Genomic DNA, 89,964 nt, shown 5'->3' on the forward strand with positions numbered 1-89,964 from the left:
GGGGTAATGCATGCCAACAGCCTAAACTGTCTGGGCAAGGAGCAAAAGGAGAGAACATGCAGCAGTACCTGGTGTTGACGCAGTGGGAGGTAAGTGGCCGTGCGCGCGCTTGACCGGCTGATCTGGGGGCAGGTGAGGGAACTCGAGGGGTTCGGATCAGCCGACATCCTCATCGTGTGCAACGACCCGACCGGGGCGCTTGTGCATGCCGGTGTGGAAAGCGGGAAGCGCGTCATCGTCGCGGACACGGACTACTCCCGCTGCCAGCAAGCAGCAGCGTTGGGCGCAGAGGTCGTCGGTGATCAGCGCCTCGACGAGTACCTGGCGGGGTTGTCCGGTTCTTGCGTTGCGTTGGGAGAGATACCGAAGTCGCTCGCGCGCCTTGACTACCTCGCGCGCAGTATCGCGGGCGCAGGGTTTACGCAGGCGGACGTAGTGTTGGGGGCGAACAACAAGCACCTGAGCCGCACCATGAATGGTGTGCTGGCGCAGTCCTTCGCGCAGGTGCACGCCACGCGGGGCAAAGGCAAGTTCCGCTGCTTGGCCGCATACGGGCCGCAGCAAGTGTCCTACACGCCGGTAGAAGCAAACGGGTTCGTCGCTATCGGTGGTGTTTTCGCAGGTGCGTGGGCGGACTACGGCGGGCAGCTGCTGCGGTCGTGCCTTCCGGACGCCCCCGGCGCGCTGCTGGATTTGGGCTGCGGCAATGGGGCTGTTTCGAAGGGGCTTGAGGGGGAGGTGTATGCCACGGATGCTGATGCGGACGCGGTGCTTTCCGCCCGCGCGATCGGTATTGACGCGACCTGGGATGATGCCGGAAGCAAGTTTGCCGACGCCTCCTTCGATACCGTGGCGCTCAACCCGCCCTTTCACGCGGGCACGACCGTGGACACGACGCTGGTGGAGCATCTGCTGGACGCATCGCATCGCCTATTGAAACCGGGCGGTCAGCTCTTCATAGTGTTCAACTCGCACCTGCCATACCGTGCCCAGGTCACGAAGCGTTTTGCACAGGTGGAGCAGGTGGCGAGGAACTCGAAGTTTACGGTTTTGACAGCTCGTCGATAAGGCGTTGCTGTTCGTCGAGGTACTCCATGGCGGGCTCGCGGAACGTGAAGTTTCGAGTACGTTTCACGCTATCGCGCAGTGCGTCGACGTAGTGCTGGCAGCGGCCGACAAGCCCGCGGTCACCGGGGGAGCGCTCGAGCTCCTCGATGCCGGTGGTGAGCATCTCGAAGGTGACCTGTTGCGTGGGTTCGGTAAACCAGCACTCAGGCCCAAGACCGTAGATGCCGAGGGAATCGCGCACCGCAGGTGCGGCCTCTGCCTCGAGGCGCTGCGTGAACTTCGTGTTCGGCGCGTACTCGACGACGCGGGCAAGCCCCTCGGACACCATCACGGCGTTGACGAATTGGCCGTCGCGAAACACTCCGGCAAGTGTGCGCCCGTAGCGGTCGGTGCGCTCCTGGTCGTATTCGAGGCGTACGCCCGTGCCTTCGGGGAGGAGCTCCTCGAGACGCCGGGTGGCGTCGTCAGCTAAACACTCGCCGCGCTCCGGAGTGTCAATCCCGAGCAGTCGAACGCGCTCTTGCCCAGCGGGGCCGTCGACAACGATTGTGTCGCCATCGACGACGCTCGCTACGCGTACTTCCGGGGCATCGACTTGCTGCCAGACCCAGCTGCCGACAGCGAGCAGCACAATCGCAGCGAGGAGCCCAAACACCTTTTTCATAGCATGGCCACCAGCACGGTGAAGAGCGTGTACACCACGATCGAGACCACCATCCGCATTAAATACTGCTTGCCCAGCCGCTGCCCACGGTTGATGATGATGCGAGTCGGGCGAGACGAAATCGATATTGCGGCCATCGGATCGTTCGGGTCGTTGTACATGCCCACGAGAAACTCGTCATCAGCGCGGTCCATCTCCTCCGCATCGGGTTCGATCTTCTTCGAGGACGTCAACCGCACCATCAAGACGAGGCTTCCCGCGACAACCAGGATGGTGAACGCCACCCAAATAGCGGGGGCAAGCCACTGCATGTGGGCAAACGCCGGCAGGCGCGTCGTGACGTCGCTGACCAGAAACGCGACAGCAATCGCCACCGCGAACCACCCCATGAAGCGCCAGGTCATGTACACAAGCTGTTCCACTCGCTGCGCAATACTCGCCGAATACGGTACGGAGGCAGCCCCATCGACCGGCTGCGGCTGTGCGAGCTCACGTGGGGGAAGGCATGCAAACATCAACAGGGCAGTCGCCACCGAAACCAGCGGCATCATCAGCACGTGCAGCATCGTCTTCGGCTCCCAACTATCCGCCTGGCCCGACGCGTCAAAATGCACCGCAATAGGGTCAGGAATACTGTCCCAGTACAGCAGCAACAGCGCCACGTGTGCCAACAACACAATGCCGACAACACCCCACGGCTTCCAGTTCACTGGCGCACCCATCTACGTTTCCTCCACCACAAGCGTCAGCACCAAACCATGAACCTCGACAGCATAACCCGCGGCCTCGGCAACCTCGGCGACCTCACGTATCGACGCCACCTCCGGCCCGCACGCCAGCGCCCTGGCCAGCAGCCCCTTGTAGTGCTTATTAAAGTGGCTGACCACCTTGCGTGACCCATCCGGAGCAACGGACTCCACCCGTACCGTCACCGCGCCATCGACAGGCCCAAGCTTCTCGTACGCGCCAGAGCGCATATCCACAACGAACGGCTCCTGCGAAAGCGCCTCCGAAATCGCTGACCCCCAGCGTGCCCGCATCGTCGGCAGCGACCCATCCGCAGCCGGAACCTTGGACGAGGCAGAGACCCGGTAGCGCGGAATCATGTCATCAGCACGCACAACACCAAACAGCGCCGAGCCAACCGCCAAACGGCGAATCGCATCATCCGGCAACGTCTCAGGAACCAGCGCGTCATACTGCACCCCCGTATAGCGATAAATCGCAGGCATCACCGGGCCAGTGCGCAGCGACTGATTCTCCACCGCCTCCTCCCGCTTCGTCTTCGGGATCTTGAGCAGCCCCATCATCTCGTCTACGTCCATTGCGGAGAGGTCGTCGAAAAGTGAAGCACGCACCGAATCAAGGGCAGGGAAGGAGACAGACATGGCGTCGCGCTCGCCGCCGGGCGCCTTCGTCTCGGAAGGAGGGAGCAGGATCAACATGCAACTCACCCTAGCGCTAAGATATGCCCCATGATTACACGCCTGTCAGAGCTATTCCTGCGCACACTGCGCGAGGACCCCGCCGATGCCGAAGTCCCTAGCCACAAACTGCTCGTCCGAGCAGGCTACGTCCGTCGCGCCGCGCCGGGCGTCTACAGCTGGCTGCCCCTCGGGCTTCGCACGCTGCGCAAGATCGAGGGCATCGTCCGTGAAGAAATGAACAGCATGGGCGCACAAGAGCTGTTGTTCCCAGCCCTTCTTCCACGCGAACCATACGAGCTGACCAATCGCTGGACCGAATACGGCGACGACCTGTTCCGCCTCAAAGACCGCAAGGGCGCCGACATGCTGCTCGGCCCAACCCACGAAGAGATGTTCACCGCGGCAGTCAAGGACATGTACTCCTCCTACAAGGACTTCCCGGTCACGCTCTACCAAATCCAGACCAAGTACCGCGACGAAGCACGCCCACGCGCCGGGATTCTCCGCGGCCGCGAGTTCGTGATGAAGGACTCCTACTCCTTCGACATGTCGGACGAAGGCTTGGACAACTCGTACGCCAAGCATCGCGAGACCTACCAGCGCATCTTTAACCGCGTTGGCATCCGCTACGAGATCTGCAAGGCCACGTCTGGTGCGATGGGGGGCTCCGCATCCGAGGAGTTCCTTGCGTACTCCGAGAACGGCGAGGACACCTTTGCCGTGTCCACCGCGGGAGATTACGCCGCCAACGTTGAGGCAGTGACCACGGTTGCGCCTGAACCTCGCCCGATTGAAGGGCTGCCGGAGGCTGTCGAGCACGACACCCCAGCTTCCGAGACTATCGCGGCACTCGTGGAATGGGCGCAAGAAGCAGGAGTGCTTATCGACGGCCGCCCTGCCGAAGCCTCCGACACCCTGAAGTGCATGATGATCAAGGTCGACGACCCACGCGTGCTCGACGACAACGGTAAGCCGGTCGGCCCGCAGCTCGTCGGCGTTGTGATCCCGGGCGATCGCGAGCTCGACGAAAAGCGCCTGGAAGCTTCCCTGGAACCAGCGATGTTTGAGCTGGCCAGCGACGAGGACTTCACCAAGAGTGACTTCCTGGTGAAGGGCTACGTCGGGCCACGCGCACTGCAAGCCAACGGTGTGCGCGTCCTCGCGGACCCGCGCGTAGTGGAAGGATCCGCGTGGATCACCGGTGCAGACGCTCCTCAGAAGCACGTCGTCGGCCTCGTTGCCGGCCGCGACTTCACCGTTGACGGGTTCATCGAAGCCGCCGAGATCAAGGAAGGCGACCCCTCACCGTCCGGCAACGGCACAGTGAAGCTTGCCCGTGGCATCGAACTGGGCCATATCTTCCAACTCGGACGCAAGTACACCGAGGCAATGGATGTGCAGATCCTGGACGAGAACGGCAAGCGTGCCGTCCCTACCATGGGTTCCTACGGCATCGGCATCTCCCGCATGATGGCCGTCGTCGCGGAGCAGAAGCACGACGAGAAGGGCCTCGTGTGGCCAGTTGCAGTCGCGCCGTACCAGGTACACGTTGCCGTCGCGAACAAGGACAAGGCAGCCATGGAAGCCGGCGACGCACTCGTGCAGGAACTCAGCGACAAGGGCATCGAAGTACTTTACGACGACCGCCCAAAGGTGTCCCCGGGCGTCAAGTTCAAGGATGCCGAATTGCTCGGCATGCCGTTCGTTGTGATCCTCGGTCGCTCGTTCGCCGACGGCATCGTTGAGCTTCGCATCCGCGGCGGCGAGACCCTTGAGGTCCCAGCTGGTGAGGTTGTGGCGAAGCTGCAGCAGCTCATCGCCGAAAGCTAATTCGGCAGTAGCAAGGAGCCTTATGCTTGCTGCGCGTGCGCGGCAAGCATAAGGCTTTGTTGTTTCCACTCGGAAGAGCTGGCTTGGGATACGGTTCCCCTCCAGGTATTGGTGAGCTGGGCGGAGAGGGCGTCGACAAGCGCTTCGGCATCTGCTGCATCATTGAGCGCATCATCGTGGGCGAGTTGATACCCAGCTGCTGCGACTGGAATCGAGTCAGCGTCGCGCAGTGCGGTGCGCAGGAACGCGACGCGCTCATCGGAGGCGTCCTCCAACGTGGCGATACGCGCGTGCAGCGGCGCATCCGCATACGCCTTTGCCAGCCCCAGCCCATAGAGGAACTCGTACTCTGTTTTGAGCGCCGCACTGGCAAGCTCGATATCGCCCTTGTTTTGCAGTGCGGCGACGTCCTCAGCGTCGAGTTCGGGGCCGATTGCCGCGATGATGTCGACGGCCTGCGCCGCAACTAAGTCTCGCGACTGCGCTGGAACCTTCTCCAAAGAAGCTGTCACGGACTGCTCGACGAACTCTTGCAGAGCTGCATCGTCGCTGACACCCACGGCTTCACCAGGACCGGTGGAAAACTCGCAGCTGCGCGGCAACTCCGCGTCAATGTTGCCGCAGAGTCGCGCAACCTCTCCAAAAAGCTCATCCGCCTGCTTGCCACGAAGCTCAGCGAGTGCTGGATCCGAAAGACTGCGCGCATCCGCAGTCGCCTGTTGCGCAAGGCCAAGCACTGCTTTGTCGGGGCGGGGCCCAACAACACCGAGAAGGTCGCACGACGAAAGCGTCAGCGACAACGGCACCGCAAGAACAGCAACCAGCAATTTTTTCACGGGGAAAACGCTAGCACGTTTGCGTCGCGCTATGGTGGGCACATGGCTTTTCCAACTCCCCAAGAACTAGAGACACTCATTGAGCCGCTGGCCCAACGCCACAACATGGACATCGAACACGTCAAGGCAGTGAAGGCTGGCAAGAAATCCCAGATTGTCATCGCGCTTGATGCCGATGCGCGTCCAACGCTGGACGAGCTCGAGGTAGTGTCGAACGAAATCGGGGAGTTCCTCGACGAACAGGAAGAAGTCGGAGCGTTCTCATTCGGTGCTGGTTACACGCTGGAAGTGACCACCCCAGGCGTCGACTTACCGCTCACAGCACCGCGCCACTGGCGTCGTAACCGCGGGCGGCTAGTGAAGCTCAACGACACCAACGGTCAGAGTTCTATCTGGCGCATTGGTGCGATGAACTCCGAGGAAACGAAGGTCGCGCTGATCGAGGCAGGGAAGAAGACCCCGGCGGTGCAAATCTTGGAAGTTTCCGAAATGCCGAAATCGGTGGTAGAAATTGAGTTCAACACGCCGCCCGCTGCTGAGCGAGAACTCAGCGAGGCGACGTTTGAAGAAGCAGAAGTAGCAGCAACCCTGTAAGGGATCCGGAGGAAGACAAGTGAATATTGACGTCCAAGTCTTGAAGAACATCGAAGCACAGCAAGGAATTGGGTTCGACGAACTACTCGAGACCATCGCCTCGGCGCTGCTCTTCGCGTACACGGACAACCTGGAGCACCCCCAGGATGAACACCACAAGGCGCGCGTCGACATCGACTCCGAAACCGGTGACGTTGCCGTCATGGTTTCTGAGCTCGACGCTGAGGGCGAAATTATCTCGGAGTACGACGCCACCCCGGTCAACTTTTCTCGAATCGGTGCGAGGGCCGTGCGCGACGCCATCAAGGGCAAGCTATTGGCCGTCGAAGCTGGTCGCGTGTACGAGGAGTACTCCGGCGCTGAAGGTACTGTTGTCTCAGGCATCGTGCAGCGGGACGCGCAAGCGGAAGCACGCGGAATCTCCGTGGTGCAGCTTGGAACCGAAGCCGATCCACAGGATGGCCTGCTCATCCCGGCAGAAAAGATCCCTTCCGAAACGCTCAAGCACGGTGACCGCATTAAGGCGTACGTAGTTGGCGTCAATAAGTCTGACCGTCGTGTGCAGGTAAGCCTGTCGCGCACGCACCCTGAGCTCGTGCGCGGGTTGTTCGCGCTTGAGGTCCCGGAAATTGCAGATGGCACCGTTGAGATCGTGGGCATTGCCCGTGAGGCGGGGCACCGCTCCAAGATCGCTGTACGGGCGACGGTGAAGGGTGTCAACGCGAAAGGCGCTTGCATCGGCCCGCGCGGCTCGCGCGTCTCAAACGTGATGAAGGAGCTCGGCGGGGAAAAGATCGACATCATCGACTGGGCAGAGGATCCGGCTACGTATGTTGGTAACTCACTGGCGCCATCGAAGGTTGTCAAGGTCGAGGTCGTCGACCCAGTGGCGCAAGTAGCGCGTGTTACCGTGCCCGACTACCAGCTGTCACTTGCGATTGGCAAGGAGGGGCAGAACGCACGTCTGGCTGCTCGCCTTACCGGTTGGAAGATCGACATCCACTCTGACGCAGCCGCGGATTAACGACGCCAGATCCTGGCCTCTGTGTTGGGAATTCACACAACGCTTATAAAAACTTGGCAAAGTGGCGTAGGCTGGTCCGTGGCTAATTTTCCCATCGTGGTGTTGGCCACGCGATAGCCGTTCAGCAATGTCGAGTATGTGGAAGAAGGGTGTGGATGACTTCAGCGAGCAAACGCTCAATCCGTCGTCGCACCTGTATAGCCACAGGCCGGAAACTTCCAGATAGGGAATTGCTCCGGGTTGTTGCTGACGGTACTGTTCCAGGTGTTGTTCTTGCAGATCCCACCCGATCATTACCTGGGCGGGGAGCGTGGATAACCCCTACATGGGATGCATTAAAGCTGGCGGAAGAGCGTAGAGCTTTCTCTCGCGCCCTCCGTCTGTCCGCTCCGGCGGACGTAGGTCATGTACACAAGTACCTCGCTGAAAAGGCGAAAGACCCAACAGAAGTAAGGAAGACCGAACACTGATGAGAACGCAACAATGAAGCAGCATCAGCGATGAAAGTCATAATCAACGTCTAGAGGCCGGTCGCCGTTTCCGGTGCCGCCCTCTAGCCCAACTAAGAGGAGACACGTGCCCGGAAAGCTACGCGTACACGAGCTCGCAAAACGACTCGGCGTAACAAGCAAGGAACTACTCGCCACTCTGAAGGAAGAGGGCGAATTCGTAAAGACAGCTTCCTCCACCATTGAGCCTCCCGTCGTCAAGAAGATGACGGCACTGTACGAGCAAAAGAATGGTGGCGGAGAAGAAGCATCCGCGAAGGATAAGGATGCAGCGAAGCCCGCTGGTAAGGCGTCGAAGCCTGCAGCAGCAAAGCCTGCGGCACCGAAGCCAAGTGCTGCAAAACCTGCAGCACCAAAGCCCGGTGCTGCCACACCAGCCGCTCCAAAGCCCGGCGCTGCTAAGCCAGCTGCCCCGAAGCCTGCAGCAGCAAAGCCAGCGGCACCGAAGCCAAGTGCTGCAAAACCTGCAGCACCAAAGCCTGCCGCAGCGAAACCTGCAGCACCGAAGCCGTCGGGTATGCCGCGGCCGATGCCGAAGCCGGGTGGCCGCCCACGGGTAGCCAACAATCCATTTTCTTCCAACACTGGTGGGGCACGACCAGCTCCACGTCCGGGTGGTCGCGGTGCACAGGGTGGCCGTGGTGGTCAGCCTGGTCGCGGTGGCCAAGGTGGCCCACGCCCAGGGCAGAACCAGGGCCAGGGTCGCGGGACTGGCGCGCAGCGTCAAGGTAGCCGTCGTCCGTCCCCAGCAGATATGGCAGCGGCACCGTCGCCAACCCAAATGCCACGCAAGGCGGCTGGGTCGGACAACCGTGGTGGTCGTGGGCACGGCCGCGGCCGTGGTGGACACGGCCCGGGTGGCCCACAGGGCGGCGGTTTCCGCGGTCGCGGTGGACGTCGCGGCGGAACCGCTGGTGCATTCGGCCGTCCAGGTGGCGCACCAGGGCGTCGTCGTAAGTCGAAGGGCCAGAAGAGGGCCGAGTACGAAGAGATGCACGCACCAAACGTCATCGGTGGCGTACGCCTTCCCGATGGCGGTGGCAAGACTGTGCGTCTGCGTCAGGGCGCGACCTTGGCTGACTTCGCTGACAAGATCGGTACCGAAGCATCGAACCTGGTGCAGGCGCTGTTCAACCTTGGTGAAATGGTAACGGCAACGCAGTCGGTTCCTGAGGAGACGCTGCAGCTACTCGGTGCCGAAATTAACTACGAGGTTAAGATCGTCTCTCCTGAGGACGAGGACCGCGAACTTCTCGAGTCCTTCGACCTCCAGTTCGGTGAGGATGAAGGCACCGAAGAGGACCTTGAACAGCGCCCACCAGTGGTGTCTGTCATGGGTCACGTGGACCACGGTAAGACCCGCTTGCTGGATACAATTCGTCGCGCCAACGTTGGGCGCGGCGAGGCCGGCGGTATTACCCAGGGCATCGGTGCGTACCAGACCACCGTTGAGCTGGAGGGCGTTGAGCGTAAGATCACCTTCCTCGATACCCCAGGTCACGAGGCGTTCACGGCAATGCGTGCCCGCGGTGCGAAGTCGACCGACCTCGCTATCCTCGTTGTCGCTGCTGACGACGGCGTGATGCCACAGACGGTTGAGGCTATCAACCACGCCAAGGCTGCAGATCTGCCTATCGTGGTTGCAGTGAACAAGGTGGATAAGCCGGAGGCTTCGCCGGAGAAGATCCGTGGTCAGCTGACCGAATACGGACTGGTTCCGGAGGAGTACGGCGGTGACACCATGTTCATCGACATCTCCGCGAAGCAGGGCACCGGCATCGACGAACTGCTCGAGGCAGTCTTGCTGACCGCCGACGCAGCTCTCGAGCTGCAGGCGAACCCGGACATGGATGCACAGGGCGTGGCTATCGAGTCGCACCTCGACCGTGGCCGTGGCCCCGTCTCCACCGTTATCGTGCAGCGCGGTACGTTGCGCGTCGGCGACTCCATCGTTGTGGGCGGCAACTTCGGCCGTGTTCGCCGAATGGTCGACGAGTGGGGCAACGACGTTGAAGAGGCTGGCCCGTCCCGCCCGGTACAGGTACAAGGCCTCAATGGCGTTCCTGGTCCAGGCGACAACCTCCTGGTAGTCGAGGACGACCGTGTTGCCCGCCAGATCGCTGCGCAGCGCGACGCCCGTCATCGCGCTGCTATGCAGGCGCGCAGCAAGAAGCGCGTCTCTCTGGAGAACCTGGATCAGGCTCTCAAGGAGACCAGCCAGCTCAACCTCATCCTCAAGGGCGACAACGCCGGTTCGGTGGAAGCTCTGGAGGAGGCGCTGCTCAAGATCGAGGTCGACGACGAAGTCGAGGTAAACATCATCGACCGTGGCGTCGGTGCTGTTACCCAGACCAACGTCGTGCTCGCGGCCGCTTCCGACGCTGTCATCGTGGCATTCAATGTCCGCGCTGAGGGCAAGGCCACGGAAGAAGCCAACAGCGAGGGCGTCGAGATCCGTTACTACTCGGTGATCTACAAGGCGATCGAGGAAGTCGAGGCAGCCCTGAAGGGCATGCTGAAGCCGATCTACGAAGAGAAGGACCTGGGCAAGGCCGAGATCCGTCAGATCTTCAAGGCGTCTTCTGTCGGCCTCATCGCAGGCTGCATGGTTACCGAAGGCAAGGTCAAGCGTGGAGCGAAGATTCGCCTCGTGCGCGACGGCAATGTTGTTACCTCGGACGCGACCATCGACTCGCTGCGACGCGAGAAGGACGACGCAACAGAGGTTGCAAAGGGCTACGAGTGCGGCATGGTGCTGTCCTACCCGGACATCCAGGTCGACGACATCATCGAGGCATACGAGATGGTGGAAGTCCCCCGCGACTAGACGGTAGAGAGAAAACGGCCCTGCTCCTTCGCAAACGCGAAGTGAGCAGGGCCGTTTCTTTTCTTGAAGTAGTGGGCTGCGTCGTAGCAGGGTAGACTGTTCGGAGGTTTAGTGCCAATGAAGTAAAGGAGACGAAATGTCAGAGAACCCTCGCGCGCAGCGCCTGGCGAAGCAGATCCAAATGATCGTCGCTTCGGCGATAGAGCGTGAAGTGAAAGACCGTCGCCTCGAATTGGTGACTATTACGGACGTCCGGATGACCGGCGACCTACATGATGCGACTGTCTACTACACGGTCCGCGGAAAGAATATCGACGACGAGCCGGACTACGATCAGGCTGCAGAGGCGCTGTACCGTCACCGAGGACAGATCCGCAAGATTGTTGGCGACCAGTTGAGTGTCCGCTTTACCCCTACGATTGAGTTCAAGCTTGATACGGTGCCGGAGTCCTCGGCGCGGATGGAAGAGCTGCTGGAAAAAGCTCGTCGTCGCGATGAGGAGCTGGCGCGACTGCGAGAGAACGCCCAGCCAGCAGGTGAGGAAAACCCGTATAAGACGATTGAAGAGTAGGCACTATGGCGTTGTTATTTCCCCAAGCAGAAGCCGAATTTAGCAAAGTTGCTGGCGCCATCAAGAGCGCATCGAATGTTGCGGTGCTGGCCCATATCAAGCCCGATGCTGATGCGATTGGATCGGCGTGCGCTCTTGTTCGCGGATTGCGGCAGATCGGAATTGAAGCCAGTGCTTACATCGGCCAGCCATTCCCGCACGCAAATAACCTGCGCTCTATTCCGGGGGTTGATGAGGTCGTCTATGGGGAAGCGTTACCAGCGGATGGGCTGATCGTCACGGTTGATTGTGCCTCGGTAGACCGAACGGGATGCTACCAATCTGAGCTTATGGCGCAGCAAGAGCGGGTGATCGTGCTTGACCATCACCGTTCGAATGACGGGTTCGGAGCGCGGAACCTCATTATCGATTCTGAATCGACGACGACTATCATCCGGGAGCTGTTCACGTACCTCGGCGTCGAGTTAGATGCTGAACTGGCCTACTGCCTGTATTCCGGGCTTGTCACCGACACAGGTAACTTCCGTTGGGGTTCCCCGAGAATGCATACGCTTGCTGGAGAGTTGTTGGAATTCGGGCTCAATCCAAGGAACATATCCCTGCAGCTTTCGGACGAGATGACGGCCGATGACCTACGTTTGATGGGTAGTGCATTAGCAAGCTTGGAATCACGCCAAGTCGATGATCTCACAGTTTCGTTCATGTGTATTGATGAAGCTGCGATGCAAGCGATGAGCCAAACTGCCGTTGAAGCCGTAATTGATTACGCGCGTGTCCTCGTTGGCAGTGACGTCGGGGTTGTACTCAAGCAGTTCCACTCGGAGCGGTGGGGGATTTCCTTGCGCTCGACAAAGGTAGATGTCTCCGTCGTTGCAAGTGCGCTCGGCGGGGGTGGTCACCGCCCGGCTGCGGGGTACTCAGCGCAAGGAACGAAAGAGCAGGTACAAGATCAGCTTCTGGCTGCATTGCATGACGCATACGTTGCGGAGTAAGGCTGCTCCTGTATGACGAATACGCATGGTGTGCGGGCGCGTGACATTTTTGCCCTGGCGCTACCGGCCCTCGGCGTGCTTGCGGCGAATCCTCTGTATTTGCTGCTGGATACTGCTGTGGTTGGAAGGCTGGGCACGGTTGAGCTTGCGGCGCTCGCTGCTGGTACTGCGGTGCAATCTACGGTGACCACGCAGCTGACGTTTCTTTCCTACGGCACTACCGCGCGTAGCTCGCGTCTTTACGGCGCAGGTCGGCGTGCTGATGCGGTCGCGGAAGGCGTCCAGGCTTCGTGGGTGGCAATACTCGTGGGCCTCGGATTGGCGTCGATTATTTGGCTGTTCGCCGAACCCATCGCGTTCGCGTTGACTCAGAATGCGGAAACGTCTGCTGACGCGGCGCAGTGGATGCATGTCGCGGCGGTCGCTATTCCGCTGACGCTGCTGATTATGGCAGGTAATGGTTGGATGCGAGGAGTGCAAAACACCAGGCTACCGTTTGTGTTGACGCTGTGCGGTCTTGTACCCGGGGCGGTTCTATTGCCGTTGCTTGTTGACCACTTTGGGCTGGTGGGCTCTGCTGTGGCCAACGTAATAGGAATGGGAATTACCGCTTCACTATTCGTTGGGGCGCTTGTAAAGGAACATCGAGGAGAGGGCGCTGTTTGGCGCCCACAGTGGAATGTCATTGCCCATCAGTTGGTGCTTGGACGTGACTTGATTTTGCGCTCCGCCTCCTTTCAGATTTCGTTGCTCGCCGCTACCGCAGTCGCTGGTCGTTTTGGTGTCTTCGCATTGGCCGCGCACCAGGTGTTGCTGCAGTTGTGGAACTTCCTGAGCCTCGTGCTGGACTCGCTCGCAATTGCAGCTCAGACGCTTACAGGGGCTGCACTTGGGCAGGGAAACGTGGAGCGCGCAAGAAGGACAGGTGCAGCTGTTACGCGCTACGCTACGGTGTTTGCGGTTGTGCTCGCTGCGGTTTTTCTAGTGTTCGATGGGCCAATCCAGTCGATTTTTACGCATGATCCTGGCATGGCAGACGCGCTGACCGTCCCTTGGCGGTGGTTGGTGGCGATGATCGTTGTGGGGGGTGCGGTGTTTGCGCTCGACGGGGTGCTGCTTGGAGCGAGTGACGCTGTCTTCCTGCGCAACCTTTCGATTGGCGCAATGCTCGGTGGATTTTTGCCTTTGACGTTGTTGTCCATGTGGCTGGGGTGGGGTCTCGCGGGTGTGTGGGCCGGCTATTTTGTCTCAGTCGTGTTGCGTCTGGTGGGAGTGCTGTGGCGGTTCCGTTCGATGAAGTGGGCGCGCACCGGGGTAGAGGAGTGAGTACGTCATGCTAGGTCCGACACTGTGGGCGGTCAGCGACCTGCATGCTGCAGTAAAGGCGAATCAGGCCAAGATCGACCTCATTCAACCGCGGCATGAGGGGGATTGGCTGATTGTCGCGGGCGATGTAGCAGAGAAATTTGAGCTAATCGTCAACGTGATGGGTGTACTCGCTCAACGGTTTGAGAAAGTCATCTGGGCCCCTGGAAACCACGAGCTGTTCTCTAGCGAGCGATCACGCTACAGAGGCCGTGATAAGTACGTTGCGCTAGTCCAGGCAATGCGAGAACTCGGCGTTGTAACGCCTGAGGACCCGTACCCGGTATTCCACGGCATTACGGTGGCGCCACTGTTTACTCTGTACGACTACTCGTTTCGCCCTCAGCATTTAAGTGTCGACGCCGCGCTGAAGAAAGCTCGCGACAACAACATTCTGATGACGGACGAGTTTGCTATCCGCCCATTTGTAGATACTCGTGCGTGGTGCTGGGAGCGCTTGGCGTACACAACGAAGCGCCTTTCTCGCGTGCACGGTAAGACGATCTTGGTCAACCACTGGCCACTGGTAAAGGAGCCAACGCACCGCCTGTTCTACGGGGACATTGCCATGTGGTGCGGGACCCGGCACACGCGCAGTTGGCCTAAGCGGTTCCACGCACAGGCCGTAGTCTACGGACACCTTCATATCCCGGGGACCGTACATGTAGACGGCATTCCGCATATTGAAGTGTCGTTGGGGTACCCCAGGGAGTGGCAGCGCTGGCCAGAGGAACATCGTTGGCCGTACCCAGTCTGGGAGGTGAACCGCTAGTGCGCGATCTGTCATTATTCCCTCCCTCTGCGCGGTTCGTCTCTCTTCGAACCGATGACGGCCATAATCTCCGCAATTACGATAATCTCGACGAGCAGGAGAAAGGCGTTGTCCGCGGAGCCGTCGATATCCGGAAAGGGGAGTTCGGCGATGCCCGTTGGTGTGCGCACCGCGCCCTCGACGAACTAGGGGTCGAAGGTCCTCACCGCATCATGCGGGGCGAAGCTGGGATGCCGTTGTGGCCCGACGGCGTGTGCGGCTCCTTGACGCATACGGATGGTTTTCGTGCGGCGGTCGTTGCGCCACTCAACAAGGTGCGCTCTATCGGTATTGATGCTGAGCTGGCGGAGCCACTTCCGGAAGGCGTATTGCCCCAAATCGCGTGCCCAACCGAGCTTGAGATGTTGGACGCACTTCGGGCAGAGGGCTGCTTCTGGGCTGATCGGCTGCTGTTCTGCGCGAAAGAGGCCACATATAAGTGTTGGTTCCCGTTGGCGCGAAAGATGTTGGAATTCGATCAGGCGGAAATCTATATCCGGCCGAACGGAACATTTGTTTCGTACATTCTCGAGCGGCCGACGCCCGCTCCGTTCTTTGAGGGGCGCTGGGTGCACCGGGCTGGCTACGTCATCACTTCTGCGTTTCTGTTGTAGCGACAAACGCGAAAAACGGCGTTAGCGCTGACTACAGCGTGGATGGGCGCGCGACAAACACCGTGGCAAGACGCTTCTTGGATTCTTTCACAAGGGCGACGACGCGGCCGTCGTCACGTTGTGCAGCGTGTACACCCGAAAGTCCGCGAGGTTCGAGCCATTTGCCCATAGCGAGGGCGTCGTATTCATCGTTGGTGACGGGCAGTACCGGCCAACAGGTAGCGCAGGCTTCGTCGAGGGTGAGGCTGAAGCGCGGGTGAGCCTGGATGTCTTCCAGCTCCAATGCGTGCTCGAGGTTAAAGAGCCCGACTGTGGTTCGGCGAAGCGCAGTCAGGTGCCCGCCGGTGTGTAGGGTCTCACCTAGATCGCGTGCGAGCGCGCGAATGTACGTCCCCGAGGAGCAGTGCACACGGACATCGACGTCAATCCAGGTATCGACGCGAGCGATGCCCAAAATGCTGTACTCATGAATTGTTACTGGTCGGGCTGGGATCTCGACATCGTGTCCTTCGCGGACGAGCTGATGTGCGCGCTTGCCGTCGATTTTGATTGCGGACACGCTTGAGGGACGCTGCATGATATCGCCGCGGAAGCTGTCGATGGCGTCGATAATGTCGGCGTCAGTGACTGCATCGGTGGGGGAGGTGCTGACGACCTCGCCCTCGGCGTCATCCGTCGTGGTGGCGGCACCGAGCCGAATGGTTGCCTCGTACGTCTTGGTTTCCGCGACGAGGTGGGCGAGGAGCTTTGTGCCACGCTCGATACCGACAACCAGTACTCCAGTCGCCATCGGATCCAAGGTGCCGGCATGACCAACTTTGCGGGTCCCGAAAGCACGGCGAAGGCGTGCGACCACGTCGTGGCTTGTGAGACCTTGTGGCTTATCGATGACAACAATTCCAGATGTAGCGAGGGGATCACTCATAGCTCTTTAGTATGCCGTACGCTATTGCACGTGGATATTTTGCACGGTCTTAATGCTGTACCGGAATCGTTTGGTGCCCTTGACGGCACCGTGCTGACGATAGGGGTCTTTGACGGGGTCCACCGCGGTCACCAGATGCTGATCAAAGCAGCTGTTGATGAGGCGAAGCGTCTCCAGGTGCCATGCGTGGTGATGACATTTGAGCCGCACCCGGTAGCAGTATTTCGTCCGGAAGCCGCGCCCACGGCGCTGATGCCACTCGAGGAGCGGGCGCGGCTGATCGCTGAGCTTGGCGTGGACGCGCTGATCGTTATCGATTTCCGCAAAGAGCTTGCGGGGGAGAGTGCACAAGACTATTTCGACAAAGTAGTGATGGGCACCTTGCATGCTCGTCACGTCTTTGTGGGCGAGAATTTCACGTTCGGACGAGATGCTTCCGGCACGTCGCAGACGATGGTGCAGCTCGGTGAGCAGAATGGTGTTGATGTGACGGTAGTCCGCCTGCTGAAAGAGGGCGCGACAAGAATTTGTTCAACGGCGATTCGGGACGAGCTCGCACAGGGCAACATCAGCGTGGCTAAGGACTACATGGGCAGGCCGTTCTCCGTCGTGGGTCCGATCGAGCGGGGTGCTGGGCGAGGAGGTCGCGAGCTCGGTTACCCGACCGCGAATCAGTATGTTGCTGATGTTTCTGCCCTCCCGAAAGATGGGGTGTACGCGGGGTGGCTCACAATTATCGACGATGCCCCCATCGGCGGGAACATGGTTCCGGGAAAGCGCTACCCGGCTGCGATTTCAGTCGGCACTAATCCGACGTTCGGTGACAAGCGGCGCAGTGTCGAGTCCTACGTGCTTGATAGAGATGCTGACCTCTACGATCGGATGGCCCGCGTCGAATTTGTGGCGAAGGTTCGCGACATGGTCAAGTTCGATTCCGTTGACGAGCTTCTGGAGCACATGGCTCGGGACGTTTCCCGGACCCGCGAACTCTTAAGCGAGCCTGTTGCTGATTCCGTAGAATAAAGCCGTTGCTGATCTGTGTTGCTTGAAAGGTTTTTGCTGTGACCATCAAGATGATTCTCGACGTAGACACCGGTATCGACGACGCGTTGGCGTTGGCATATGCTATGGCTTCACCTGAAGTGGAACTTGTCGGCGTGACATCGACATATGGAAACGTCACGGTGGCTGATAGCGTTCGCAACAGTCTCGCGATTCTCGAGCTATTCGGGCGCACCGATATTCCCGTGTTCGCTGGCCCGACGCATGCTCGTGCCAAGGACAGCTTTGAAGTGTTGGAAATTTCGCAGTTCATTCACGGCGTAAACGGTATAGGGGAGGCGCAACTTCCGGATGCCCATCGCGCTGTCGAGGAAGCCTCCGCGGTGGACTTCATGGTCGACGCGTTCCACCGCTACGGCGACGAGTTAGTGGTTGTTCCTGTCGGGCCTCTGACGACGGTCGCAGCTGCCATGGAAGCCGATAAAGACTTTGCAGACAGTGCCAGGATTGTGATGATGGGCGGTGCGCTGACCGTGCCGGGAAACGTCAATACGTGCACTGAGGCGAACATCAATCAGGACCCCGAAGCTGCTGACTTTGTGATGCGCAGGGCGCAGAACCTCACCATGATCGGGCTCGATGTCACTTTACAGACGTTGTTGACGTCGAAGGAAACCGCGGTGTGGAAGGAGTTGGGCACGTCTCAAGGCAACTTCTTGGCAAAGGCGACTGACTTTTACATCAAGGCATATGAAACAACTTCGCCGCATCTTGGTGGGTGCGGGCTGCATGACCCGTTGGCGGTAGCAGTTGCGATAGATCCCAGCCTGGTTGACTGCATTGGTATAAACCTGCGCACGGACCTCGAAGAGCCAACTCGTGGACGAACGATCGGGGACCCGGAGCGTCTGAATGACCCGAAGAAGACGAGTCAGGTTGCAGTTGGTGTCGACGTTGATCGATTCCTCGATGAGTTCATGACACGTTTGACCAACCGGGCGCGCAGCAGCTAAAGTAGTCCAGGCTTTGTGCGAGTTGAGACTGTGGTTCGCAGCAGTTGCAGCACAAAGTGGTCAAAGTATATGCGGACTGAAACAAATGAGGAGTTTTTCATGGCGCTGAACGCTGAGAAAAAGGCAGAGATTCTGAAGACCTACGGTGTGCACGAGACTGACACCGGTTCCCCGGAGGCGCAGGTTGCGCTGCTCACCGAGCGCATCAACAACCTGACTGAGCACCTGAAGTTCCACCAGCACGACCACCACTCCCGTCGTGGCCTGCTGCTGCTGGTTGGTCGCCGTCGTGGTCTGCTGAAGTACCTGCGCGAGAACAACGTGGAGCGCTACCGTGACCTGATTGCTCGTCTCGGCCTGCGTCGTTAAGACAATCACGTCATAAGGCTTCAAACCCCCGCTCTGGCTTTCAGGGCGGGGGTTTAGCTGTGTCTGGAGCGTGGTGAAATCCCTGGCAGGGTGGTAGAGTGTGCTTCGTTCTAAATGACACAAAAGCGGCGACATCGATGATCGCCCGGAGATCCAAGGAGAGGGATCAATTGAGCAGTTTTAAGCCGAGAAATTCGTACGAAATCCACGTTGATGAAGAGTATGGGGTTACCGAAGCAGTAGCGTCGCTCGACAATGGTGATTTCGGTTCTCGCACCATTCGTTTTGAGACGGGCCAGTTGGCTCGCCAGGCAGATGGCTCGGTGACGACCTACCTGGACGATGACACCATGATGCTTGCGACGACGACGGCGTCGAATAACCCCCGCGAAGGCTTTGATTTCTTCCCTCTGACCGTTGATGTCGAGGAGCGAATGTATGCCGCGGGCCGTATCCCGGGCTCGTTCTTCCGCCGCGAAGGCCGCCCATCCACCGAGGCGATCCTGGCTTGCCGTCTCATCGACCGCCCACTGCGCCCAACCTTCGTGAAGGGGCTGCGCAACGAGGTTCAGGTCGTGATTACCGTCCTGTCGATCGCCCCGGAAGAGTACTACGACGTTGTCGCTATCAACGGAGCTTCCGCGGCAACGCAGCTTTCTGGCCTGCCGGTTTCCGGCCCCGTTGGTGGTGTGCGTATGGCATTGATCGCTGACGATAAACACCCAGAAGGCCAGTGGGTTGCATTCCCGAATCACGAGCAGCACCAGCGTGCCATCTTCGAGATGGTTGTTGCGGGCCGCATTGTTGAGCGCAAGCGTGGCCGTAAGACGGAAGCGGATGTTGCAATCATGATGGTTGAGGCAGGAGCTGGCGCGAACGTCGTCAAGCTGATCGCTGACGGCGCACCTGCACCTACCGAGGAAACCGTCGCAGACGGTCTGGAGGCTGCGAAACCGTACATCAAGACGCTGTGTGAGGCGCAGCGCGACCTTGCAGCTCAGTTCGACAAGGAACGCAAGGAGTTTCCGCTATTCCCGGCATACACCGATGAGGTGTTTGAAGCAGTGGAGAAGAAGGCATCGAAGAAGCTCGCTTCCTTCCTGACCATCGCTGGCAAGCAGGAGCGCGAAGAGAAGATCAACGCGTACATCGAGGACATCGAAGAAGATGTGCTTGACCGCCTCGACGTCGACGAAGATGACGACGATGTTGCTGCTGTGGTGAAGGAGATTCGCGCGGCGTACAACGCACTGCAGAAGGAGATTGTTCGAGGCAAGATCCTGAAGGATGGCTACCGTATCGACGGTCGCAGCGTGACCGCGATCCGTGACCTCGGCGTGGAAGTCGAACTGGTCCCGCGTGCGCATGGTTCGGCACTGTTCGAGCGCGGTGAGACCCAGATCCTTGGTGTGACGACGCTTGACATGCTGAAGATGGAACAGCCAATCGATTCGCTGAGCCCTGAGACTTCGAAGCGTTACATTCACCACTACAACTTCCCACCGTATTCGACTGGTGAAACAGGTCGTGTTGGCTCCCCGAAGCGCCGCGAAATCGGTCACGGTGCGCTTGCAGAGCGCGCGTTGTTGCCAGTGATACCTTCGCGCGAAGACTTCCCGTACACGATTCGCCAGGTTTCTGAGGCGCTGAGCTCCAACGGTTCGACGTCGATGGGCTCCGTGTGCGCATCGACGTTGTCGCTGTACAACGCTGGTGTGCCACTGGCTGCTCCGGTCGCGGGTATTGCGATGGGCCTTGTGTCGGGTGACGTCGATGGTGAGACGAAGTACGTCGCTCTGACGGACATTCTGGGCGCGGAAGATGCGTTCGGCGATATGGACTTCAAGGTGGCAGGCACCCGCGAGTTCATCACCGCCCTGCAGCTTGATACCAAGCTGGACGGCATTCCTTCTGACGTGCTCGCTTCGGCTCTGAAGCAGGCGCATGATGCTCGAGAGACCATCCTGGACACGATGGCAGAGGTCATTGATTCGCCGGATGACATGAGCTCGTTGGCGCCGAAAATCACCACGGTGAAGGTTCCTGTTTCCAAGATTGGTGAGGTCATTGGCCCGAAGGGCAAGATGATCAACTCGATTACCGAGGAAACCGGCGCGGACATCTCGATTGAAGAGGACGGAACCGTGTACGTCTCGGCAACCAGTGGCGAAGCAGCAGACGCCGCGATCGACAAGATCAACGCAATTGCTAACCCACAGTTGCCGAAGGTAGGCGAGCACTACCTGGGTACCGTGGTCAAAACCGTTGCATTCGGCGCGTTCGTTTCGATCGTCCCGGGAACCGACGGCCTGATTCATATCTCGAACTTGGGTGGCAACAAGCGCATCGAGAAGGTCGAGGACGTTGTCAACGTCGGTGACAAGATCGAGGTCGAGATTCGTGATATTGATAATCGCGGCAAGATCTCCCTTGTTCCTGTTGAGCAGGACAAGTAGTCTCACCGCTTAAAGAAGTGGCCAGGGCATTTACGCCCGGGCCACTACGCGTTTGCCGAGCTAACGGTGGACGTCAATAACTAGCCGTGTTGGACTTTCCAACACCGTGGCCTCAAACGAACGCTGCCGGTCGAGTCCGATGAAGAACTGCGACTGGTTTTCAAACGTGCCGCCGTTGGTGATCCCAGCGACGTTGCCGGTTGCCAGCTGATACGGGCCAGCGGAGATAAGATCAGGGTTGCTCGGGAGTCGATCCATCGGTGTGCCTTCGATGAGCACCTCCAAGATGTCGTTACCGGAGACCGCGAGCTCGTGGCCGGAGGCCTGCTGGAGTGCCTTATCGGTGTACTGAATTCGGTATCCAGGTAGGCCATTGCCTGAGAACTCGAAGACGACGCGGTCATACGTCTCATGGGTACCGACTCGAACATCCTGGAGCGTTAGCTCAGGGGCACCTTCGGGCGGAGCGAAGGCGTTGAGAGCGGCTGGGGCTGCGGGAGATGCCACAGCCGACACCGTTGACTCCGTAGCAGGTGCGTCTTGCGTAGTGGTAGCTGCAACGCTTTCAGGGGACGCGGTCGCTGCGGACGGCTCTGTCACTTCGGAGCCCGTGCCGCAAGCCGTGAGCAGTGCAGCCACGGTGAGGATACCGGGGAGGATCAAGCTACTCTTCATGCTTTTCGAGTGTACCGAACCACACCTGCCGCACGGCGCGCTACAGTGACAGCAGTAGAACGAACGCAACTCGCAAAGGCAGAATTGAGGAATGGATATGACAATCAAAGTCGGTGTTTTGGGAGCGCATGGGCGCGTTGGTACCGCAGTTGTAGCGGGCGTGCGCGCGGCTGATGATCTTGAACTTGTGGCCGAGATCGATAAAGACGACAGCTTAGAAAAACTGTTGGACGCTGGTGCCGAAGTTATCGTCGACTTCACCACTCCAGACTCGGTAATGAGCAACCTCGAGTTCTGTATCAAGCACGGCATCCACTGTGTAGTGGGCACAACAGGATTTGACGACGATCGCTACGACCAAGTACGCAGCTGGTGTGCTGCTTCGCAGGGCACTGGCGTTCTCATTGCGCCTAACTTCGCCATCTCAGCTGTATTGACGATGTCCTTTGCTCGCCAGGCGGCCAAGTTCTTCGAGTCAGCCGAGGTAGTTGAGTACCACCATCCGAACAAGCTGGATGCACCGTCCGGCACTGCGGTAAAGACAGCGCAAGGGATTGCAGAGGCCCGAAAGGCCGCCGGAATGCAACCTTGTCCGGATGCCACTGTGCAGGAACTCGATGGAGCGCGCGGCACGGATATCGATGGCGTCCGAGTCCACGCTGTGCGTATGACCGGAATGGTTGCGCATGAGGAAGTTATCTTCGGCACCGTCGATCAGTCGTTGACTATCCGCCAAGATTCCTATGGGCGTGATTCGTTCGTACCGGGTGTATTGCTCGGCGTGCGAAACGTCATGGATCATCCAGGCCTCACGATCGGCCTTGACAAGTTCCTCGGGCTGTAACAGATGCAGCCGCAGCGCCAACTCAGCATCCAGCTCGTGGCAGCATCAACGTTCGAACCGCCAGCCGGACTGGGCTGGCGGCCTTCATCTGGTGCAGCGGCGGCGGATGCTGTCGTCGAATTTGCAGGCAGGGCAAGCTATGACTCCTTCGGTGACAATGAGTCTCACACTTCGAGCACGGACGCCTTCCTGCATCACGTCATTGATACCGGCAACCTCTCGCTGCTCGAGCACGCAAGCGTGACGCTGTATATTCAGGGAATCTCAATGGCCACCAGCCATGAGATATTGCGACACCGAGACTTTTCAATCAGCGAGCTTTCACAGTACTCCTTACCTGAAGAGCAAAGAGGAGTCGTGGTTCCTAGCGTTGTACAGCGCGACGAGCAACTTCAACGGTTTTTCGAGCACGCGATTGAAGACGCTGCGTTTGTGCACGACGAATTGCATAACGCGGTGGAAGCAAGTCTGACGGATGAGAAGAATGTGTTACTGCGCAAGCAACAGGTACGCGAGGCAGCTATGGCACTTGCTCCGGCTGCGAGAGAAACCCGACTTGTTGTCAGCGGCAACCTCCGGACTTGGCGGAATTTTGTTGCGACCAGGGCAGCTGAGCACAGTGGGGAGGAGCTACGAGCGGTCGCCGTGAGGTGTCTGGAACTTTTGAGTGAGTGCGCACCCGTCTTGTTCGAGGACTTCGTTGTCACAACGCTGCCGGACGGGACTAAGAAGGCAACAACCCAGTACAAAACGTAGCGGTGGAGTTACATTCAGCCAGCAAAAAGGGTACGCTCTTTTGGCATGGGCACTTCTATGAAAGCTAATATCGGTGCTGACGTTTTCGGCACAGTCTGCGTCGCAATGGTCACGCCGTTCGATAAGCATGGCGAGCTAGACGTTAAGGCAGGACGAGCATTAGCTGCCCACCTTGTCGGCAATGGCATTGATGCCCTCGTGCTTGCGGGCACGACGGGCGAATCGCCAACGACAACCAGTGAAGAGAAAGTCGCGTTACTGAAAGCGGTGCGTGAAGAAGTTGGCGATAGCGCCAAACTTATCGCCGGAGTAGGCACGAACGATACCCGAAAGTCCGTCGCATTGGCGAAGGAAGCTGCTGAGGCAGGGGCTGATGGCCTCTTGGTTGTCACGCCGTATTACTCGAAGCCGTCTCAAGACGGCGTGTTTGCGCACTTCCGGGAGATCGCGTCTGCAACTTCGTTGCCGATCTGCCTCTACGACATTCCAGGACGCTCTGCGATTCCGATTGCTTCGGACACCATTGCGAAGTTGGCGGAATTGCCAACCGTAGTTGCGATGAAGGACGCGAAAGGCGACTTCTTCCAGGCAGCACCGTTGATCCAATCAACAGGTCTGGCATGGTATTCGGGGGACGACCCTCTGAACCTGCCGTGGCTGGCCATGGGGGCAACCGGTGTGATCTCGGTTGTAGGCCACGCAGCACCGCAAGCATTGCGCGAGCTCATCACAAGCTTCGAGGAAGGCGACCTCGTCCGTGCGCGGGAAATTAACGCCAACGTCATCGATGTTCTCGCACATCAACAAGCGATTCTCGGTGGCACAACATTTGCAAAGGCTGCTCTGCGTCTGCAGGGCATTGAAGTAGGCGAACCACGCCTGCCAGTGGTCGGAGCGACCTCTGAGCAGGTAGAGGTTCTCAGAGAAGATTTGAAGAAGGCTGGAGTCCTTTAAGTATGAACGAACCCCGTACACGCTCACGCAAAGTGACGCGTAAAGCAGGGCCACCTGAGGCCACTGAACAGAAGCCGGTGTTTCAGGCACCGAAGCAGGCCGCAGGAACCGCAAGTAATGAAGATGACAAGGGCCCTGAGAAGTCACAGCGGGATAGCAAGTCCCGGAACTCGAACGGAAATGGCGGTAACGGCAGGAATCGCCGACGCGGCCGTGGACGCGGTAACAACGGCGGTGGCCGTCGCAACCCGGTGAAGTCGATGCAGGGCGCAGACTTGACGAAGCGCCTCCCGGCTCCTCCGAAGGCACCGAAGGGAACCCTGCGTATTTACGCCTTGGGTGGTATTTCCGAAATCGGTCGTAATATGACGGTGTTTGAATACAACGGGCGCCTGCTCATCGTCGACTGTGGTGTGCTGTTCCCGAACTCCGGTGAACCAGGCGTTGATCTTGTGCTGCCTGACTTTGGTCCGATTGAAAAGAAGTTGGACAAGGTCGAGGCCCTGGTTGTCACACATGGTCATGAAGACCACATTGGCGCAATCCCGTGGCTGTTGAAGCTGCGCCCGGATATCCCGATTTACTCGTCGCGTTTCACCAATGCGCTGATTGCTGCGAAGACGAAGGAGCACCGTCAGCGTCCGAAGTTGCATGAGGTGAACAAGGATTCTTCCGTCAACTTGGGCCCATTCCACGTGCGTTTCTGGCACGTGAATCACTCCATTCCGCAGTGTCTCGGACTGTCTATTAAGACCGGCGCGGGTCATGTTGTGATGACCGGTGACGTCAAGGTGGACCAGACTCCGTACGATGGAATGCCGACGGACCTGCCGGCGCTGTCGCGTTACGGTGACGAAGGCGTCGATCTGTTTATGTGCGACTCCACGAACGCTACGGTGCCGGGTATTTCTGCATCCGAGGCCGGTATCGAGGAGACACTGACGCGTTTGGTGAGCCAGGCGAAGCAGCGCGTTGTGATTGCTTCGTTTGCTTCCAACGTTGCTCGCGTCCAAATGGCAGTCAACGCGGCTGTAGCGAATGGTCGCAAGGTTGCCTTCAACGGCCGCTCCATGTTGAGAAATATGGAAATCGCCGAGAAGATGAGCCTGCTGAAGGCTCCGAAGAACACGATTATCCCTATCGAAGAAGCTGCCAAGATGGCGCCGCATAAGGTTGTGCTGATCACAACGGGTACGCAGGGCGAGCCGATGGCTGCGCTTTCGCGTATGTCGCGCCGTGAACACCGCCAGATCACCATCCGCGACGGTGACATGATCATCCTGTCGTCTTCCCTGATCCCAGGTAATGAGGAAGCTGTGTTCGCGGCGATCAACAACCTCGCACAAATCGGTGCGACTGTGGTGACGAACTCCGAAGCTCATGTCCACGCTTCTGGCCACGGCTACGCCGGTGAGCTTCTCTTCCTGTACAACGCAGCACGCCCGACTTGCGCTATGCCTGTGCACGGTGAGTGGCGCCACATGCGCGCGAACAAGGAGCTCGCTATTGCGACCGGTGTGAAGCCGGAGAATACCGCACTTGCTCAAAATGGTGTTGTGGTTGACATGACGAAGGGCAAGATCAAGGTTGTTGGCCAGTACCAGGTCGGACAGCTTTATGTTGATGGCGCGACGATGGGCGACGTAGACCCGGACGTGCTGGCAGACCGCAGCTCGCTTGCCTCAGGTGGCGTTGTCTCGATTACCTGCGTGATCGACGACCGCACGAGTAGCCTCATTGAGGTACCGCGCGTCTCCACCACTGGTTTCTCTGAAGACGACCGTGACTTCAATAAGAAGGTCGTCGAGCGTGTCCAGGAAGTTATGGGTGATTTGGCTGCAGAAGGGGAGAATGACCCGTACCGCATGGTGCAGCAGCTTCGTCGTCAGCTCTCGCGAACGATTGAGCAAAAGTACAAGCGTGAGCCAGTCATTCTTCCAACCGTGGTTCCAACCGCGGCGGATATTGGACCGGCAGAAGACGCTGATGTTCAAGCAACACGAGAGTCGCTTTAATACCTGACACTTTTGTGAGCAGAACTATGGGCCCTGGCACTATGCTAGGGCCCATGTCATTTGCAAAGACTGAACGAAATCAACTCGCTGAACTGTTACTCGAAGTCGGGCCTGAAGCACCGACGCTGTGCGAGGGCTGGAACACTCGCGATTTGGCGACGCACCTCTATATCCGTGAACGAAGGCCATTGGCAGCCATCGGAATATTTGTAAAGCGAGCGAGGAAGTTTTTGGAGGCGGAGGAAGCCCGACTTGCATCATGGTCGTACGAGGATCTTGTGCGCCTCTGGGCTATCGGTCCGCCTTCGCTTTTCAAGCCGAGTGACGACACGTTAAATACAGCCGAGCACTTTATTCACCACGAAGACGTTCGTCGAGGTGGAGGTAAGGTCGAGCCTCGGCAGTTTAGCGCCGTCACCAACAAAGAACTTTTGAAGCTTGCGAAGCGGTTTGGTTCAGTCACGCTGAAAGGTGTTGCGGTACCTGTGATTTTGACGCCCCCGGACTTGCCTCCTGCGGTCATTGGCGAAGGCGTCGGCGTTTCAAAGCAGGGCGATAACGTCGTCCGCGTATATGGCGATCCCGGGGAACTATTGTTGTGGTCCGCCGGTCGCAGCGCGGTTGAAGTGGATGTAACCGGTGCGGTCGAAGCTCTTGCTGGAGTAGATATCAAGTTGTAGTACTTGATTCATTCGCCTGTAACAATATCTGTGGTTTTAGAGTGGCGGATGGTAATTATGGTGCGCAAGGTACTAGTGTGTAGCACATGTCTGCCAGGAAACCAGCGCCACGAAATACGCGAGCTTCGACAGGCCCGCGGGACCGTGCACGTTCAACGACGAGCCGTTACGGTGCCCCAGCGTCGATGACGCATCCACCGACCTCGTCCATGGTCGCGGCAGAGACTGCCGATGAACGGGTCGGGTCCGCGACGAGAGTCGTCGGAAGCTCAATTGGCAGTGCAGTTCGCGGAGCTGGTTCGTTGCTTACCAAACTTCGACCACGTCGTAAGGAGAGTTTTGACAGCGTGCCCGACGCAAACGGATACGATGACGAGGACGACAACTTCGATTTTCTTGACGACGGCCCCTCTGCTGAGGCGCCGCAACGTGAAGAGCACTCACGAAAGTCCAATCGCTCGTTGGGCATCTCGCGTGGCAACGTTGACGCGTACGGTTTAGTGCTCATTGGCCTTGCCGCGATCCTGGGCGCCTCCGTGTGGATGGATATCGCTGGCCCGATAGGCAACGTTATTGCGCAGGGTGTTCACTGGGCAATTGGTGCTGGTGCGCTTCTGCTTCCTGTGATTTTGGTCTGCATCGCTATCGCTCTCATGCTGAACGTGAAGGCAGAACCGGCAGTGCGTGCCAGGGTGGCGTCGGGCCTGTTGATTATTGGTGTTGCGATGCTTGGCATGATTCATGTCTTCGCTGGCAACCCTGCCGATTGGGAATCCCGCAAGATCGCCGGTGGGGTAGTGGGCACGTTCACCGGTGGTTTGCTCGCCGCTGGATTCTCCTCTTATGTGGCAGTCCCGCTGCTGGGACTTGTCATTGTTTATGGTGCGCTTCGTACAACCGGTATTACTGTGCGTGAAGCCTATGACTTTTTCACTGCGTGGCTTAGCTCGGTATTCCAGCGCCCCGAGACTGACGATGAGTCGGATCCTTACAGTGATGTAGGCCGGGACATTGACGCTATCGCAGAGGGGCGCCCGCGCACGTCGACAAAGCGCTCGCGGGTTGAGCCTGAATCGAGGAGCCCACGTGCCGGTCTTTCTCCACGTACCGCGGCAAAAAAACCAAGGGTTTCTGGGTTTTCGTCGTTCTCGGAGAAATTGCGAAAGGCCTCCACGCCGCTGGATAACTACCCGGCGGAGCCAGCGTCAGCGCCTCAAGCACAGGGTGATGAGACAGAGGTTTTCGATTTCGGTGAAGACTTCGATGCGCAGGAAGGCAGCGACGCCACTACGGTCATTGAGCGTCCTGCGACGAAGGCGGCGTCGAAACGTCAGCCTGCGCAACCCGAGGAGACGAAGATTCTGCCTCGACCTACGCTCGAGGAGGCTCAACGGGATGCCGTCGATCAGTCGCGAGACGCAGTTCGCCAGGCGGTCGTAGCGCGTTCAGGGAAGGACCCAAGCGCAACTCCACCTGAGGCGCCGAAGGATGGCCACGCGAAGAAGATCGACAGGAATTCCACCTACGTCGTTCCAACAACCGATTTGCTGCTCGCTGGCCAAGCGCCGAAGACTCGCACCGAAGCTAACGATCGCATGATCGAAGCCATTACAGAGGTCTTCGAGGAGTTCAAGGTCAATGCTATGGTGACGGGCTTCTCCCGTGGTCCGACCGTGACCCGCTACGAAGTAGAGCTTGGGCCCGGCGTCAAGGTGTCGAAGATTACCAACTTGCAGTCCAATCTTGCCTATGCAGTCGCGACCGATAACGTTCGTTTGTTGACGCCAATTCCCGGCAAATCTGCCGTCGGTATTGAGGTGCCGAATCAGGATCGTGAAATGGTTCGTCTGCGCGATGTCCTCGAAGCGCCGAATGTTGCTGCGGACGATGATCCTATGCTCATCGGCTTAGGCAAGGACATCGAGGGTGACTTTATTGCCTCTTCGGTACAGAAGATGCCGCACTTGCTTGTTGCGGGTTCTACGGGCTCCGGTAAGTCGGCGTTCGTGAACTCGATGTTGGTTTCCTTGCTGACGCGCGCAGCACCTGAAGAAGTACGTCTGATCCTCATCGACCCAAAGATGGTGGAGCTCACTCCGTACGAGGGGATTCCACACCTGATCACGCCAATTATCACGCAACCGAAGAAGGCGTCGGCGGCACTACAGTGGCTGGTGGAGGAGATGGAGCAGCGGTACATGGACATGAAGACCGCTCGGGTCCGTCACATCAAGGACTTCAACAAGAAGGTGAAGAGCGGCGAAATCACTGCTCCTGCTGGCTCCCAGCGCGAGATGCGTCCCTACCCGTTTATCGTCTGTGTCGTCGACGAGCTTGCCGATCTCATGATGACCGCGCCGAAGGAGATCGAGGACTCGATCGTCCGCATTACGCAGAAGGCCCGCGCAGCAGGTATCCACCTTGTCTTGGCTACGCAGCGACCTTCGGTGGACGTCGTCACGGGCTTGATCAAGACGAACGTGCCTTCCAGGCTCGCGTTTGCGACATCCTCGCTCACTGATTCACGCGTCATCCTCGACCAGGGTGGCGCGGAGAAGCTCATTGGCATGGGCGACGGTCTCTTCATCCCGCAGGGCGCCGGCAAACCGCAACGCATGCAAGGTGCGTTCGTGTCTGACGCTGAAATCCAAGCCGTCGTGGACGCTGCCAAGAGCCAGGACGAACCACAGTACGTCGAGGGCGTTACGGAAGAGAAGGAGTCCGAGAAGAAGGTTATCGACGACGACATCGGCAAAGACCTGGACGACCTGCTGGAAGCCGTTGAACTCGTTGTAACGGCGCAACTCGGATCGACCTCGATGCTGCAGCGGAAGCTGCGTATCGGTTTTGCAAAGGCCGGCCGACTGATGGATTTGATGGAGTCCCGTGGCATCGTTGGGCCATCGGAAGGCTCCAAGGCTCGTGAAGTGCTGGTGAAGCCAGAGGAGCTCGAGACCATTCTTTGGATGCTCAAGGGTGCGGATCCCGCGGACGCACCGAAGGACGTCGACGCACAACGTGGTGATGACGCCACTGCAGATGAAGATGACGTGAAGACGGTCGAAGCAACCTACAATCCCACCGGTGGAGCCGTATAACTGGTAGCGACTCCCCCTGATGGTGTAGCCTGGCATTCGCATTGGAGGGGAGTACCCCGCAAGTGCCTCAGATCGTCAACACGGAACAAACGTATCCCGGTTGAGGCAGCCGCGTAGCTACGTGGTGGGGGAGACCTCCGGTCTTTCTTTGTCCTATGCAACGACCGGAGGTAACCACGTTGAGTGTCCCCCTATGGATATGGCTGCTCACTGCAGCAATCATTCTGGGCTTTTTCGCCTTTGACTTTCTTACTCACGTTCGCCAGGCCCACGAGCCAACTATCAAAGAATCGGGCTTTTGGACGCTGTTCTACATGACGATGGCAGCGATCTGTGGCGGTGTGATCTGGTGGGAGTGGGACGGCGAGCACGGCGTCCAGTTCTTCACCGGCTACATTACTGAGCTGGCGCTGTCCGTGGACAACTTGTTCGTCTTCGCACTGATCATGGGCGCGTTCAAGATTCCAAGGAAGTATCAGCAAAAGGTGCTGCTCCTGGGCATTGTTATCGCGTTGGTATGCCGCTTGCTGTTTATTCTGCTCGGCGCAGCACTTATCGCGGCGTGGAGCGACGTCTTCTACATCTTCGCAGCGTTCTTGATCTACACGGCTGTCAAGCTCGTCTACGACGAAGCGACTGATGCACCTGAAACAGATCCGAACGATATGGCTGTCGTGAAGGCACTCCGTAAAGTCGTCCCAGTCACGAGCTCCTACCACGGTGACAAGCTGTGGTCGAAGACGAAGGAGGGCAAGTCCGCAGCGACCCCGCTGTTCGTCGCACTGCTCTCCATTGGGTTTATCGACGTAATGTTTGCGTTTGATTCGATCCCAGCAATCTACGGGATTACCTCTGAGGCGTACATCGTGTTTACCGCGAATGCGTTCGCACTCATGGGCCTTCGCCAGATGTTCTTCCTGCTTTCTGGCTTGTTGGACCGTGTGGTGTATCTGCCGTACGGATTGGGCGTAATTCTTGGCTTTATCGGCATCAAACTGTTGCTTCACGCGCTACACGAGAACAATCTGCCATTTGTCAATGGCGGTGAGAACGTGAGCGTACCGGAGGTCGGCACCGTTGCATCGCTCGGCTTCATTGTGGCAGTACTGGTGATTACCGTGCTGTGCTCCATGGTGAAGGACCGAGCGGATATCAAGGCTGGGCGGCGGGACCCGAACGGTCCGAGCTGGCACATTGACTATGACGACCACGGCAATCGCCGGAAAGTAGACAATCAGGGCCACCACATCGAGTGGATTGATGACCCTGCAACGTCGGGCAAGGGCGACCACACCGCCACTGGTTCCCGCGAGACGGATCACCTTCACGTCCAGCGCGGGAGGAAGTAGAACCTCCGCGGTCTAAGGGAACACCCGGGAAACCGGGTTCCACTCGTGGACCTCTCGGCTGCGCAGAGCGTTGTTCTGCCAGTAGGGGTCCGGGTTCATGAGTGATACTGCCTCCGCAGCATCGGCAGTATCTGGTAATTGCACGATGATTAGGGCCTTGCCGGCGTCGACTAGCGGGCCAGATCCGACAATCCTTCCGAGCTCTAGCTGCTTCGCGATGAACTCGCGGTGTGCGGGGCGCGTAGCATCTACGAGGTCCGTATTATCTGAGTACGTGTAATGGAATGCAAAATATTTCATAACACGCAGTCTAAGGGAAAGCATGGGATAGGTAGGGTAGAGGGCGTGACTGAAAAACCATCGAACTGGAACGTACCCAACGTCTTGACGTCGTTGCGAATCATTTTTATCCCCGTCTTCGCATGGTTGGCACTGGACCAGCGATGGGGTGCGGCGTTCGGTGTGTTCGTCGCGCTGATGCTCACGGACAAGCTAGACGGAACAATCGCCCGTACCTACAACCTGATTACCGACTTCGGGAAAATTGCGGACCCGATCGCGGACAAGGCCCTGATGATTACGGCACTTGTAGTACTCAACGTGGCGTCCAACCTTCCTGTGTGGATGACTATCGTCATCGTGGTCCGCGAGCTCGGCATCACCATGTGGAGAATGTGGATGCTGCGCAACGACCAAGTCGTTCCCGCGTCCAAGGGTGGCAAGGTGAAGACAGTGCTCCAGACGGTAGGTGTGGCGCTCTACCTGTGCCCGCTGCCTTCCTGGATGGACGCGCCGTCCTACGTTGTAATGGTGTTGGCCGTAGTCGTCACCGTGGTGACCGGCGTGCAATACCTTGTCGATGCTCGCAAGGTGAATAACTAATGCGAGGTACTGCATCCGATGTGATTGCGGAACTTACTAAGAGGGATGCAACAGTTGGGCTTTGTGAATCGCTCACTGCCGGTTTGGCAAGTGCCGCACTCGCAGGCGTTCCGGGTGCCTCCGCAGCGCTACGAGGCGCGATGGTGACTTACGCGACCGAGTGCAAAGTTACCTTGGCTGGCGTTCCCCAGGACGTCATCGATGAGTTTGGACCTGTTTCTCCGGTGACCGCGAAAGAGATGGCGAAGGCGGCAAGGCGGAAGCTCAACGCAGACTGGGGTCTTTCGCTCACTGGTGTGGCCGGGCCCAGTGAACAGGATGGCCACCCTGTCGGTGAGGTCTGGGTAGGGATCGCCTCAAGTGATGACTGTGAAGCAGTTCTCGCAGGCGACATACTTTCCGACGCCCCTCTCGTACGCGGAACCATTCCAGGATTCAGTCATGCCCGAAACTTGCTACAGGCGCCGCGCAACGAGATACGCGAGTGGGCTGTTGAAGCAGCACTTCGCGTCCTGTTGCATGCCGTGCGGGAACAAAAACACGTTGAGGGGAGTTATACCAAGTGATGACTACGACACTTCTAATCGATACGCCGCTTGAGCCCTCGTTCGATGCACAGGATGAGGTCGCTTTTCCATTTCGCGAGTCTGGAACCCGCCAGAAAGAACCGCTGCTGAGAGAGGCGCTAGGAATGTCACTGCGAGCTTTCCGGGCGGATAAAGGCGTGACGTTGCGATCTCTTGCTGCTCAAGCTCGAGTCTCTTCTGGTTACCTCTCTGAGCTGGAGCGTGGGCGCAAGGAAGTTTCCTCAGAGCTGCTCGCATCGATTTGCGAAGCCCTGGACACTACGGTTTCAGAAGTTGTTCTCGAGGCTGTTGCGAACCTTTCACTGCAATCGATGAACGATGAATTCGCTACGGCTGATGCGATTCACGCATAGCGGAGCAGCGCTGTAACAGATAGAATACGAAACAGTTTGGCCGTGGACACGGCCAATTTCAATGCTCAGCGAAAGGTAAAACGCAACACTATGGCAAACCCGTTTTCAAAATTCTGGAACTACCTGATGGCACTTTTCGACAACAAGATCGAAGAGAATGCTGATCCAAAGATCCAGATTGAGCAAGCAATTTCCGAGGCTCAGCGCCAGCACCAGGCGCTTTCGCAGCAGGCAGCCGCGGTTATCGGTAACCAGCGTCAGCTGGAAATGCAGCTGAATCGTCGCTTGGAGGAAGTCGAGAAGCTTCAAGCGAACGCTCGCCAGGCGCTCCAATTAGCAGATAAGTCCCGCTCCAACGGTGACGCACAGAAGGCGACCGAGTATGAGAACGCTGCTGAGGCGTTCGCGGCGCAGCTTGTTACCGCAGAGCAGGGCGTTGAAGACACGAAGGCGCTGCACGACCAGGCACTCCAGCAGGCAGCACAGGCAAAGCAAGCTGTGGAGCGCAACGCGGCACACCTGCAACAGCAGGTCGCTGAGCGCTCGAAGTTGCTGTCGCAGCTTGAGCAGGCCAAGATGCAGGAGAAGGTTTCCGAGACCATGCGCTCGATGAACTCGTTGACCGCCTCCGGCCCGAACTTGGACCAGGTTCGCGACAAGATTGAGCGCCGCTACGCGAACGCACTGGGTGCTGCAGAGCTCGCGGAGAACTCGATCCAAGGCCGCATGGCTGAGGTGGAGCAGGCTGGAATCCAGATGGCAGGCCACAGTCGGCTCGAGCAGATTCGCGCAGAGATGTCTGGCGAGTTGACCTCGGGAAAGGAACAGCAGTCGATTGAGCAGGGCAAGACCGGCGCCCCGCAAGCAAGTGAGGACGCCGTCGCACGTCGGATGCGTGAGCTCCGCGGCGAAGCCTAAAGCGTGGTAAAGAAAGCTCCAGGATTTCTATAGAAACCTGGAGCTTTTTGCTTTGCCCTGCGAAGGATTGAACGCGGTTAGTCGAGCGCGCCACGAGCGACAAGTGCATCGCCGATCTGCTCCGCCCTTCGGATACTTCGCACGATGAGCGGTACGCCAAACGCGAGGGGAGAAAATCCCAGTCCTCGGGCCTTGCGGGCGTCGAGAACTTCCTGCGATGTCTGCAAGATGAGCGGGATGAGACGGAGCGTGAGGGCGATAGCGAGGCTGATTTTCTCAGTTGGTATTCCGAAACGGCCGAGCGGTTTGAGGCCTTCCTCGAGCGATACAAGGAGCGCTTCAACTGTTGTGGTCAGAGTAAGAAGGTTTGCGGCGAGAATCGTTGCGAACAACGTAATCAGCGTGATGCCAGCAAGCCCGATGCCATTTTGCCAAACAAGGAAAGCGCCCAGCATTGTGAGCAAGGGAAGAATTGGCACGAGCTGATTGGCAACGATTCGGATCGGAATTCTTGCCACGATGTACAGAACGAAGATCAAGCCTAGCAACGTGAGCGCGATTGGGAACGTACGCCCGAAGTTGGTCGCTATGAGGATGTACAGAATGAGCAGTACGAATTTCTTCTTTGGGCTCATACGGTGGAGCAGCGTTTTGCCTGGGACGTACACGCCCATTGGTAGCGAGTCAATCTTCACTGTTCGGCTCCATTAGCTGAGTGTAGAACTGAATCGAGTCTGCTGGTGTGCCGTCGTATGCAATGACGCCGTCGTTGACACAAACTACTCGGTCGAAGTCACTGAGTAACTCTAGATCATGGGTCACCACGATTGTTTGTTGATCAAGCGAGTTCAATTCAGCGATTATTCGCCGACGATTTCGCAGGTCAAGCAATGTCGTTGGCTCGTCTGCGATGATGGTGGTCGGTTCAGTCACCAGTACTGCGGCCAGCGCGAGAAGCTGTTTTTCACCGCCAGAGAGCGTATGAGGTGATTGTTCTGCCTTGTGTAAGAGTTTGAAGCGTTCCAGTACCTCATCGACGCGTTGCTCTTTCTCTGCCTTAGAGAGCTTGAACTTCTTCAATGAAAACGCCACGTCATCGTGGACTTGGGGCATGACGATTTGGCTTTCTGCGTCGGAGAACACGAACCCGACACGTCGGCGGACTTCAGCGCTGCGAGTTGCAAGCGGAATTCCGTCGTAGAATACCTCGCCTGTGCTCGGCTCTTCGAGCCCATTGATAAGCCGGACGAGCGTTGACTTGCCAGAACCGTTCGAGCCAATGATGCCGATCCGATGTTCCTGCAACGTGAGTGAAAATGGTTGGAGCAGTGTGTTGTCATTACGTACGACGCTCACGTCGTTGAAGCTGATCTGTGGCATGGAAAAATCCAGTTTATGCGCGACGGAGTGAGGGGAGTGCAGCGCGAACTGCGAATGCGATGAACACAATCACTAGCACCTTGGCGGTGTCAGGGATGACAAACGGTAGCTGTGCTGCCCATGCAGCACCAAAAGTCATGTTTGCGCGTGCCATCAATCCAAACACCCCAAAGAAGTACTGCAGGAACAGGCCAGCGAACCCGGCTCCAAGAAGGAGGGCGATATTCACGAAAGAGCTCTTGCTGGAAGCGCGGTAGGCGATGAGACCTGCAACAAATGCGCTTGCGATGTAGCCAACCAGATATCCGATTGTAGGGCTTCCCAGGGCATAGACGACGGTGCGTCCACCTGCGAGAACGGGAAGAGCAAGTCCGATGAGGAGGAACAATAGCACTGTGTAGGTTCCCCGTTTAGGGCCGAGCACGAGCGCCGCGAGAATACAAGCAGCGTTCTGCATGACGATTGGAACGCCGGCAGCGCCGACTGGAATAGAGACAAACCCGAGTACGATGATCACCGCCGCGAACACGGCGATGTATGCGAGGTCTTGGGCTTCAATCTTTGATTGCGGAATGCTTTTCGACATAGCGAGAATAGTACTTGAACGGTGTTCAGTTCGCTATGAAATCGTATTGATTTTTCTGCGCGTATATTTGAGGCCATGCGATTAACGGAGTTTCACCAACTCGTCCAGGATGAATTTGGGGCTGAACGGGCGTCATGGATTATTGAGACGCAACTTCTGCCTCGTCATGGGTGTACAGCCGCAGAGGTTATCGAAAATGGAGGCGATTTGCGCCAAGCCTGGGACGAACTTTGTGACGCCTTTGATGTTCCAGAGGCGCGTCGCCTTGGCGTAGATCGGCCAGGTTTCTAGCTACTCTCGCCGTTTTGTACTTTTAATTCGAACATGTATGCGTGTACACTCTGGTGATGTCTCGGCACTTGCCTATAGTCAGATCCAGATTTAGAAGTCATCGGGAACCGTAACCCTCGAAGGTGAGTCTAAACATGTGTGTGGGCGATGGCGTATGCAAAAACGCCGCCGCCGAACTCGAACAGAATGAACATTAAGGAGAACATGTAAATGGCTGCGAAAAAGAAAACCGCATCAGCCGCGAAAGATCGCCAGAATGCGCTAGATGCTGCACTCGCAATGATCGAGAAGGATTATGGCAAGGGGGCTGTGATGCGTCTCGGTGATGAGAACAGGCCTCCAATTCAGTCGATTTCATCTGGGAATACGGCTATTGACGTCGCTCTGGGTATCGGTGGCTGGCCGCGTGGCCGTATCGTTGAGATTTACGGACCTGAATCTTCCGGTAAGACAACTGTTGCGCTTCACGCCATCGCTTCCGCGCAGCGGGCCGGTGGAATCGCAGCTTTTATCGACGCCGAGCATGCTCTGGACCCGGATTATGCCCGCAAGCTGGGCGTCGATACTGATAACTTGCTCGTTTCTCAGCCAGATACAGGGGAGCAGGCACTGGAGATCGCGGACATGCTCGTCCGATCTGGCGCGATTGACATCATCGTCATTGACTCGGTTGCCGCACTGACGCCTAAGGCTGAAATTGAAGGTGAGATGGGTGACTCTCACGTTGGCCTCCAGGCTCGGTTGATGTCGCAGGCACTGCGGAAGATGACAGGTGCGCTGTACAACTCCGGCACTACAGCGATTTTTATTAACCAGCTGCGTGAGAAGATCGGCGTCATGTTCGGCTCACCCGAGACAACTACGGGCGGTAAAGCGCTGAAGTTCTACTCCTCGGTTCGTTGTGATGTCCGACGTATCCAGACGTTGAAGGACGGACAGGATTCCATCGGAAACCGAACCCGCCTCAAAGTGGTGAAGAACAAGGTTTCGCCACCATTCAAGATTGCAGAGTTTGACATTATGTACGGAGAGGGCATCTCTCGGGAATCGTCCATTATTGACATGGGTGTAGAGAACGGCTTCGTGAAGAAGTCAGGTTCCTGGTTTACCTACGAAGGCGATCAACTTGGACAGGGCAAGGAGAAGGCGCGCAATTTCCTGAAGGAGAACCCGGACCTTGCGGACGAGATCGAGCAAAAGATTTTCCGTGCATTGGGGGTTGGCGAATTTGCCGATGATGATGCGCTGACTGATGACCCAGTAGACATGGTGCCAAACATTGACTTCGACGACGAGGAAGAGCCAGCGAAGGCGAAGTAATACGTGGCAACACCAGATCCGGAAAAGGTTCAACGCCTGCAGGACGCACTTGCCGAATGGGAAGCTACCGGTGGGAACGGAGAACTCTTCAATTATGAACGTGAAGAAGCCCTCGCTCCAGTGCGGCAGCGTGCGTTAAGGTTGCTGGATCAGCGACCGCGATCAGAGCATGAACTCAGGGAGCGTCTTGTCAAGGCTGAGTTCCCAGCGCCTCTCGTTGATGAGGTACTGACGTCTCTTCGCGCATCCTCGCTTCTCGACGATCGGCGCTTCGCCCATGAATGGGTTCGACAGCGGGCGAAACGTCGAGGAAAGTCGAGAAGCTTTCTGGACCGCGAGCTCAGGGAAAAAGGAGTCTCAGAAACAGATCGGCGCGCCGCGCTCGCACAAATCAGTGACGAGGACCAACACGCAATTGCTGAAGCCCTCGCGGAAAAGAAGGCGCGAGAAGTGAAAACACCACCAGCGGGGCACGCGGAGTACACCCGCGCGCTGCGCAGGGTTGTCGGAGTGCTGGCGCGTCGAGGCTTTCCACAAGGTATGTGCATGTCTATCGCAAGAACTGCACTAGATACAAGGGTTGAATCACTTCGAGAGACTTCCTAGGGAGCAATTTGCGGCGTTTGGGCGGGGTAGTTGGCAGTGGCTAGAATGTTCAGCCGTGCCTGCGTAGACCCGCGTAATCAACCAGGAAAGGCGAACCAGATGGCTGCATCAAGGACATACGAAGTTCGAACCTTCGGATGCCAAATGAACGTTCATGATTCGGAGCGGTTGTCGGGTCTGCTGGAAGATTCGGGGTACGTGGCAGTTGAAGATGGGCAGGCCCCAGACCTCATCGTTTTCAACACCTGTGCCGTGCGTGAAAACGCAGACAAGCGTTTGTACGGAACGCTTGGACATTTGAAAAAGGTTAAGGAATCGCAGCCTGATTTGCAGATTGCGGTTGGTGGATGTCTGGCGCAGAAAGACAAAGACCACGTTATCCAGAGAGCACCGTGGGTAGACGCGGTCTTCGGGACCCACAATATGGGCTCACTGCCGGTACTGCTGGAACGTGCACGAGTACAGGGCGAGGCGCAAGTTGAAATTGCAGAAGCGCTCGAAGTATTTCCTTCTGTTCTTCCAGCGAAACGTGAAAGTAGCTATGCGGGCTGGGTTTCGGTGTCTGTCGGGTGCAATAATACGTGTACATTCTGTATCGTTCCGAGTCTGCGTGGCAAAGAAGTTGATCGCCGTCCGGGCGATATCCTCGCCGAGGTACAGGCGCTCGTGGATCAAGGCGTCTTAGAAGTCACTTTGCTTGGCCAAAACGTCAATGCTTACGGTGTGCATTTCGTTGACGAGGAAATGGAGCGAGATAGGTCCGCGTTTTCAAAACTGCTACGAGCGTGTGGCGAGATCGAAGGCCTCGAGCGTGTTCGCTTCACCTCCCCGCACCCCGCAGAGTTTACATCTGACGTCATCGACGCAATGGCAGAAACCCCGAACGTTTGCCCGCAGCTACATATGCCGTTGCAGTCGGGGTCTGACAAAGTACTCAAGGACATGCGCCGTTCGTACCGATCCAAGAAGTTTTTAGGCATTTTGGATGAGGTCCGTGAGAAGCTTCCTGAGGCTTCGATCACCACCGATATCATTGTCGGATTCCCAGGCGAGACGGAAGAAGACTTCCAGGCAACGCTTGATGTAGTTGAGAAGGCACGATTCACGTCCGCCTATACATTCCAGTACTCACCGCGCCCTGGGACCCCGGCGGCTGAAATGGAAAACCAGGTTCCGAAAGCTGTGGTGCAGGAGCGGTTCGAACGACTGCTTGAACTCCAGGAACGAATCAGCCTGGAAGAGAATGAAAAGCTCATTGGATCTGTGCAAGAACTCCTTGTTCAGCAGGACGAAGGTCGAAAGCACGAGACGACTCACAGAATGTCAGGACGCGCTCGCGACGGCAGGCTCGTGCACTTTGCTGTCGATGAGGCCAATCGATCTGCCATCCGTCCGGGTGACATTGTTACCGCTCGTATCACCGAAGCAAAGTCATATTTTCTGATCGCGGATTCTGGTGTGCTTTCACACCGACGCACACTCGCGGGTGATCACGCTGAGGCAGGCGAGGTACCAACGACTGCACCTGTTGGGGTGGGACTTGGAATTCCTACGGTTGCACGTCCAGACATCGTTCCAGTGACTAACGTAAGCAACACTGGCTGCTGCACGACTCCTGAAGCGTAAACCACGCGACTACTGGAAGGGAGACTTCAATGAAAATGGAATTAGGATCCGCGCGCTGGGTACTCGGTATTGCAAGTATTGGGTGGCTTGTTGCGCTGTTTTTGCCCTTCGTTGGTGACATTCCCGGATGGCAGGTGCTCGCGGTGGGCGAAGGCGCCCGCAGTGCAGATACCAAGATCACGGAGTACGTATTTGTATGGCTAGGCTTCTTAGGCGTAGGCGTTTGCACGTCGCTAGTGACGGTTTCGCGACGTTTCGGAATGGCCACAGCCGCGTGGATGATTTCAACAGTTGCCCTGGTTAGCTCGTTGCTGGCAGTGTGGCTGCGGAAGTCGAGTACCGGTGTTGCAGGAACGTTTCAGCACGGGCCCGGGTTTTACCTAGAAGTTGTCGCGGTACTCCTGGTCGTGTTGACGTACATTCCGCTGTTCGTGCGAAAGACAGCGGTTGCCCCGGAACTGCTCCGGAATCAGCCAAGCGAAATCGACGCGGATATCGCGGATGCGCAATTGAATGCGACGCGGACTCATCAGGAGCAAGAAACGAACCCACTGCTTGTCGATGACCGACGAGCGAACGCGGCACGACGCCACAAAAGAAGCAACTAGCTATCGAGCTTTGGTACGCCCTTCTGCCAGGCCGTCGCCTGGCTTATCCCGGTTGGGGCATAGTGGTCGAGAATGTGGCTCGCACCCGGCTGCGGGTTGGGATAAGAAGCGTAGATCTGCTTCGTTTGTGGCCAAATCGAGAGCGCGGCTGATATCGCAGAAGCCAAGGCGCGCTTGCCTAAACCGAGTCCCCGGCTTGCCTCCCGTACGTACACCAGCCCGATTTCTGCAACAGAATCTGCGTCATTCTCGAATTCTGCTACCTCTGCAAGCCCGACCGGTTTCCCTGAGACATCACGGGCAATGGCGGTGATCTGGGAACCGCCGCGGTCCTTGAGACGTGCAGCAGCGTCCTGAAGACGGGACGCAGACCACTGGACAGGCTCGAGCGATAGTGAACCACGAGGGTATTTCGCTGCGGACTCCTGGAGAGTAGCTAAGAAGGAGGGCAGATCAGTAGGGTCGAATGCCATGTCTTCAATCACGTCGCACCTATCATTCTGGTCAGGCGCCACGATAGCGTCCGCGTTGATAATTGCCTGTCGCTCACAGTGCGCCGGCGTGTAGCCGTCAGCGCGAAGGAATGGGTGCTCCGGTGCCCCCAATGGCTCCGTGATCCAAATCTGACGGATGGGACGGTGCAACTCTGCAGAAAGCGCGTCAATCAGCGCGAGCGCACTTCGCCACACGTGCGCCGGCTGCTCCTCCCCGGGAAGAGGAGCGATGGAGGCGTCGATAGTGACGTTCGCTTCTAACACATCGACGTCCTCAAGTAGAGGAAGCGATATGAGCACCCAGCCTTCGACGTCGTACAGATCATCCTCAGTCAGCACTGGGTAACCGAACGCTCCAAGGGACCGTGGCGCTGGTTTGCTACACAGCGCGAAGAGAAGCGCTAACGATTCTTCGGATCCCTCCAGGCGTTTCGCGAGATGGGCTGCACTCACTCCGGAGTGCGCTTCTCCCGTAATGTCCTGGATAGCAAGCGTGACTGAGAATGCGTAGGAGGAGACTGCGGCGTGTGACGGGTCGGCACTCCCTACGATCAAGGGATATAGCACTACTGCTCGTCGACGGCCTTCGCTGCGACGTTGGCAAACTCCTGCCACTGCTCAGCCTGTTCACGGAGCTTCGCCGCCTTGGAGGAATTCCCGGCTGCCTCAGCTTCCTGAGCCTGCTGCAGGAAGTGATCAGCTTTCTCCTGGAACTGATTCACCCGCGCTTGTGCCTCAGGGTCTGCTTTGCGCCATCGTGATTCCTCTGCATCCGCTACGCGCTGTTCCAGCCGAGCAATCTTGTCTTCGTACGTACGGACCTTGTTGCGAGGCACAAATCCAATTTCGTCCCACTTCTCCTGGAGCTCACGCAGCTTGGCACGTGCCGCACCTAGACCCTTCTCTGGAGTGATGAGCGCATCGTACTCATCTATAAGTGCGTCCTTAGCTGCAGCATTTGCTTCAAATTCGCGGTCGCGCTCCGCGTTTACGGCGTTGCGGGCGGCGAAGAAGTGATCCTGAGCAGCGCGGAACTGTGCCCACAGCTCATCGTCGACGCCACGTGGGGCGCGTCCGGCTGCTTTCCACTCATCCATCAGAGAGCGGTAGGCACGGGCGGTGGCGTTCCAATCCGTTGAGTCCTGGATTGCCTGCGCGCGGGCGATGATATCCTCCTTGATACGACGAGCCGTTGCGCGATTCCTATCGAGCTCAGCGAAGTGAGCCCCACGACGGCGATTGAAGGCATCGCGTGCACGCGAGTAGCGCTTCCAGAGCGCGTCGTCGGTTGTGCGATCGATACCGCGGATCGTCTTCCATTCTTCGAGGATCGCTCGAATCCTGTCCCCGGCAGCCTTCCAGTCCGTAGACTTCTCGGCGATCTCCTCAGCCTCGGCCGCTAGACTTTCCTTTTTGGCAATTGCGTTAGCCCGTCGGGTCTGCTTGAGTTCCTTTGCTTCGTGTTCCGCAACCTCTGTTTTGCGCAGTAATTCTTCTAGGCGTGCCTCGAGCGCTGCGAAGTCGCCAATTGAGGCGACGTCTTTCAGCGAGTCTTTCAGCTCAGTCACGCTGCGATGCAGAGTGTGTGCGTCCTCTGGGTGTGCAGTGAGTCGCGCCTCCAGGACTTCAGTTTCGACGATGAGGTCGTCGAAACGCTGCCCGTAGTGGCGAAGTCCTTCCTCGGGAGACCCGGCCTGCCAAGATGCGATCTGACGCTCAACGCCGTCACGGGTGACAAAAACATTGCCGGCATCATCGACGCGCCCGAACTTCGACGGATCAGTGTTCGCTGATGACGACTGAGCATGCGCGAGTGGAACAACCCGCTGTGAAGGAACAGACTGTGCCGCACCTGGACGAGGTCCGGGCTTCGGCGTTTGCTTCGGCATGGCAGCCGGGTTCGGACGTCCAGCTGGTGGCTGTGGCTTTGGAGTCGAGGAAGTCATGAAACAGTCCTTTCACAAATAGCTGTGCCGCGCGTCACGGCGCCGAGATACATAATCGACGGCATTCTCGTCTTCATAACTCTAGCGTGTTGCAGACGAACATGCGTCATGTGTCATGGTTTCAACTCCGAGAAAACCCCACTATGGTGGGCGAGGTGAATGAAGCCCGTGCCTGCCTACTTGTCATGCCTGGTTCGCCAGCTCTCGTGCGAGAACTCGCACCTGCTGACGAACCGTCGCAGCGTTTGCTGAACTCAATTAGAGAGACAGCCGGAAAACTGACGAAAACTATTGACATTGTGTGCAGCCACGACAGGAGATGGGCAACGCACCTTGCTGGCTCGTTTGCTGCCTGGGGAGCACCACACGTCGAAGTAGGAGGTGGGCACGTATTAGGCGAACTTGTCGCCAGATACTGCCTTCACGGGGCTACGGTGCGTGAGAGTCGTGAGCACCTGTTGCCGTTAGATCCTTCAGTGCTCACAGTGTTGGTAGTCGATGGACCTGCAGGGCTGACAACTCGCGCCCCGCTAGCGTTAATCCCTGCGGCTGCTGATACGAACGACAAACTCCAGGCTTTGTTGTCAGGAAAGCAAAGCTCCCTGATCCGTGAGCAGGAAATGCGAGACGCAGGAGTACTGGAACCAGATATTTGGCTTGAGCTACAAACACTGCAGCCAACGAAGGCCACACTCGTAGACGTAGACGACACGTTGGGCGTTGGTCGGTATGTTGCTTACTGGGAGGTAGAGCAGTGAACAAGGAGATCGGACACCAACCAGTAGCAATCGTCGGCCCGACGGCTTCAGGTAAGTCCTCGCTGAGTCTCGCGCTTGCGCACGAACTCGATGGTGAGATTGTCAACGTTGACTCGATGCAGCTTTACCGCGGGATGGATATCGGCACTGCCAAATTACCTCTCGCGGAGCGACAAGGAATACCGCACCACCTGCTTGATATCTGGGAGGTTACGAAAACCGCCAGTGTCGCAGAGTATCAGCAACGAGCGGTGGAGACCGTTGAGGAGATCTCCAATCGAGGAAAGCTGCCGATTCTCGTTGGTGGGTCCATGCTGTACATGCAGTCACTTGTCGACGCTTGGCAGTTCCCGCCAACCGACCCCGAAGTCCGCGGGCGCTACGAGTCTCTATTGAAGGAAATCGGAATAGATCGCCTTCATGCGCAGCTAGCTGCAGTTGACCCTGTGGCGGCGTCGATAATTGAAGACCGTGACCCCCGGCGCACAGTGCGTGCACTCGAAGTCATTGAGCTTACTGGTAAGCCTTTTCAGGCATCTCAACCCCCCAAAAACGCCCCTACACGCTGGGGTACGCGCATGATTGGGCTGGAGACAACCCCAGAGTGGCTCAACCCGCGGATTGCGCAGCGTACTGATGCGATGTTCGAGCAGGGGCTCATCGATGAGATTCATCGGTTGGTGGGCCAGGGATTAGCGAAGGATTCGACTGCTGGCAGGGCTATCGGATACGCCCAAGGACTTGGAGTTATCGACGGCCACCTCACCATCGACGAAGCCTGCGAGGACACCAAACTGCGAACGCGGCGCTATGTGCGGCGTCAGAAATCCTGGTTTAGGCGCGACAAACGAATCACTTGGATTGACGCGGCGAACTATGACGTTGCGGAACTAGTAGCACAGCTTGGTTGATTACGACGGACCAATTTCCCGAGCAGCGTTACGGGCAGCGACCCAGGCGTCCTCAAGCTCGAGGGCGCGCTCGTCCGCAATTCGAATCAGTTTTTCTAGGTGGACGCGTTCCAGGTCCGGTGACTGCAGGTAGGTGTTAACGCGCGCGAGAAAGCGCTGTGCCGCACTGTACTTGAGATGAAATTCGCTGATTTCGGGCACAGAAAGATCGGTGTTCGCAAGCGCGGGAAAATGAAGCGTTCGGTCGGCCAACGCCTGCGTCGAGCTGCCATGTTGCAAGTTATCAAACGCTTCAACGATGTCGCGGATGTCATCGCACGCAATCAGAAGCGATGAGCGAAGCGACTCTACTTCCGGGTTAGGAATAAAACGCCTGCGGTTCAAAAGCGCCGTGACACCAATCAGCCCGGCGATGATGGCGCCAGGAGTCTTGAGGAGCAGCACAAGCAGCACCATGACGGCGAAGATCAGGGCGCCCCACAGTGCTATGGAAAGATCACGACGTGCTGGATCCATGAGTAGTGCCTAGTTTCTAGCAGCCGCCACCGCAACCGCAGGAGCCACCACAACCACCACATCCGCCACCTGTAGGCACCGGGATGGTACCGACCATGACGGCGTTGCCTGCGATGACTTGGTCGCGTTGGGGGAGATCGCCATCAGGTAGGCAAACGTCGAATGGAAACGCGCCGTCGACTGAAACATGAATGAAGCGGTCACCCGTCAACTCCGACGTGCGGTATTCAGCTTCCAGCACGCGTGCGGAAAAAGTGGCTTTTGCATCGGGGGAGGAGGCTGCCCCAGTTGCAATCGCTTCGGCTCCTGCAGAAATGACTGTGCCAACCGTGCTACCAGGGTGCTCCTCAAGATAAGCAGAGGTGGATTCGTACGTGCTCACATCGAGTGCAAGGGCGGTCACGCTGAGCTCTTGCCACTGGATTGTGGGCTCATCGACGATCAATGGCTCCTGCGCCAGGTTTAGCGTCAGAGATCCGATTGGATTCCCATGTGGATCCACAACCTCAGCAAGCGCAACCACATCGGTTGCCGGGGTGATGTGCGCGTTTGTGCGTGTGATGCCCTCAAAGCCGGCAAAGGTGGCGAAAGGCTCAACTGCCAAGATATTCAGCTGCGCACCAGAGTGGTCCTGGTATTGGACCATTTGGCCGCCACGTACCTCACCGATAACACCGAGGCGACCGGATGCGATTGCAGCTTCTACCGCGTCTTGCCACTTAGGAAAGCTCAGGCCGATCGCTGCCAGATCCTTGTTTTCAGTCAGAGGTTGTTGGTTCATAAATGTGAAGCCTAGTCGAATGCGCTCTGAGGTGAAGAAATGTGGTGGAAGAAAAATGGGTGGGCTACCGTTGAGCAAGGAAGAAAGCGAAAAAAGTTACGTATACCCACTATTTTTGAAAGCTTGCATGAATTCGAAATCAACCACTCCTGATTCGCATGAGGCGTTGCTGGATGAAGCGTTTCGCCATAACGCACAGACGCGCACCGAAACCTCGGGAACAGACCTATCGACGCCAACACAGGGCGCACTCGACCTAGAGGAACGAAACTCGTTTCGTCGCGTAAACACCACGACAGAGCTGCGCAACGAAGACCGGGAAGACATCTACGAAGTCGAGTACCGTAAACTGCGGCTCGAGCGCGTCATCCTTGTTGGAGCATGGACTGAAGGTTCCACTGCCGAAATGGAAGCAAACATGCGGGAATTGGCAGCACTGACCGAAACCGCAGGCGCTGAAGTTATTGACATGCTCTATCAAAAACGAGATAAGCCGGATCCAGGGACATACATTGGTTCCGGAAAGGTGAAAGAGCTGCGCGAGATTGTCGACGCCAGTGGAGTGGACACCGTCGTATTCGACGGTGAGCTATCCCCTGGTCAAATGGTGGCGCTAGAGGAAGCCCTCAACTCTAAAGTGATCGACCGAACGATGCTCATTCTGGATATCTTTGCTCAACACGCAAAGAGCAAGGAGGGCAAAGCACAAGTTAGCCTCGCGCAGATGGAGTATCTCTACACCCGTACCCGTGGTTGGGGCGGCAACCTTTCGCGCCAGGCCGGTGGTCGTGCGGGTTCGAATGGCGGCGTTGGTTTGCGCGGTCCTGGTGAAACCAGAATTGAGGCAGACCGGCGAAGGTTGCGCTCAGAGATGGCAAAGCTGCGTCATCAATTAGCAGACATGGAGACTGTTCGTCAGATTAAGCGCGCGAAGAGGCAGAGCTCGACGACACCCAAGATTGCGATTGCCGGATACACGAACGCAGGGAAGTCCTCACTCATTAACGCAATGACGGACGCCGGCGTGCTTGTGGAAGACGCATTGTTTGCAACGCTTGACCCATCCACGAGACGCGCAACGCTGGCTGATGGGCGAAACGTCGTTTTGACGGACACAGTTGGTTTCGTTCGGCACCTGCCGACCCAGTTGGTCGAGGCGTTTAAGTCGACGCTGGAGGAAGTGAGCAATGCAGACCTTTTGCTACACGTCGTTGATGGAGCAGACGAGTTCCCACTCAAGCAGATTGCTGCCGTGAGCGAGGTGCTGGCAGAGATCACGCGAGATAAAGATTCCGAATTGCCTCCGGAGATTGTGGTCGTCAACAAGATTGACTCCGCTGACCCTGTGGTTTTGGCAGAGTTACGCCACGTGTTTGACGCGACCGGTCGGGAAGCGGTGTTTGTCTCAGCGCTCACGGGTGAGGGTATTGCTGAACTCGAGGGAAAAATCGAGATGTTCCTGAACACGCTCGATGAGCATGTAGTCATGCTGATCCCCTACACCCGAGGAGATGTTGTCTCACTCGTCCATGAACACGGGACGATTCGCTCCGAAGAATATGAAACCGACGGCACCAGGATCGATGTCCGCTTGCCACGAGTTCTGGCGCGCCAGTATGACGAGTTTGTCCAGCAGGTCTACTAGAGACTGCTGGAGTGGTGAATTAACGCCAGTAGGCGTCGATCTCCTTGTAGAACTCCACATCGCCGAGGCCGGATGCTGCGGCTTCGTCGAGTAATATGCACACATCGTTGTGCATTTGCAGCGATGAGGCAGGGCAGAAAGAGCTCAAGGGCCCTTCGATCATTGCTTGGACAGCCTCGGCCTTCGCTGCACCGGTAGCGATGAGGAGGATCTTCTTCGCTTCCAGGATGGTGCCGATGCCCTGCGTCATTGCCTGGCGAGGCACCTCATCTTTTGAATCGAAGAAGCGTGCGTTGTCAGCAATGGTCCGCGGGCGTAGATCAATCAGTCGGGTCCGGGAACTCAGCGAGCTGGTCGGCTCGTTGAAAGCGATATGGCCGTTCGCGCCGATGCCGAGCAGCTGAATGTCGACACCACCGGCGTCTTTCATCATGGACTCATACGTCGCAGCCTCCTGCTCCGGATCGGCCGCTGAGCTGCTAAGCGAGTGCACGGCCGCGTCATCGATATCGATTGATGCCGTCAGCTCGCGTCGGATTGTGGACCAGTATGACTGCTCGTGGTGTTGATCGATTCCGTAGTATTCGTCGAGCAAGAATGCGTCACAGTCGGCGAAGCTGAGGCCTTCCTCGCGGTGCTTTCGGATTAGTGCCTGATACGTTGGACTCGGTGTCGAGCCAGTAGCAAGACCAAGCGTTGCACCTTGCTTGACGAATGGTTCAATCATGTTTGCAGCGAAATCGCCAATTTCGTCTGCCGTGCGGCGAATGAAAATCTCCATGCGTATTACGCTACTTTGCCCAATTCGCTTTCGGCAATTATCTAGCGACATAATATGAGCCTGTGAGTAAAACTATTGGATGGACCTTGCATGGCGACGGGCGCCGCGTTCTGCCCGGCGCGGTGGTCGCCCCTGATGAACGCCTTTCTTGGCCTCGAACAATTGGCATCGGCATGCAGCATGTCGTAGCAATGTTCGGAGCCACACTTCTCGTTCCAACGTTGACGGGATTCCCTGTAAACACAACGCTGCTGTTTTCAGGACTGGGAACCATCATCTTTTTGCTGATTACCCGTAATAAACTGCCTAGCTACCTTGGCTCGTCATTCGCTTTCATCGCGCCGCTGTCTGCGTCGTCCCAGTACGGAATCGGCTCTCAGTTGGGCGGGGTACTCATCACGGGTCTGACGTTGATTGCAGTTGGCTTTGTTGTTCAACTTGCAGGCAAGAAAGTTATCGACGCCGTCATGCCTCCCACGGTCACTGGTGCCATCGTCGCGTTGATCGGTTTCAATCTTGCGCCGACTGCCGTTTCTAATGTGGAAACTCAGCCCGGGGTCGCGTTTGTCACGCTCGGCACGATTGCTCTGCTGACTGTCGCTGCGAGGGGAATGCTGTCTCGTCTGAGCATTCTGATCGGCGTCATCGTCGGCTGGGTGTTTGCGGCGCTCACTGGCGGGTTATCGGATGATGCACTGGACACAATTGGCGCTAGTCCTTGGATCGGCTTGCCGCAGTTCCATACGCCAGAGTTCCACCTCTCAGCGATTTTGGTGACGCTTCCTGTCATCGTCGTGCTGATCGCGGAGAATATTGGTCATGTCAAGGCAGTTTCTGAGATGACGCAACGCGACCTGGACCCATACCAAGGCAGGGCGTTGATCGGTGACGGTATCGCGACGACATTGGCTGGTGGCTTTGGCGGCTCTGGTACAACGACTTATGCGGAGAACATTGGCGTGATGGCTGCTACCAAGGTTTACTCGACGGCTGCGTATTGGGTCGCATCGTGTTTCGCGATCGTTTTGGCGTTCATCCCGAAGTTCGGCGCAGTCATCTTCACAATCCCAGCCGGTGTGCTGGGCGGAGCGTGCCTGGTTCTTTACGGCCTGATTGGAATGCTTGGTGTACGTATTTGGCAGGATAACAAGGTAGATTTCACGAACCCGGTGAACCTAACAGTTGCGGCTGTGGCACTCATTGTTGGTATCGGCAACCTGTCGTTCACTGTCGGTCAGGTGACGCTTGAGGGCATTGCCCTGGGGTCGGTCGGCATCATCGTGTTCTATCCTCTGTTGAAGTGGATTTACAACACAGTGGGTGAGGGGCAGTTCAACGCTGCATCTCGAAAATAGCTCGAACAAGCAAAAGCCCGAGCGCTCAGATGTAGCGCCCGGGCTTTTGTTGTGGGATTTACTCTTCGTCGAGGTTCTTCTCGATCAATGCGGCAATCTTTTCAACTGCCTCACTGTTGTCAGAGGTAACGGTGACCTCATCACCGAACTCGGCGCCCATTGCCATGATCATCAACGAGGAAGCAGCATCCGTCTCTTCCTCGTCCTCGTCACCGACAAGGGTCAGGATGACCTCGTCATCGTATTCACCGGCGGCGTCAGAAATAATGGTTGCTGGACGTGCGTGCAGTCCAACGGTGGATCCGACTTTAACTGTCTTTGAAGCCATGTGCTTCATCCTTTCTGCTTTGAAAGTATCTATCGAGTTTCTGTATTCAGTTTAGGGGCCTGTGTCCTTAGTTCGCCACCGCTGCAGGTTCTGCTTGGGCAGCGACCTTCTGGATCTCCTCGTTTGGCCAGAACTGCTTAGCGACGATGACCGCTACAGTTGCGACCGCCACGCCTGCAATGAGCGCGACGAACAGTCCCCACCAAGGCTCGTAGGCAAAGAGCACGAAGAGACCACCGTGTGGAGCCTGCACACCAACATTGAGTGCCATGCTGACCGCGCCAGCAGTGGCGCCACCGAGCATCATCGAAGGGATAACGCGGAACGGGTCAGCTGCAGCAAACGGGATTGCGCCCTCGCTGACAAACGACAGTCCGAGGAGCCATGCGGATTTGCCGTTCTCTTGCTCCGCCGGGGTAAACAATCCTTTGCGGAGGAACGTCGCGATTGACAGTGCGATCGGGGGAACCATGCCAGCAATCATTACAGCCGCCATAATTTGGAAGCTTGCCTCCGTTCCCGCAGACAGACCAGCGGTTCCGAAGAGGTACGCAGCCTTGTTGACTGGGCCACCTAGGTCAAAGCACATCATGAGCCCGATGATGACGCCGAGCAGGACCGCAGAGGATCCGCTCATCGACTCAAGCCAGCCCTGCAGTCCCAGCATGAGAGACTCAAGCGGACGCCCCAACAGTAAGAACATGATGAGGCCGATAGCAAGGGAAGTCAGCAGCGGGATGATGACCACTGGCATCAGGGACCCGAGCCAGCGCGGAACCTTCCATGTCTGGATCCAGTATGCGATCAAACCAGCCAGCAGACCTGTGACAAGGCCGCCGATAAAACCTGCGCCAACCATGACGGAGATAGCACCGCCGATAAATCCTGGCGCGATACCTGGACGTCCTGCAAGGCCATACCCGATGTAGCCGGAGAGCGCCGCAACAACGAAGCCCATGCCCATCTGGCCTGTCGCGAACATGACAGCACCGAGATACAGAAGCCAGCCGGAACGGCGGAACGTCATCATTTCACCGTCGACATCGATTGTATGTCCAGGCAGGTGGGTCGGGGAGAAGTTCGTGACGAGGGACTGCCAGCCATTCGCCATGTCGTATCCGCCGAAGAGGAAACCAAGCGCGAGGAGCAGGCCGCCTGCTGCAACGAAAGGCACCATGTACGACACACCGGTCATTACAGCTTGCTGGATCTTCTTTGGCCAGCTTTCACCAGAGGAAGTGGAGTCTTCTCGCTGCTCCGATCCCGCCGTGGTGACTCTTGGTGCATTCGGATCGTTTGCAGCGGCAATGGCCTCGTCGATCATCTTGTTTGGCTCGTTGATGCCACGCTTTACTGGACTATCAACGACCGGCTTGCCTGCAAAACGTGCTTTGTTACGCACAGCAACATCATGGGCGAAGATTACGGCGTCAGCACTGTCGATGTAGGCCTGATCCAGAGGATCGCCGCCGGAAGAACCTTGCGGCTCCACCTGAAACTCGACATCATCGCGAGCCTGCGCAGCTTGTGTCAGAGCGTCGGCTGCCATGTATGTGTGGGCAATGCCGGTCGCGCACGATGTAACAGCTGCAATCCTAAACTTTTTCACGCCATCGGTCTTGCCCGTCGCAGCGGGAGTAGGTGCTGCGGCAGTTTTCTTCTTAGGAGCAGCGTTGACGACGTCCAGCACCGCGTTGACGACCGTTTGCTCATCCTTTGCCTCGCGGAGCTGAGTTACGAAGTCGCCGCGTACCAAGGCACGTGCGAGCTTGGAAAGGATCTTCAAATGCGCCTTACCGCCGCCTTCAGGAGCAGCGATCAAAAATACAAGCTCTGCGTCTCCATCTGGCCCCGAGAAGTCAACGGGCCGCTGTAACCTGGCAAAAACCAACGTTGGGGTTTCGACTGCTTCGGTGCGGCAGTGGGGGATTGCAACACGGCCATTCACACCGGTGCCAGCTTTCTGCTCACGGGCGTAAGCTGCGTCGGCTAGCTTCAAGCTGTCGCTTGCTCGGCCTGCGTCCTGGGCTTGCTGCGCGAGGTGTTCGATGACCTCTCTTGGCGTCGACCCGTAGTCCACATCGAGACTAACGAGTTGTGGAGTGATGATGTTGTCACTCATGGTGGACTCCTGTTCTCTTAAATTATGAATCGATTTCTACGACTTGGGTTTGTTCCAAGTTGATGTCGTCAGGGCTTGGAATCCCGGTACCTGGTAGGCCTGCTGCAGCAGAGCCATAGGCGACCGCGGTTTGGAGGCACTGGTCCAACGGCAGGCGTTGAGTGCGAGCCATAACATATCCAGCAAGTGAGCTGTCGCCTGCTCCAACGGTAGATTTCACAACAGTCGGTGGGGGCGTTGCTGCCCAGGCAGAGTCTGCGGTGACCAGGCAAGCACCTGCGCCACCGAGGGTGACGAGAATTTCTTTAGCCCCTCGCTGAATCAAGCGTTTCGCTGCCTGAACAACCTCGGAGTAGTCTCCGGCTGAAGCGCTAGTCTCTAGTACATGCCCATCGGCTCCCACCAATTGCGCTAATTCAAAAGCGTTGGGTTTCAGGATATCGGGGGCTGCAGATTCAAGCTGATCTCCCAGCTTTACCAGGGGTTCGTCTGATGTGTCGACGGCCACCAGTACGTCTTCGGCGAGCCTCAATCGGATTTCTCGGGTCAACGTTGCGTAGAGATCCGCCGGGGCTCCACTTGGCAGCGACCCTGCCATGACGACGGCCTTACATTCGCTGCTATGCGAATCAAGCGCGTCGAGGAACCCCTGCTGGACATCAATGGTGTATTGAGGGCCAGGCTCATTGATTTTGGTAGTCGTACCGTCGGATTCAGTAATCGCAGTATTGGTACGGATATTGCCCTCAACCGGGATGAAAACAAAAGGAAAACCGAGTCGGTTAGCAGCGAACTTGAAAGGGTCGCTTTCCCCGCAGGGAACTACAGCGAGTGCCGCTCTTCCAGCCTTCGCTACGGCGTGGGCCACGTTGACGCCTTTTCCGCCAGCTTCTCGCGTAGCGGTAATGGCACGGGCGACTTCGCCGCGACGCAACGTTGCTACAGAAAGCGTTGCATCTGTACTTGGATTCGGAGTGAACGTCAGAATCATGTGGCGCATCCTTAGAGTAATTGGTGCTCTGTGGGGTAGCGCCTACCGAAAGTCTGTTGTGCAGCTGCAGTATCGAAAAGCGCTACTAAAGCCATAATGCCCGATTATGTCCGTTAATGCAATAGAACGGGCACAATCGGGCATTTGATTCCTTTTGTTTCACTCTTCGGCAAGGACGACCTTGATTCCACGCTCCCGCAATTCGCTGACAAAGCTCTCTGGTGCGTCTGTGTCGGTAACAACGACGTCAATTGCGTCTAGCGGCGCAAAGCTAACTAGATAATCATTGCCGAGCTTCGTGGAGTCGCAGAGCACAACTACCTTGCGTGCATTGGTGACCATTGAAGATTTGACCGCAGCCTCTTGGGCGTCGGCGGTAGAGAGGCCGTGGTCAATAGTCAAGGCATTCGTGCCAATAAAAGCAACATCTGCACGCATAAGCGCGAGAGTGCGTAATGCCGTATCGCCTACAACAGCTTGGGTGATTGCACGGACTGTCCCCCCGAGGAGCTGAACGTCTGTAAGCCCGCAGGATGATAGGTCTAGCGCGATCGGGAGGGAGTTCGTAACTATAGACCAATGTTGTGTTTTTCCTGCTGCGGCAATAAGATCGGCCAGTCCATTGATGGTGGTGCCGGCGTCGAGAAAGATGCCAGCGCCAGGATCCTCTGGGAGAAACTGTGTCGCAGCGCGCGCGATCGCCGATTTGGCGGTCGGTGCCGACCGGAACCGGGCATCAAGAGAAAACTCTGTGGTGAGAAATGATTGGCTAGCGACGGCTCCGCCGTGAACGCGGTGGACAATTCCTTCATTATGGAGAATTGCCAAGTCCCGCCTGATGGTCTCGGCTGTTACATCAAACCGTTCGGCCAGCTCCGTAACATTCACGCGTCCTTCGACTGCGGTAAGTGACGCGATCTGCCTTCTTCTCTCTTCGGCGTACATACAACTCCTCCGTGGGGCAACCACGAATCAGCAGGGTTCAAAAATTAGGTTGCCCCTATTGTTGCAAAACCGTGCGCCCGAATGCTTTTACATGTGTTTGATAGCCCCCGGTTGGGGGCGAAATGGCGAAAAATGGCTACAGGGTCCGGAAAACAGAGACCACTTTGCCCATAATCTCGGCGTCGTTGCCTTGTATCGGAGAAAAGGCATCGTTATGAGGAATGAGCCATACTCCGGAAGAGTCCTTATGAAACTCCTTGACAGTTGCCTCCCCGTCAATTAGCGCTGCTACGAACTCGCCCTCTTCGGCAACATGTTGTGAGCGGATGACTACCCAGTCACCATTGAGAATGCCTGCATCGCGCATTGATTCTCCAACCACCTGAAGCATGAAGAGGTCGCCGCTATCGAGTAGTTCTTCCGGCAGGGGGTAGTAGTGTTCAATGTTTTCCTCTGCCAGGATCGGAGTTCCAGCGGCGATTTGGCCGAGGACAGGGATCATCCGTGCTGGAGAAGTTCCATCAATGTCCGCATCGTCTTTCGGTGTAACCGAACCTCCCATAGATTCTGGCAGGTGGCGGAGGTCTACGGCTCGTGGCTTGTTTGGGTCACGGCGAAGGAACCCTTTCTTTTCGAGCTCCTTCAGCTGGTAGGCGACAGAAGAAGTTGATTGGAGTCCTGCGGCGTCGCCGATCTCTCGAATGCTTGGTGGATAGCCACGTAATACGACGGCGTCGCGAATGACTTGAAGGATTCGCTTTTGTCTGTCTGAAAGTACGCTCATATCGAACTTTTCACTGGTTGTGTTCTTGCGTGCCATGGGTCCTCACATTGAGTCTCGATAGTGTCTTCTGTACAGAATATATCAAAGAGGGCAAATATGTTCGATAGTTGGGGGGGTTGTGGGGATCTGATATGAGATGGTATAAATCGAACATAGAAGTTAAATCGAACAAATACGCTAAAAATGTTTCGCGTGAGATGAGAAACCTTCGAATTCGCGAAATGAAGTAAGGGGCATTTTATGAGCATCATTGACCAGGCGAAAATAATTTCTACTCGTGCTGATATGGCGGGAGCTCCACTTGCACCACGGTCTTCAATGCCAGCTGAAGTGTGGGATTTTGTACCCATGCGGGGTGATCGAGGGGGTGAGCCGTCACGCCACGAGCAGGTTATCAACCAGAACTTTCGTTGCCGCTGGGCGGCTGCAGATGCTCCCGAGCCAACCGTTTATTCTTCCGCCGAGCCTCAAGAGCAGCGAGCAAACGTTCTAATGGGAGCCCTTCTTGGGGTAACTATGTTCGTCGCTGTACTTATCTCGGGCGATTTCGGTAATAGCGAGTGGGACTCGGTGTCGCGGGACGATTCGAACGTTGCTCATAGCTATGAAGTCGCTTCTGCAGCGCAACGTTAACCCGCTAATGTAGGGGGTGATAACTGTTCTCCGAGAAAGTGGGGTGTAGATGTACTGTCCGTTTTGTCATCACGAACAATCGCGAGTTACAGATTCTCGTGTTGTAGACGGGGGCTCTGCTATCCGGCGGCGGCGAGAGTGCACATCGTGCGGGGGCCGATTCACAACGATCGAGAAGGCCGTGCTGACCGTTGTGAAGCGCAATGGAGTAACTGAACCGTTCGACAAGGAAAAGTTGATCGTTGGTGTTCGGCGTGCTTGTCAAGGCAGGAACGTTAGCGACGACGCATTGAAGCGGCTAGCGCAGCAAGTAGAGGAGACGGTTCGGGCCCAAGGAAGTTCTCAAGTTGCGGCAAATGACATTGGACTGGCGGTATTGGAACCGCTTCGCACACTGGACGAAGTTGCGTACCTGCGATTTGCCTCGGTGTACAAGTCTTTTGAAAGCGCCGAAGATTTTCAGTCGGAAATCCGCTTGATGAAACGACGCGAGCGAGAGGGACTGGAATAAAGTCCGAGGCTCACTAGCGAAGTTTATCGACCATTTTTTCAATACGACGCACGCTCACAGGCTTTTGGGTGCCAAGGTGTTGTGCAAACAAACTCACTCGCAGCTCCTGAATTCGCCACATCACGTCCTTGTATGCGCGTGTCTTCCTGCGTTGGGCAGGGAGCTGTTCCAATCGTCGCTCTAGGTAAGCCTTAGCATTTGCTACTTCAGCCTGCCGCTCTTCGTCACGTTCCGGTTCCGCTTCTAGATGCTCAAGCCGTATCTGGATTGCCTCTATGTAACGGGGGAGGTGCTGTAGGTGTTGCATGCCATGAACCGTGATAGCGTTCGCGGGCAGCATGAATGCTAGTTGCTCCCGAATATCGTCAATCGCAGGACCAGACCAATTCTTGAGCTCTTGCATCAAATCTGAGTATGCAGCGAGACCTGGCGCGATCGATACAATTGATCGTCGGACAGTTCCCGGAATAGTCGGTTTAATTTTCGCACATAGTGCGTCGAAATCAGCAGGTGACCTCACAGGGCCGCCGGCTTGAATCATCGCGTCGCGGATTGCTGCAACGCGAGCGTCTTCGACAAGGCCGGAAGCCCCGCCATGTGGATACCTATCAACAGCGACACGTTGCTGTAGTGGCAGTCCCTTCGTCATCTGAGTATCGGAAACCTCGATTGCCCGCAGCAGCAACGTGAGCGTTGCCGTCATCATTGATGCATCAGCACTCGCCCGGGTTGGATGCACAGCAACGCGAACGCCTTTGGGAGTCACCTCGAGCGCAGGATAGGCCTCGACTTTGTTGCCATCAATGGTTGTGGTCGTACTTTCGGGAATATCGCCGAGTGTGTCTTCGGTCCATACAGGAACTTCGGCAGTTTCAGAGTGGCGGCTTGCTTTCGCGACTGAAGAACGAATCTGTGTGGCCCGACGCTTCTTCAAAGCAAGGAGACTCTTGTCTGAGTCGACAATCTTCCCACGTTTATCAATGACTGCAAACGTTATGAGCAAGTGCGGTGGCAGCAGGTGCGTGCGGAAATCATGCCCGCTAATGCCGCTGGCACCCAATTCAGTGAGGGCCTGAGCCAGTGCTTCGGTAACCGACGTGCGTGGATCGAACGTCATACGCTCAAGTGCACGGTCAGCGAAGTCTGGAGCGGGGACGACGCCCTTGCGTAGTGGTTTCGGCAGTGAACGAATGAGTTCAGTCAGCAACTCTTTACGTAGCCCAGGTACAAGCCAGTCAAATCCGACTGATTCAACGCTGGCCAGTAGAGGCAGGGGAATTGCGATGGTAACGCCGTCGTAGGCGGTTCCAGGCTCGAATTTGTACGACACATCGAACCGCATCGACCCTTGTGACCATGACATTGGAAAGTCTTCTGCAGAGATAGTCTGGGCAGAATCGTCAACGAGTTTACTTGGATCAAAGTGAAGATATCCGGGATCGAGCTGCTGTTGCTTCTTCCACCAACTGTCAAAATTGTTCGCTGTTGTGACTGAATCCGGCAGTTTCACGTCGTAGAAATCGAATAGAGTGTCTTCGTCAACGACGATGCCCCTACGCCGTAGCTTTTCTTCAACTTCTGCGGCTTCGCTTAGCAACAAGCTGTTGTGTTCGAGAAACTTATGAGTCCTCGTCCAATCGCCGTCAATGAGTGCGTGACGAATAAACATCTCGCGCGCAGCCGTAGGATCAACGCGGTGGTAGGGGATAAGTCGGTCTCGCACGATAGGGATGCCGTACAATAACGATTTTTGATGGACCATTGCGCATGCGCGTTTCCGTGACCAGAACGGTTCTGAATAGACATGTTTCAGGAGTGATCCTGCCGCGTGCTCGATCCATGAGGATTCTACTTTTGCCACGTCTCTGGCCCAAAGCCGCGAGGTTTCTACAAGCTCGCTTGCCATCAAAAACTCTGGTGGGGTCTTGGCCAGCGATGACCCTGGGAAAATCAGGAAACGGGTACCACGAGCACCTTGGTATTCCTTGCTGTTTCCGTCGCGAGCACCGATATTCGAAAGTAAGCCAGTGAGCAATGCTCGATGAATCGAGTCAGCGTCACGTTTCGTTGTCATTGTCATTGCTTTGTCGACGTCCCAGCCCAGTCGACGTTCGACGTCGCGGAGCTGACGAACGAGGTCGTGCCATTCACGAATTCGCATATAGTGCAAATACTCACGCTTCATGCGCTTTCTGAACTGATTGCCTGAAAGCTCTTCACGGAGACCTCCGACGTAATCCCAGAGCTTGAGCGCTGAAAGAAAGTCGGATGTCTTGTCTTTGAAGCGTGCATGGGCTTGGTCTGCTTGTGCCTGAAATTCCAGGGGGCGTTCGCGCACGTCTTGAATCGACATATGGGCGACAACTGCGGTGACATCCTCCAACACCCGGTAGCGTTCGGCCTCGACGAGCATGCGAGCCATCTTGGGGTCGACTGGGATTTTCGCAAGCGTATGGCCAGTTTTCGTGAGTTTTGGAAGTTCACCCTTTGGTATTGCTTTGATTGCACCGAGCTCGTACAAGAGCGTAAGGCCATCGCGAATAGCTTTGTCGTCTGGGGATTCCACGAATGGAAAGTGCCGCATGTCGCCGAGATTGAGAGAAATCATTTGCAGGATCACACTTGCCAAGTTGGTCCGCAATATTTCAGGGTCAGTAAATTCCGGGCGTGAATTAAAGTTCTCTTCCGAGTACAAGCGGATAGCGATACCGTCAGCAACACGTCCACAACGGCCCGAGCGCTGGTTTGCTGAGGCTTGGGATATTTCCTCAATCGGAAGACGCTGTACTTTAGTCCGCGTTGAATACCGTGAAATGCGAGCGAGGCCAGTGTCCACAACGTAGTGAATTCCCGGCACTGTGAGCGAAGTTTCGGCGATGTTCGTAGAGAGGACGATCCTACGCCCGCTATGTGGGGAGAAGACGCGGTGCTGTTCTGCGTTCGAAAGGCGTCCGAAAAGTGGCGCGACTTCAACATTCTTCCAATGCTGCTTTTCAATTGCTTCCATGCAGTCACGGATGTCACGTTCTGAGGCGAAAAAGCAGAGGATGTCACCGTCGCCTTCTGCCATCAACTCCTTGATGGCGTTGATAACACCGTCAATCATGTCAATATCAATTTCACGATCGCCGGCATTTTCGACGAGCGGACGGTAGCGCACCTCAACCGGGTAGGTACGACCTGAAACCTCAATAATCGGGGCGGGGTTGCCTTCTTCGTCACAGAAGTGCTGCGCGAAGCGTTCGACGTCAATGGTGGCGGATGTGATGATGACCTTCAGGTCGGGGCGTTTGGGGAGAAGCTCCTTGACGTATCCAAGCAAAAAGTCGATGTTCAGGGAACGCTCGTGCGCCTCATCGATAATGATGGTGTCGTACGCGTTGAGGAACCGATCACGCTGAATCTCCGTAAGGAGAATTCCGTCTGTCATGAGCTTCACTGAGGTAGTGGTGCTGACCTTGTCGTCGAAGCGAATGGCGTAGCCGACCGATTCTCCAATGCTCTGACCTAATTCGTCTGCTATGCGTTCAGCGACAGTTCTAGCAGCGAGACGGCGCGGCTGAGTATGCGCTATACGTCCTCGTCGACCGCGGCCGAGCTCGAGCAGCATCTTAGGAATCTGGGTGGTCTTGCCGGATCCAGTTTCACCAGCAATAACAGTCACTTGGTGGTTCGCGACAGCTTCTAAGATGTCATTCTTGCGTTGAGAAACCGGGAGTGCATCTGGGTACTCGATGTTCGGAATGAGTTCATCCCGCGCCCGAACTACGTGCAAGCTTCGGGCAATTGCCTCTTCAACTTTGTTAAGTTCCTTGCCGTTCTTGGCCTGTCGAATGCGACGGCGAAGACGTCGGACGTCGCGTAGTTCCACGTTGTCTAGTTGGCGGAAGAGTTCTTTCTTAGGTGTTTGTTCCTGGTCCTTCATAACTAGCGTCCCAGTTTAGCGGGACAGAATCGCATCACTGGTTTTCGCTACCTCTTTGTACGCCTTTCTACACAACGCTCCAAGTTCCTCAAACTCATGGATGCGGGAAGAAGAAGAGCGGTAGGCCAGTCCAATTGTACGCTTCGCGTCGACACTCTTCTGGAAGGTAGAAAGCCCCAAACCAGGACGTGTGCACTCAGCTGCAATAGCTGACTTGGGAACGAGGGTTGATCCAAGGCCAGCAACAACCAGCTGCATGATGGTAGTCAGTGACGCAGCCCGTGTATCTGATTGGCTTGAATTTGAGGGCGTGGTTTGAACGTTCTTGCAAAGATCAACTATTTGGTCGCGCAGGCAGTGGCCGTCGTCGAGAAGAAGCAAATCGAGTTCTTCCAGGACATCGAGGGTAAGGTTTTGGAGCCCAGACAACTTGTGTTTCTCATTCGTTACGACGATGAAGTCTTCGTCATAGAGTTCCAGTTCACTGACTCCAGGCGCGTGCGTAGGAAGGGCTAGCAGCGCCACATCGACGTTGCCGTCGCGCAATTTAGCGAGTAGGTGTTTGGTGGGCTCTTCGATGATTCGAGGAGTTAAATCGGGGAACTCGCTCTGAATCAGTTGTAAAAGGGTGGGCAGGATATACGGTGCGATGGTGGGGATGATGCCGATATTGAGAGGCCCGGAAAGGACCCCATGTGCACCGCGGGCATGTGCAACAAAAGCATCGGCTGCTTCAAGCGTTGCTTTCGCATAGGGGAGGAGCGCCTCCCCAGTTGGAGTGACGATGACCTTTCGGGTGGATCGCTCGATAAGTTGAATCCCTAAACCGGTCTCTAGCGCGACCAATGCCTGGGATAATGACGGTTGAGAAATGTTGAGCTTGCTCGCAGCAGTGCCGAAGTGCCTATTCTCGGCGATGGTCACAAACGTACGAAGTTGGGCCAAGGTTGGTTTATATTCTTTATTGTTCATTCTTATAACCATACGGCATTGCAATAGGTTTTGCTGTTGAAATTGCGCGGCGTTTCTGGCACAATGTTTGTCAGAGTGCGAGCGATTGCATTCCAAGACCGTATATATACGACATCTCACATTCGGAGGTTAAGCTATGGCAATTCTGACTGTAGGCGAGCGTTTCCCTGAGTTCGATCTGGTAGCGCTGAAGGGTGGCGACCTTCATGAGGTCGACGCAACAAGCCCAGAGGACTACTTCGAGAATGTATCCCTGGAAAAGTACGAGGGTAAGTGGAAGGTCGTTTTCTTCTACCCGAAGGACTTTACGTTCGTCTGCCCAACCGAGATCGCAGCGTTCGGCAAGCTGAACGAAGAGTTCGAAGATCGCGATACGCAGGTCCTTGGTGGCTCCACTGACAATGAGTACTCCCACTTCAACTGGCGTGCAACGCACCCAGATCTGAAGACCGTTCCGTTCCCAATGTTTGCTGATGTCCGCCACGACTTGATCCGTGCACTGGGCGTTGAAAATGAGGCAGGCGTCGCTGATCGTGCAACGTTCATCATCGACCCAGACGGCGTCATCCAGTTCGTGTCTGTCACCCCGGATGCTGTTGGCCGTAACGTCGAAGAGGTCCTTCGCGTTTTGGATGCTCTCCAGTCCGAAGAGGTCTGCGCCTGTGACTGGCAGAAGAACGACCCAACGAAGAATATCGACAAGTTGGCTGTCGTTCAGGAATCCCTGAAGTAAATGAACTCCGAGTCCCCGTCACTAGTTCAATACTCAGTGACGGGGATTTATTAATAAACAATAGAGAGGAAAGAGAAAAGAGATATGTCGATCGATAACCTGCGCAGCGCTTTGCCTGAATATGCAAAAGACCAGAAGCTGAACCTTGGCTCCTTGACACGCTCTACAGAGCTGAACGAGCAGCAGCTGTGGGGCACTCTCGTTGCCTCCGCTGCAGCGACAAAGAACCCCACCGTGATCTCTGAGATTACGGACGAGGCCAAGGAGCACCTGTCCGAAGAGGCTCTCGATGCCGCTTTCGGCGCAGCAACTGTTATGGCAATGAACAACGTTGCCTACCGCGCAAAGGGCTGGCTCGGCGATGACTTTGCACAGGTAAAGTTTGGCCTTCGCATGAACATCATCTCGAAGCCTGGCGTCGAGAAGGCAGACTTTGAGCTGTGGTCGCTCGCAGTATCTGCTGTCAATGGCTGCGAGCATTGCGCTGTAGCACACTCCAACGTCGTGCGCGAAGAGGGCCTGACCAAGGAGCAGGTCTGGGAGGCAGTAAAGATTGCTGCTGTTATCCAGGCCATTGCGCAGACCGTAGTGGCAGAAGACGCACGCTAACTGTTACGTCTTCTGCACGATAGTCGGCTGAGGGACTACATCTGGACAACGTCCAAGTCCCTCAGCCGAACTTCTCCCGCCTCATCAGAGGCATCGAGATCGACGACGCCGTGGAATTGGAAGCTGCGGTCCCCGTCTGGATCTTTCACGATCTGTACGACTTCCCAGAGCCGCGAGCTTTCATCCTTAACTCGGAAATACTCTGGCCCGCGAGCATCTGCGTCTATCATGACATCGTCGTACTCGTCGAAGTAGTCGTCGAGAAGCGAGGGCCAGTCGGGCCGAACATCGGGGTCGAGATATTCAAGCATCGACTCCAGGGCTTCTTCCTTTTCGAACGCAAACAGTTCGACAAGCCTAAAGAAGTAGTTGCGAACCATGATTTTGAACGCCCTGCGGTTCGCTGTGAGCGCCGTAGGATCCTCAACACCGAATGCAAGCTCGCGGTCGAGAACGTCCTGGGAGATTGGGGCGTCGTCATCAGCTAGCGTCGCCCATTCGTCAATGAGCGACGAGTCCACCTGACGGATCAGTTCGCCTAGCCATACGATGATATCTTCGAGCTCTTCAGTCATGTATGCCTCGGGCACAGAGTGGGAGAGGGTGCGCCACGCATCGGTAAGGTAGCGGAGCACCACACCCTCAGAGCGGGATAGCCCGTAGGTTGCGATGAGATCCGAAAACGTCATCGCATGCTCGATCATGTCGCGTACCACCGACTTTGGCGAAAGCTGCCACTCTTTCGCCCACGGGTTACTGGAGCAGTAGGTTTCAAATGCATCTTCCAGTTCCTCCGCGAGCGGCTGAGGGTACGTCACATCTTCGATGAGTGCCATGCGCTCCGTGTAGTCGACGCCCTCTGCCTTGAGAGCTGCGATCTCCTCGCCGCGAGCTGCTGACTGCTGAGCTTGCAGCACCTGACGGGGGTCATCCAAGATTGCCTCAAACGCTGAGATTACATCCAACGAATACGTTGAAGACTCGGGGTCAAGCACCGTGAGAAATGCCAGCGCGAACGGGGAAAGCGGTTGGTTGAGCGCAAAGTCCCTGTCCAGCTCTCGCGTGAGAGTATAGGGGCGATACGCTGGAGAATCAGGAGTGCGTTCTACAATGTCAGCCTGGATGAGCCCGCGAAACAGATCGACTGCCGTAAGAATGTCACGGTTCTGCTTAGCGCGTGTGTCATGGTTGCTCCGAATCAAGTGCTTCATGTGCTCGTAGCCGTCACCCGGGCGAGCAATAACATTGAGCAACATGGAATTCGATACTTGGAACTGGCTAGTGAGTTCCTCCGGTTCTGCCGTTGTGAGGCGCTGGAAAGTTTTTTCGGACCAGGTAACTTCGCCATCACGAGCTGACTTCTTGTTGAGCTTCTTAAGCCGCTTCGGATCGTCGCCGACGCGACGCCGAAGCTTTGCATTCTCAATCTCGTGTTCTGGCGCTTCGACGACGACCGTGCCCTCGGTGTCGTACCCAGCTCGCCCCGCGCGGCCGGCGATTTGGTGAAACTCCCTCGATTTAAGGATGCGTTGTTTCGTCCCGTCATACTTTGCCAGGCCGGTAATCAGCACAGTACGAATTGGCACATTGATACCGACGCCGAGGGTGTCCGTTCCGCAGATCACCTTTAAAAGCCCTGTTTGAGATAGTTTTTCGACGAGCCGTCGATACTTCGGCAGCATTCCGGCATGGTGAATGCCAATGCCTTTTCGAAGTAACCTCGACAACGTTTTACCGAAGGTAGTCGTGAACCTAAAATTCCCGATCTCCTCGGCGATACGTTGCTTCTCCTCTGCGGTGATGATTTTCATACTGGTCAGTGCCTGCGCGCGCTCTGCTGCCTCGCGTTGTGAGAAGTGCACAACGTAGATCGGCGCTTTGTTATCCGCCAGTAGTTCTTCGATCGTCTCATGGACGGGGGAGAACACGTAACTGAAATCGAGTGGCACGGGACGCTCCGACCCACCAACATACGTGGTTGGGCGGCCAGTGCGCTCGGTGAGATCCTTTTCTATCCAGGCAGTTTCTCCAAGCGTGGCAGACATCAAAAGGAACTGGGCCTGGGGGAGTTCCAGTAGCGGCACCTGCCATGCCCATCCGCGGTCCGGCTCCGAATAGTAGTGAAACTCATCCATGATGACCTGCTGAATCTTCGCGTGCTCACCTTCTCGCAGCGCAATATTCGCGACGATTTCAGCGGTGGCTGCGATAATAGGGGCGCCGCTGTTCACTGTGGCATCACCGGTCATCATCCCTACGTTTTCTGCTCCGAAGATCTCACACAGTGCAAAGAACTTTTCGCTCACAAGCGCCTTAATTGGGGCAGTATAAAACGAGCGCTGCCCTCGAGCCATGGCAATGAAGTGCGCAGCGTTTGCCACCATCGACTTTCCCGAACCGGTTGGCGTCGCCAGGATCACATTATCCCCAGCAAGCAACGCAAGCGAAGCTTCTTCCTGAGCTTCATAAAGCGAGATTCCACGACTCTGCGTCCACGCAGTGAAAGAGTCCCAGACGGCCTCTTCAAAAAGGTCTGCTGGAACGTCGTCAAGGTCTGCCAAATACGTCGAAAGAGTCACGCCAACTACCGTAGCCGAGTTCGTCGCGAAAAGCCGCTACTCGTCTTCCTCATCGGTTGACTGAGCTGGGTCAATATAGTAAAAATCCTGCAAAGCCTGACTGAGATCATCGCCAAAAGGCAGTCCCCGTTGTCCGTCGACAAGCGGACGACTCTGCTGGTCCTCGATCGCCGTGAGATAGTTCTCGAAGGCTTCGCTGATCTCATCGCCGGAAGGAACCTGTGCCTCACCGGGCATCTTTGCGTTGGGATTGTTCCTGCGGTACTCCTCAACTTCACGGTCGTAATGCTGTTCGAGAGCCGAGACGACTTGCGCGATCTCCTTTGACGCAGCCGTTTGCTCTGCTAATTGACGCTGAACACTTGTTATCTCTTGCTCGAGCGCGCGGAGTGGCAACTGAAGATTTGCTGTATCCTCGAGCGCCTGCATGAGCTGGAACGCCGCCATCGGGTAAGGAGAGTTTGCAATGTAATGAGGTACATGCGCAGTAAAACCAGCGACCTTTTCGCCTCGCTTATCTAGCTCTCGCTCGATCATGATGGAGGCAGCCCCGGGCACAGTAATAATTCCGTCGAAGAGATACTTGTCTTTCACCAAGCTCTCATCATTTCCGTGTGTGGAAACCACTACTGGGCGGGTATGGGGAGCGGCAACAGGGGCAGCGTAGAGGCACAGCGTTTGCTGAACTCCAAACTGCACTGCAAGGTCAGCCACAGACTTGCTAAATGCCTCCCAACGCAGATCAGGCTCTGGCCCGCTCAGCAGCAGAAACGGCATATCCTTTGTGTCGCGGACAACACGCAGCTCAATGCCGATCTCTTCGACGTCGGCCACCGTGTGATTCGCCAGGGTTACAGCAGGCCTGCGAGAGCGGTAGTCAATGAGTTCATCGTTATTGAAGGTGGCTAAAGTGCGGGTTTCCAACGCCGCGTTGAGATGATTCGATACCCCTTCAACCGCATGGCCCGCATCTGCGTAACCCTGTAACGCAACGACGAGCGTTGGCCCCTCAGGAGATTCGCCAAGACTCGAGGGAGACGGGTACTCAAGTTCATACATGCGATTATTCGTTGGCATGACCGCTCCTAGGATAATTTGAAAGGATCTAACTTTGTACTTACCCACAACGTCTGGGGTGAAGAAATATTCCTGCTGAAAATAAGGAATTCTAGCAAAGCGGGAACCGATGCTGTGTTGGCTACGTCTAAACTGTATGAAAATAAATGCAGCTAATTCATCACTTTTTGGACCATCAGATATCATCGCAGCCCTGCCCGGGGTTCTAGGGTTTTATCCTCAAGAATCGGTCGTGGTGCTCGGCATCATTCCGGACAGCGAAGGAACACGTGGGCTTCAACTTGGACCTGTAGTTCGCGTTGACCTCACGCGCCTTGAAGCATTCATAGAAAGCCTCAAGACCGACGTGACGCAATACCTACTGGGGGATGACGTCATCGCGTACCTTGCAGTCATTGTGAGCCGTATTCCGAACTCAGAGCTCGTCAAAGACGCAGTTGATCGCTTGCAGTTCCTCGAAGAAGAAACCGGTTTCAAAGTCGACCTGTGCTGGCATGTTTCCGAAATTGCGCAGGGTACCCCATATACATTGCTTTTTGGACCGCCATTGAATGCGGCCGAAGAATGCGATCGCGCGTCCTCCCTCATTGGTGGCTGTGTATCGTCAGTGATTTCCTCTCCATCGATGCGCCCATACGTTGAGCAGGGGATACTCCCAGAACTCGATAGACAAGACACGTTTAGCTATTTTGAGCCGGTCGATTCGGAGTCCGTCCAACTGGCGCAACAAATCCAGGCACAGACACGCAAAGACGGGTTGCAGCTACTGAAAGACTTGTGGGGCGGTAGCCACGCTGGGGAGGAGGAACACCCGGCAAAACTGGCGAAAGAAGAAATTGAAAGCATTATCGAGGTTCTGCTTTGCTTGCCCGAGACTTGCCTCATCGGCCAGCGCGATGCTAATCCAATCGGCGAAATCTCGAATGAAATGAGAATCGCGCTCGAAGGCTTGACGGCTCTGCTCACCCATGCTCTACTGCGGGATACACTTATCCCCACGATTATGCAGAACCCAAAGCGACTTGCTGCTCCACTACTATTCTTGTCGCGCCATGCTGTGGGGACAGTGCGGGCAAACGCGTTAGCGTTGTGGGCTGTGATCGCTGTGCGGTGCGAGATCGGGTCTTGGGCAGGGGTCGCACTACAGTGCGCGCTGCAAGAAATGCCGGACCACTCATTAAGCGACGTGCTCCTGCAGTTACTCGCGATCGGTCAATATGAGGGTCTCCTGCACGCAGTTGAAGAAGGCGGGGAAGCAGTCTGGATGGAGCTAGAGATGCTTGCAGGTTCCTAACAGCAGATCGGCTCTACTGAAGCTCAATGCGCACGGCATGCGCGAGGTCATCAGGAATGACGAAATCTTTTTGGCCAGGAAGTGATAGCTGTAGCCCCCCATCATCCGGAAGGCTCACTATGACTTTTTGGCCGACGATATCGCCTAGGCCTGCCAGCTCCGGCAAGCGCTCTGCTTCGAGCTGCAGAATCTCACTGATTTGGACCACTACAGCTTCGCGGCCCTCGGAGAGATCTAAGTCCGTTGCGCGAGTGCCAAGCTCAGGCTTAGCAACATTTGAACCGCCAATTTCATCCAACGCAGGGATGGGGTTGCCAAACGGAGATACCTGAGGGTGGTTGAGTACCTCGTATACGCGCTTTTCCACGGCTTCACTCATCACGTGTTCCCAGCGACATGCTTCGTCGTGCACTTGTTCAATATCCAACTTGAGGATGCTGGTGAGAAGGCACTCTGCGAGGCGGTGCTTACGCATCACCGCAGTCGCACGGGCGCGTCCCTCGTCGGTAAGGGAGAGCGAGCGATCTGTTTCAACAACAATCAGGCCGTCGCGCTCCATGCGGGCGACGGTCTGGGAAACTGTCGGGCCAGACTGCTCGAGCCGCTCTGCGATTCGTGCGCGGAGCGGCACAATGCCTTCCTCCTCAAGTTCGTAAACTGTACGTAAATACATTTCTGTTGTGTCTACGAGATCACGCACGTGGAACTCCCTTGCCTAAAAGTCGCTCTGAAGCGTTGAGGCTGCATCAACATTCAACGCAGTCCAAGAATCGACGCCTATTAACGATTGCTATGGTAACCCAAAAAACTATTAGTTGCGGAACGCTTCGTCGCGGTTGTTACATTGCGTAATCCCTAAGGCGCTCTGCCCGGTCACCTACGCGAAGCTTCGCCATGACCTCTCGTTCGATTTGGCGAACGCGCTCACGAGACAAGCCGAATTTACGCCCAATCTGGTCCAATGTGCGGGGAACACCGTCGGTCAGCCCATAGCGCATACGGATGACGTCCTGCTCGCGCTGCTCCAAACCGTTGATGACATCTTGGATGTCATCGTGACGGAGCACGGATACCACCGCGTCTTCGGCGTCTGTAGCTTCTGCATCTTCAATGAAGTCCCCCAGGGGGGCCTCTTCATCCGCTCCGACCGGCATGTCAAGACTCACGGGGTCTCGGGATTGACGCAGGAGGAGCTCAATCTTGTCCTCTTCGATGCCAGACTCCTCTGCCAACTCCTCATTCGTTGGTTCGCGGCCAAACGACTGGTACATCTCGCGGCGAATTCGGGAGAGTTTATTGACTTGTTCTACAAGATGCACAGGGAGACGGATAGTACGAGACTGGTCTGCCATGCCGCGAGTAATGGCCTGGCGAATCCACCACGTCGCGTACGTTGAGAATTTAAAGCCCTTGGCATAGTCAAATTTCTCCATCGCGCGGATCAGTCCGAGGTTGCCCTCTTGGATCAGATCGAGCAGTGGCATCCCGCGTCCTGTGTATCGCTTTGCCAACGACACAACCAGACGAAGATTTGCCTCGAGGAGGTGGGCGCGAGCTTTCCGTCCTTGCTTCGCCAGAATTTTATAGTCACGTTTCTGGGCTCGGGTGAGCTTGCAGTCTGGATCATCAAGAAGCTGCTGGGCATAGAGTCCAACTTCGATCTGCTGGGCTAGTTCGACCTCTTCTTCTGCATCGAGCAGGGCAGTCTTGCCAATGCCATTGAGATACACGCGAACAAGGTCAGCCGATGGATTGTCGTTCGTTTGATTGCGACGACTACCGCGGTCAACTTTTTCTTCGTTGTCCGCTGTTAAGGTCTGACTCTTCGACGTCATTGAGCACTGCCTCCTTGGACGAGTGGAACAGGTAATCTTCTACACCCTCAACGATCTTGGACACATTTTTGTTCCCAATGATCAAAAGAGTGCTAGGCCTCGACAATCACCGTGAATGGGCCGTCGTTGATGCTCTGCACCTTCATATGGGCACCAAACTTTCCTTCAGCGACCGTGATGCCCCGGTCCCGGAGGTAGGCTGCGATTTTTTCAATGATGGGTGCTGCTTCATCTGCGGGGGCTGCGTCACTCCATGATGGCCTCCGTCCTTTTGCCGTGCGACCCATCAACGTGAACTGACTCACAAGCAAAACAGGGGCTTGTGCGTCCACTACAGACTTTTCGCCCTCCAGGATTCGCAGTTCCGCGATTTTGCGAGCAACCGTTTCCCAAGCGTCGTCGCTATCCTTACGTCCTGCTCCGACAAGGGCCAGAATTCCACCAGTCGCCTCGCAGTCGATTGCTCCGACGACTTCACCGTCGACGGTGACGCTCGCGCTCGTAACTCTTGTCAATACAGCCTTCATTCCTACTCCACCTCTGCAATTTCCGACGGCAGCACGATGCCGTGGCGGATAAGATCCACAACAGCTGCAACCGTTTGGTTTTCCAATTCTTCAAGGGCCTGCTGGTCGTCGACACCTCGAGATGCTGCTAGGATGCCCACCACGTCACGCAGTGGCAAGCCGGCGGGATGCAATCCTGCAAGGACGGTTTTCAACGCCTCATCCAATGAATGAGAGAATCGTGGGCCATCCATTCGAGTAATGCGCAGCTCTTCGCGCGTGAAACTCAGCCCCTCTTCAGTATTTGGCACAGCGATGTCTTCGATCGCGACTGTGGGCCGGACCAGGAACGAACTATCTAAGAGTTCCTGGACGGATTTTTGCCGTAGCCACGCCTGCCGTAGATAGTATTCTTCGACCTCAGGCCCAAGCGGGTCCGTGAACGGGTGTGTTAATTCTTCCGCAGTAATCTCGGAGGGCTGGTCGCCGATGTGTTGCATGAAAATCCAACCGAAACCAATAGCGTGAACACCCGCGGCTTGGAAGTAATCGAGCCACTGTTGTGTGCGGGCTATGCCGCTTTCAGTCCTGAGGTCGACTGATTCATCTTTCAGCCACGTGGCGACGTAGGTCTCGGGGTCAACCACTTCTCGTTGAAGCACCCATGCGCTGACTCCTTGCGAAGGGACCCAACTCGCAACTCGCGACTGCCACGCCTCACCATCAATATGGGCCCATGAGCCCAGCATGCACAGCATCCCACCTTCTGCGAGATATTCAGGTGCGTGCTCTGCCACGAGGCGACTTGCTTCATCCAGTGGCATGCCGGAGTCGCGGTAAACATGCCCCACCTCCGGAATGCCGACTACAAACGGCGGGTTGGCAACGATCCTGTCAAACTGCTCGCCCGCGACAGGCTCAAACCAAGATCCTTCGCGGAGCTGAACGCTAGTGATGCCATTCATCTCGAGCGTGGCCTGAGCCAACTCGATCGCTCGATGATGAATGTCAGTACCGACGATCTGATCGGCAAGGCCAGATTGTGCTACCGACAGCACCCCTGAACCGGTTCCAAGGTCCAAAACCGTTCCAGTCGGTGACTGCGGGATCGCGTGCAACAGGGATTTCGACGCCGCTCCGACTCCAAGTACGTGATCTTTGCCGGGAACGATTGCAGACGTAGAGGCGTCGAGATCTGCAACTATGAGGTGATGCTGTTGAGACAACAAATGAGGCCGGATGTCGTAAGCAACCTCGTAGCGTTGCTCTTTGGTCTGGTGAAAGACACCTGCGCTGATGAGTTTCTCAGCAAGGGACGAGCCAAATAACGCCTCGAGCTCGTTTTGGGAAGTCGGGCGCCGCAACAACAAAGTGGATATGGCCGATCCGATAACGTCTTCTGAATGGCAGCGACGCAGGACGGCTCCCACCTCGCCCCGGTAGAGAGCCTGGTATGCATTTGGCCCAAGATAACTTCCAATCGAAGATGTGGTGTAGGGGAGCGCGCGCAATCGTTCACCGAGCTCCCGCGCAAGTCCAGGGTGTAATCCAAATGCTGTAGATGATAAATCTGTCATGCTGCTACTCCGAGTGGGATTCGTGATCGATAACGGTCGGCGTCGTATCTGTTGAAGCCTGGTTCGAGGATAGTTGTTGCCTCGACTGCTCCTCCAACGCGGCATAGGCACGACTCAGCGCAGGCTTGTAGACATTCTTTTCACGCGGATCACGCGACTCTCCTTTCGCGTTGCCCAACATCACTGCGACCCAGGGGAGCGGTACGGAAACAATAAAGAGCAACGTCGCAATCCACCAGTTTCCGAGCCACCACGCAGATGCGATCGAAAGCAAAATGAATGGGATTCGAAGCGCCTGCAACCAAAGGTATTGAGCCTCTCGGCTCTGCAGGTTTTGCTCCGGCGTCTGCTTCGCATCCGTAATGAGTGCACGGTGTCGTTTTGAGCGGAAATGACGAAAAAGGAAATGCTTATCGTCGTGGACTTCGACTTCCGCATCAATCGAGACGTGCTCTTGTGCCTCGTCCTCTCTCTCGTTCATAAATACACAGGTTAGCGCCTCGGCTTAAAAACTTTGCCAAAGTGGGGCATGATGGGAGTCGTGAATACGACGACGAAGACTCTTGAGCGCACAGACCTTCGGGAAGACACATCGTCAACAAATGATGATGGAACCCCCAAGTTTTTCCACTATGTGAAGAAGGATCAGATTTTCGATTCTGCGATTTCTGGAAAAGTCGTAGTCGCACTCTGTGGCAAGACATTTCCGGTGAAGAAGCAGGCGAAGCCTGGGTCGCCAGTATGTCCTGACTGCGAACGCATCTATAAGGGGTTGCGTCGGAAGTGACGGCTCCAGGTACGTCGGCCGGGCCTCAGCTGCGCGCATGGCAGCAAGAGGCCCTCGATTCGTTTATGCGCACCAAACCTCGAGACTTTCTCGCTGTAGCAACTCCTGGTGCGGGTAAGACGACGTTTGCACTGACACTAGCCAGCAAACTGCACGCATCGAAGGCAGTGCAGCGCATCATCGTCGTCGTACCAACAGAACACCTAAAACACCAGTGGTCCCAATCAGCAGCGAGGTTCGGCCTTTCGCTAGACCCAAACTTCACAAACTCATCTGCGGTAAACCCTGCCTATGACGGCATTGTCGTGACGTATGCGCAAATCGGTATGCACCCGTTCAAGCATCATGCGGTGGCCACTGCGAAGCGCAGTTTGGTGATTCTTGATGAGATTCACCATGCTGGTGACGCCAAAAGTTGGGGGGATGGAGTCTACGAGGCTTACAACGATGTCGAACACCGCTTAGCGTTGACAGGTACGCCGTTTCGCTCTGATGATTCCCAGATTCCGTTCGTCCGATACGTCGAAGACGGCGATGGGCACCTCGTTTCACAAGCGGACTACACCTATGGGTACTCCCACGCCTTGGCCGATGGCGTCGTCCGCCCAGTTGTATTCCTGGCATATTCCGGCGAGGCACAGTGGAAAGACTCCGCCGGGGAAGAGTATTCCGCAAGGCTTGGTGAGCCACTGAATGCCGAGCAGACCGCGCGTGCCTGGAAAACTGCCCTAGATCCGAAAGGGGACTGGATCAAGGCAGTCCTCCAGGCGGCACATACAAGGCTGAAAAAACTTCGTACGAATATGCCGGATGCCGGAGGCCTCGTCATCGCTACGAACAAGACGACAGCACGCGCCTACGCCAAGATCCTCTCCAGCATTTCGAGCACGCCCGTTACGGTCGTGCTCTCAGACGAAGCCGGGGCATCCGACCGCATCGACGAATTCTCCGCGTCCACCGACGAATGGATGGTCGCAGTCAGAATGGTCTCTGAGGGAGTCGACGTTCCTCGCCTCGCTGTCGGAGTATATGCAACATCAGCATCGACACCACTGTTTTTCGCGCAGGCAATCGGACGATTCGTACGCTCACGCATGCCAGGCGAATCCGCCTCCGTTTTTCTCCCGTCGGTCCCGGTTCTGCTCCGCCTCGCGGAAGAAATGGAGGTGTCACGCGACCACGTTTTGGGCAAACCACACCGAGAATCAGGGTGGTCCGACGAACTACTAGCCCAAGCAAACCAAGTTCAAAACGAACCAGACGACAACCCTTCGTACGAAGCCATCGGCGCATCAGCCGAGCTAGACTCTTTAATTTTCGACGGCTCCACCTACGGCACACCCACCGTCGCAGGATCCGCAGAGGAACAAGACTTCCTAGGCCTTCCAGGGCTGCTTGACGAAGAACAGGTCAAGACTCTGCTCCGCAAACGCCAAAGCGACCAACTAGATGCCCGAGAAGCAGAAGAAAAAGCGCGAAAGGCTGCCGAGCGCCAAGCACGCGAGCGTGCTGAAGTACTAGGAGAGCACTTGGCTCCCACTCAGCCGTCCAAGCAAACCTCCGCGCCGGGTAGCAGCGAGGAGGCATCAGTGGCGGCTGATGAGATTCCCCAGTTGAGAAAGGAACTCAACGCTCGCGTTTCAATCGTCGCTGGAAAGACGGGTCGCCCGCATGGTGCGATCCATACGGAAGCGCGTAAAGCGTGTGGTGGTCCGCCGACCGCGCTGTGCAATGCGGAACAGCTGCGGGCGCGTATTGCGTACTTACGAGATTGGTAATACACGAAACCGGTAGGAGAGTGGACCTCCTACCGGTTATTGCTTACTACGTAGAAACGCATTTAATCGAGGTAATCGCGCAGCACCTGTGAACGCGACGGGTGGCGAAGCTTCGACATCGTCTTGGACTCGATCTGCCGGATGCGTTCGCGTGTCACACCGTACACCTGGCCGATTTCATCTAGCGTGCGAGGCATGCCATCGGTCAAGCCGAAGCGGAGCCGCACGACGCCGGCCTCACGCTCGGAAAGTGTGTGGAGGACATCCTGAAGTTGGTCCTGAAGAAGCGTAAAGGAAACAGCGTCGACTGCCACAACGGCTTCGGAGTCTTCGATGAAATCACCGAGTTGGCTGTCGCCTTCATCGCCGATCGTCTGATCCAATGAGATCGGCTCACGGGCGTACTGCTGGATCTCCAACACCTTCTCTTCGGTGATGTCCATCTCTTTTGCGAGTTCAAGCGGTGTAGGTTCGCGTCCAAGATCTTGTAGAAGCTCACGCTGGATACGGCCAAGCTTGTTGATGACCTCGACCATGTGCACCGGGATGCGAATGGTTCGAGCCTGGTCTGCCATGGCACGTGTAATTGCCTGGCGGATCCACCACGTTGCATAGGTGGAAAACTTGTAGCCCTTGGAATAGTCGAACTTTTCAACTGCACGGATGAGACCGAGGTTGCCCTCCTGGATGAGGTCCAAGAAGGCCATACCGCGACCGGTGTAGCGCTTTGCCAGCGAAACCACGAGTCGAAGGTTAGCTTCGAGCAGATGGTTCTTCGCCTTGCGACCGTCTCGGGCGACGGCGCGGAAGTCGCGCTTAACCGCAGGGGTAAGGCGTGCTTCCTTGTCTCCCTCCTCAGCTGCACGGGCCATCTCGTCGAGTCGGTGTTGCGCGTAGAGACCAGCTTCAATGCGCTTCGCGAGAGAAACCTCCTGCTCAGCATCGAGCAGAGCAACCTTACCTATTTGCTTCAAATACGCACGGACAGAGTCCGCAGATGCGGTGAGCTGAGCGTCCTTGCGGGCTTGGCGAAGTGCAGCAGATTCCTCGATATCCCAGACAGAAGATCCGTCGTCTTCCTCGTCTTCTTTTTCCTCGTCGTCATCACCAAGATGCTCGTCAAATTCTTCGTCATCTTCTTCAGCCGTCAGCGGGTCGAAGTCCTGCTCCTGGTCAGAATCGTCGAGCGATTCGTCCGTTTCTTCCAGCGCGGAGTCGTCGCTGGTGACCTCATCAGTTGCGGGTGAAGCAGCCTTCTTTGCGGCGGTTTTCTTTACTGTCTTCTTCGCTTTCTTAGCTACCTTTGACGCCTTTTTCGCGGTTTTGCGTGCTGTTTTCTTCGCAGTCTTCTTGGCGGTCTTTTTGGCAGCCTTTTTGGCGGTTTTCTTGGCTGCTTTTTTGGTGGCTTTCTTGGCGGTCGTTGTGCCGTCGGTTACGCCGCCGGAAGTGCTCTCTGCCGCATCGTTGACGGAGTTTTTGCCTGAAGCTTCGCTGGCTACCACGTACGCCCTTTCGCCTTTGTGAACTGATTGATGCTTTTGCGGACACCGAGACTTCCTCCAACAATGGATGGAAAGAAAGTCACTCTGGTGAAAGCAGACCAGCAAACGCCGGTCTGCCTTCCTAGCGTACGCAAACTGTGCTGATTTTTCAGAACGCCTATCTTAACAGCATTGTCAAGCTGCTTTGTGTTAGACGCCGAGTCTCGCTAGTTACGGTGCGAGGTGCTCATTGGCCGCCATCGCTGCTCCGACAATGCCTGCTCGGTTGCGAAGAGTGGCCACGACGACAGGAGTGTCGACAGTCAATAGAGGGACCCATTTGTCAGATTTCCGCGAGATGCCACCACCGACGACGAAACACTCTGGATTAAACAGTCGCGCGTATTCGTGCAGCACCTTATCAACTCGCTTCGCCCACTTCTTGAAGCTCAGGTCTTCCCTCTGCTTTACAGCTGAGGAGGCGACGTGCTCTGCTTCCTTCCTATTGACGATTAAATGGCCAATTTCTGTGTTAGGGAAGAGGTGCCCATTAACCAGGAACGCTGAACCAATACCAGTGCCAAACGTGAGGAATATGACAGAACCGTTTCGGGCTCGTTCATTGCCAAAGGCAACTTCAGCAAGCCCCGCGGCGTCGGCGTCGTTTAATACAGTGACAGAGCGCTCAGGGAGATGCTGCTCAAAGAGCTCATGCACATCGGTGTCGATCCACGACGGGTCGATGTTAGCTGCGCTCTTTGCGATCTGATGCTGAATCACCGACGGCAGCGTTACTCCCACAGGGCCGTCCCATTCGTGGAGACGGACGATCTCTGCGACTGTTGATGCAACAGCTTCAGGTGTAGCTGGCTGAGGAGTTGCGATCTTGATCCTGTCGCCGACGAATTCTCCGGTTTTGAGGTTGACGATGGCGCCCTTGATTCCAGAACCGCCGACATCGACGCCCATACCATAGTGCTCTTGGGCACCATCAATTCCACTTGTTGTAGTCATAACATTGAGCATACAAAAGGTGTGCTCATTGCGCATGTAGGAAAATATTTAGGAGCGCGGTACCTAGAACGAGCGGGTTGACGTCGCTGTACTTTAATTAGCTATAAAGCCTTTGATGTGTAGGGAACCCGTGGGTATTGGCCTGCTGACCTTGTAATATGACATATAGCTTTGTGTGCTTTATTATTCGGCTCCAAACCAATAAAAAGGCTGAGGCTCATCTATAGGAAGCGTATCTCCTCAACGGGCCTAGGCATTGCTGAACTTGACTACTCCTGGAGGCACCACCACCATGGCGACCGATTACGATGCACCGCGTAAGCGCGCAGAAGACGAGCTTGAGACTGACTCCCTCGAGGGCTTGAAGGCTGCGGAGGTTGCGGGCAGCAGCATGGATGATGACGGTGAAATCGTTGAACCGTTTGAACCGCCACTTCAAGATCTGTCTGGTGAGGAACTGAACGTTGAGGTAAAGCCTCGCCAAGATAACGAATTCACTTGTGCGTCTTGCTATTTGGTTCAGAAAAAGAATCGGCTGGCTTACGAAACCGAAGACGGCCAGAAGATTTGCCTCGACTGCGAGTAGTAGCGAGCAACGCAGTCGCGCGATCCCTAGGCGGTCCGCTGCTCAGGCAAAAACATTCCGAGGATTTTCTCCGGTTCTTTCGCAGCAATTAGCCAGTAGGGGGTTGGGTCCTGAGGATCGTCCAAGACAAGCAGAATATGTTCTTTCACCCAACCATGCGATACCAAGAAAGCAGCTGGGTCTAACTGTCGTCCGAGAGCATTTCGCTTCGCTGATGCAGGGACAACCATAGATCTGCTGACAACGGTGTTGGGTAAGTTGGCGTCGTCAACGACGAGCCAACGAGTGCCGTCGCTGTCTTGCTCGACCGCAATTGTAGTTTTCGAAAGCCATGTCAAGAACCAAAAAACTAAACTTCCGATAACGAGCACGGGGATAATAAACCACCAAATATTGCGGTTGAGCGTAAGTTGTGCCCCGATGAGCAGCGTTAATGCTGCACCGATGATCCACCAGTACCAAGGCACCCATTGACGCTCCGTATATAAGGCTTTGGAACCACTGGATGCCGGTGCGTTTTGGTTGCTATTCATACCCTCATCAACTCGTCAATTCGATGTACTCCCGAATACGTTACCCAATAACACTAGGCGAAATTATCTTAAGAATGCACACGCAATGGAATCCCGTAAGGTGTATGAAGTGACCTCTCTTGAACCAATTTCAGTAAAACGTCTTGATCCAGACATGCCGCTTCCTAAACGAGCGCATGAAGGTGACGCCGGGGCGGACCTTTACTCCTCGGAAACACGGACATTGGCTCCCGGCGAACGGGCGCTCATCGGCACCGGAATTTCTGTCGCGTTGCCCATGGGAACTGTCGGGCTCATTCATCCTCGTTCGGGACTCGCTGCCAAACACGGGATTTCTATTGTGAACACGCCAGGCACCATTGATGCCCAGTATCGAGGGGAGTTGAAGATTTGCCTTCTTAATACCGACCGTGAATGTTCGTTTACAGTTGAACGAGGAATGCGGATTGCTCAACTAGTGGTGCAAAAAGTCGAGTTGGTTGACTTCGTCGAAGTTTCCGAGCTTGACGATACCCAGCGTGGTGCCCAAGGATACGGATCAACGGGGCTCGCCTGAGGCCACATTGGGCCCGTACTAGAGTAATTCTCACCCGAAGAAACTTTTTTGAAATACACAACTTCACTCGAAAGGTGATCACCCATGGCATGGTGGCCATTTGGTAAAAAGAAGAAAGACCAGCAGAAGGAAGACGCTGCCCCCGCTCAGACGGAGGCAGAGACCAACGACGATCTAGAGGTCACAGCACCAAAGTCTCAGGACACGGGGATTGCAGCGGATACTGATCCATCCCAGACTCCATCAGCCACTGGTACTCTTGCCGATTATGATCCAATCAGTGGATCTACCGGTCCGTTCGACGGCGACAACGTCGACATTGAGGAGTTCGATTTTTCTGACTTCTCCCAGGTGAACCTCAACCTCGGATCAATGCAGATTCCGCTGCCAAAGGATTCGCAGGTGCAGGTTGAAATGGGCGAGAACGGCCCGAAGATGGTGCACATCGTTACCAGGTACGGTCGCATCACTCCGGTTGCTTTCGCTGCACCGCGTAACGGCGGCCTGTGGGCCGAATCGGCAGAAGAAATTGCCGAGGGCATGAAGAACGAGGACATGCCTGTCGAGTTTGAAGAGGGCCCCTGGGGAACCGAAATCGTTGGTACTGGCGCTAACGGTGTGATCCGCATCATCGGTGTTGAGGCGCCTCGATGGCTGTACCGTGTCACGTTGGCCGCTCCGGCGGGAATGGAAGAACAGCTTGCTGAGCTCGGGCGGGAAGTCGTAGCACGCAGCTTTGTTTACCGCGGTCCGGACCCAATTTTGGCGGGTAACTCTTTGCCAGTCGTCCTGCCTGCGCAGTTGGCTCGGCAGGTGCAGCAGGCTGTACAGGAGCGGGCTGCGCAGGAGTCGCAGCAGCAGAGCCCACAGGCTGGAAACCCGAACGCCCTGAGTGACGCGCTGAAACAGATCATCGCACAAAACAACGAAGCGAATAAGAATAATTAATGAGTGCCCAACCATCGCTGACACCAGGCGACAGCATTCAAGTCACATTCCACGCCTTTGCTCACGGCGGTGAGGCTATTGCCCTTGCCAATGACGGACGAGTTGTCTTCGTGCAAGGCGCTCTACCTGGAGAAACAGCGACCGTCAAACTGCTGAAAGTGAAAAAGCGGTGGGCTCGCGGTGAACTGCTCGAGATACAACAAACTTCACCAGATCGAGTGAAGGTAGGATGTCCTGCTGCTGCGGCAGGTGCGGGCTGCTGCGACTTTGCGCATATGAGTGAATCTCTGCAGCGGGCCGCCAAAACAGAGGTACTTGTTGGACAGCTTGAAAAAATGGCACGTCCATCTGGTGTGCTTGATGGCATTGATCTCACCGCCATTTCGGTTCAGGCTTTAGCGCCTACGACCGGATGGCGGACGCGTATCCGACTCGGCACTGATGCGCAGGGGCGTGCCGGTTTCAGGAAAGCACGTTCCAATGACGTCGTCGCCGAGCGTTGTACTCAGGCGATGCCGGAACTGTTTGACGGGATTGTTGGCGATGGGGCACGACGATTTACTCCTGGGTCTGAGATAGTCGTCGTCATCGATTCTCTCGGGAACCGGCATGTCGTTGAAACGAGCAAAGTCCAACGCGGACGGCGCGTGGAACGAATAGACCGTACGGTTGAAGGCTCCGGCAACATCGTAGAAATGGTCGGAAACGATAGGTTTGAGTTTCCGGCGACTGCGTTTTGGCAGGCGCACCGTAGTGCACCGTCGGCATATGCAGATCTGGTGCGTGAGTGGTCCCTTGCGGGGAGGCCTTATCAGAACAATTCCGGTTGGGACCTCTATGGCGGAGTAGGGCTCTTTGTTCCATCCATGTCCGCGGCACTCGGTGGTGGTCCGGTTGCAACCGTCGACTATTCGAAGTCCGCGATGGCGCATTCTCAGCCTGCACTTGCAAGCCTCGACGTCAACAAAGTCAACTCCCGGGTAGAAACAGGAATTCGATCCTTGCCCCCCGCGGGCCTGGTTGTGCTCGACCCTCCTCGAACTGGTGCTGGAGACAAAGTGATTCATGATATCGCAGCGGCGAGTCCGCAGCGAGTGATTCACATTGGGTGCGATCCGGCAACATTTGCTAGAGATTTAGCAAGTTGGGGAGCATGCGGATATCACGTAACTGAGATAAAAGTCATCGATGCATTTCCAGGAACGCATCACTTTGAAACGCTTGCATGCCTGGAGCCTCTGCGTCCTCATTAGGAATGGGGCGTGCGCCCCGCAAGGTGTAAACTAGCGTCAACTATTGCTTGTTCTAAAGGAGAAGTAGAGGACCGTGGGACTGATAGGTAAACTCAATTCGCCAGCGGATTTGAAGTCGTTGGCGCCTGGGGAATTATCAGATCTCGCTGATGAAGTACGCCAGTTTTTAATTGAGAAGGTGTCAGCAACGGGAGGTCACCTGGGGCCGAACCTCGGCGTTGTCGAGTTGACAATTGCACTGCATTACGTATTCGACTCGCCAACGGAACCGGTCGTTTTTGATACCTCTCACCAGTCGTACGTGCATAAAATTCTGACCGGGCGTGCTGGTCAGTTTGATTCCTTGCGTCAGAAAGACGGTCTTTCTGGCTATACCTCGCGCTCGGAGTCGGAACATGATTGGACTGAGTCATCGCACGCGAGTGCTTCGCTTTCAATTGCAGATGGCTTAGCGAAAGCCAAGTACATTCAGGGCAAGGGCGACGAAAATGTTGTCGCCGTCGTCGGTGACGGTGCACTGACAGGTGGGATGTGCTGGGAAGCGCTGAACAACATTGCAGCCGCAGAACGCAACGTAGTCATAGTCGTAAATGACAATGGTCGCTCGTATTCGCCAACTATTGGTGGTTTTGCGAACAACCTGACTCGCCTTCGTGATCAGCTCGCAGCTTTGCGCATGAAACCCGGCTACGACGACGTAATGGAATCCGGTAAGAAGACCCTCAAGTCGATGGGTTGGGTCGGAGAACGGACGTTTGAAGCGCTTCATGCGCTGAAAGAAGGAGTGAAGGCCCAGGTTATCCCAACAGAGATGTTCCCGGAGCTGGGGATGAAGTACGTTGGGCCAGTAGAAGGTCACGACCTCACGGCGTTGCTAAGCGCTTTCGAGTACGCGAAGACCTACGAGGGGCCCTTGATTGTGCATGTTGTGACTGAGAAAGGCCACGGCTTCGCCCCCGCAGTTAACAACATCGCCGACCAAATGCACTCCACTGGTGCGATTGACCCTGTTACAGGAGAAACTCTGAAGAAGTCCAAGCCAGGGTGGACATCAATTTTCACCGAGGAACTTCTCGACGCCGCTAGGACTCGACGTGACATTGTCGCAATCACGGCCGCTATGGCTGGGCCGACAGGCCTTGTACCGTTCGCAGAGGAATTTCCTGATAGATTTTTTGATGTCGGTATTGCGGAGCAGCATGCGATTGCCTCTGCCAGCGGGCTTGCTCTCGGGGGACTGCACCCCGTTGTCGCGGTCTACTCCACATTTTTGAACCGAGCTTTCGATCAGCTCCTGATGGACGCAGCACTTATCAAGCAGCCGTTGACTGTAGTGCTCGATAGAGCGGGCGTCACTGGTACGGACGGCGCAAGCCACAACGGCGTGTGGGATATGGCGCTGACGTCGATCGTCCCAAATATTCGTGTCGCGGCGCCTCGCGATCCGCAGCAGCTAAGGGAACTGTTTAGGGAAGCTTTGACTGTTAAGGACGGGCCAACTGTCGTCCGCTTCCCTAAGGGGAACGTCGGCGAGAACCGAGCAGCTATTAAGCGGCTGCCAGGTGGCGTCGATATTCTTCGAGAGCCATCATCGACTGCGCAAGATGATGAAAGTGACCAGACAGTTGATGTGTTGATTGTTGCAGTGGGAGTTTTTGCGGATTCGGCACTACGGGTCGCTGAACGATTGGAATCGGACAATGTTCGAGTTACCCTGGTAGATCCTCGTTGGGTTGTGCCTGTTTCCCCTGATATTCTCGAGCTTGCGGTTGAGTCCGATCTTGTCGTGGTGTATGAAGACGGGATCGTGCATGGAGGCGTTGGTTCAGCAATTGCAGAAGCGTTGTCCTACGCTGAAATCGACACACCGCTGCGGCATATTGCATTTCCTCAGGTGTTCCCAGAGCACGCTTCCCGGGAACAGATCTTTGAAGAATTCGGTATGGACGAGTCAGCTGCGACGAAAAAGATTCGCGAGTGGGTACGCGGCCTTGAGGACCGCGATCAATAAGGCACTCGCTGCCTAGCGGCGAGGTTCCGGCTGTTCCGCCACGAAAATAGGTGCTAGGAAGTCTATTTGCCATTCGCGCAGTCCCATCTGCTTGAGCAGGGGACGGGTGTATTCCATTGGCCAATCTAGACGTTCGTGGAAGGCGGTCCATATGGTCCGTTCGAGGACCTTGTTCGTCAAAATCAGCTCTTTGCGGATCTTAAGAGTCTCGGCGATTTCGGCGACCCGATTGTTTATGTTTTGTCGCGTACGTAGCGCCACTTTGTTGTGCCTTGTCCACTCCCAAATGCTTTTCCTAGTAGGTAAGCGAAGTTGTTCCCTCAGTGCGGTTTCAAATGGGGATAACAGCGCATCATGGATTGTCTCGAGCCAGAAGTATGGATAGTTGGTGAGCGCATGGGTTGCACCGTCAAACGCCAGCAATTCGTCAACGGTCGTTGGGCGGGACTGAGCCAGTGGTACCAGCATCTTGTTCGGAAGTACTAATCCCGGAGCTATGTCTTGGTCGTAGGCAAAACAATCGCGAGCATCCCAAAGCCACTTCGTCAAAGTGAGCTCGAGATCCGATAATTTGTCCGAAACCTGGGGTATATCGAGCCAAGAATGTTTCTTTACCCCCGGGTTTGAACGCGTAGCTACCAAATGAGCAAATTCTTGATTCGCGTATTCAAGTTTGCCTTGCATATCGAGGAGGTGTACTAAGGCCTGTTCAAGGTGGGGCAGGTAAATAACGTCCTGCGCTGCGTACTCGAGCATTGAGTCAGTCAGTGGTGTCTGTGACCAATCGGCATCGCCGTGCTGCTTGGGAAGTGAGACTTGGCAAAACTCCTTTACCAACACGCCAAGTTTGGTTGCTGGGTATCCTGCAAATCGTGCTGCAAGTTCGGTATCGAAAATAGTGGACGGGCGTAATCCTAATTGCGCGAGACACGGTAGATCCTCTCTCGCCGCGTGTATTACCCACTCCTGATCATTGCAGACTGGTGCAAAGTACTGTTCGAACTCGTCTCGATAGTGCTCAGGGGCAATGAGGAACGTTCCCGCGTCTTTGCGGTAGATCTGTACGAGGAATGCTCGGTCATCGTAGCGGTACGCGCCGGCTCGTTCGGTATCGATACAAAAAGGACCAAGTCCTTCGGCTAATCGATCAGCTACCTCGGCAAACTGCGATGGATGATCGACAAAGGTGTAGGACAAATTCACTTCCATGCGTACACATACTAATGCTACGAAATGGTTCGCACACCTTCGGGTGGCAGACCCGCCACTAAACTGAGGACATTTGCAAACGCTTCCACATGTGATGACAGATCAATTCCTTCAGCTGTCCAAGATGCGCGCATCTCCAATTGGTACGCCCGCGGAGGGCCGCCAATCTCCCCGTAGCGGACGGAAGCTGTGGAGGTTACCGTACCTCCAAGGTTGGTAAACCCGGCCCCATTGCCATCGAGCGACTCGTTAAGCCACTGCCATGCCACATCGGGGAGAAGTGGATCCGCCGCGACAGCATCGTCCATATCTGCCTGGATATAGGCGACTAGTCGCATTGAACCCTCCCAGGCCTCTTCGGCGTCGGGGGAATGAAGCAGGATGAGGCGACCGAACGCGTCACCTTGGTCTGGCTTGGTCTGGATAACCTCAAGCCCAACGGCGTGGCTAAACGGTGCAGGCCGCTGAGGAGGCCGAATGGTACCGATGGAGATTTCTGGGCGCACTTGAGCCTTATGCATCGATTCGACCGCTGCGGTGAACTCCGCAGGAGTCGACGCGCTCTCGCTTGGGGAGGTGGTATCCGAGTTCATCACGCCAACCAAGCTAATGAGGATGCGGCTTTGAGGGGGCGAGGCGCGCCGTATATTGGTTGGCAAGATTCAGCGTTTGCAGCGAAGTGTACACTGAACTAGTACTTTCGTTTGATGTATGTTTTTATAGCGACGGTTGGTCGCCTTGGCATCCAACGTGTTTCCGTGAATCTCAGAAGGAGAGTTTAAATGGCGAAGCTTGACTACGAAAAGCTGAACGCAACCCAGCGCTACCTGCAGTACGCGGTATTTCGTGCGATCCCAGGTGCACTTGGTACCGAGCGCGACGAAGTTATCGCAGAAGCGGAAAAGTTCTTTGAGCAGCTCAAAGAGGAAGGGAAAGTTGTCGTACGTGGTATCTATGACAACACTGGTATTCGGGCTGACGCGGACTTCATGATCTGGTGGCATGCGGAGGAATTCGAGTACATCCAGGATGCACTCGCGCGATTCCGCCGTGACACCGCGTTCGGTCAGCTGTTGGAGGTTTCGTGGCTCGGTAATGGAATTCACCGCCCTGCGGAGTTCAACAAGTCGCATCTTCCGAGCTTCATCATGGGGGAGGATCCGAAGGACTGGATTACGGTGTACCCATTCGTTCGTTCATACGACTGGTACGTAATGGAGCCTGAGAAGCGTCGCAAGATCCTAATGGAGCATGGCATGGCAGCACGCGACTATGCAGACGTTCGTGCCAACACCGTCGAGGCCTTTGTCCTTGGCGACTATGAGTGGATGCTTTCGTTCGAGGCGGACACGCTGGAGCGTATTGAGTCACTTATGAAGACGATGCGCTACACAGAAGCGCGCCTTCACGTCCGAGAAGAAATCCCGTTCCAGACCGGTCGCCGCGTCGCAAGCATTGCTGACGTCATAAAGGTTCTGCCGTAGCTGGCATTGCGAAATCAAAAACTCCCTCAGCGCATCTCGGCGCTGGGGGAGTTCTTTAATCGTCTTTTCTTGGGGCATCAAACTTCAGAGAAATTGAATTGATGCAGTATCTCTGATCGGTTGGTGTGTTGAAACCCTCACCCTCGAATACATGCCCCAGGTGGGAATGGCATTGAGCGCAAAGCACCTCAGTTCTTACCATCCCGAGAGAGTAATCGGCTCGCTTGATGACGGCGGCTTCGCTATCAGGAGCGTAGAACGCTGGCCACCCGCAGTGGGCGTCGAACTTCGTTGTAGAGCGGAACAACTCTGCGCCGCATGCACGGCACACGTAGATGCCTTCTTCGAAATGGTCGGTGTACTCACCAACTCCAGGTGCTTCGGTGCCGGCTTGCCGAAGTACACGGAATTCCTCAGGGGCGAGGTGAGCTTTCCACTCTGCTTCCGTCATCTGCTGAAAACGATTCTCTGTCATGAGGGTCTCTTTCGCCTTTCTTTGTTGTGAACACTGTTGTGAGTACCCAGGTGGCCGTCGATACGATGAACACAGCCCAACCCAATGTGGGGAGGAATGTAGTAATCCAGTTCCCGATGAGAGGGTTTCGAAGTGTCGTCCATTGTAACGGTGCAAGGCAGAAAAATAGTCCGATCCAGGGGCCGCTGGTGTGCATTGGGCTTCGTGCTGAAAGTACAGTGAAAGCCGCCGGGAAGAGCATCATCGAGTAGTAAGCCTGGCCGAGGGACGAGAGCAAACATACACCCGCGAGTAACACCGTGGAGCTAAACGTGAGCCATAGGAGCTCGTCTGACCAGCGCCAGCGGGCAAGCCCTAGGACCGCTATAGCGACAGTGATGCCGAAAAAGACGAATAGTGCGTCGTAGAACTGCGCTGGAAGTCCAAAGTAAGTCGTGAAGCCGGCAAGCGATGAATTGGCATAGTCGCGGGTGATCTTTAGATAGGGGACGACGACATCGATGTAATCGCGGGCGCCCGGTGTCATTGGCCATGCGACAACGTTGAAGAGCACGGGAACTAGGACACTCGGTACGACGCAACGCCAGCGGAGTTGCATGAGTGGCAACACCACCAAGGGGGCAAACATCGGCTTGACCAGTATGGCGAGGCCTAGGCAGACGCCAGCCAACACAAAGCGCCTGTGAGTATAGCTATAGAGGAATACGGTAAAGAGGAGCAGCAATACACCATTGATGTTCGAAAAGACGAGTGTGTTCACAACTGACTCGGTGCAGAAACTGAGCACGATGCTGATAGGTAGCAGCGGGTGGCTCAGCGGTTTTCCACTGAGCTTCGTGAGGATTCCAAGTGCCGCAAGAATGGCGGCGGTGTTTACTAAAACAAAGAGTGGACGGATCAGCGAGGCGTCGTCAAACAGGCCCAAAGGTGAGAGCAGTAGCGTAGCTCCAGGATTGTAAAGATAGTGCGGATCGACGTGGTGATACACCTCGTTGTAGACGGGGACGCGCTCGACAAAGCGACGGGTGGCAGCCCACACGGTGGTGAAGTCGTCGGTCTGGGAGCCGTGCCTTGCAAGAACGGCAACTCGGTGGATGATGAGCAGAAGTGCCAGTGGCCAGGCAGCTGCGTTAGCGGCGGTTTGTAGCGTGCGCGTTGCCGCTGTGGTGTGCGAGCCATTCTGTGGGGCAGGAGCGGTCCAGATGTTGTTCAGGCGCTGCGCCCAGGCGGGGGGAGTGTCTTGTGCGTACGTCACTTGCATAACAGTACCGAATGCAGTTACCCCTCGTGGGAAGCAGCAGTGCCCCACAGACGGTAGCGCACGAACATCGTCGAGTCCTCGCTCACCCGCACGTCTTCGAGCTCGAGCGGGGTGGCATAGTCTCCACCTCCGCCGAAGAGGGGCTTTTCTACCTTGCCTTGCAACGTAGGGTCGATGGTCAGGTGCAAAATGTCACCGAGCCCAGCAGTCAGGAGCATGTCGTAGAGTCCAGGTCCGCCCTCGCAAACGATGCGGTTAAAGCCCTGGGCGTGCAGGGCATCGATAATTGAGCGTGCAGTGCCATCGCCAGTGGACAGAATGCGGCCGCCCGCGTGCAGGAGTGCTTCTCGACGCTCGGCGAGCTCCGGATCGTCGACGTGGTGCTCCGGAGCGAGGAAAAGCGGAGGCACCTCCGTGTCGTAAAACAACTGTGTGTCCACGTCAAACTCGAAGCTTTCGGTGATGATCGCAAGCGGTGGGACCTCCGCCTGCCCGCGGGACCGACGTTCGGCCTTGTCCTCGTCGGTGCACTTGACTCCGAAGTAGTTTTCCGCCCGCGCGGTGCCTCCACCGACTAAGACAGCGTCGGACCACACACGCAGCAGGTTGAGCAGCGCGGCATCGATGGCGTTGCCAAGGGAGCGGGAGGTGCCATCGAGAGAGGCCGCGCCGGAAAGTGTCATGACCGCAAGCAGACGCAGTTCCGGGACTGAAGCGGGCAGCACAGTGCCCAGCAATTCAGCTGGTTCGAAAGTGCGGCTCGCGTCTATCATGGCGTCAAGCGTACACATCTGACTGCCAGGATTTTAAAAGGAGACAGCACGTGCTCGATCGTTTTCCGCTCGTGGAAGAGGCGCAGCGGGTATGGATAGGTGGCGAGAACCCTGACCGGCTCTTCGCAGCGCTCTTTGACCCAGACGTGGCAGATGCCGATTGGAAACAGCAGGTCTGCGTACTTGCAGACGCGGTGTTCGGTGAGACCGTCTACCGTGAAATCGATGCGTTTGAAGCGATGTTCAACGCCGTGACCGACGCAACATGGAAGGCACGTGAGCGCTGCCTCGGTGAGCACAACGAGGAATGGCTTCGGCTGTTGCCGGAATGGGCAAGGCAGTCTCGCACTGCAGAGTTCGCGCTCATCCTTATCGAGCTGCAACTCCATCGCTTCAACTTCGACCACGATGGCATCCGGCGCGTACTCGATATGGCGAACGATGCGCCCCTGCGCTTCCACAACCTGTCGGTGACCGTCAACCTCAACCAGGTTTTTCTCACCTTCGCCAGGCTGCTCTCGGGTCGTAGGATTGACCCGCAGCACGTCTTCGACGCCGTGGGAGCCCCACCCAGCGACGGGAACGAGCATGCCGTTTCTCAGCTGGAACAAGTGCCACTGAAGCTCAAACATCTCATGCTCCACGGGTTGTGGCTCTACCCAGACACCGAGTATGGGGAGCAAATACTCGCCTTCTCTGAGGCAATCTTGCGCTATCACTCGCCAAACGACTACATCGCGCACTACCGGCGTGCCGAGGGATACCGCCGCATGGCAGCCATCGAAGCAGCACCACGCTCCGACGTGTTCTCGGGACACACGGTTCGTTCCCGGGACGACTTTTACGCCGAGGCACTTCACTCTGTGCAGATGGCCATTAAGAACCTACCCGCGGATGCCACAGCGCTGCACGGGGAGTTCGTCTCCTACCGGATGATGATTGCCACCGAACGGCAGGTACAAAACTCCATTCAAGGACGTGTAGATGCAGAGCTTGCGCACGTCGGCGCCGAAGTAGAGCGGATGTCGGAGAGGATTGAAGCAGAGTCACGCAACAGTCTCTTACGGAGCATAGAGATTCTGTCTGTCTTCCTCGCTGTCATTGGGGTGCTGTCTTTCAACATCTCGCTCGCAGGGCTAGAACAGATTGGCACCTTTGAACGCTTCGGCCTGATCCTTACCGCCGGGGTCATCCTGGGCGCATTCTCCTGGATGGTGCACGTGGCGGTCTACCGCCATACGCACGCCGAACCGGTGGTGATGAAAACGCGACGGAAACAAATACGAGAGCTGCAGCAGCGAATTGCAGCGCTTGAGGAAAGGACGAAAATTGGCTGTGACGGATAAAGGCTGCGAATACGTCGCCGACGAGCGCAGCATCGAGCTAGGTACATACGAGATCACCGAATATGCGCCAGCTAAACGCGCTGTCGTCGACTACCTGCGTGCACGCCTCACAGCGGTGCTCGGGCGCTGGCCGGGGCGCCCCACTCTCATGCTCTCCGGCGGCGTCGACTCGATCCTCATCGCCGCGGTGCTCGCCCAACTGCGTACCGACGTCCTCGCGGTGACGTTCAGTCAAGACTCCTCGCAACAGGCAGCGGAGGAGACCAAGGTGGCGAGTGAGGTGGCCCGCGCACTCGGCTTCGAGCATCACGTCGTCGCCCCACGCGGGGAAGCGCTGGAGACGCTGCTCAAGGAAACCATCGAGCGCCTCGACACCGTGGAACCTTGGGAAGTGCTCTCTGGGGCCATTTTGGTAGCCATCGACACGTGCAGGCAGGAGTATCATGCCGACGGCGCACTCATCACAGGGGCAGGTGCGGACGCACTGTTTCTCGGCGGAAAAACCATCGATACAGCAGCCGACAATTACCTCCAACTGTGGGATGACCAGGTACGCCGAGGGATCAAGGCAAACTTCACCAGGCAACGTTTCATCCCGGACTTCTACGAGCGCCTCATCGCAGACCCCGAGCGCCACATTCAGGTTTGGCAGACACACGAGGCAGTCGACCTCGCACTGCGCATCCACCCACGAGTCATCCGTGGGGCCGACATCGCACAAGACAAGGCGCTCTTCCGCCGCATCGCTGCAGACATGGGAATCAGTCCGGAACTCGTGCAGACCACGAAAAACCCGATGCAAGTCTCATCAGGAGGCGTAGACGCCATCGTCACGCTCGTACGGGAACAGCTGACGCGCCGGGCGGGGGAGAAGACGTACTCCGACCCGATGAGGGAACCGTTGGAGTTTACGGTGGCTCGCATGTTCCTCGAACAGCTGAAAACCCAGGCGCGCGGTGAGTAGGAGGGCCCACGTCCCTAGATATATGTGGGTCAGGGCACGCTGAAACCGCAGCGTCCAACCGATATGAGAAAAACACACGCCCTCGGGAATCCCGAGGGCGTGAGCCTATGTGGAGCGGATGACGAGACTCGAACTCGCGACCCTCACCTTGGCAAGGTGATGCGCTACCAACTGCGCTACATCCGCATGCACATTTTGAAAAGAGCTGTGCGGCTCTGTGCGCGATACTGGGATCGAACCAGTGACCCCTACCGTGTCGAGGTAGTGCTCTACCGCTGAGCTAATCGCGCGAGGTTGGAGGTGGATACGGGAATCGAACCCGTGTACACGGTTTTGCAGACCGTTGCCTAACCACTCGACCAATCCACCGTGAGTACCTCCGAAGTACTGAAAGTACTTGGAGCGGATGACGAGACTCGAACTCGCGACCCTCACCTTGGCAAGGTGATGCGCTACCAACTGCGCTACATCC

The 89,964-nt window shown here is 56.4% G+C and carries 89 protein-coding genes and 3 tRNA genes (1 of these 92 running past the window's edge); 50 read left to right on the forward strand and 42 right to left on the reverse strand.

Annotated elements, in window-relative coordinates:
* A protein-coding gene (locus QP752_RS04025; protein WP_284804547.1) for a protein adenylyltransferase SelO family protein crosses the window boundary here: on the reverse strand, window positions 1-12 show its start. The gene continues 1,197 nt to the left of window position 1, outside the view; the window shows 12 of its 1,209 coding nt (coding positions 1-12); the start codon lies at window positions 10-12; the stop codon falls past the left edge of the window.
* Window positions 13-99: 87 nt separating this feature from the next.
* On the opposite strand from QP752_RS04025, the gene QP752_RS04030 reads away from it, so the two are divergent.
* A complete protein-coding gene (locus QP752_RS04030; protein WP_284804549.1) occupies window positions 100-1,068 on the forward strand; it encodes a class I SAM-dependent methyltransferase in 969 nt (322 codons plus the stop codon).
* Here the strand turns inward: QP752_RS04030 and QP752_RS04035 are convergent.
* The 3 genes from QP752_RS04035 to QP752_RS04045 are packed head-to-tail and all read right to left on the reverse strand — an operon-like array spanning window position 1,043 to window position 3,177.
* Entirely contained in the window at window positions 1,043-1,732 is a 690-nt protein-coding gene (locus tag QP752_RS04035) for a thermonuclease family protein (protein ID WP_284804550.1), read from the reverse strand. The genes QP752_RS04030 and QP752_RS04035 overlap by 26 nt on opposite strands.
* Entirely contained in the window at window positions 1,729-2,454 is a 726-nt protein-coding gene (locus QP752_RS04040; protein ID WP_284804553.1) for a DUF1648 domain-containing protein, read from the reverse strand. The genes QP752_RS04035 and QP752_RS04040 overlap by 4 nt, the downstream gene beginning before the upstream one ends.
* The gene (locus QP752_RS04045; protein ID WP_284804555.1) at window positions 2,455-3,177 is read right to left on the reverse strand and encodes a peroxide stress protein YaaA; all 723 of its coding nucleotides are present in this window, start codon (window positions 3,175-3,177) and stop codon (window positions 2,455-2,457) included.
* A gap of 30 nt (window positions 3,178-3,207) precedes the next feature.
* Between QP752_RS04045 and QP752_RS04050 the strand changes: the two genes are divergently transcribed.
* Window positions 3,208-4,989, forward strand: coding sequence for a proline--tRNA ligase (locus QP752_RS04050; protein WP_284804557.1), 1,782 nt, complete (start codon window positions 3,208-3,210; stop codon window positions 4,987-4,989).
* A gap of 20 nt (window positions 4,990-5,009) precedes the next feature.
* On the opposite strand, the gene QP752_RS04055 is transcribed toward QP752_RS04050, so the two are convergent.
* Window positions 5,010-5,825 carry a DUF4439 domain-containing protein gene (locus tag QP752_RS04055; protein WP_084028568.1) on the reverse strand — a complete coding sequence of 272 codons (816 nt, stop codon included), beginning with the start codon at window positions 5,823-5,825 and terminating at the stop codon, window positions 5,010-5,012.
* Between the two features lie 42 nt (window positions 5,826-5,867).
* On the opposite strand from QP752_RS04055, the gene rimP reads away from it, so the two are divergent.
* The 9 genes from rimP to QP752_RS04100 all read left to right on the forward strand — a co-directional run bounded on the left by rimP (window position 5,868) and on the right by QP752_RS04100 (window position 15,132).
* Window positions 5,868-6,419 carry a ribosome maturation factor RimP gene (rimP, locus tag QP752_RS04060; RefSeq protein ID WP_070362302.1) on the forward strand — a complete coding sequence of 184 codons (552 nt, stop codon included), beginning with the start codon at window positions 5,868-5,870 and terminating at the stop codon, window positions 6,417-6,419.
* 19 nt (window positions 6,420-6,438) lie between these two features.
* Window positions 6,439-7,443 carry a transcription termination factor NusA gene (gene nusA, locus QP752_RS04065; RefSeq protein WP_070478894.1) on the forward strand — a complete coding sequence of 335 codons (1,005 nt, stop codon included), beginning with the start codon at window positions 6,439-6,441 and terminating at the stop codon, window positions 7,441-7,443.
* Window positions 7,444-7,598: 155 nt separating this feature from the next.
* Window positions 7,599-7,913 (forward strand): YlxR family protein, encoded by a 315-nt coding sequence (locus QP752_RS04070; RefSeq protein WP_256005092.1) that lies wholly within the window; start codon window positions 7,599-7,601, stop codon window positions 7,911-7,913.
* A gap of 106 nt (window positions 7,914-8,019) precedes the next feature.
* Window positions 8,020-10,779, forward strand: a complete 2,760-nt coding sequence (infB, locus tag QP752_RS04075; protein ID WP_284804563.1) for a translation initiation factor IF-2 — start codon at window positions 8,020-8,022, stop codon at window positions 10,777-10,779.
* A 136-nt stretch (window positions 10,780-10,915) separates the two neighbouring features.
* Window positions 10,916-11,350 carry a 30S ribosome-binding factor RbfA gene (rbfA, locus tag QP752_RS04080; protein ID WP_284804564.1) on the forward strand — a complete coding sequence of 145 codons (435 nt, stop codon included), beginning with the start codon at window positions 10,916-10,918 and terminating at the stop codon, window positions 11,348-11,350.
* A gap of 5 nt (window positions 11,351-11,355) precedes the next feature.
* Window positions 11,356-12,342, forward strand: a complete 987-nt coding sequence (locus QP752_RS04085; protein WP_070362306.1) for a bifunctional oligoribonuclease/PAP phosphatase NrnA — start codon at window positions 11,356-11,358, stop codon at window positions 12,340-12,342.
* Between the two features lie 12 nt (window positions 12,343-12,354).
* A complete protein-coding gene (locus QP752_RS04090) occupies window positions 12,355-13,668 on the forward strand; it encodes an MATE family efflux transporter (RefSeq protein ID WP_284804567.1) in 1,314 nt (437 codons plus the stop codon).
* A gap of 7 nt (window positions 13,669-13,675) precedes the next feature.
* Window positions 13,676-14,479 (forward strand): metallophosphoesterase, encoded by an 804-nt coding sequence (locus QP752_RS04095; RefSeq protein WP_070362308.1) that lies wholly within the window; start codon window positions 13,676-13,678, stop codon window positions 14,477-14,479.
* Entirely contained in the window at window positions 14,479-15,132 is a 654-nt protein-coding gene (locus QP752_RS04100) for a 4'-phosphopantetheinyl transferase (protein ID WP_070362309.1), read from the forward strand. The genes QP752_RS04095 and QP752_RS04100 overlap by 1 nt, the downstream gene beginning before the upstream one ends.
* 31 nt (window positions 15,133-15,163) lie before the next feature.
* Here QP752_RS04100 and truB read toward each other — a convergent pair whose 3' ends face one another.
* The gene (gene truB / locus QP752_RS04105) at window positions 15,164-16,057 is read right to left on the reverse strand and encodes a tRNA pseudouridine(55) synthase TruB (RefSeq protein ID WP_284804571.1); all 894 of its coding nucleotides are present in this window, start codon (window positions 16,055-16,057) and stop codon (window positions 15,164-15,166) included.
* A gap of 30 nt (window positions 16,058-16,087) precedes the next feature.
* Here truB and QP752_RS04110 point away from each other — a divergent pair, with 30 nt between their 5' ends.
* The 4 genes from QP752_RS04110 to QP752_RS04125 all read left to right on the forward strand — a co-directional run bounded on the left by QP752_RS04110 (window position 16,088) and on the right by QP752_RS04125 (window position 20,897).
* Window positions 16,088-17,080 carry a bifunctional riboflavin kinase/FAD synthetase gene (locus tag QP752_RS04110; protein ID WP_284804573.1) on the forward strand — a complete coding sequence of 331 codons (993 nt, stop codon included), beginning with the start codon at window positions 16,088-16,090 and terminating at the stop codon, window positions 17,078-17,080.
* Between the two features lie 38 nt (window positions 17,081-17,118).
* Window positions 17,119-18,072 (forward strand): nucleoside hydrolase, encoded by a 954-nt coding sequence (locus QP752_RS04115; RefSeq protein ID WP_284804575.1) that lies wholly within the window; start codon window positions 17,119-17,121, stop codon window positions 18,070-18,072.
* Window positions 18,073-18,171: 99 nt separating this feature from the next.
* The gene (gene rpsO / locus QP752_RS04120; protein ID WP_070362312.1) at window positions 18,172-18,441 is read left to right on the forward strand and encodes a 30S ribosomal protein S15; all 270 of its coding nucleotides are present in this window, start codon (window positions 18,172-18,174) and stop codon (window positions 18,439-18,441) included.
* Window positions 18,442-18,578: 137 nt separating this feature from the next.
* Complete coding sequence (locus QP752_RS04125; protein WP_070362313.1) at window positions 18,579-20,897, forward strand: polyribonucleotide nucleotidyltransferase; 2,319 nt, start codon at window positions 18,579-18,581, stop codon at window positions 20,895-20,897.
* 60 nt (window positions 20,898-20,957) lie between these two features.
* Here QP752_RS04125 and QP752_RS04130 read toward each other — a convergent pair whose 3' ends face one another.
* The gene (locus QP752_RS04130) at window positions 20,958-21,572 is read right to left on the reverse strand and encodes a hypothetical protein (RefSeq protein WP_256020320.1); all 615 of its coding nucleotides are present in this window, start codon (window positions 21,570-21,572) and stop codon (window positions 20,958-20,960) included.
* Window positions 21,573-21,669: 97 nt separating this feature from the next.
* On the opposite strand from QP752_RS04130, the gene dapB reads away from it, so the two are divergent.
* From dapB to QP752_RS04155, 5 genes are read left to right on the forward strand one after another with little or no spacing between them, the layout of a single operon-like run.
* Window positions 21,670-22,416, forward strand: a complete 747-nt coding sequence (gene dapB, locus QP752_RS04135) for a 4-hydroxy-tetrahydrodipicolinate reductase (RefSeq protein ID WP_071572535.1) — start codon at window positions 21,670-21,672, stop codon at window positions 22,414-22,416.
* A 3-nt stretch (window positions 22,417-22,419) separates the two neighbouring features.
* Window positions 22,420-23,172, forward strand: a complete 753-nt coding sequence (gene thyX, locus QP752_RS04140) for an FAD-dependent thymidylate synthase (RefSeq protein WP_070362315.1) — start codon at window positions 22,420-22,422, stop codon at window positions 23,170-23,172.
* A 45-nt stretch (window positions 23,173-23,217) separates the two neighbouring features.
* Window positions 23,218-24,126 carry a 4-hydroxy-tetrahydrodipicolinate synthase gene (gene dapA, locus QP752_RS04145; RefSeq protein WP_070362316.1) on the forward strand — a complete coding sequence of 303 codons (909 nt, stop codon included), beginning with the start codon at window positions 23,218-23,220 and terminating at the stop codon, window positions 24,124-24,126.
* Between the two features lie 2 nt (window positions 24,127-24,128).
* Window positions 24,129-26,141 (forward strand): ribonuclease J, encoded by a 2,013-nt coding sequence (locus QP752_RS04150; RefSeq protein WP_256008110.1) that lies wholly within the window; start codon window positions 24,129-24,131, stop codon window positions 26,139-26,141.
* Between the two features lie 53 nt (window positions 26,142-26,194).
* Window positions 26,195-26,821, forward strand: coding sequence for a TIGR03085 family metal-binding protein (locus QP752_RS04155; protein ID WP_284804583.1), 627 nt, complete (start codon window positions 26,195-26,197; stop codon window positions 26,819-26,821).
* A 166-nt stretch (window positions 26,822-26,987) separates the two neighbouring features.
* Here QP752_RS04155 and QP752_RS04160 read toward each other — a convergent pair whose 3' ends face one another.
* Window positions 26,988-27,134 (reverse strand): hypothetical protein, encoded by a 147-nt coding sequence (locus tag QP752_RS04160; protein WP_246814942.1) that lies wholly within the window; start codon window positions 27,132-27,134, stop codon window positions 26,988-26,990.
* 34 nt (window positions 27,135-27,168) lie between these two features.
* Here QP752_RS04160 and QP752_RS04165 point away from each other — a divergent pair, with 34 nt between their 5' ends.
* On the forward strand, window positions 27,169-29,919 hold the full coding sequence (locus QP752_RS04165) for a DNA translocase FtsK (protein ID WP_284804584.1): 2,751 nt from the start codon (window positions 27,169-27,171) through the stop codon (window positions 29,917-29,919).
* A 179-nt stretch (window positions 29,920-30,098) separates the two neighbouring features.
* Window positions 30,099-31,268: a TerC family protein gene (locus QP752_RS04170; RefSeq protein ID WP_256041703.1), complete on the forward strand. Its 1,170-nt coding sequence runs from the start codon at window positions 30,099-30,101 to the stop codon at window positions 31,266-31,268.
* Window positions 31,269-31,280: 12 nt separating this feature from the next.
* Here the strand turns inward: QP752_RS04170 and QP752_RS04175 are convergent, their stop codons facing one another.
* Entirely contained in the window at window positions 31,281-31,568 is a 288-nt protein-coding gene (locus QP752_RS04175) for a YciI family protein (RefSeq protein WP_070362320.1), read from the reverse strand.
* Window positions 31,569-31,613: 45 nt separating this feature from the next.
* Here QP752_RS04175 and pgsA point away from each other — a divergent pair, with 45 nt between their 5' ends.
* The 4 genes from pgsA to QP752_RS04195 all read left to right on the forward strand — a co-directional run bounded on the left by pgsA (window position 31,614) and on the right by QP752_RS04195 (window position 34,008).
* Window positions 31,614-32,150 (forward strand): CDP-diacylglycerol--glycerol-3-phosphate 3-phosphatidyltransferase, encoded by a 537-nt coding sequence (gene pgsA, locus QP752_RS04180; protein WP_240492803.1) that lies wholly within the window; start codon window positions 31,614-31,616, stop codon window positions 32,148-32,150.
* On the forward strand, window positions 32,150-32,716 hold the full coding sequence (locus tag QP752_RS04185) for a CinA family protein (protein ID WP_070362321.1): 567 nt from the start codon (window positions 32,150-32,152) through the stop codon (window positions 32,714-32,716). The genes pgsA and QP752_RS04185 overlap by 1 nt, the downstream gene beginning before the upstream one ends.
* The gene (locus QP752_RS04190; protein WP_083290921.1) at window positions 32,716-33,090 is read left to right on the forward strand and encodes a helix-turn-helix domain-containing protein; all 375 of its coding nucleotides are present in this window, start codon (window positions 32,716-32,718) and stop codon (window positions 33,088-33,090) included. Before QP752_RS04185 ends, QP752_RS04190 begins: the two co-directional genes overlap by 1 nt.
* Window positions 33,091-33,180: 90 nt before the next feature.
* The gene (locus tag QP752_RS04195; protein ID WP_070977168.1) at window positions 33,181-34,008 is read left to right on the forward strand and encodes a PspA/IM30 family protein; all 828 of its coding nucleotides are present in this window, start codon (window positions 33,181-33,183) and stop codon (window positions 34,006-34,008) included.
* Window positions 34,009-34,085: 77 nt separating this feature from the next.
* Here QP752_RS04195 and QP752_RS04200 read toward each other — a convergent pair whose 3' ends face one another.
* The 3 genes from QP752_RS04200 to QP752_RS04210 are packed head-to-tail and all read right to left on the reverse strand — an operon-like array spanning window position 34,086 to window position 35,974.
* The gene (locus QP752_RS04200) at window positions 34,086-34,697 is read right to left on the reverse strand and encodes an energy-coupling factor transporter transmembrane protein EcfT (protein WP_284804644.1); all 612 of its coding nucleotides are present in this window, start codon (window positions 34,695-34,697) and stop codon (window positions 34,086-34,088) included.
* Window positions 34,693-35,388, reverse strand: a complete 696-nt coding sequence (locus tag QP752_RS04205; protein ID WP_256059528.1) for an energy-coupling factor ABC transporter ATP-binding protein — start codon at window positions 35,386-35,388, stop codon at window positions 34,693-34,695. The genes QP752_RS04200 and QP752_RS04205 overlap by 5 nt, the downstream gene beginning before the upstream one ends.
* Before the next feature lie 13 nt (window positions 35,389-35,401).
* On the reverse strand, window positions 35,402-35,974 hold the full coding sequence (locus tag QP752_RS04210) for a biotin transporter BioY (protein WP_070362325.1): 573 nt from the start codon (window positions 35,972-35,974) through the stop codon (window positions 35,402-35,404).
* A 75-nt stretch (window positions 35,975-36,049) separates the two neighbouring features.
* Here QP752_RS04210 and QP752_RS04215 point away from each other — a divergent pair, with 75 nt between their 5' ends.
* From QP752_RS04215 to QP752_RS04235, 5 genes are all read left to right on the forward strand, one after another.
* On the forward strand, window positions 36,050-36,265 hold the full coding sequence (locus QP752_RS04215) for a DUF3046 domain-containing protein (protein WP_071572546.1): 216 nt from the start codon (window positions 36,050-36,052) through the stop codon (window positions 36,263-36,265).
* A 210-nt stretch (window positions 36,266-36,475) separates the two neighbouring features.
* Window positions 36,476-37,585 carry a recombinase RecA gene (gene recA, locus QP752_RS04220; RefSeq protein ID WP_071572547.1) on the forward strand — a complete coding sequence of 370 codons (1,110 nt, stop codon included), beginning with the start codon at window positions 36,476-36,478 and terminating at the stop codon, window positions 37,583-37,585.
* Window positions 37,586-37,588: 3 nt separating this feature from the next.
* Complete coding sequence (recX, locus tag QP752_RS04225; protein ID WP_284804592.1) at window positions 37,589-38,191, forward strand: recombination regulator RecX; 603 nt, start codon at window positions 37,589-37,591, stop codon at window positions 38,189-38,191.
* A 99-nt stretch (window positions 38,192-38,290) separates the two neighbouring features.
* Window positions 38,291-39,817 carry a tRNA (N6-isopentenyl adenosine(37)-C2)-methylthiotransferase MiaB gene (miaB, locus tag QP752_RS04230; protein ID WP_070362327.1) on the forward strand — a complete coding sequence of 509 codons (1,527 nt, stop codon included), beginning with the start codon at window positions 38,291-38,293 and terminating at the stop codon, window positions 39,815-39,817.
* Between the two features lie 29 nt (window positions 39,818-39,846).
* Entirely contained in the window at window positions 39,847-40,425 is a 579-nt protein-coding gene (locus QP752_RS04235) for a hypothetical protein (protein ID WP_070362328.1), read from the forward strand.
* On the opposite strand, the gene QP752_RS04240 is transcribed toward QP752_RS04235, so the two are convergent.
* Together QP752_RS04240 and QP752_RS04245 are read right to left on the reverse strand one after the other, a co-directional pair.
* Entirely contained in the window at window positions 40,422-41,474 is a 1,053-nt protein-coding gene (locus QP752_RS04240) for a GNAT family N-acetyltransferase (RefSeq protein ID WP_284804594.1), read from the reverse strand. The genes QP752_RS04235 and QP752_RS04240 overlap by 4 nt on opposite strands.
* Window positions 41,475-41,485: 11 nt before the next feature.
* Window positions 41,486-42,808: a DUF349 domain-containing protein gene (locus QP752_RS04245; RefSeq protein WP_284804646.1), complete on the reverse strand. Its 1,323-nt coding sequence runs from the start codon at window positions 42,806-42,808 to the stop codon at window positions 41,486-41,488.
* Window positions 42,809-43,299: 491 nt separating this feature from the next.
* Between QP752_RS04245 and QP752_RS11375 the strand changes: the two genes are divergently transcribed.
* Window positions 43,300-43,623 (forward strand): hypothetical protein, encoded by a 324-nt coding sequence (locus QP752_RS11375; protein ID WP_320072698.1) that lies wholly within the window; start codon window positions 43,300-43,302, stop codon window positions 43,621-43,623.
* Window positions 43,620-44,534 carry a tRNA (adenosine(37)-N6)-dimethylallyltransferase MiaA gene (gene miaA, locus QP752_RS04255; protein WP_240492805.1) on the forward strand — a complete coding sequence of 305 codons (915 nt, stop codon included), beginning with the start codon at window positions 43,620-43,622 and terminating at the stop codon, window positions 44,532-44,534. The genes QP752_RS11375 and miaA overlap by 4 nt, the downstream gene beginning before the upstream one ends.
* On the opposite strand, the gene QP752_RS04260 is transcribed toward miaA, so the two are convergent.
* Together QP752_RS04260 and QP752_RS04265 are read right to left on the reverse strand one after the other, a co-directional pair.
* Window positions 44,535-45,050 (reverse strand): hypothetical protein, encoded by a 516-nt coding sequence (locus QP752_RS04260; protein WP_252930829.1) that lies wholly within the window; start codon window positions 45,048-45,050, stop codon window positions 44,535-44,537.
* A 16-nt stretch (window positions 45,051-45,066) separates the two neighbouring features.
* On the reverse strand, window positions 45,067-45,831 hold the full coding sequence (locus QP752_RS04265; RefSeq protein ID WP_070976745.1) for a hypothetical protein: 765 nt from the start codon (window positions 45,829-45,831) through the stop codon (window positions 45,067-45,069).
* A 127-nt stretch (window positions 45,832-45,958) separates the two neighbouring features.
* On the opposite strand from QP752_RS04265, the gene hflX reads away from it, so the two are divergent.
* A complete protein-coding gene (gene hflX, locus QP752_RS04270; RefSeq protein ID WP_070362333.1) occupies window positions 45,959-47,476 on the forward strand; it encodes a GTPase HflX in 1,518 nt (505 codons plus the stop codon).
* Window positions 47,477-47,495: 19 nt separating this feature from the next.
* Here the strand turns inward: hflX and nagB are convergent, their stop codons facing one another.
* Window positions 47,496-48,257: a glucosamine-6-phosphate deaminase gene (nagB, locus tag QP752_RS04275; protein WP_070478929.1), complete on the reverse strand. Its 762-nt coding sequence runs from the start codon at window positions 48,255-48,257 to the stop codon at window positions 47,496-47,498.
* 62 nt (window positions 48,258-48,319) lie between these two features.
* Here nagB and QP752_RS04280 point away from each other — a divergent pair, with 62 nt between their 5' ends.
* The gene (locus QP752_RS04280; protein WP_070362335.1) at window positions 48,320-49,612 is read left to right on the forward strand and encodes a uracil-xanthine permease family protein; all 1,293 of its coding nucleotides are present in this window, start codon (window positions 48,320-48,322) and stop codon (window positions 49,610-49,612) included.
* A 58-nt stretch (window positions 49,613-49,670) separates the two neighbouring features.
* On the opposite strand, the gene QP752_RS04285 is transcribed toward QP752_RS04280, so the two are convergent.
* From QP752_RS04285 to lexA, 5 genes are all read right to left on the reverse strand, one after another.
* Window positions 49,671-49,940, reverse strand: coding sequence for an HPr family phosphocarrier protein (locus tag QP752_RS04285; RefSeq protein WP_070363496.1), 270 nt, complete (start codon window positions 49,938-49,940; stop codon window positions 49,671-49,673).
* A gap of 67 nt (window positions 49,941-50,007) precedes the next feature.
* Entirely contained in the window at window positions 50,008-52,062 is a 2,055-nt protein-coding gene (locus QP752_RS04290; RefSeq protein ID WP_284804599.1) for a fructose-specific PTS transporter subunit EIIC, read from the reverse strand.
* Between the two features lie 22 nt (window positions 52,063-52,084).
* Window positions 52,085-53,053, reverse strand: a complete 969-nt coding sequence (locus QP752_RS04295; protein ID WP_070362337.1) for a 1-phosphofructokinase family hexose kinase — start codon at window positions 53,051-53,053, stop codon at window positions 52,085-52,087.
* A 159-nt stretch (window positions 53,054-53,212) separates the two neighbouring features.
* A complete protein-coding gene (locus QP752_RS04300) occupies window positions 53,213-53,998 on the reverse strand; it encodes a DeoR/GlpR family DNA-binding transcription regulator (RefSeq protein ID WP_070478936.1) in 786 nt (261 codons plus the stop codon).
* 136 nt (window positions 53,999-54,134) lie between these two features.
* Entirely contained in the window at window positions 54,135-54,818 is a 684-nt protein-coding gene (lexA, locus tag QP752_RS04305; protein ID WP_070976759.1) for a transcriptional repressor LexA, read from the reverse strand.
* Window positions 54,819-55,022: 204 nt separating this feature from the next.
* Between lexA and QP752_RS04310 the strand changes: the two genes are divergently transcribed.
* Together QP752_RS04310 and nrdR are read left to right on the forward strand one after the other, a co-directional pair.
* Complete coding sequence (locus QP752_RS04310; protein WP_143000867.1) at window positions 55,023-55,415, forward strand: hypothetical protein; 393 nt, start codon at window positions 55,023-55,025, stop codon at window positions 55,413-55,415.
* A 49-nt stretch (window positions 55,416-55,464) separates the two neighbouring features.
* Window positions 55,465-55,926, forward strand: a complete 462-nt coding sequence (nrdR, locus tag QP752_RS04315) for a transcriptional regulator NrdR (RefSeq protein WP_070362341.1) — start codon at window positions 55,465-55,467, stop codon at window positions 55,924-55,926.
* A gap of 13 nt (window positions 55,927-55,939) precedes the next feature.
* Here the strand turns inward: nrdR and hrpA are convergent, their stop codons facing one another.
* Both hrpA and QP752_RS04325 read right to left on the reverse strand, forming a co-directional pair.
* Window positions 55,940-59,851: an ATP-dependent RNA helicase HrpA gene (hrpA, locus tag QP752_RS04320; RefSeq protein WP_284804603.1), complete on the reverse strand. Its 3,912-nt coding sequence runs from the start codon at window positions 59,849-59,851 to the stop codon at window positions 55,940-55,942.
* Between the two features lie 15 nt (window positions 59,852-59,866).
* Window positions 59,867-60,823, reverse strand: a complete 957-nt coding sequence (locus QP752_RS04325; protein WP_070479000.1) for a hydrogen peroxide-inducible genes activator — start codon at window positions 60,821-60,823, stop codon at window positions 59,867-59,869.
* 136 nt (window positions 60,824-60,959) lie between these two features.
* Here QP752_RS04325 and QP752_RS04330 point away from each other — a divergent pair, with 136 nt between their 5' ends.
* Entirely contained in the window at window positions 60,960-61,556 is a 597-nt protein-coding gene (locus QP752_RS04330; RefSeq protein ID WP_070362343.1) for a peroxiredoxin, read from the forward strand.
* A gap of 84 nt (window positions 61,557-61,640) precedes the next feature.
* Window positions 61,641-62,165, forward strand: a complete 525-nt coding sequence (locus QP752_RS04335) for a carboxymuconolactone decarboxylase family protein (protein WP_070976764.1) — start codon at window positions 61,641-61,643, stop codon at window positions 62,163-62,165.
* A 35-nt stretch (window positions 62,166-62,200) separates the two neighbouring features.
* Here QP752_RS04335 and QP752_RS04340 read toward each other — a convergent pair whose 3' ends face one another.
* Window positions 62,201-64,744, reverse strand: coding sequence for an RNA helicase (locus tag QP752_RS04340; protein WP_070362345.1), 2,544 nt, complete (start codon window positions 64,742-64,744; stop codon window positions 62,201-62,203).
* A gap of 36 nt (window positions 64,745-64,780) precedes the next feature.
* Complete coding sequence (locus QP752_RS04345) at window positions 64,781-65,821, reverse strand: PAC2 family protein (RefSeq protein ID WP_284804608.1); 1,041 nt, start codon at window positions 65,819-65,821, stop codon at window positions 64,781-64,783.
* Between the two features lie 136 nt (window positions 65,822-65,957).
* On the opposite strand from QP752_RS04345, the gene QP752_RS04350 reads away from it, so the two are divergent.
* Window positions 65,958-67,115: a DUF4192 domain-containing protein gene (locus QP752_RS04350; RefSeq protein WP_168156179.1), complete on the forward strand. Its 1,158-nt coding sequence runs from the start codon at window positions 65,958-65,960 to the stop codon at window positions 67,113-67,115.
* A gap of 13 nt (window positions 67,116-67,128) precedes the next feature.
* On the opposite strand, the gene QP752_RS04355 is transcribed toward QP752_RS04350, so the two are convergent.
* From QP752_RS04355 to QP752_RS04375, 5 genes are all read right to left on the reverse strand, one after another.
* Entirely contained in the window at window positions 67,129-67,815 is a 687-nt protein-coding gene (locus QP752_RS04355) for a metal-dependent transcriptional regulator (RefSeq protein WP_070362348.1), read from the reverse strand.
* A 139-nt stretch (window positions 67,816-67,954) separates the two neighbouring features.
* Window positions 67,955-68,950: a sigma-70 family RNA polymerase sigma factor gene (locus tag QP752_RS04360; RefSeq protein WP_070478945.1), complete on the reverse strand. Its 996-nt coding sequence runs from the start codon at window positions 68,948-68,950 to the stop codon at window positions 67,955-67,957.
* Between the two features lie 92 nt (window positions 68,951-69,042).
* Window positions 69,043-69,477, reverse strand: coding sequence for a D-aminoacyl-tRNA deacylase (dtd, locus tag QP752_RS04365; protein ID WP_256005076.1), 435 nt, complete (start codon window positions 69,475-69,477; stop codon window positions 69,043-69,045).
* A 2-nt stretch (window positions 69,478-69,479) separates the two neighbouring features.
* Window positions 69,480-71,033 carry a methyltransferase gene (locus QP752_RS04370; protein WP_284804611.1) on the reverse strand — a complete coding sequence of 518 codons (1,554 nt, stop codon included), beginning with the start codon at window positions 71,031-71,033 and terminating at the stop codon, window positions 69,480-69,482.
* A 4-nt stretch (window positions 71,034-71,037) separates the two neighbouring features.
* A complete protein-coding gene (locus QP752_RS04375; protein ID WP_256005073.1) occupies window positions 71,038-71,514 on the reverse strand; it encodes a DUF3099 domain-containing protein in 477 nt (158 codons plus the stop codon).
* A 51-nt stretch (window positions 71,515-71,565) separates the two neighbouring features.
* Between QP752_RS04375 and QP752_RS04380 the strand changes: the two genes are divergently transcribed.
* Together QP752_RS04380 and QP752_RS04385 are read left to right on the forward strand one after the other, a co-directional pair.
* Complete coding sequence (locus QP752_RS04380; protein ID WP_070363499.1) at window positions 71,566-71,820, forward strand: DUF3039 domain-containing protein; 255 nt, start codon at window positions 71,566-71,568, stop codon at window positions 71,818-71,820.
* Window positions 71,817-73,598: a DEAD/DEAH box helicase gene (locus tag QP752_RS04385; protein WP_084028571.1), complete on the forward strand. Its 1,782-nt coding sequence runs from the start codon at window positions 71,817-71,819 to the stop codon at window positions 73,596-73,598. Before QP752_RS04380 ends, QP752_RS04385 begins: the two co-directional genes overlap by 4 nt.
* Window positions 73,599-73,660: 62 nt before the next feature.
* On the opposite strand, the gene QP752_RS04390 is transcribed toward QP752_RS04385, so the two are convergent.
* Both QP752_RS04390 and ppgK read right to left on the reverse strand, forming a co-directional pair.
* The gene (locus QP752_RS04390) at window positions 73,661-75,100 is read right to left on the reverse strand and encodes an RNA polymerase sigma factor (RefSeq protein WP_070478953.1); all 1,440 of its coding nucleotides are present in this window, start codon (window positions 75,098-75,100) and stop codon (window positions 73,661-73,663) included.
* Between the two features lie 210 nt (window positions 75,101-75,310).
* Window positions 75,311-76,093 carry a polyphosphate--glucose phosphotransferase gene (gene ppgK, locus QP752_RS04395; protein ID WP_070363500.1) on the reverse strand — a complete coding sequence of 261 codons (783 nt, stop codon included), beginning with the start codon at window positions 76,091-76,093 and terminating at the stop codon, window positions 75,311-75,313.
* 292 nt (window positions 76,094-76,385) lie between these two features.
* Here ppgK and QP752_RS04400 point away from each other — a divergent pair, with 292 nt between their 5' ends.
* Window positions 76,386-76,679 carry a DUF4193 domain-containing protein gene (locus QP752_RS04400; protein WP_070363501.1) on the forward strand — a complete coding sequence of 98 codons (294 nt, stop codon included), beginning with the start codon at window positions 76,386-76,388 and terminating at the stop codon, window positions 76,677-76,679.
* A 26-nt stretch (window positions 76,680-76,705) separates the two neighbouring features.
* On the opposite strand, the gene QP752_RS04405 is transcribed toward QP752_RS04400, so the two are convergent.
* Window positions 76,706-77,212, reverse strand: coding sequence for a DUF3093 domain-containing protein (locus QP752_RS04405; protein WP_284804615.1), 507 nt, complete (start codon window positions 77,210-77,212; stop codon window positions 76,706-76,708).
* An 85-nt stretch (window positions 77,213-77,297) separates the two neighbouring features.
* On the opposite strand from QP752_RS04405, the gene dut reads away from it, so the two are divergent.
* From dut to dxs, 4 genes are all read left to right on the forward strand, one after another.
* Window positions 77,298-77,768: a dUTP diphosphatase gene (gene dut, locus QP752_RS04410; protein ID WP_284804618.1), complete on the forward strand. Its 471-nt coding sequence runs from the start codon at window positions 77,298-77,300 to the stop codon at window positions 77,766-77,768.
* A gap of 84 nt (window positions 77,769-77,852) precedes the next feature.
* On the forward strand, window positions 77,853-78,716 hold the full coding sequence (locus tag QP752_RS04415) for a DUF3710 domain-containing protein (protein ID WP_070478954.1): 864 nt from the start codon (window positions 77,853-77,855) through the stop codon (window positions 78,714-78,716).
* The gene (locus QP752_RS04420; protein WP_083290926.1) at window positions 78,716-79,969 is read left to right on the forward strand and encodes a class I SAM-dependent RNA methyltransferase; all 1,254 of its coding nucleotides are present in this window, start codon (window positions 78,716-78,718) and stop codon (window positions 79,967-79,969) included. The genes QP752_RS04415 and QP752_RS04420 overlap by 1 nt, the downstream gene beginning before the upstream one ends.
* A 73-nt stretch (window positions 79,970-80,042) precedes the next feature.
* On the forward strand, window positions 80,043-81,980 hold the full coding sequence (gene dxs / locus QP752_RS04425) for a 1-deoxy-D-xylulose-5-phosphate synthase (protein WP_070478956.1): 1,938 nt from the start codon (window positions 80,043-80,045) through the stop codon (window positions 81,978-81,980).
* A gap of 12 nt (window positions 81,981-81,992) precedes the next feature.
* On the opposite strand, the gene QP752_RS04430 is transcribed toward dxs, so the two are convergent.
* Both QP752_RS04430 and QP752_RS04435 read right to left on the reverse strand, forming a co-directional pair.
* Entirely contained in the window at window positions 81,993-83,189 is a 1,197-nt protein-coding gene (locus QP752_RS04430; protein ID WP_284804623.1) for an HRDC domain-containing protein, read from the reverse strand.
* 17 nt (window positions 83,190-83,206) lie between these two features.
* Window positions 83,207-83,782, reverse strand: a complete 576-nt coding sequence (locus QP752_RS04435) for a DUF3000 domain-containing protein (protein WP_070362359.1) — start codon at window positions 83,780-83,782, stop codon at window positions 83,207-83,209.
* A 189-nt stretch (window positions 83,783-83,971) separates the two neighbouring features.
* Between QP752_RS04435 and hemQ the strand changes: the two genes are divergently transcribed.
* Window positions 83,972-84,673: a hydrogen peroxide-dependent heme synthase gene (gene hemQ / locus QP752_RS04440; RefSeq protein ID WP_070362360.1), complete on the forward strand. Its 702-nt coding sequence runs from the start codon at window positions 83,972-83,974 to the stop codon at window positions 84,671-84,673.
* A gap of 55 nt (window positions 84,674-84,728) precedes the next feature.
* On the opposite strand, the gene msrB is transcribed toward hemQ, so the two are convergent.
* From msrB to QP752_RS04455, 3 genes are read right to left on the reverse strand one after another with little or no spacing between them, the layout of a single operon-like run.
* A complete protein-coding gene (gene msrB, locus QP752_RS04445) occupies window positions 84,729-85,148 on the reverse strand; it encodes a peptide-methionine (R)-S-oxide reductase MsrB (protein ID WP_070976779.1) in 420 nt (139 codons plus the stop codon).
* Window positions 85,087-86,403, reverse strand: coding sequence for a glycosyltransferase family 87 protein (locus tag QP752_RS04450; RefSeq protein WP_284804627.1), 1,317 nt, complete (start codon window positions 86,401-86,403; stop codon window positions 85,087-85,089). The genes msrB and QP752_RS04450 overlap by 62 nt, the downstream gene beginning before the upstream one ends.
* A 23-nt stretch (window positions 86,404-86,426) precedes the next feature.
* Window positions 86,427-87,182, reverse strand: a complete 756-nt coding sequence (locus QP752_RS04455; protein ID WP_070479004.1) for a pyrimidine reductase family protein — start codon at window positions 87,180-87,182, stop codon at window positions 86,427-86,429.
* A 50-nt stretch (window positions 87,183-87,232) separates the two neighbouring features.
* On the opposite strand from QP752_RS04455, the gene QP752_RS04460 reads away from it, so the two are divergent.
* Complete coding sequence (locus QP752_RS04460; protein ID WP_070478961.1) at window positions 87,233-88,528, forward strand: hypothetical protein; 1,296 nt, start codon at window positions 87,233-87,235, stop codon at window positions 88,526-88,528.
* Window positions 88,518-89,492 carry an asparagine synthase C-terminal domain-containing protein gene (locus QP752_RS04465; RefSeq protein WP_284804630.1) on the forward strand — a complete coding sequence of 325 codons (975 nt, stop codon included), beginning with the start codon at window positions 88,518-88,520 and terminating at the stop codon, window positions 89,490-89,492. Before QP752_RS04460 ends, QP752_RS04465 begins: the two co-directional genes overlap by 11 nt.
* A gap of 110 nt (window positions 89,493-89,602) precedes the next feature.
* Here the strand turns inward: QP752_RS04465 and QP752_RS04470 are convergent.
* The 3 genes from QP752_RS04470 to QP752_RS04480 form a co-directional block, all read right to left on the reverse strand.
* Window positions 89,603-89,678 (reverse strand) — tRNA-Gly (locus tag QP752_RS04470).
* A gap of 32 nt (window positions 89,679-89,710) precedes the next feature.
* Window positions 89,711-89,782 (reverse strand) — tRNA-Val (locus QP752_RS04475).
* A 5-nt stretch (window positions 89,783-89,787) separates the two neighbouring features.
* Window positions 89,788-89,861 (reverse strand) — tRNA-Cys (locus QP752_RS04480).
* Window positions 89,862-89,964: the final 103 nt, after the last annotated feature.

The organism is Corynebacterium sp. UMB10321, assembly GCF_030228725.1.
GTDB classification, from domain to species: Bacteria; Actinomycetota; Actinomycetes; order Mycobacteriales; family Mycobacteriaceae; genus Corynebacterium; species Corynebacterium pseudogenitalium.

Excerpts from the sequence above, each read along its gene's own strand:
- QP752_RS04400 (WP_070363501.1), top strand. The coding sequence starts at position 76,386 with ATGGCGACCGATTACGATGCACCGCGTAAGCGCGCAGAAGACGAGCTT.
- recA (WP_071572547.1), top strand. The coding sequence starts at position 36,476 with ATGGCTGCGAAAAAGAAAACCGCATCAGCCGCGAAAGATCGCCAGAAT.
- QP752_RS04370 (WP_284804611.1), bottom strand. The coding sequence starts at position 71,033 with ATGACAGATTTATCATCTACAGCATTTGGATTACACCCTGGACTTGCG.
- QP752_RS04185 (WP_070362321.1), top strand. The coding sequence starts at position 32,150 with ATGCGAGGTACTGCATCCGATGTGATTGCGGAACTTACTAAGAGGGAT.
- QP752_RS04300 (WP_070478936.1), bottom strand. The coding sequence starts at position 53,998 with ATGTACGCCGAAGAGAGAAGAAGGCAGATCGCGTCACTTACCGCAGTC.
- QP752_RS04235 (WP_070362328.1), top strand. The coding sequence starts at position 39,847 with ATGAAAATGGAATTAGGATCCGCGCGCTGGGTACTCGGTATTGCAAGT.
- QP752_RS04205 (WP_256059528.1), bottom strand. The coding sequence starts at position 35,388 with ATGCCACAGATCAGCTTCAACGACGTGAGCGTCGTACGTAATGACAAC.
- QP752_RS04095 (WP_070362308.1), top strand. The coding sequence starts at position 13,676 with ATGCTAGGTCCGACACTGTGGGCGGTCAGCGACCTGCATGCTGCAGTA.
- nrdR (WP_070362341.1), top strand. The coding sequence starts at position 55,465 with ATGTACTGTCCGTTTTGTCATCACGAACAATCGCGAGTTACAGATTCT.
- QP752_RS04190 (WP_083290921.1), top strand. The coding sequence starts at position 32,716 with ATGACTACGACACTTCTAATCGATACGCCGCTTGAGCCCTCGTTCGAT.
- QP752_RS04420 (WP_083290926.1), top strand. The coding sequence starts at position 78,716 with ATGAGTGCCCAACCATCGCTGACACCAGGCGACAGCATTCAAGTCACA.
- nagB (WP_070478929.1), bottom strand. The coding sequence starts at position 48,257 with ATGGAGATTTTCATTCGCCGCACGGCAGACGAAATTGGCGATTTCGCT.
- QP752_RS04405 (WP_284804615.1), bottom strand. The coding sequence starts at position 77,212 with ATGAATAGCAACCAAAACGCACCGGCATCCAGTGGTTCCAAAGCCTTA.
- QP752_RS04285 (WP_070363496.1), bottom strand. The coding sequence starts at position 49,940 with ATGGCTTCAAAGACAGTTAAAGTCGGATCCACCGTTGGACTGCACGCA.
- QP752_RS04335 (WP_070976764.1), top strand. The coding sequence starts at position 61,641 with ATGTCGATCGATAACCTGCGCAGCGCTTTGCCTGAATATGCAAAAGAC.
- QP752_RS04155 (WP_284804583.1), top strand. The coding sequence starts at position 26,195 with ATGTCATTTGCAAAGACTGAACGAAATCAACTCGCTGAACTGTTACTC.
- QP752_RS04380 (WP_070363499.1), top strand. The coding sequence starts at position 71,566 with ATGGGAGTCGTGAATACGACGACGAAGACTCTTGAGCGCACAGACCTT.
- QP752_RS04455 (WP_070479004.1), bottom strand. The coding sequence starts at position 87,182 with ATGATAGACGCGAGCCGCACTTTCGAACCAGCTGAATTGCTGGGCACT.
- msrB (WP_070976779.1), bottom strand. The coding sequence starts at position 85,148 with ATGACAGAGAATCGTTTTCAGCAGATGACGGAAGCAGAGTGGAAAGCT.
- QP752_RS04125 (WP_070362313.1), top strand. The coding sequence starts at position 18,579 with ATGATCGCCCGGAGATCCAAGGAGAGGGATCAATTGAGCAGTTTTAAG.
- dtd (WP_256005076.1), bottom strand. The coding sequence starts at position 69,477 with ATGAAGGCTGTATTGACAAGAGTTACGAGCGCGAGCGTCACCGTCGAC.
- rpsO (WP_070362312.1), top strand. The coding sequence starts at position 18,172 with ATGGCGCTGAACGCTGAGAAAAAGGCAGAGATTCTGAAGACCTACGGT.
- lexA (WP_070976759.1), bottom strand. The coding sequence starts at position 54,818 with ATGGCACGCAAGAACACAACCAGTGAAAAGTTCGATATGAGCGTACTT.
- miaB (WP_070362327.1), top strand. The coding sequence starts at position 38,291 with ATGGCTGCATCAAGGACATACGAAGTTCGAACCTTCGGATGCCAAATG.
- QP752_RS04265 (WP_070976745.1), bottom strand. The coding sequence starts at position 45,831 with ATGAACCAACAACCTCTGACTGAAAACAAGGATCTGGCAGCGATCGGC.
- QP752_RS04210 (WP_070362325.1), bottom strand. The coding sequence starts at position 35,974 with ATGTCGAAAAGCATTCCGCAATCAAAGATTGAAGCCCAAGACCTCGCA.
- QP752_RS04090 (WP_284804567.1), top strand. The coding sequence starts at position 12,355 with ATGACGAATACGCATGGTGTGCGGGCGCGTGACATTTTTGCCCTGGCG.
- hrpA (WP_284804603.1), bottom strand. The coding sequence starts at position 59,851 with ATGAAGGACCAGGAACAAACACCTAAGAAAGAACTCTTCCGCCAACTA.
- dapA (WP_070362316.1), top strand. The coding sequence starts at position 23,218 with ATGGGCACTTCTATGAAAGCTAATATCGGTGCTGACGTTTTCGGCACA.
- QP752_RS04040 (WP_284804553.1), bottom strand. The coding sequence starts at position 2,454 with ATGGGTGCGCCAGTGAACTGGAAGCCGTGGGGTGTTGTCGGCATTGTG.
- QP752_RS04045 (WP_284804555.1), bottom strand. The coding sequence starts at position 3,177 with ATGTTGATCCTGCTCCCTCCTTCCGAGACGAAGGCGCCCGGCGGCGAG.
- QP752_RS04035 (WP_284804550.1), bottom strand. The coding sequence starts at position 1,732 with ATGAAAAAGGTGTTTGGGCTCCTCGCTGCGATTGTGCTGCTCGCTGTC.
- QP752_RS04345 (WP_284804608.1), bottom strand. The coding sequence starts at position 65,821 with ATGCCAACGAATAATCGCATGTATGAACTTGAGTACCCGTCTCCCTCG.
- QP752_RS04290 (WP_284804599.1), bottom strand. The coding sequence starts at position 52,062 with ATGAGTGACAACATCATCACTCCACAACTCGTTAGTCTCGATGTGGAC.
- ppgK (WP_070363500.1), bottom strand. The coding sequence starts at position 76,093 with ATGACTACAACAAGTGGAATTGATGGTGCCCAAGAGCACTATGGTATG.
- QP752_RS04435 (WP_070362359.1), bottom strand. The coding sequence starts at position 83,782 with ATGAACTCGGATACCACCTCCCCAAGCGAGAGCGCGTCGACTCCTGCG.
- QP752_RS04350 (WP_168156179.1), top strand. The coding sequence starts at position 65,958 with ATGAAAATAAATGCAGCTAATTCATCACTTTTTGGACCATCAGATATC.
- rbfA (WP_284804564.1), top strand. The coding sequence starts at position 10,916 with ATGTCAGAGAACCCTCGCGCGCAGCGCCTGGCGAAGCAGATCCAAATG.
- hemQ (WP_070362360.1), top strand. The coding sequence starts at position 83,972 with ATGGCGAAGCTTGACTACGAAAAGCTGAACGCAACCCAGCGCTACCTG.
- QP752_RS04195 (WP_070977168.1), top strand. The coding sequence starts at position 33,181 with ATGGCAAACCCGTTTTCAAAATTCTGGAACTACCTGATGGCACTTTTC.
- QP752_RS04175 (WP_070362320.1), bottom strand. The coding sequence starts at position 31,568 with ATGAAATATTTTGCATTCCATTACACGTACTCAGATAATACGGACCTC.
- QP752_RS04245 (WP_284804646.1), bottom strand. The coding sequence starts at position 42,808 with ATGCCGAAGCAAACGCCGAAGCCCGGACCTCGTCCAGGTGCGGCACAG.
- QP752_RS04050 (WP_284804557.1), top strand. The coding sequence starts at position 3,208 with ATGATTACACGCCTGTCAGAGCTATTCCTGCGCACACTGCGCGAGGAC.
- dapB (WP_071572535.1), top strand. The coding sequence starts at position 21,670 with ATGACAATCAAAGTCGGTGTTTTGGGAGCGCATGGGCGCGTTGGTACC.
- dut (WP_284804618.1), top strand. The coding sequence starts at position 77,298 with ATGGAATCCCGTAAGGTGTATGAAGTGACCTCTCTTGAACCAATTTCA.
- QP752_RS04360 (WP_070478945.1), bottom strand. The coding sequence starts at position 68,950 with ATGACGTCGAAGAGTCAGACCTTAACAGCGGACAACGAAGAAAAAGTT.
- QP752_RS04085 (WP_070362306.1), top strand. The coding sequence starts at position 11,356 with ATGGCGTTGTTATTTCCCCAAGCAGAAGCCGAATTTAGCAAAGTTGCT.
- hflX (WP_070362333.1), top strand. The coding sequence starts at position 45,959 with ATGAATTCGAAATCAACCACTCCTGATTCGCATGAGGCGTTGCTGGAT.
- QP752_RS04375 (WP_256005073.1), bottom strand. The coding sequence starts at position 71,514 with ATGAACGAGAGAGAGGACGAGGCACAAGAGCACGTCTCGATTGATGCG.
- QP752_RS04070 (WP_256005092.1), top strand. The coding sequence starts at position 7,599 with ATGACTTCAGCGAGCAAACGCTCAATCCGTCGTCGCACCTGTATAGCC.
- QP752_RS04430 (WP_284804623.1), bottom strand. The coding sequence starts at position 83,189 with ATGGAAGTGAATTTGTCCTACACCTTTGTCGATCATCCATCGCAGTTT.
- QP752_RS04415 (WP_070478954.1), top strand. The coding sequence starts at position 77,853 with ATGGCATGGTGGCCATTTGGTAAAAAGAAGAAAGACCAGCAGAAGGAA.
- rimP (WP_070362302.1), top strand. The coding sequence starts at position 5,868 with ATGGCTTTTCCAACTCCCCAAGAACTAGAGACACTCATTGAGCCGCTG.
- QP752_RS04130 (WP_256020320.1), bottom strand. The coding sequence starts at position 21,572 with ATGAAGAGTAGCTTGATCCTCCCCGGTATCCTCACCGTGGCTGCACTG.
- QP752_RS04295 (WP_070362337.1), bottom strand. The coding sequence starts at position 53,053 with ATGATTCTGACGTTCACTCCGAATCCAAGTACAGATGCAACGCTTTCT.
- QP752_RS04215 (WP_071572546.1), top strand. The coding sequence starts at position 36,050 with ATGCGATTAACGGAGTTTCACCAACTCGTCCAGGATGAATTTGGGGCT.
- QP752_RS04325 (WP_070479000.1), bottom strand. The coding sequence starts at position 60,823 with ATGAACAATAAAGAATATAAACCAACCTTGGCCCAACTTCGTACGTTT.
- thyX (WP_070362315.1), top strand. The coding sequence starts at position 22,420 with ATGCAGCCGCAGCGCCAACTCAGCATCCAGCTCGTGGCAGCATCAACG.
- QP752_RS04260 (WP_252930829.1), bottom strand. The coding sequence starts at position 45,050 with ATGGATCCAGCACGTCGTGATCTTTCCATAGCACTGTGGGGCGCCCTG.
- QP752_RS04150 (WP_256008110.1), top strand. The coding sequence starts at position 24,129 with ATGAACGAACCCCGTACACGCTCACGCAAAGTGACGCGTAAAGCAGGG.
- truB (WP_284804571.1), bottom strand. The coding sequence starts at position 16,057 with ATGAGTGATCCCCTCGCTACATCTGGAATTGTTGTCATCGATAAGCCA.
- QP752_RS04330 (WP_070362343.1), top strand. The coding sequence starts at position 60,960 with ATGGCAATTCTGACTGTAGGCGAGCGTTTCCCTGAGTTCGATCTGGTA.
- QP752_RS04310 (WP_143000867.1), top strand. The coding sequence starts at position 55,023 with ATGAGCATCATTGACCAGGCGAAAATAATTTCTACTCGTGCTGATATG.